117 protein-coding genes, 1 tRNA gene, 1 other RNA gene and 2 pseudogenes (2 of these 121 cut by a window edge) are annotated in these 115,343 nt (G+C 39.3%); 53 read left to right on the forward strand and 68 right to left on the reverse strand.

The genetic code is table 11. The features are described from left to right. The 15 genes from DQL14_RS04900 to DQL14_RS04970 all read left to right on the forward strand — a co-directional run. Positions 1-465, forward strand: the end of a protein-coding gene (locus tag DQL14_RS04900; RefSeq protein WP_108168946.1) for an RluA family pseudouridine synthase. 519 nt of this gene lie to the left of the window's left edge; only the last 465 of its 984 coding nucleotides appear in the window; its start codon lies off the left edge, out of view; its stop codon occupies positions 463-465. Further along, positions 428-1,675 carry a fibronectin type III domain-containing protein gene (locus tag DQL14_RS04905; RefSeq protein WP_162296916.1) on the forward strand — a complete coding sequence of 416 codons (1,248 nt, stop codon included), beginning with the start codon at positions 428-430 and terminating at the stop codon, positions 1,673-1,675. The genes DQL14_RS04900 and DQL14_RS04905 overlap by 38 nt, the downstream gene beginning before the upstream one ends. Positions 1,676-1,685: 10 nt before the next feature. After that, the gene (gene trmB / locus DQL14_RS04910; RefSeq protein WP_108168948.1) at positions 1,686-2,867 is read left to right on the forward strand and encodes a tRNA (guanosine(46)-N7)-methyltransferase TrmB; all 1,182 of its coding nucleotides are present in this window, start codon (positions 1,686-1,688) and stop codon (positions 2,865-2,867) included. Then, positions 2,864-3,535 (forward strand): ABC transporter ATP-binding protein, encoded by a 672-nt coding sequence (locus tag DQL14_RS04915; RefSeq protein WP_000111063.1) that lies wholly within the window; start codon positions 2,864-2,866, stop codon positions 3,533-3,535. The genes trmB and DQL14_RS04915 overlap by 4 nt, the downstream gene beginning before the upstream one ends. Beyond that, positions 3,522-4,328, forward strand: coding sequence for an FtsX-like permease family protein (locus tag DQL14_RS04920; RefSeq protein WP_108168949.1), 807 nt, complete (start codon positions 3,522-3,524; stop codon positions 4,326-4,328). The genes DQL14_RS04915 and DQL14_RS04920 overlap by 14 nt, the downstream gene beginning before the upstream one ends. After that, positions 4,321-5,523 carry a murein hydrolase activator EnvC family protein gene (locus tag DQL14_RS04925; RefSeq protein ID WP_108168950.1) on the forward strand — a complete coding sequence of 401 codons (1,203 nt, stop codon included), beginning with the start codon at positions 4,321-4,323 and terminating at the stop codon, positions 5,521-5,523. The genes DQL14_RS04920 and DQL14_RS04925 overlap by 8 nt, the downstream gene beginning before the upstream one ends. Positions 5,524-5,615: 92 nt before the next feature. Further along, entirely contained in the window at positions 5,616-5,975 is a 360-nt protein-coding gene (locus DQL14_RS04930; RefSeq protein WP_021581944.1) for a FlaG family protein, read from the forward strand. Positions 5,976-5,991: 16 nt separating this feature from the next. Then, positions 5,992-8,049 (forward strand): flagellar filament capping protein FliD, encoded by a 2,058-nt coding sequence (gene fliD / locus DQL14_RS04935; protein ID WP_162296869.1) that lies wholly within the window; start codon positions 5,992-5,994, stop codon positions 8,047-8,049. 40 nt (positions 8,050-8,089) lie between these two features. Beyond that, positions 8,090-8,470 carry a flagellar export chaperone FliS gene (gene fliS, locus DQL14_RS04940; protein WP_001199081.1) on the forward strand — a complete coding sequence of 127 codons (381 nt, stop codon included), beginning with the start codon at positions 8,090-8,092 and terminating at the stop codon, positions 8,468-8,470. Further along, entirely contained in the window at positions 8,457-8,696 is a 240-nt protein-coding gene (locus tag DQL14_RS04945; protein ID WP_108168951.1) for a hypothetical protein, read from the forward strand. Before fliS ends, DQL14_RS04945 begins: the two co-directional genes overlap by 14 nt. Before the next feature lie 53 nt (positions 8,697-8,749). Further along, a complete protein-coding gene (locus DQL14_RS04950) occupies positions 8,750-9,421 on the forward strand; it encodes a tRNA threonylcarbamoyladenosine dehydratase (protein WP_162296870.1) in 672 nt (223 codons plus the stop codon). A gap of 1 nt (position 9,422) precedes the next feature. Continuing rightward, complete coding sequence (locus tag DQL14_RS08775; RefSeq protein ID WP_000656194.1) at positions 9,423-9,545, forward strand: hypothetical protein; 123 nt, start codon at positions 9,423-9,425, stop codon at positions 9,543-9,545. A 3-nt stretch (positions 9,546-9,548) separates the two neighbouring features. Then, positions 9,549-10,427 carry a carbon-nitrogen hydrolase gene (locus DQL14_RS04960; protein WP_108168952.1) on the forward strand — a complete coding sequence of 293 codons (879 nt, stop codon included), beginning with the start codon at positions 9,549-9,551 and terminating at the stop codon, positions 10,425-10,427. 126 nt (positions 10,428-10,553) lie between these two features. After that, complete coding sequence (locus DQL14_RS04965) at positions 10,554-11,867, forward strand: Na+/H+ antiporter family protein (protein WP_108168953.1); 1,314 nt, start codon at positions 10,554-10,556, stop codon at positions 11,865-11,867. Beyond that, positions 11,867-13,183 (forward strand): MATE family efflux transporter, encoded by a 1,317-nt coding sequence (locus DQL14_RS04970; protein WP_241967525.1) that lies wholly within the window; start codon positions 11,867-11,869, stop codon positions 13,181-13,183. Before DQL14_RS04965 ends, DQL14_RS04970 begins: the two co-directional genes overlap by 1 nt. Here DQL14_RS04970 and rny read toward each other — a convergent pair whose 3' ends face one another. Both rny and DQL14_RS04980 read right to left on the reverse strand, forming a co-directional pair. Next, entirely contained in the window at positions 13,184-14,695 is a 1,512-nt protein-coding gene (gene rny, locus DQL14_RS04975) for a ribonuclease Y (protein ID WP_231952937.1), read from the reverse strand. Next, a complete protein-coding gene (locus tag DQL14_RS04980) occupies positions 14,673-15,344 on the reverse strand; it encodes a 5-formyltetrahydrofolate cyclo-ligase (RefSeq protein ID WP_108168956.1) in 672 nt (223 codons plus the stop codon). Before DQL14_RS04980 ends, rny begins: the two co-directional genes overlap by 23 nt. A 97-nt stretch (positions 15,345-15,441) precedes the next feature. Here DQL14_RS04980 and DQL14_RS04985 point away from each other — a divergent pair, with 97 nt between their 5' ends. Beyond that, entirely contained in the window at positions 15,442-15,999 is a 558-nt protein-coding gene (locus tag DQL14_RS04985; protein WP_108168957.1) for a hypothetical protein, read from the forward strand. Positions 16,000-16,004: 5 nt separating this feature from the next. Beyond that, positions 16,005-16,886 (forward strand): signal recognition particle-docking protein FtsY, encoded by an 882-nt coding sequence (gene ftsY / locus DQL14_RS04990; protein ID WP_108168958.1) that lies wholly within the window; start codon positions 16,005-16,007, stop codon positions 16,884-16,886. 202 nt (positions 16,887-17,088) lie between these two features. Here the strand turns inward: ftsY and DQL14_RS04995 are convergent, their stop codons facing one another. From DQL14_RS04995 to moaA, 5 genes and pseudogenes are all read right to left on the reverse strand, one after another. Further along, positions 17,089-17,703 (reverse strand): NYN domain-containing protein, encoded by a 615-nt coding sequence (locus DQL14_RS04995; RefSeq protein ID WP_108168959.1) that lies wholly within the window; start codon positions 17,701-17,703, stop codon positions 17,089-17,091. A gap of 445 nt (positions 17,704-18,148) precedes the next feature. Further along, positions 18,149-19,042, reverse strand: a pseudogene (locus tag DQL14_RS08675) (glycine zipper family protein). An 11-nt stretch (positions 19,043-19,053) separates the two neighbouring features. After that, entirely contained in the window at positions 19,054-19,356 is a 303-nt protein-coding gene (locus DQL14_RS05010) for a hypothetical protein (protein WP_108168960.1), read from the reverse strand. An 11-nt stretch (positions 19,357-19,367) separates the two neighbouring features. Then, positions 19,368-20,234 carry a hypothetical protein gene (locus DQL14_RS05015; RefSeq protein WP_165695279.1) on the reverse strand — a complete coding sequence of 289 codons (867 nt, stop codon included), beginning with the start codon at positions 20,232-20,234 and terminating at the stop codon, positions 19,368-19,370. Between the two features lie 275 nt (positions 20,235-20,509). Next, positions 20,510-21,475: a GTP 3',8-cyclase MoaA gene (gene moaA, locus DQL14_RS05030; protein ID WP_108168962.1), complete on the reverse strand. Its 966-nt coding sequence runs from the start codon at positions 21,473-21,475 to the stop codon at positions 20,510-20,512. Positions 21,476-21,561: 86 nt separating this feature from the next. Between moaA and mobA the strand changes: the two genes are divergently transcribed. Further along, positions 21,562-22,167, forward strand: a complete 606-nt coding sequence (mobA, locus tag DQL14_RS05035) for a molybdenum cofactor guanylyltransferase MobA (protein WP_108168963.1) — start codon at positions 21,562-21,564, stop codon at positions 22,165-22,167. Beyond that, positions 22,160-23,236, forward strand: a complete 1,077-nt coding sequence (gene flhB, locus DQL14_RS05040) for a flagellar biosynthesis protein FlhB (RefSeq protein WP_108168964.1) — start codon at positions 22,160-22,162, stop codon at positions 23,234-23,236. The genes mobA and flhB overlap by 8 nt, the downstream gene beginning before the upstream one ends. 98 nt (positions 23,237-23,334) lie before the next feature. On the opposite strand, the gene DQL14_RS05045 is transcribed toward flhB, so the two are convergent. The 8 genes from DQL14_RS05045 to DQL14_RS05080 form a co-directional block, all read right to left on the reverse strand. Next, positions 23,335-24,072 carry a hypothetical protein gene (locus DQL14_RS05045; protein ID WP_108168965.1) on the reverse strand — a complete coding sequence of 246 codons (738 nt, stop codon included), beginning with the start codon at positions 24,070-24,072 and terminating at the stop codon, positions 23,335-23,337. Positions 24,073-24,090: 18 nt separating this feature from the next. Then, the gene (locus DQL14_RS05050; protein ID WP_108168966.1) at positions 24,091-25,398 is read right to left on the reverse strand and encodes an N-acetylmuramoyl-L-alanine amidase family protein; all 1,308 of its coding nucleotides are present in this window, start codon (positions 25,396-25,398) and stop codon (positions 24,091-24,093) included. A gap of 6 nt (positions 25,399-25,404) precedes the next feature. Continuing rightward, a complete protein-coding gene (gene fabX / locus DQL14_RS05055) occupies positions 25,405-26,496 on the reverse strand; it encodes a decanoate oxidase/trans-2-decenoyl-[acyl-carrier protein] isomerase FabX (protein WP_000255215.1) in 1,092 nt (363 codons plus the stop codon). Between the two features lie 10 nt (positions 26,497-26,506). Then, positions 26,507-27,715, reverse strand: coding sequence for a tyrosine--tRNA ligase (tyrS, locus tag DQL14_RS05060; RefSeq protein WP_108168967.1), 1,209 nt, complete (start codon positions 27,713-27,715; stop codon positions 26,507-26,509). Between the two features lie 23 nt (positions 27,716-27,738). Beyond that, a complete protein-coding gene (locus DQL14_RS05065; protein WP_108168968.1) occupies positions 27,739-30,066 on the reverse strand; it encodes a RelA/SpoT family protein in 2,328 nt (775 codons plus the stop codon). Further along, on the reverse strand, positions 30,053-30,277 hold the full coding sequence (locus DQL14_RS05070) for a DNA-directed RNA polymerase subunit omega (RefSeq protein ID WP_000712202.1): 225 nt from the start codon (positions 30,275-30,277) through the stop codon (positions 30,053-30,055). Before DQL14_RS05070 ends, DQL14_RS05065 begins: the two co-directional genes overlap by 14 nt. Before the next feature lie 41 nt (positions 30,278-30,318). Continuing rightward, positions 30,319-31,041 carry a UMP kinase gene (gene pyrH / locus DQL14_RS05075; RefSeq protein WP_001148049.1) on the reverse strand — a complete coding sequence of 241 codons (723 nt, stop codon included), beginning with the start codon at positions 31,039-31,041 and terminating at the stop codon, positions 30,319-30,321. 108 nt (positions 31,042-31,149) lie between these two features. Continuing rightward, positions 31,150-31,833: a menaquinone biosynthetic enzyme MqnA/MqnD family protein gene (locus DQL14_RS05080; RefSeq protein WP_108168969.1), complete on the reverse strand. Its 684-nt coding sequence runs from the start codon at positions 31,831-31,833 to the stop codon at positions 31,150-31,152. Between the two features lie 130 nt (positions 31,834-31,963). On the opposite strand from DQL14_RS05080, the gene acnB reads away from it, so the two are divergent. From acnB to hofE, 5 genes are all read left to right on the forward strand, one after another. Continuing rightward, positions 31,964-34,522 carry a bifunctional aconitate hydratase 2/2-methylisocitrate dehydratase gene (gene acnB / locus DQL14_RS05085; protein WP_162296871.1) on the forward strand — a complete coding sequence of 853 codons (2,559 nt, stop codon included), beginning with the start codon at positions 31,964-31,966 and terminating at the stop codon, positions 34,520-34,522. Between the two features lie 82 nt (positions 34,523-34,604). Further along, positions 34,605-34,871: a hypothetical protein gene (locus DQL14_RS05090; RefSeq protein ID WP_162296872.1), complete on the forward strand. Its 267-nt coding sequence runs from the start codon at positions 34,605-34,607 to the stop codon at positions 34,869-34,871. Positions 34,872-34,925: 54 nt separating this feature from the next. Continuing rightward, positions 34,926-35,108 (forward strand): hypothetical protein, encoded by a 183-nt coding sequence (locus DQL14_RS08680; RefSeq protein WP_231952813.1) that lies wholly within the window; start codon positions 34,926-34,928, stop codon positions 35,106-35,108. 27 nt (positions 35,109-35,135) lie between these two features. After that, positions 35,136-36,425 carry a hypothetical protein gene (locus DQL14_RS05095; RefSeq protein ID WP_108168971.1) on the forward strand — a complete coding sequence of 430 codons (1,290 nt, stop codon included), beginning with the start codon at positions 35,136-35,138 and terminating at the stop codon, positions 36,423-36,425. Between the two features lie 91 nt (positions 36,426-36,516). Next, positions 36,517-37,893, forward strand: a complete 1,377-nt coding sequence (gene hofE / locus DQL14_RS05100; RefSeq protein ID WP_108168972.1) for an outer membrane beta-barrel protein HofE — start codon at positions 36,517-36,519, stop codon at positions 37,891-37,893. Here hofE and DQL14_RS05105 read toward each other — a convergent pair. From DQL14_RS05105 to lolA, 3 genes are all read right to left on the reverse strand, one after another. Further along, entirely contained in the window at positions 37,890-38,417 is a 528-nt protein-coding gene (locus DQL14_RS05105) for a hypothetical protein (RefSeq protein ID WP_078285069.1), read from the reverse strand. The two genes, hofE and DQL14_RS05105, sit on opposite strands and share 4 nt — an antisense overlap. 42 nt (positions 38,418-38,459) lie before the next feature. Beyond that, positions 38,460-38,844, reverse strand: a transfer-messenger RNA (tmRNA) gene (gene ssrA, locus DQL14_RS05110). Positions 38,845-38,905: 61 nt separating this feature from the next. Then, entirely contained in the window at positions 38,906-39,460 is a 555-nt protein-coding gene (gene lolA, locus DQL14_RS05115) for a LolA-like outer membrane lipoprotein chaperone (protein ID WP_108168973.1), read from the reverse strand. Positions 39,461-39,607: 147 nt separating this feature from the next. On the opposite strand from lolA, the gene secA reads away from it, so the two are divergent. The 3 genes from secA (at position 39,608) to hofF (ending at position 45,208) form a co-directional block, all read left to right on the forward strand. Continuing rightward, on the forward strand, positions 39,608-42,205 hold the full coding sequence (gene secA, locus DQL14_RS05120) for a preprotein translocase subunit SecA (protein ID WP_108168974.1): 2,598 nt from the start codon (positions 39,608-39,610) through the stop codon (positions 42,203-42,205). Next, entirely contained in the window at positions 42,195-43,427 is a 1,233-nt protein-coding gene (locus tag DQL14_RS05125; RefSeq protein ID WP_108168975.1) for an ABC transporter permease, read from the forward strand. Before secA ends, DQL14_RS05125 begins: the two co-directional genes overlap by 11 nt. A 281-nt stretch (positions 43,428-43,708) precedes the next feature. Beyond that, on the forward strand, positions 43,709-45,208 hold the full coding sequence (hofF, locus tag DQL14_RS05130) for an outer membrane beta-barrel protein HofF (protein ID WP_108168976.1): 1,500 nt from the start codon (positions 43,709-43,711) through the stop codon (positions 45,206-45,208). A gap of 218 nt (positions 45,209-45,426) precedes the next feature. Here hofF and DQL14_RS05135 read toward each other — a convergent pair whose 3' ends face one another. The 16 genes from DQL14_RS05135 to DQL14_RS05210 form a co-directional block, all read right to left on the reverse strand. Next, the gene (locus DQL14_RS05135) at positions 45,427-46,629 is read right to left on the reverse strand and encodes a restriction endonuclease subunit S (RefSeq protein ID WP_108168977.1); all 1,203 of its coding nucleotides are present in this window, start codon (positions 46,627-46,629) and stop codon (positions 45,427-45,429) included. A 35-nt stretch (positions 46,630-46,664) separates the two neighbouring features. Continuing rightward, positions 46,665-48,725: a heavy metal translocating P-type ATPase gene (locus DQL14_RS05140; protein WP_108168978.1), complete on the reverse strand. Its 2,061-nt coding sequence runs from the start codon at positions 48,723-48,725 to the stop codon at positions 46,665-46,667. 24 nt (positions 48,726-48,749) lie between these two features. Next, positions 48,750-50,270, reverse strand: a complete 1,521-nt coding sequence (locus DQL14_RS05145; protein WP_108168979.1) for a YifB family Mg chelatase-like AAA ATPase — start codon at positions 50,268-50,270, stop codon at positions 48,750-48,752. Positions 50,271-50,272: 2 nt separating this feature from the next. Further along, positions 50,273-50,800: a peptide deformylase gene (gene def, locus DQL14_RS05150; protein WP_108168980.1), complete on the reverse strand. Its 528-nt coding sequence runs from the start codon at positions 50,798-50,800 to the stop codon at positions 50,273-50,275. 4 nt (positions 50,801-50,804) lie between these two features. After that, the gene (gene clpP / locus DQL14_RS05155) at positions 50,805-51,392 is read right to left on the reverse strand and encodes an ATP-dependent Clp endopeptidase proteolytic subunit ClpP (protein ID WP_000540573.1); all 588 of its coding nucleotides are present in this window, start codon (positions 51,390-51,392) and stop codon (positions 50,805-50,807) included. 20 nt (positions 51,393-51,412) lie between these two features. Then, complete coding sequence (gene tig / locus DQL14_RS05160; protein WP_108168981.1) at positions 51,413-52,768, reverse strand: trigger factor; 1,356 nt, start codon at positions 52,766-52,768, stop codon at positions 51,413-51,415. A gap of 111 nt (positions 52,769-52,879) precedes the next feature. Continuing rightward, the gene (locus DQL14_RS05165; RefSeq protein WP_108168982.1) at positions 52,880-53,716 is read right to left on the reverse strand and encodes an outer membrane protein; all 837 of its coding nucleotides are present in this window, start codon (positions 53,714-53,716) and stop codon (positions 52,880-52,882) included. Positions 53,717-53,744: 28 nt separating this feature from the next. Beyond that, entirely contained in the window at positions 53,745-54,527 is a 783-nt protein-coding gene (hpaA, locus tag DQL14_RS05170; protein WP_108168983.1) for a flagellar sheath lipoprotein HpaA, read from the reverse strand. A gap of 118 nt (positions 54,528-54,645) precedes the next feature. After that, positions 54,646-55,122 carry a cyclic pyranopterin monophosphate synthase MoaC gene (moaC, locus tag DQL14_RS05175; protein ID WP_000927592.1) on the reverse strand — a complete coding sequence of 159 codons (477 nt, stop codon included), beginning with the start codon at positions 55,120-55,122 and terminating at the stop codon, positions 54,646-54,648. 8 nt (positions 55,123-55,130) lie between these two features. Then, the gene (mog, locus tag DQL14_RS05180) at positions 55,131-55,661 is read right to left on the reverse strand and encodes a molybdopterin adenylyltransferase (RefSeq protein ID WP_001193314.1); all 531 of its coding nucleotides are present in this window, start codon (positions 55,659-55,661) and stop codon (positions 55,131-55,133) included. 12 nt (positions 55,662-55,673) lie between these two features. Continuing rightward, positions 55,674-56,111: a molybdopterin synthase catalytic subunit gene (locus DQL14_RS05185; protein WP_108168984.1), complete on the reverse strand. Its 438-nt coding sequence runs from the start codon at positions 56,109-56,111 to the stop codon at positions 55,674-55,676. Further along, complete coding sequence (locus tag DQL14_RS05190; protein ID WP_000230565.1) at positions 56,112-56,333, reverse strand: MoaD/ThiS family protein; 222 nt, start codon at positions 56,331-56,333, stop codon at positions 56,112-56,114. It lies immediately after the preceding gene. Between the two features lie 75 nt (positions 56,334-56,408). Beyond that, complete coding sequence (gene ribA, locus DQL14_RS05195; protein ID WP_015644228.1) at positions 56,409-56,987, reverse strand: GTP cyclohydrolase II; 579 nt, start codon at positions 56,985-56,987, stop codon at positions 56,409-56,411. A gap of 89 nt (positions 56,988-57,076) precedes the next feature. Next, the gene (locus DQL14_RS05200; protein WP_231952815.1) at positions 57,077-57,814 is read right to left on the reverse strand and encodes a DUF3943 domain-containing protein; all 738 of its coding nucleotides are present in this window, start codon (positions 57,812-57,814) and stop codon (positions 57,077-57,079) included. Positions 57,815-58,004: 190 nt separating this feature from the next. Further along, positions 58,005-59,039: a bifunctional 3,4-dihydroxy-2-butanone 4-phosphate synthase/GTP cyclohydrolase II gene (locus DQL14_RS05205; RefSeq protein WP_108168986.1), complete on the reverse strand. Its 1,035-nt coding sequence runs from the start codon at positions 59,037-59,039 to the stop codon at positions 58,005-58,007. A 170-nt stretch (positions 59,040-59,209) separates the two neighbouring features. After that, positions 59,210-60,064 (reverse strand): glycosyltransferase family 25 protein, encoded by an 855-nt coding sequence (locus tag DQL14_RS05210; protein ID WP_108168987.1) that lies wholly within the window; start codon positions 60,062-60,064, stop codon positions 59,210-59,212. Positions 60,065-60,145: 81 nt separating this feature from the next. Between DQL14_RS05210 and DQL14_RS05215 the strand changes: the two genes are divergently transcribed. Further along, positions 60,146-60,766: a M48 family metallopeptidase gene (locus DQL14_RS05215; protein WP_108168988.1), complete on the forward strand. Its 621-nt coding sequence runs from the start codon at positions 60,146-60,148 to the stop codon at positions 60,764-60,766. Positions 60,767-60,768: 2 nt separating this feature from the next. Here the strand turns inward: DQL14_RS05215 and DQL14_RS05220 are convergent, their stop codons facing one another. The 6 genes from DQL14_RS05220 to DQL14_RS05245 all read right to left on the reverse strand — a co-directional run bounded on the left by DQL14_RS05220 (position 60,769) and on the right by DQL14_RS05245 (position 66,661). Next, positions 60,769-63,165 (reverse strand): TonB-dependent receptor family protein, encoded by a 2,397-nt coding sequence (locus DQL14_RS05220; protein WP_172953001.1) that lies wholly within the window; start codon positions 63,163-63,165, stop codon positions 60,769-60,771. A 176-nt stretch (positions 63,166-63,341) separates the two neighbouring features. Next, complete coding sequence (gene acpS, locus DQL14_RS05225) at positions 63,342-63,701, reverse strand: holo-ACP synthase (protein WP_108168990.1); 360 nt, start codon at positions 63,699-63,701, stop codon at positions 63,342-63,344. Positions 63,702-63,707: 6 nt separating this feature from the next. Then, entirely contained in the window at positions 63,708-64,259 is a 552-nt protein-coding gene (gene fliL, locus DQL14_RS05230) for a flagellar basal body-associated protein FliL (protein WP_000797032.1), read from the reverse strand. An 8-nt stretch (positions 64,260-64,267) separates the two neighbouring features. Further along, a complete protein-coding gene (gene rsmD / locus DQL14_RS05235) occupies positions 64,268-64,870 on the reverse strand; it encodes a 16S rRNA (guanine(966)-N(2))-methyltransferase RsmD (RefSeq protein ID WP_108168991.1) in 603 nt (200 codons plus the stop codon). Further along, positions 64,849-65,175 carry a dihydroneopterin aldolase gene (locus tag DQL14_RS05240; RefSeq protein ID WP_108168992.1) on the reverse strand — a complete coding sequence of 109 codons (327 nt, stop codon included), beginning with the start codon at positions 65,173-65,175 and terminating at the stop codon, positions 64,849-64,851. Before DQL14_RS05240 ends, rsmD begins: the two co-directional genes overlap by 22 nt. A gap of 475 nt (positions 65,176-65,650) precedes the next feature. Beyond that, positions 65,651-66,661, reverse strand: a complete 1,011-nt coding sequence (locus DQL14_RS05245; RefSeq protein WP_108168993.1) for a class I SAM-dependent methyltransferase — start codon at positions 66,659-66,661, stop codon at positions 65,651-65,653. 132 nt (positions 66,662-66,793) lie between these two features. On the opposite strand from DQL14_RS05245, the gene DQL14_RS05250 reads away from it, so the two are divergent. From DQL14_RS05250 to egtV, 7 genes are all read left to right on the forward strand, one after another. Then, positions 66,794-67,411 carry an MBL fold metallo-hydrolase gene (locus DQL14_RS05250; RefSeq protein WP_033588491.1) on the forward strand — a complete coding sequence of 206 codons (618 nt, stop codon included), beginning with the start codon at positions 66,794-66,796 and terminating at the stop codon, positions 67,409-67,411. After that, positions 67,412-68,179 carry a HesA/MoeB/ThiF family protein gene (locus DQL14_RS05255; RefSeq protein ID WP_108168994.1) on the forward strand — a complete coding sequence of 256 codons (768 nt, stop codon included), beginning with the start codon at positions 67,412-67,414 and terminating at the stop codon, positions 68,177-68,179. 15 nt (positions 68,180-68,194) lie between these two features. Beyond that, positions 68,195-68,968, forward strand: coding sequence for a flagellar motor stator protein MotA (motA, locus tag DQL14_RS05260; protein WP_000366185.1), 774 nt, complete (start codon positions 68,195-68,197; stop codon positions 68,966-68,968). Positions 68,969-68,970: 2 nt separating this feature from the next. After that, positions 68,971-69,738 carry a flagellar motor protein MotB gene (motB, locus tag DQL14_RS05265; RefSeq protein ID WP_108168995.1) on the forward strand — a complete coding sequence of 256 codons (768 nt, stop codon included), beginning with the start codon at positions 68,971-68,973 and terminating at the stop codon, positions 69,736-69,738. Between the two features lie 5 nt (positions 69,739-69,743). Continuing rightward, positions 69,744-70,181, forward strand: a complete 438-nt coding sequence (locus tag DQL14_RS05270) for a hypothetical protein (RefSeq protein WP_001883762.1) — start codon at positions 69,744-69,746, stop codon at positions 70,179-70,181. A 68-nt stretch (positions 70,182-70,249) separates the two neighbouring features. Further along, on the forward strand, positions 70,250-71,911 hold the full coding sequence (gene egtU, locus DQL14_RS05275) for an ergothioneine transport permease/ergothioneine binding protein EgtU (protein ID WP_108168996.1): 1,662 nt from the start codon (positions 70,250-70,252) through the stop codon (positions 71,909-71,911). Between the two features lies 1 nt (position 71,912). Continuing rightward, positions 71,913-72,554 (forward strand): ergothioneine transport ATP-binding protein EgtV, encoded by a 642-nt coding sequence (gene egtV / locus DQL14_RS05280; protein WP_108168997.1) that lies wholly within the window; start codon positions 71,913-71,915, stop codon positions 72,552-72,554. Between the two features lie 11 nt (positions 72,555-72,565). Here the strand turns inward: egtV and DQL14_RS05285 are convergent, their stop codons facing one another. Beyond that, complete coding sequence (locus tag DQL14_RS05285; RefSeq protein WP_001912514.1) at positions 72,566-72,745, reverse strand: hypothetical protein; 180 nt, start codon at positions 72,743-72,745, stop codon at positions 72,566-72,568. On the opposite strand from DQL14_RS05285, the gene DQL14_RS05290 reads away from it, so the two are divergent. The 7 genes from DQL14_RS05290 to DQL14_RS05320 all read left to right on the forward strand — a co-directional run bounded on the left by DQL14_RS05290 (position 72,737) and on the right by DQL14_RS05320 (position 78,983). Next, complete coding sequence (locus DQL14_RS05290; RefSeq protein ID WP_000437179.1) at positions 72,737-73,198, forward strand: hypothetical protein; 462 nt, start codon at positions 72,737-72,739, stop codon at positions 73,196-73,198. The two genes, DQL14_RS05285 and DQL14_RS05290, sit on opposite strands and share 9 nt — an antisense overlap. Then, the gene (gene uvrC / locus DQL14_RS05295; protein WP_108168998.1) at positions 73,199-74,983 is read left to right on the forward strand and encodes an excinuclease ABC subunit UvrC; all 1,785 of its coding nucleotides are present in this window, start codon (positions 73,199-73,201) and stop codon (positions 74,981-74,983) included. Positions 74,984-74,993: 10 nt separating this feature from the next. After that, entirely contained in the window at positions 74,994-76,259 is a 1,266-nt protein-coding gene (locus DQL14_RS05300) for a homoserine dehydrogenase (RefSeq protein WP_108168999.1), read from the forward strand. Next, positions 76,260-76,604, forward strand: a complete 345-nt coding sequence (locus DQL14_RS05305; RefSeq protein WP_001211718.1) for a YraN family protein — start codon at positions 76,260-76,262, stop codon at positions 76,602-76,604. Between the two features lie 88 nt (positions 76,605-76,692). Next, positions 76,693-77,013, forward strand: a complete 321-nt coding sequence (gene trxA, locus DQL14_RS05310; protein ID WP_000020199.1) for a thioredoxin — start codon at positions 76,693-76,695, stop codon at positions 77,011-77,013. A 5-nt stretch (positions 77,014-77,018) separates the two neighbouring features. Beyond that, complete coding sequence (gene trxB, locus DQL14_RS05315) at positions 77,019-77,954, forward strand: thioredoxin-disulfide reductase (protein WP_108169000.1); 936 nt, start codon at positions 77,019-77,021, stop codon at positions 77,952-77,954. 207 nt (positions 77,955-78,161) lie between these two features. Continuing rightward, positions 78,162-78,983, forward strand: coding sequence for a glycosyltransferase family 25 protein (locus DQL14_RS05320; RefSeq protein WP_108169001.1), 822 nt, complete (start codon positions 78,162-78,164; stop codon positions 78,981-78,983). 218 nt (positions 78,984-79,201) lie between these two features. Here DQL14_RS05320 and DQL14_RS05325 read toward each other — a convergent pair whose 3' ends face one another. The 7 genes from DQL14_RS05325 to DQL14_RS05355 form a co-directional block, all read right to left on the reverse strand. Beyond that, on the reverse strand, positions 79,202-79,450 hold the full coding sequence (locus DQL14_RS05325; RefSeq protein WP_000790555.1) for an RNA-binding protein: 249 nt from the start codon (positions 79,448-79,450) through the stop codon (positions 79,202-79,204). A 321-nt stretch (positions 79,451-79,771) separates the two neighbouring features. After that, positions 79,772-80,452 (reverse strand): F0F1 ATP synthase subunit A, encoded by a 681-nt coding sequence (locus DQL14_RS05330; RefSeq protein WP_000401225.1) that lies wholly within the window; start codon positions 80,450-80,452, stop codon positions 79,772-79,774. Between the two features lie 121 nt (positions 80,453-80,573). Further along, a complete protein-coding gene (gene guaB, locus DQL14_RS05335; RefSeq protein WP_001221734.1) occupies positions 80,574-82,019 on the reverse strand; it encodes an IMP dehydrogenase in 1,446 nt (481 codons plus the stop codon). A 9-nt stretch (positions 82,020-82,028) separates the two neighbouring features. Further along, the gene (gene gatA, locus DQL14_RS05340) at positions 82,029-83,390 is read right to left on the reverse strand and encodes an Asp-tRNA(Asn)/Glu-tRNA(Gln) amidotransferase subunit GatA (protein ID WP_108169002.1); all 1,362 of its coding nucleotides are present in this window, start codon (positions 83,388-83,390) and stop codon (positions 82,029-82,031) included. 58 nt (positions 83,391-83,448) lie between these two features. After that, on the reverse strand, positions 83,449-84,039 hold the full coding sequence (gene coaE / locus DQL14_RS05345) for a dephospho-CoA kinase (protein WP_108169003.1): 591 nt from the start codon (positions 84,037-84,039) through the stop codon (positions 83,449-83,451). A 1-nt stretch (position 84,040) separates the two neighbouring features. Further along, positions 84,041-84,829: a spermidine synthase gene (locus DQL14_RS05350; protein WP_108169004.1), complete on the reverse strand. Its 789-nt coding sequence runs from the start codon at positions 84,827-84,829 to the stop codon at positions 84,041-84,043. An 87-nt stretch (positions 84,830-84,916) separates the two neighbouring features. Further along, positions 84,917-85,795: a hypothetical protein gene (locus tag DQL14_RS05355; protein WP_108169005.1), complete on the reverse strand. Its 879-nt coding sequence runs from the start codon at positions 85,793-85,795 to the stop codon at positions 84,917-84,919. Between the two features lie 76 nt (positions 85,796-85,871). Here DQL14_RS05355 and der point away from each other — a divergent pair, with 76 nt between their 5' ends. The 9 genes from der (at position 85,872) to DQL14_RS05405 (ending at position 94,410) form a co-directional block, all read left to right on the forward strand. Next, on the forward strand, positions 85,872-87,257 hold the full coding sequence (gene der / locus DQL14_RS05360; RefSeq protein WP_108169006.1) for a ribosome biogenesis GTPase Der: 1,386 nt from the start codon (positions 85,872-85,874) through the stop codon (positions 87,255-87,257). 141 nt (positions 87,258-87,398) lie between these two features. Further along, on the forward strand, positions 87,399-87,683 hold the full coding sequence (locus tag DQL14_RS05365) for an HU family DNA-binding protein (protein WP_001029061.1): 285 nt from the start codon (positions 87,399-87,401) through the stop codon (positions 87,681-87,683). A 62-nt stretch (positions 87,684-87,745) separates the two neighbouring features. Next, a tRNA-Arg gene (locus DQL14_RS05370) sits at positions 87,746-87,822 on the forward strand. Between the two features lie 569 nt (positions 87,823-88,391). Continuing rightward, positions 88,392-88,997: an LPP20 family lipoprotein gene (locus DQL14_RS05380; RefSeq protein WP_001236602.1), complete on the forward strand. Its 606-nt coding sequence runs from the start codon at positions 88,392-88,394 to the stop codon at positions 88,995-88,997. A gap of 19 nt (positions 88,998-89,016) precedes the next feature. After that, the gene (locus DQL14_RS05385; protein ID WP_101002023.1) at positions 89,017-89,634 is read left to right on the forward strand and encodes an HP0838 family lipoprotein; all 618 of its coding nucleotides are present in this window, start codon (positions 89,017-89,019) and stop codon (positions 89,632-89,634) included. Then, the gene (locus DQL14_RS05390) at positions 89,631-91,394 is read left to right on the forward strand and encodes an OmpP1/FadL family transporter (RefSeq protein ID WP_108169007.1); all 1,764 of its coding nucleotides are present in this window, start codon (positions 89,631-89,633) and stop codon (positions 91,392-91,394) included. Before DQL14_RS05385 ends, DQL14_RS05390 begins: the two co-directional genes overlap by 4 nt. Before the next feature lie 21 nt (positions 91,395-91,415). Next, positions 91,416-92,399, forward strand: coding sequence for a UDP-N-acetylglucosamine 4,6-dehydratase (inverting) (pseB, locus tag DQL14_RS05395; protein ID WP_162296918.1), 984 nt, complete (start codon positions 91,416-91,418; stop codon positions 92,397-92,399). Further along, the gene (gene coaBC / locus DQL14_RS05400; protein WP_108169009.1) at positions 92,396-93,673 is read left to right on the forward strand and encodes a bifunctional phosphopantothenoylcysteine decarboxylase/phosphopantothenate--cysteine ligase CoaBC; all 1,278 of its coding nucleotides are present in this window, start codon (positions 92,396-92,398) and stop codon (positions 93,671-93,673) included. The genes pseB and coaBC overlap by 4 nt, the downstream gene beginning before the upstream one ends. Further along, complete coding sequence (locus DQL14_RS05405) at positions 93,673-94,410, forward strand: hypothetical protein (RefSeq protein ID WP_108169010.1); 738 nt, start codon at positions 93,673-93,675, stop codon at positions 94,408-94,410. Before coaBC ends, DQL14_RS05405 begins: the two co-directional genes overlap by 1 nt. 31 nt (positions 94,411-94,441) lie before the next feature. Here the strand turns inward: DQL14_RS05405 and thiE are convergent, their stop codons facing one another. The 7 genes from thiE to DQL14_RS08860 form a co-directional block, all read right to left on the reverse strand. Then, a complete protein-coding gene (gene thiE, locus DQL14_RS05410; RefSeq protein WP_108169011.1) occupies positions 94,442-95,104 on the reverse strand; it encodes a thiamine phosphate synthase in 663 nt (220 codons plus the stop codon). After that, the gene (gene thiD / locus DQL14_RS05415; RefSeq protein WP_162296873.1) at positions 95,097-95,906 is read right to left on the reverse strand and encodes a bifunctional hydroxymethylpyrimidine kinase/phosphomethylpyrimidine kinase; all 810 of its coding nucleotides are present in this window, start codon (positions 95,904-95,906) and stop codon (positions 95,097-95,099) included. Before thiD ends, thiE begins: the two co-directional genes overlap by 8 nt. Continuing rightward, positions 95,903-96,682, reverse strand: a complete 780-nt coding sequence (gene thiM / locus DQL14_RS05420; RefSeq protein ID WP_162296874.1) for a hydroxyethylthiazole kinase — start codon at positions 96,680-96,682, stop codon at positions 95,903-95,905. Before thiM ends, thiD begins: the two co-directional genes overlap by 4 nt. Before the next feature lie 88 nt (positions 96,683-96,770). Beyond that, on the reverse strand, positions 96,771-99,770 hold the full coding sequence (locus DQL14_RS05425; RefSeq protein ID WP_108169014.1) for an HsdR family type I site-specific deoxyribonuclease: 3,000 nt from the start codon (positions 99,768-99,770) through the stop codon (positions 96,771-96,773). A 1-nt stretch (position 99,771) separates the two neighbouring features. Beyond that, a complete protein-coding gene (locus DQL14_RS05430; protein ID WP_108169015.1) occupies positions 99,772-100,359 on the reverse strand; it encodes a restriction endonuclease subunit S in 588 nt (195 codons plus the stop codon). Positions 100,360-100,368: 9 nt separating this feature from the next. Next, complete coding sequence (locus DQL14_RS05435) at positions 100,369-101,940, reverse strand: type I restriction-modification system subunit M (RefSeq protein ID WP_108169016.1); 1,572 nt, start codon at positions 101,938-101,940, stop codon at positions 100,369-100,371. Then, on the reverse strand, positions 101,904-102,101 hold the full coding sequence (locus DQL14_RS08860) for a type I restriction endonuclease (protein ID WP_108169017.1): 198 nt from the start codon (positions 102,099-102,101) through the stop codon (positions 101,904-101,906). The genes DQL14_RS05435 and DQL14_RS08860 overlap by 37 nt, the downstream gene beginning before the upstream one ends. A 17-nt stretch (positions 102,102-102,118) precedes the next feature. Here DQL14_RS08860 and DQL14_RS05445 point away from each other — a divergent pair, with 17 nt between their 5' ends. Beyond that, on the forward strand, positions 102,119-102,805 hold the full coding sequence (locus tag DQL14_RS05445; RefSeq protein WP_108169018.1) for a phosphatase PAP2 family protein: 687 nt from the start codon (positions 102,119-102,121) through the stop codon (positions 102,803-102,805). Positions 102,806-102,813: 8 nt separating this feature from the next. Here DQL14_RS05445 and DQL14_RS05450 read toward each other — a convergent pair. Continuing rightward, positions 102,814-103,765: pseudogene (locus DQL14_RS05450) on the reverse strand (HrgA protein). Next, positions 103,762-105,363, reverse strand: coding sequence for an ABC-F family ATP-binding cassette domain-containing protein (locus DQL14_RS05455; RefSeq protein ID WP_108169019.1), 1,602 nt, complete (start codon positions 105,361-105,363; stop codon positions 103,762-103,764). Before DQL14_RS05455 ends, DQL14_RS05450 begins: the two are co-directional and overlap by 4 nt. A 253-nt stretch (positions 105,364-105,616) precedes the next feature. On the opposite strand from DQL14_RS05455, the gene DQL14_RS05460 reads away from it, so the two are divergent. Further along, complete coding sequence (locus DQL14_RS05460; RefSeq protein WP_162296875.1) at positions 105,617-106,594, forward strand: GMP reductase; 978 nt, start codon at positions 105,617-105,619, stop codon at positions 106,592-106,594. A 120-nt stretch (positions 106,595-106,714) separates the two neighbouring features. Here DQL14_RS05460 and gmhA read toward each other — a convergent pair whose 3' ends face one another. The 11 genes in view from gmhA to lpxB are tightly spaced (at most 40 nt apart) and all read right to left on the reverse strand, a layout consistent with a single transcriptional unit that may run on beyond the window. Further along, entirely contained in the window at positions 106,715-107,293 is a 579-nt protein-coding gene (gmhA, locus tag DQL14_RS05465) for a D-sedoheptulose 7-phosphate isomerase (RefSeq protein WP_108169020.1), read from the reverse strand. Further along, positions 107,286-108,671, reverse strand: a complete 1,386-nt coding sequence (rfaE1, locus tag DQL14_RS05470; RefSeq protein ID WP_108169021.1) for a D-glycero-beta-D-manno-heptose-7-phosphate kinase — start codon at positions 108,669-108,671, stop codon at positions 107,286-107,288. The genes gmhA and rfaE1 overlap by 8 nt, the downstream gene beginning before the upstream one ends. After that, a complete protein-coding gene (rfaD, locus tag DQL14_RS05475) occupies positions 108,668-109,660 on the reverse strand; it encodes an ADP-glyceromanno-heptose 6-epimerase (RefSeq protein ID WP_108169022.1) in 993 nt (330 codons plus the stop codon). Before rfaD ends, rfaE1 begins: the two co-directional genes overlap by 4 nt. Positions 109,661-109,668: 8 nt before the next feature. Next, positions 109,669-110,190 (reverse strand): D-glycero-beta-D-manno-heptose 1,7-bisphosphate 7-phosphatase, encoded by a 522-nt coding sequence (gene gmhB, locus DQL14_RS05480; protein ID WP_108169023.1) that lies wholly within the window; start codon positions 110,188-110,190, stop codon positions 109,669-109,671. Next, positions 110,180-110,920, reverse strand: a complete 741-nt coding sequence (locus tag DQL14_RS05485) for a sulfite exporter TauE/SafE family protein (protein ID WP_108169024.1) — start codon at positions 110,918-110,920, stop codon at positions 110,180-110,182. The genes gmhB and DQL14_RS05485 overlap by 11 nt, the downstream gene beginning before the upstream one ends. Next, positions 110,911-111,582 carry a type III pantothenate kinase gene (locus DQL14_RS05490; RefSeq protein ID WP_108169025.1) on the reverse strand — a complete coding sequence of 224 codons (672 nt, stop codon included), beginning with the start codon at positions 111,580-111,582 and terminating at the stop codon, positions 110,911-110,913. The genes DQL14_RS05485 and DQL14_RS05490 overlap by 10 nt, the downstream gene beginning before the upstream one ends. Before the next feature lie 4 nt (positions 111,583-111,586). Continuing rightward, the gene (gene pgbB, locus DQL14_RS05495) at positions 111,587-113,257 is read right to left on the reverse strand and encodes a plasminogen-binding protein PgbB (protein WP_108169026.1); all 1,671 of its coding nucleotides are present in this window, start codon (positions 113,255-113,257) and stop codon (positions 111,587-111,589) included. 4 nt (positions 113,258-113,261) lie between these two features. Then, positions 113,262-113,918: a hypothetical protein gene (locus DQL14_RS05500; RefSeq protein WP_108169027.1), complete on the reverse strand. Its 657-nt coding sequence runs from the start codon at positions 113,916-113,918 to the stop codon at positions 113,262-113,264. Beyond that, complete coding sequence (gene dut, locus DQL14_RS05505) at positions 113,915-114,352, reverse strand: dUTP diphosphatase (RefSeq protein ID WP_108169028.1); 438 nt, start codon at positions 114,350-114,352, stop codon at positions 113,915-113,917. The genes DQL14_RS05500 and dut overlap by 4 nt, the downstream gene beginning before the upstream one ends. Next, entirely contained in the window at positions 114,342-114,836 is a 495-nt protein-coding gene (greA, locus tag DQL14_RS05510) for a transcription elongation factor GreA (protein WP_001031343.1), read from the reverse strand. The genes dut and greA overlap by 11 nt, the downstream gene beginning before the upstream one ends. Positions 114,837-114,876: 40 nt before the next feature. Continuing rightward, on the reverse strand, positions 114,877-115,343 hold the final stretch of the coding sequence (gene lpxB / locus DQL14_RS05515; RefSeq protein ID WP_108169029.1) for a lipid-A-disaccharide synthase. 616 nt of this gene lie beyond the right edge of the window; the window shows 467 of its 1,083 coding nt (coding positions 617-1,083); its start codon lies off the right edge, out of view; the stop codon is at positions 114,877-114,879.

A 115,343-nucleotide genomic window follows, 5' to 3' on the forward strand; every position in this document is an offset into this window, starting at 1 on the left:
ACGCCCTTAAAAGAAGAAAAAATGAGCGTGGAATGCTATTTGGCAAGAAACCCCAATAACCGCTTAAAAATGATAGCGCTCAAAGCGGCCAAAAAAGAAAAAAGCCGTTATTCTAAAAGCGAATTTACTAGCTTGCTGACTTCTCAAAATGGCATGGATTTGATAGGGGCTAAACTATTCACCGGGCGCACGCACCAGATCAGAGCGCATTTAGAATATTTGAACAGACACATCATAGGCGATAATCTTTACGGGCTTAATGGGGCGCTTTCTAAAGAAGAAATAAGAATCATGCTGCATGCCTATTTGATAGAGTTCAAACACCCTAGAAGCGAGCAAAAACTGCGCTTTAAAGTTCCCCTATTAAAGGATATGTTAGAATACTTTAAAAAAGTTTTTGACAAGGAGAATTTAGATGAGGTCTTGGATGAAGAAAAAATACTTCACGCTTTTATTGCAAAGTAGTGTGGTATTAGCGGTTTTTATAGGGTGTTCTTCTACCAGGAATCATACTTTTTCAGCCCTTAACAATAAAGAAAATATAGATACTAAGCTTCCGGTAGTCCATTCTATTAAAACCATTAACGATGTGAGTTCGGTGGGTTTTGAATGGCCTAAAATCGCTGATACTTATGATATTGATGGGTTTATTTTGTATCGTTTGAAAAAAGACTCCAAGCTTAAAAGAATCGCCACGATTAAAAACCCTTATGCGACCCATTATTATGATGAGGGGCTAGAAACAGAGAGTTCTTACACTTACCAGCTCGCCACTTACAAGGGCGATAAAATCTCTAAACTTTCAGAGCCTGTTTTAGTGAAAACCTCTTTTATCAATCCTGTAGAAAGCGTTTTTGCAAGCCTTGAATACCCTAAAAGTGTGAAAGTCTTTTGGAGCCCGCACCCTAACCCTAGCGTTTCTAAATACATCGTTCAAAGGCAGAATAAAGACGGCAAATTTGTTAGCGTGGGGGCTGTGAAAAACCGCTTGTTTGTGGAGTTTTTTGATAAAGATTTAGAAGATGGGAAAAAATACCGCTACCAAGTCATCGCCGAAAATTTCATGGGGGATAAATCTAGGCCTAGTATCATAGTGGAGGGGAAAACCAAAGATTTACCCAAAGAAATCGCTAATGTTAGAGTGAGCCAAAACCTCACACGACACATTGAATTGAGTTGGGATAAATCTTCTCAAGCGGATGTGATAGCTTATCGCATTTACGCTTCCAATAACCGCAACGATAAATACAAATTCATCGCTCAAACCACCAACACTTCCTATGTGGATAAAATAGAAAAAGACAACCTCACTCGTTATTACAAAGTCGTTGCCCTTGATAAAACGCATCTTGAAGGGGCATTACCCAAAGAGCCTGCAATGGGTGAGACCGCTGACAGGCCCGAAGCCCCTATCATCACTAAAGGGACTATTCAAGACTCTTCAGCCCTCATTCAATGGGAAAATAACCCAAGCGCTAAAATAGCCACTTATGCGGTGTATCGTTTTGAAGCCAACTCCAAAACCCCTTTGCGCTTTGGGAATATCGCCAAAAACCAATTCGTGGATAAGGACATGAAAGTGGGCGTGGCTTACCGCTATCAAGTGGTGAGCGTGGATAAAGATGGTTTAGAGTCGCACCCAAGCAAAGAAGTGCGCTTATTTTTAGAGCGCTAAAAGGGTTTTAATGCCCCATTTTTTAGCCAAGCTAGACTCCAAGCCTTTAGAATACCCCTTAATTGCAGGGGATTTTTGTTTTCATAAGGAATTTTTAAGCTTAAAACACCCCACTAAAAGCTGTGTGTATGCGAGTTTCAAGGATCGCATTTTTTTATTGCAAAAAATCCGGCGAGCGGGTGATTTTTTGATCAAAAGCGAAAAAGCAACGCCCTTAAAACGAGAAATTTTAAAACAAGCTTTAAGGATTTATTCGCAATCTTTTGAAGTCATTTCGCATAATTTGCAAGAAAATTCTAAACATGCGAGCCAAAAAAAAGCCCTTGATTTAGAAACTTTTGAAGACTTTATTCAAAAAAATCAAGCCCCTATTTTAGCCGAAATTGGTTTTGGGAGCGGTAGGCATTTGATAGAATTAGCCAAAAACAACCCCACTAAAACATGCTTAGGGATAGAGATTCACACCCCTTCTATCGCGCAAGCGTTAAAGCAAATTGAATTGTTGGATTTAAAAAATCTGCACATCTTGCAAGGCGATGGCCGTTTGGTTTTAGAGAGCATGCCAAATTATAAGTGCGAGAAAATTTTTGTGCATTTCCCTGTGCCATGGAATGAGAAAAAACACCGCCGGGTGCTAAGCGAAAAGTTTTTAAACGAAGCTTTAAGGGTTTTAAAGCCTAGAGGGTTTTTGGAATTACGCACCGATGATAGCCTTTATTTTGAAGACAGCCTAAAATTAGCCCTAAAAAACCTTCAATGCGAGATAGAAATCAAAAAAAACGCTCAAATCCCGGTTATCAGCAAGTATGAAGCGCGTTGGAATAAACTCAAAAAAGATATTTATGATTTAAGGATTTATTCTTTAGAATCGAATGAAACCCCTTTTGATAACCATGCATTTGATTTTTCTTTTGATACAATAACAATGAGTAAAAAGAGCGTTGGAACGATTTTAAAAACCAAAAAAATCATCCAAGAGGGGTATTTTGTGCATGTTTGTAATATTTATGAGGATAAGGGGGATTTTTTAGTGGAAGTGAGTATGGGGGATTTTGATTGGCCTGTGCGTTTGTTTGTTTTATTAACAGAAAATCAGATTTTTTACCTCAATAAAAGCCCCTTAAAAACCTTAAACAACCACAAAGCGCATCTTTTGCTTCAAAATATCCTAAGCCAAAAGGGAATTGGATGAGTGTGATCATCGCAGCGAACAATCTATGCTTACAATACCAGCAAAACGAACCGGTCATCAAGCATGCTAATTTGCGCATCAAACGCAAGGACTTTGTGTTCATTTCAGGGCCTAGCGGGAGCGGTAAAAGCACGCTTTTGCGTTCGTTTTATGGGGATTTAAAACTTTTTAGCGGTAAATTAGAAGTTTGCAATATCAACATGAATAACGCTTCAAAAGCAACGATTTTAGATTTGCGTAAAAATATTGGCGTGGTTTTCCAAGATTATAAATTGATCCAAGATTACACGATTGAGCAAAACATCAAACTGCCGATGGTGATTTGTGGCGTTAAAAAAGAAGAATGCCATTTGCAGCTAGAAAAACTTTTAGGGCATATTGATTTACGCCATAAGGCTAACCGCTACCCCAAAGAGCTCAGCGGAGGCGAACAACAGCGAGTGGCTATGGCTAGAGCTATGGCGAACTGCCCTGAACTCATTTTAGCCGATGAGCCTACCGGGAATTTAGACGATTATTCTAGCGATAAAATCTGGAGCCTGTTAAGGGGCATGAACACGCAATTAAACGCTACGATCGTGGTGGTTACGCACAAATTCCCTAAAAATTTTAGCGCTTATCACCGAAAATTTTATATAGAAGATGGGGAAGTTTATGAATACTCTTAAAAAGCATTTAGCCTTTATCATTCCCCTAGTAGCGTTATTGTTTAGCTTGGAGTGTGTGTTGTTTATCAATCAAGCGATTGAACAAAAAGAAAAAAAATTGATTGAAGATTATTCAGTCGTGTTGGCCAGCACGCAAAAATTAAGCTTGGAATTGTTGCGTCAAAATTTTAGCGAAATCATAGCGTTGAAAGAAATTGATCCTAATTATTCTTTAGAACCTCTTCAAAAAACTTTAGGCATAGACGGGCTTAAGGAATTAAGAAAAAATTTGCCCTTTTTTTATTCTTTACAACTTTCCACATTCCCCACTCAAGAGCGTTTAGAAAACATTAAAGAAAAATTGCTCAAAATCCCTGGCGTTCAAAAAGTTGAAGTCTTTGCCAAAACTTACATGCAAGTGTATGATCTCTTGAGTTTTATTAAAGCAGCGGTCTATATCTTTGCGTTAGTGGTCTTTGTCTTATCGGTTTTATTGATGTTTAAGCAAGTCCGCATCTGGATCTATCAATACCATGAGAGGTTAGAGATCATGGATTTATTAGGGGCTTCAGTGTCTTTTAAAAACGGGTTTTTGTATAAAATAGCTTTAATGGATTCTCTAATCGCTAGTTTTTTAGCCCCCATGCTCATGCTCTATACCACTTCGCAAAAAGGTTTTGAAAAAACGATGGATACTTTGGGTATTATAGGAGGCGCGTTTGTTTTAAACCATTTTTTATGGGGACTGCTTTTTAGCCTTGTGATCTCATTTGTTTCTGTTTTACTTGTAGCTTGGAGGACTAGACATGTATAAATTAGGAATATTTTTATTAGCCACCTTACTATCAGCTAACACGCAAAAAGTGAGCGATATTGCTAAAGATATTCAACATAAAGAAACCCTTTTGAAAAAAACCCATGAAGAAAAAAACCAACTAAACAGCCGTTTGAGTTCTTTGGGCGAAGCGATCCGCTCTAAAGAGCTTCAAAAAGCTGAGATGGAGCGCCAAATGATCGCTTTAAAAAAGAGTCTTGAAAAAAATCGTAACGAAAGTTTGGCGCAAGAAAAAGTCCTAACTAACTACCGCAAATCTTTAGATCATTTGCAAAAACAACGATCGTTTTTACAAAAGAGGGTGTTTGATACGCTTTTAGAGGATTTTCTTTTCTCACAAGCCTTAAAGGGGCAGAATTTAGCCTCTTCTAATGATGTGATTTTACAAGTAGCGTTTGAAAACTTGCACCAAAGCACCCTGTCTAAAATGTCGCAACTAAGCCAAGAAGAAAAGGAACTCAATACGCAAGCTTTAAAAGTCAAAAGCAGCATTCAAAAAATCTCATCCATCATAGATGAGCAAAAAACTCGTGAAGTAACCTTAAAATCCTTGCAAACCGAACAAAATAAGCTCATTTTGAGCATGCAAAAAGATTATGCGATCTATAACCAACGCCTAACCCTTTTAGAAAAAGAGCGCCAGAATTTAAACGCTCTTTTAAAACGCTTGAATATCATCAAGCAAAACAGAGAAAATGAAGAAAAAGTCAGTTTGAAAAAATCTTCTCAAGCCTTAGAAGTCAAACAAGTAGCGAGCTCTTATCAAAATATCAACACCACGAGCTATAACGGGCCAAAAACGATCGCTCCTTTGAACGATTATGAAGTGGTGCAAAAATTTGGCCCCTATATTGATCCGGTTTATAATTTAAAAATTTTTAGCGAGTCTATCACGCTAGTGTCAAAAACCCCAAACGCTTTGGTGCGTAATGTTTTGGACGGGAAAATCGTGTTCGCTAAAGAAATCAACATGCTTAAAAAAGTCGTTATCATTGAGCATAAAAACGGCATCCGCACGATTTATTCCCAACTAGATAAAATCGCCCCCACCATTAAAAGCGGCATGCGGATCCAAAAAGGCTATGTTTTAGGGCGCATTGATCAACGCTTGGGCTTTGAAGTTACCATGAGAGAAAAACACATCAACCCCTTAGAACTCATCGCGCGCAATTAAACAAATCATTTTTATTGCCGATATTGGCTAAAGAGTTTATGCAAACAAAGAAATCATTATACTTGTAGGCATGGAAAAATTTGGAGGTTTTTATGGTCAATGAAGTTCAAGGGATTGGGATTCCCACATCTCACACAAGCGTTCAAACAACCCCCACAAAAGAGATCAGTCGCACAAATACTACAAACACTATTGATGAATCTAAGACAACAATAGACCCTGATCAATACAAACCCAAACTAGAATTATTGAGCGAGCGTCTGAATGAAGAAATGAAACGCATTGGCACGGATATTAATTTTAGTTATAACGATACGATCAAAGGGTTAGTGGTTTCAGTCAAAGACGCTAATGGGGATAAGGTGATAAGAGAAATACCCTCTAAAGAAGCCGTGGAGCTTATGCAAAGAATGCGCGATGTGATAGGTATTATCTTTGATAAAAGAGGCTAAAAATTAGAGGTAAAACATGGCAATAGGTTCATTAAGCTCATTAGGGCTTGGCAGTAAGGTTTTGAATTACGATGTGATTGACAAGCTTAAGGACGCTGATGAAAAAGCTTTAATCGCCCCACTAGACAAGAAAATGGAGCAAAATGTTGAAAAACAAAAAGCCCTTGTAGAAATTAAAACGCTCCTTTCAGCTCTCAAAGGCCCGGTTAAAACGCTTTCAGATTATTCCACTTATATCAGCCGAAAAAGCAATGTTACAGGCGATGCGTTGAGCGCGAGCGTGGGGGCTGGCGTGCCTATTCAAGACATTAAAGTGGATGTGCAAAATTTAGCGCAAGGCGATATTAATGAATTAGGGGCGAAATTTTCTTCAAGAGACGATATTTTTAGCCAAGTGGATACCACGCTCAAATTTTACACGCAAAACAAGGACTACGCCGTTGATATTAAAGCAGGAATGACTTTAGGCGATGTGGCTCAAAGCATCACGGACGCTACCAATGGCGAAGTGATGGGCATTGTGATGAAAACAGGAGGGAATGACCCCTACCAATTAATGGTGAATACCAAAAACACCGGCGAAGACAACCGCATCTATTTTGGCTCACACCTCCAATCCACGCTCACTAACAAAAACGCCCTTTCTTTGGGGGTTGATGGAAGCGGAAAAAGTGAAGTGAGTTTGAATTTAAAGGGGGCTGATGGGAATATGCATGAGGTCCCTATCATGCTAGAGCTCCCTGAAAGCGCTTCTATCAAACAAAAAAACACAGCGATCCAAAAAGCGATAGAGCAGGCTTTAGAAAACGACCCTAATTTTAAAGACTTGGTCGCTAATGGGGATATTTCCATAGACACTCTTCATGGGGGGGAATCTTTAATCATTAATGACAGGCGTGGGGGAAACATTGAAGTTAAAGGGAGTAAGGCTAAAGAGCTTGGGTTTTTACAAACCACCACCCAAGAAAGCGATTTATTAAAAAGCTCTCGCACGATAAAAGAGGGTAAATTGGAAGGGGTAATTAGCTTGAATGGTCAAAAACTGGATTTAAAAACCTTAACCAAAGAGGGCAACACCAGCGAAGAAAACACAGACGCTATCATTCAAGCGATCAATTCCAAAGAAGGCTTGAACGCGTTTAAAAACGCCGAAGGCAAGCTTGTGATCAATTCTAAAACCGGAATGCTCACCATTAAGGGCGAGGACGCTTTAGGCAAGGCCAGTTTGAAGGATTTGGGTTTAAATGCTGGCATGGTGCAATCTTATGAAGCTTCACAAAACACGCTTTTTATGTCTAAAAATTTACAAAAAGCGAGCGATTCAGAATTCACTTATAATGGGGTGAGCATCACACGCCCCACTAATGAAGTCAATGATGTGATTAGTGGGGTTAATATCACTTTAGAGCAAACCACAGAGCCTAATAAACCTGCCATTATCAGCGTGAGCAGAGACAATCAAGCCATTATAGACAGCCTTAAAGAATTTGTCAAAGCCTATAATGAGCTTATCCCTAAACTGGATGAAGACACGCGTTATGACGCTGACACTAAAATCGCTGGGATTTTTAACGGCGTGGGCGATATTCGCGCGATTCGTTCTTCTCTTAACAATGTGTTTTCTTATAGCGTGCATACGGATAATGGGGTAGAAAGCTTGATGAAATACGGGCTTAGTTTAGACGATAAGGGCGTGATGAGTTTAGATGAAGCCAAATTGAGTAGTGCGCTAAATTCTAACCCTAAAGCGACTCAAGATTTTTTCTATGGGAGCGATAGCAAGGATATGGGGGGCAGAGAAATCCACCAAGAGGGCATTTTTTCTAAATTCAATCAAGTCATCGCCAATCTCATAGACGGAGGGAACGCTAAATTAAAGATTTATGAAGATTCCCTAGACAGAGACGCTAAAAGCCTGACCAAAGACAAAGAAAACGCTCAAGAGCTTTTAAAAACCCGCTACAACATCATGGCGGAGCGTTTTGCGGCTTATGATAGCCAAATTTCTAAAGCCAATCAAAAATTCAATTCCGTGCAAATGATGATCGATCAAGCGGCGGCTAAAAAGAATTAAAAAACAGAGAGTTATCAATTTTAAAGGATAAAGGAACATTATGCAATACGCTAACGCTTACCAAGCCTACCAGCATAACCGAGTGAGTGTGGAATCCCCGGCAAAACTCATTGAAATGCTTTATGAAGGGATTTTAAGATTTTCTTCGCAAGCCAAACGCTGTATTGAAAATGAAGACATTGAAAAAAAGATTTATTATATTAACAGGGTTACGGATATTTTCACGGAATTATTGAATATTTTAGATTATGAAAAAGGGGGGGAAGTGGCGGTGTATCTTACAGGCTTATACACCCATCAAATCAAAGTTTTAACGCAGGCCAATGTGGAAAATGATGCGAGTAAGATTGATTTGGTGTTGAATGTGGCTAGGGGGTTGTTAGAAGCTTGGAGGGAAATCCATTCAGATGAACTCGCCTAATGCGTTATTAGATTCCTTTAAAATCGCTCTTGTTAAAAAAGATTCTAAGCAAGCCTTTTCATTGATAGAACGCCTTTCTTTAGAGCAAATAAAAAGCTTGGATTTAGACACGCTTTTAAGCCTTAAGGAAATGATAGCCCAAAGCATTGAACTATTAGAAAAAGAAAAAGAAGAACTGCAATCGCAAATGCATAAGGCTAAGCAAATCCAAAAATTTTTGTCTTAAGATTTTTTAAACTACGATACAATAAAAGCACTATTTTTATTGAAGGCTAAAGCTTGTCTGAACCCATAGATAGATTCACGCGCATAAGGTGGTTGTTTAAAAACGATTTTGAAAAAATCCGCCGACAAAGGGTTTTAATCTGTGGCGTTGGGGGTGTTGGGGGCTTTGCGCTAGACGCTTTGTATCGTGTGGGGATAGGGCAAATCACTATCATTGACAAAGATGTGTTTGATGTTACCAATCAAAACCGCCAGATTGGATCAGAAAGGATAGGAGAATCTAAAGTGTTGGTGTTGCAAGATCTCTACAAGGGCGTTCAAGCTTTGAATTTGCATATAGATGAAGCGTTTTTAAATTCATTTAATTTTAGAGATTATGATTATATTTTAGATTGCATGGACGATTTGCCTATTAAAACAAGCCTAGCGGTAAAATGTCAAAATTTCGCTTATGGGAAGTTTATCAGCTCTATGGGGAGTGCAAAGCGTTTGAATCCTAAACACATCAAAGTGGGGAGCGTGTGGGAAAGCTATGGCGATAAATTCGGGCGTAAATTTAGGGATTTTTTAAAAAAACGCCGTTTTAAAGGGGATTTTAAAGTGGTTTTTAGCCCTGAAGTCCCGCATTGCATAGAGCTTGGGAGTTTTAATGCGGTTACGGCGAGTTTTGGTTTGCAAATAGCGAGTGAAGTCGTGCAAGATATTATCAAAAATGAAAGGCAATGAAATGAAAGATTACGAAGACGAATTGGAAGATTTTGAAGAAGAAGATGAAGAGTATGGGGATTATAAAAATGTCTATGATGATGACGATTATGAAGACTATAACTCTGATTATGAAGAAGAGTGAAAAATGATTTGTGCAGGCGTCCTCCAGCATGCTTATTGCGGCTCTAGAAAAAAAACCATAGAGCATACAGCCAACTTGCTTGAACAAGCGCTAAAAAAACACCCTAAGACCAATTTAGTGGTGCTGCAAGAATTAAACCCTTATAGTTATTTTTGCCAGAGCGAAAACCCTAAATTTTTTGATTTGGGCGAATATTTTGAAGAAGATAAGGCTTTTTTTAGCGCTTTAGCTCAAAAATTTCAAGTGGTGCTTGTCGCTTCTTTGTTTGAAAAACGCGCTAAAGGGTTGTATCACAACAGCGCGGTTGTGTTTGAAAAAGATGGCTCAATCGCTGGAGTGTATCGCAAAATGCACATTCCTGATGATCCGGGGTTTTATGAAAAATTTTATTTCACGCCGGGGGATTTGGGCTTTGAGCCTATTGTTACAAGCGTGGGTAAATTAGGGCTTATGGTGTGCTGGGATCAGTGGTATCCTGAAGCAGCAAGGATTATGGCTTTAAAAGGGGCAGAAATTTTAATCTATCCTAGCGCGATAGGGTTTTTAGAAGAAGACTCTAATGAAGAAAAAAAGCGTCAGCAAAACGCATGGGAGACGATCCAAAGAGGGCATGCGATCGCTAATGGCTTGCCTTTGATTGCGACTAACAGAGTGGGCGTAGAGTTAGATCCGAGCGGTGCGATTAAGGGGGGTATCACTTTTTTTGGCTCTAGTTTTGTGGTGGGGGCTTTGGGCGAATTTTTAGCTAAAGCGAGCGATAAAGAAGAGATTTTGTATGCGGAAATTGATTTAGAACGCACCGAAGAAGTGCGCCGAATGTGGCCGTTTCTGAGAGACAGACGCATTGATTTTTATAACGATTTGTTAAAACGCTATATTTAATCAGTCAATCAGTTTAAAATTTAAGGTTAGAAAGGATTAAACATGGTAGATGCGGTTTTTTGCGCCAAACAAGCGCAAAAATTCTATCATTTTTGCGCGGTATTTTTATTTTAACAAGGAGCAAAAATGCTAGAAAATAGCTCTATATGGAGCAATCCTGCCTTTGTGGCTATCATTTGCATGAGCGTTCTTAGCCTTTTAAGGCTCAATGTCATGCTTTCTATGATTAGCGCGACTCTCATAGCAGGACTTATGGGAGGGCTTGGGATCACGGAGAGTTTTAATGCAATGATAGACGGCATGAAAGGCAATTTAAATATCGCTTTAAGCTACATCCTTTTAGGGGCTTTAGCGGTAGCGATCGCTAAAAGCAACCTCATTAAAGTCGCTTTGAGTAAATTAATAGGCTTGATGGATTACAAGCGATCCACTTTTTGCTTTTTGATCGCTTTCATCGCATGTTTTTCGCAAAATTTAGTGCCGGTGCATATCGCTTTTATCCCTATTTTAATCCCCCCTCTTTTGCATTTAATGAACCGGCTAGAATTGGATAGAAGAGCGGTCGCTTGCGCTTTAACCTTTGGCTTGCAAGCCCCCTACTTGGTGCTTCCTGTAGGGTTTGGCTTGATTTTTCAAACCACCATTTTAGAGCAATTGAAAGCCAATGGCGTTAGCACCACCATAGCGCAAATCACGGGAGTGATGTGGATAGCGGGATTAGCGATGGTCGTTGGGCTGCTTTTAGCGGTATTAACGCTATACAAAAAACCCAGACGCTACAAAGAAAAATCTTTTAACATAGAAAATTACGCCTCGCTTCAATTAAACTACCATGACTACTTGACTTTTATAGGGATTATCGTGGCGTTTGTGATCCAATTAGCCACCGATTCGATGCCCTTAGCCGCCTTTTTAGCGTTAGCGATCATCTTACTAGGCCGTGGCATTAAGTTTAAAGAAACAGACTCGCTTATGGATGATAGCGTGAAAATGATGGCGTTTATCGCTTTTGTGATGTTAGTGGCTAGCGGGTTTGGAGAAGTGTTGCAAAAAGTGCATGCGATAGAGGGCTTAGTGAATGCAATCACAAGCGTAGTCCAAGGGAAGCTTTTAGGGGCTTTTTTAATGCTTGTTGTAGGGCTTTTTATCACTATGGGGATAGGGACTTCTTTTGGCACTATTCCTATCATCGCTGTGTTTTATGTCCCTTTATGCGCGAAATTAGGTTTTAGCATAGAATCTACGATTTTACTCATCGGCATAGCCGCAGCTTTAGGCGATGCAGGCTCACCGGCTAGCGATAGCACCATGGGGCCCACTTGCGGGCTTAACGCAGACAACCAACACAATCACATCTATGACACATGCGTGCCGACTTTTTTAGTCTATAACCTCCCTTTGATTGTTTTTGGAGTGGTTGGAGCGTTACTATTAGGCTAATCTATCAAGTTAAGAAAATCTTTTCTTTAGCCTTACCCTCTGGGATTAACGCTTTTTTAGATGTGCTGGTGGTCGCGCTCTCGGTTTTTTTTGTGGGCAAGATTTCGCACCATCACATTGTGGCTTTAGGGGTGGGCTTGCAATTTTTGATGCTTTTTTATGGCATCAACACGATTTTATACACCGGCACTAACGCCATTCTTTCTAGGCTTGTGGGGGCTAGGGATTTTACTCAAATCAACCACGCTTTTTCCAGTATTTTTATAGGGGCGTTTGTGATCTGTTTGGGCGTGCTGTTTGTTTCTTATTTTTTGATTGAGCCTTTTTTAAATTGGATGCAATTACAAGATCCTTCGCGCCAATTGACGCAAGATTATTTAGAAGTCTTAGTTATCGCGCTACCGAGTATTTTTTTAAAAAATGTTTTAGTTTCAGCGCTCGCTAGCTTTTCAGACACCCTAACCCCCTTTATTGTCAAAATCATCATGGTCATTGCATGCATTTTTTTGAATCAAGCCTTGATTTTTGGGGATTTTGGTTTTAAAGAAATGGGGATTGTAGGCTCTGCTTTAGCGAATGTGGTTGTCTCTTATTTGGAATTACTCGCGCTTGGCGTTTGGATACAAATCAAAAAAATCCCTTTAAAATTCAAAATAACCTTTCATTTTTCTTTTTTAAAAACCATGTTTAGAGTGGGTTGGCCGGCCGGGTTTGAGCGCTTATTGAGCTTATTTTCTTTAATCCTCTTATCCAAATTTGTAGCGAGCTATGGGGATAAGGTGTTAGCGGGCATGCAAATAGGCATTAGGGTTGAAACCTTTTCGTTCATGCCCGGATTTGGGTTTATGATCGCAGCGATGGTTTTAACAGGGCAAAATTTAGGGGCGAACAAGCCAAAGATCGCCACAGAATACGCGCATTTGATTTTAAAAATTTCTATGGGTTTAATGGGGGTTTTAGGGGTTATTTTAGTCTTATTCGCTAAAGAATTCGCGAGCCTTTTTTCTCAAGATGAAGAAGTTTTGGAAGTGGCGCGATCTTATTTGATCGCTGTGGGTCTCTCTCAAGCCCCCTTAATTGGGTATTTTGTGCTAGATGGAGTTTTTAGAGGGGCTAGCATTTCTAAAGTCTCACTATACATTAACACCCTAAGCTTATGGGGGTTAAGGATCATGCCCATTTACTTGCTTTTAATTCATCATTTTAAGGTGGAATTTATTTTTGTAGTGATCGCATCAGAAACTTTTTTGCGCTCATTCATCTACTATAAAGTTTTTTCTAAAGGCATATGGAAAAGGTGCGGGAAAAAGGCTTGATTATTGCTTGAGCGTAGCGGTCGTTTTGAAACGGCTTTCTCGCACCACTTGCACGCCCACTTCGCCCACATACTGAGCGCTCTCTTCTATCTTTTTAGCGATCTTTCTGGCAATAATAGGCACTTGATTGTCCCTGACTTGGTTGGATTTGACAATCACTCTTAATTCTCGCCCGCTCTCCATCGCATACGCTTTTTCCACCCCATCAAATTCTAGCGCGATCTCTTCTAAAGCTTGCATGCGTTTAGCGTATTCTTCATCGCTCTTTCTTCTAGCCCCAGGACGCCCTGCAGAAAGCGCATCAGCCGCGCACACGCTCGCGCACTCCACGCTCAAAATCTCTTCATGCCCATGGTGGGCATAAATCGCATTGATCACGACCGGATCTTCTTTATGGCGCTTGCACACCTCAACCCCTAAATTCACATGGTCCCTCCCAAGCTCTTGGGTGAGCGCTTTACCAATATCATGCAAAATACCGGCTCTTCTGGCGAGTTTTTTATCCCCCCCAAGCTGCTCTGCAATCAAGCCGGCTAAAAGAGCGACTTCTTTAGAATGCTGTAAAGCGTTTTGCCCAAAACTGGAGCGGTAACGCATTTTGCCTATTAAAATTTTAAGCTCATCTTCCATAGCCCCAAGCTCTAATTCTAACACCACGCTCTCCCCTTCAGAAAGCAATTCTTTTTCCATGTTGCGCGCGACTCTGTGATAAACCTCTTCAATCCTGTTAGGCTGGATACGGCCGTCTTCTATTAAAATTTTAAGCGTCTCGCTCGCCACTTCACGCCGATAAAGATTGAAACTGGACAAACACAATTCGCTGCTATCTTCGCTAAATTCTATATCCACCCCACTGACCTTTTTAAACGCTTCAATATTTTTCCCGTCTTTGCCTATCACACGACCGATATAATCTGAGCAAGGCAAAGCGATACGACTTGTTAAATTCTCTGTCGCATAATTACCCGCAAAACGGGCTGTCGCTTCCGCTAAAATGGCATACGATTTTTTCTTGCCCTCTTCTTTGGCTTCTTTTTCATAACGCCTGATTAACGCGCTTTTTTGCACTTCTAATTCTTCTTCCAACTGCTCTAAAATCATGTTTTTAATTTCATCTTTAGTGTAAGCCATGTAATTGAGCATCGCATCTAGCGCTTTGGCTTGAGCTTCTTTACAAACAACGCGCTGTTTTTTAAAATTTTCTTTTTCTTGTTCTAAAATTTGGCGTTCTTTTTCAAGCTCTTGTTTTTCTTTTTCCAAATAGCGTTTTTCATCTCTTACAAATTCTTTGTGTTGCGCTTCTAAATGCTTCAAATGTGCTTCTTTTTTGTCAAAATGGGTTTTGAGTTGCAAGTTCTTGTTTTCATATTGCTGTTGCAACTTGCATTCTTGGCTTTTCATGCGCATCTCTTCAGCTTCTACAAAAGATTTCGCTTGAAACTCCATTAATTTGGCTTTAGCTGAAGCGCTTTTTAAAGTGGCTTGCCCTCTAGCGTAATAGATCTTTTTCATCACATAATACATGACTAGAGCGGTAATCAAACACGCTACCAAGACTTCTAATGAAATGTAAATTAACCCGCTGCTCATAATGTTTCCTTTTATCATTCTTCATAACGATACGAGCATTTATATAAAGATCCGCTTCAATGTCATAGGCGTTTGTAAGAACACCATTAGCTAGGGCTAATTCCCTACTCACAAACACGATTAAGGGGCGTTTCAGTCGCCTTTTGAATAATTGGGGCAAACTCCTATCATACATGCCTAGCCCAAAACCCACGCGCCTAAAGCTTGTATCCATTCCTAAAATCGGCACGACAATACAATCCAATTCTTGCTTATAATAGTGCGACAAACTCGGCTCATCAAACCACCCCAAACGCCTTAAGGGCAACCTAAAGGGTGCGATAGTAAAACCCCCTTTAGAAAAATGAGCACCTTTTTTGATGCTTTTAGGCAACCACACGCGCTTATTTTTTTGTCTTAACTTCAAAATCAAAGGCCTAATATCAAGCTCATGCCCTAACGGGCTATACAATAAAATATTTTGATAATCTTTGAGTTTCCAAAATAAAAGCCTACAAGCCAATTTATCCCTGACTGCTTTATCTTTTGCTTTAGCCCTTTTCAAGCGTTCTTTACAAAAATCTCTAAAAATCGTTTTAATGGTTATAATCCTTAAATTTTAGACTTACATTATAGTATAATTTTAGGTTATTAGTTACCATTTTATTATTCTTAAGGATGTGTTTATAATGAGAATTAAGGCTTATTTTTTGCGTTTTATCGCGCTGGTTTTGATCGTTTTGTTAGGTTTTAGTGCTTGTAAAAATTCTCAAAAATCTCAAGATTCTCAAAACAATACCACCCAACAAGATAGCCCTAAAACCTACACCGCTATGGATTTGAATAACCAAGAATACACGATCACAGGCGATTTAGATTCTCTCAATATCAGCCCGGATTCCAACACCCCTACCCTATTAGTTTTAAGCGCTTTAGACGATTTTTTAAAAAATTACGCCCCCACCTTTAACATCTTAAAAAAAACTTTTAAAGATCGTTTGAGGGTGCTTATTTTACTCAATCAACCCTATTCAAGCGATGAAATCAAAGACTTTATTGCACCCTTTCAAGCTGATTTGATGGTTTTAAACCCTAAAGATACCGCTCTTTTTGATCATTTAAAGTATGATATTTTAAACCATTCTTTTAACATGCTCTTATACCACAAACACCAATTGATCAAAATGTATCAAGGGATCGTGCCAATAGAAATGCTCCAATTTGATATTTCCCATTTAAAGGATTAAAAACCATGTTTAATTTTTTCAAAAAAATTGTCAATAAAATTAAAGGCGAAGAGGTTAAAGAAAAAAAGCGTGAAAATGTTCCTAAAGAGGAATTAGAAGAAATTTTGATTGGCTTTGACATCCAATACGATTTGATAGAAAGCTTGTTAAAGCATTTAGGCGATTTAGTTACGCCCAAGCAATTAGAAGTCGCTTTGTTGCGTTTTGTGCGTGGGGAAAGCTATTATGATAAAACCCGCCTAAAGACTATCACCACAAAACCCTTAGTGCATTTGATCGTGGGGGTTAATGGGGCGGGTAAAACCACAACGATCGCTAAATTAGCCAAGCTCTCTTTAAAACAGCATAAAAAAGCGCTTTTAGGAGCCGGCGATACCTTTAGAGCGGCCGCAGTCAAACAGCTGCAATTATGGGGCGAAAAACTTAACATTCAAGTCATTAGCGCTAAAGAAGGGAGCGATCCAAGCTCTTTAGCTTATAACACCATAGAAAGCGCGATCGCTAAAAATATAGATGAAGTTTTTATAGACACCGCCGGGAGGTTACACAACCAGACCAACCTTAAAAACGAGCTTTCTAAAATCGCGCGCACCTGCTCTAAAGTTTTAAAAGACGCCCCCTTTTACAAATTCCTTATTTTAGACGGCACGCAAGGGAGTTCTGGGCTCACTCAAGCCAAGATTTTCCATGAGACTTTGGCGCTAGATGGCGTGATTATGACTAAGCTTGATGGCACTTCTAAAGGCGGAGCGATTTTAAGCGTGCTGTATGAGTTGAAATTACCCATTCTTTATTTAGGAATGGGCGAAAAAGAAGACGATTTGATCGCTTTTGATGAAGAACGCTTTATAGAAGACTTGGTTGATGCGGTGTTTGTGGAACAATAAAAAATACAACTATACCAAATGCATAAGTATAACATGAACAGTATGATTAAGCAACCTTATGATGAGTTCAATGTTTTCTATAAGGGCGATGATAAAGCACCTTTTGAAAGATTTATTCGAAGAATTAAGATTAAAACATTGCAAAAATAATATAGAAGTTATTACCAATATAGTAAAATAGGAGTTTTAAACTCCTATAACCTTATTCTGAGCACCTATTAATTATATTGTCGTTTTTAATGCCTAATTTATTATATATATCTTCTATTCTTACTTTTTTGATAAAATCACAATGTTTAGTAAGGCTACTCTCTATTTTTTGTTCGAGATCTTCAAAAAGGATAATTTCTGTTTGAATTCCATTTGTTCTAGCCAATTTTAAAGCCGGAGACATATCAGAGTCATATCCTATTAAAACTACTTTTTCTACAAAATGTTTTAAGGAAATTTCTAGCATGTCTATTCCAAGGAGCATATCTACTTGTTTTTGAACTTCCACATCACCACGCTTAACAAGTTTCCCAAGTCTCAAAGCAGTATGATTTAAACATTCTAGTGTTGACAAAAAATTCAGTATATCTTTCTTTTTAGAATGGCTATCTAGCGGTTTTGCTGTGTAAAAGAATATTCTGTATAGATTTAATAAATCTCTCTCATAATAACTGTCAAAAACACATAAATTACAAAAATCTACAACCTTCTGTGGATTATTGTTGTAATCAAAAAAGAGTCCTTTCTTTTTCCATGTTTTGTTAAAAACACCTATTCTCAAATTTTCAAAATCAACGAAAATTGCTGTTTTTTGTGTATGGTTCATAATTTTTATCCTTTTTATGTGGACAACTAGGGTTACAGGATTAAAGAATGCCCTAGTTGAGTAATATGCTATCTATTATAATAAATTTTTTGTAAGAAGTCAAACTTATAGATTTTTTATACTTCAATCAATTATTGTTTATAATCGTAGAACTATTGGTGAAATAGAGTCTGTTTTTATAGGATATCAATAACCAAATTTAAAAAGTTATTAGCATTTTTTACAATCAATAGTAAAGAGCTTGACGCTAGTCAAGTGATAGCTTTAAAAAGCGGTCTTCTTGAATTAGGGGTTTTTAGTTGGGGGTTGTAGGGGGAATTATTTCAAAATACCCCTATCCCATTAAGAGAATGAGTTTTATCATAAAATAGAATAACTAAAACCCCTTTTTTTAATAATAAGACTTTGAGTGTTCATATTTAATGAAAATAGAGCTATTTTTAGTCTATTCCGTAATAATAACCCTAAAACTCACATCCATATTGAGGGCGTTTTGTGCTTTTTTATTAAGTTTTTGGTGTTTGTTCATGATAGGCACTTTCAAAAAGCGCTCAAACTAAAGAGCGTTGAAACGGTAACGCAGAGTTGATCTTTTAGTTATGCTTTTTCATCGTGGCGATGGCGTCTTGAGAAAGCGAGAAAAACAGCGCGTCAAACTTTGTGATTTGCCTAGTGAAAAGATCTGCCATTTTCCTAACGGCTTGGAGATTATCAATCACCACATCCGCTTTTTTGACGGCTGCTTCAACTTGAGAGCAATAAGCCTTAGCATCATCTCGCTTTTTTTCCATTTTAGCGGCACTCAAAGCCCCCAAGATAGCGATCACGGGTGCAGCACCAACCCCTCCAATCAACGCCATACTCCCAGCAGCCAACCCACCTCCCAAAGAAATCGCCCCACCAATATGAGACAGCACTGTGCCACCAGCCGCCGCATTTATACCAGTGTATGTACCATAAGTGGCAAGAGCTCCAACTGCAATGCTCATGCTACTCAAATTAGCAAGTTCCAACAAGCCCATCTCTTTATACTTATTGACAATATTTAGCATTTCTAAGACTTGCTCTTGAATATTTTGCATATCAATATTGCTGATGACAAACTCATGACCCTTCAATTGGTGGAAATGATTCAAAAAGTTTGAAACGCCATGGCTTAAAACATGGAGTTTTTTCTCGCCAAACCTTGCAAAAGCCAATTTGCAACCAGACTCCGCAAGCTCAACTTTTTTGAATAGGTCTTGGCTTTGTCGTTAGTATTCTTTGCATCAATCCCTTTTTTGACTCCGTATCCTGCTACCGTTAGGGCTATACCTCCTAAAATGAATGGTAATGGCATGTTTTTCTCCTTTAAATGTTTATGATTTTTTTTAAAACTTCTAGATTTTCATCAATGCTTTTTTGAAGCTCAGCGTGCATGGTTTTCTTTTGTTCTCTTGGCAAATCGCTTGCATCAAGCCGATCTTCATGGAGATGGATAAGACTAATGGTCTGAGTGATGTCAATAACCTCTTCAATAACGCTATCTTCAATCCCATGCGTTCTAGCGGCTTGCGCGAATTTTGCTCGATCGCTTGAGCTAAAAGAGTAACCCCTTTCCAACGACTTTATCACATTAGCCATAATCGCATGATCATCTCTATTTTTATCCATTGACTTCTCCTTTAAATTTCTGTTCTTCCACGACTAGTGATGAAATTCCAACCCTCTTTACAGCTAGTGATAAATTCCCAGCACTCTTGCTTATTGTCAAACAGCAACTCTTGACCCATCCTCTCTTGGATCTTGTTGTTGACTGCTATAGCCAAATCCGCATCGCCCGCACAAAGCACCCTCTCCAGCTCATCAAAACTTTCATTAAAGAATTTTATAGTCCCATGAAAATACCGCTCAAACACTTCATTAAATTGATTTTGATACATCTCTAACTGTCTGATACTCTCACGGCATTCTTTTTCAATCTCTATACGCCTTTGGCACGCCAATTTAGCCTCTTTGAAAATCGTTAGCGAGACATCATAAAAAGTTTTACTCATCACTCCACCCACAAAGCTCCCAATGAGTACTCCAACTACAGGAATGGGGATCGCTAATTGACCAATGCTCCCCATAACTATACCGCTTAAAAAAGTAGTATTTTCTTTCCCAAGTTTCTCCAAACACTCCACCCTATCAATCGTTCCACGAAAATAATCAACTAAAACTTTGCAATTTACCACACCAACCCCTACAATCATCGTAGGCACTGAACCCTTGCCAAGGCTTTGGATGACTTTATTAGCGTTGCTTTGCATCAAATCTCCCAAAGATGAGCTTGCAAACGCACTACCATAACTAAGCGTTCCACCCTTTAGGGTAGCAATGGCGGTGTGCTTGAGTGCTTCTTTGTAGTCTTTTCCTTTTTTTTGATATTCACAGAAGATACTCTTTATGATGAATGGAACAAAACCATTCAAGAATTCAAGCCCTAAAGCACCCAACCCTGCTTCATGAGAGCTTTGTAACGAAATATCTTGCATGTTTTCTAACATGAATTACCCTCTCTTTAGCGGTGTTAATAGGTGAGATTTAAAAAAAGCGAGAGATTTTGGGGATTTTAAAAGATTTAGGGTAGGCTTATAAGTAACCCCCCCCCAAAAAAAAAGCCGGAAATAAAAAAGCTAGGGATAAAAAACGCTAGGATTTTTTCCATGAAGACCTCCTTATTGTTCAATCCTAGCCACTATAACCAAAAATCCTAAACAAACCGCCTTATTTTTAATAAAAAGGTTTAAAATAATAAATATTTTCCTTACCCCCCTGTGTCCTACCCCCCTGTGTAGTAAAACGCCCTTGTGGGAGTTTCGCTGTTTTTATCATTCCACATGTTTTTTTCTGGTTTATTGATGACAGATTGTTTTAAAAGCTTTTTCATCATTTTTGTATCTTTATTTATGATCGCTTCTTTAGCGTCTATGGCGTCTTGATAGTATAAACATGGGCAAATCTTACCATCAGAAGCCAAACGGATACGATTGCAAGATTGGCAAAAACCATCGCTATGCGGAGCGATAATGCCAAATTGATAGCCATTTTCTAGCGTGTAGATTTTAGAAGACCCTTGTTTGGGTTTTTCTGTCGCAATGATTTTGTATTTTTGAGCGATCAAATCTAAAATTTCTCGCTCTTTCAAGCCTTTAACCAAACTTTTAGCATGCGTGTTTTCCATAAATTCAATGTAGCGGATTTGTATATGCCTATTTTTTGCGTATTCCAAAAGCTCTAAGATTTCATCATCATTAACGCTTTTTATCACAACCGTGTTTAATTTGAGTTTTAAACCCACTTTCAAGGACTCTTCAATCCCTTCTAGCGTGTTTTTAAGAGCGTCTTTTTGAGAGATTTTTAAAACCCTATCGCTTTTTAAAGAATCCAATGAAACATTCACTTGCACTAACCCGGCATTTTTTAAATCCTTAGCCATTTTTTTGAGTAAAAAACCATTAGTGCTTAAAACTAACGCCACTTCTTTATTGTAAGCGTGTAGTTTAGCGATAAACTCGTCTAAACCCTTGCGTAATAGCGACTCCCCACCAGTGATTCTAATTTTTTTAACGCCCTCATCAATGGCGATTTTAAGAAATTCTAAAACATTATCCAAAGGCAATAATTCTTCATCATCAAAAAAATTTAATGGCGTAGCAGGCATGCAATACTGACACCTGAAATTGCATTGTTTGGTTACAGACACCCTAATATAATCAATAACTCTATTAAAACTATCTACTAACACTCCCTTTATCCCTTATGCCTTTTATTTAAGCTTTTAGTGTAACATAATAAACAACGACTTAACAACATCAAACAAGGATAAATCTTTTGAAAAACCCTATCATTGATAGCATTCCTTGCGTTTTACTGGCTGGGGGCAAAAGCTCTCGTTTCATCACCAATAACATTCAAACCAATAAGGCTCTCATGCCTTTAAAATCGTATTCTAGCCTTTTAGAATACCAATACATGCGCCTTTTAAAACTTTTCAAAAAAGTCATTATCAGCGCTAAAAAATCGTATGACCTGAACGCTCCCTACCTTTTAGAAAAAGAGAGCGATCTTTTTTCACCCCTTTTTGGCATTTATAACGCTTTTTTAACATTGCAAACCCCTTATATTTTTTTTATCCCTATAGATACGCCTTTAGTGTCCTTTGAAAGCATTAAGGCTCTTTGTGGGATTAAAAACTTTAGCGTAATCTATGCTAAAAGCCCTACAAAAGAGCATTATTTAATTTCTTTGTGGCATCAAAATAGCCTTAACGCTCTTTGTTACGCTCTTAAAACACAAAATTATCGCCTTAGCGATCTTGTGAAAAATACCTCTTCTGTCGCTATCCATTTTAATCAAGAAGAAGAATTTTTAAACCTAAACACCCTAAAAGACTATGAATTAGCCGTTCAAATTTTAAAAAAGAGGGCCAATGGCTGAAGAAGAAAAAACCGAACTCCCTAGCGCGAAAAAAATCCAAAAAGCCAGAGAAGAAGGCAATGTGCCTAAGAGCATGGAAGTGGTGGGGTTTTTAGGGTTATTAGCTGGATTACTCAGTATTTTTGTTTTTTTCATATGGTGGGTGGATGGCTTTAGCGAAATGTATCGCCATGTGTTGAAAGATTTTTCCCTAGATTTTAGTAAAGAAAGCGTTCAAGAGCTGTTTAACCAACTGGCTAAAGACACTTTTTTATTGCTTTTACCGATTTTAATCATTTTAGTGGTGGTGGCGTTTTTATCTAATGTCTTGCAATTTGGCTGGCTCTTTGCCCCTAAAGTCATTGAGCCTAAATTTTCTAAAATCAACCCTATCAATGGCGTCAAAAACCTTTTTTCTTTAAAAAAGCTCCTTGATGGGAGTTTGATCACCTTAAAAGTTTTTTTAGCTTTTTTTCTGGGGTTTTTTATCTTTTCCTTATTTTTAGGGGAATTAAACCATGCAGCTCTTTTGAATTTGCAAGGCCAGTTATTGTGGTTTAAGAGCAAGGCGTTATTACTCATTTCTTCGCTTTTATTTTTATTTTTTGTCTTGGCTTTTATAGATTTAGCAATCAAGCGCCGCCAATACACCAACTCTTTAAAAATGACTAAACAAGAAGTTAAAGACGAATACAAACAGCAAGAAGGGAACCCAGAAATCAAAGCCAAAATCCGCCAAATGATGCTAAAAAACGCCACGAATAAAATGATGCAAGAAATCCCTAAAGCTAATGTCGTGGTTACTAACCCTACCCATTACGCTGTCGCTCTCAAATTTGATGAAGAACACCCTGTGCCGGTGGTGGTGGCTAAAGGCACGGATTATTTAGCCATTAGGATTAAGGGTATCGCTAGAGAGCATGGCATAGAAATTATAGAAAATAAAACGCTCGCTAGAGAGCTTTATAGGGATGTGAAATTAAACGCCGCCATACCAGAAGAATTGTTTGAAGCCGTGGCGATAGTCTTTGCTCAAGTGGCCAAATTAGAACAAGAACGCCAAAAACAAAAGATCATCAAACCGCTTTAAGATTTTTGTAAAACCGCTTTTAAGCCCCAAAAAGACACTCAATCAAGGATACTCAACCAAAAAACTTTAACAATCCCTATTTAATGAGAACTAAGCCTTTAAATCTTATGCTCCAAACGCCTTAAAGTGTTATGGATGTATTCTAAAAGCCACCCCAACAAGCCTAAAAAATAAAAACCCAATCGCATGCCATAGTATTCTTTAGTTTGAATGAACATGCTAGAGCATAGCACCACCACACAAAGCCCCACGATCAAAATAAGCGTGTTAGCGTATTCATACAGCCCAAAAAGGCGTCTGTGATAGATTAAAACCAGTATCAATAAAATAAGAGCGAGTATAAAAAGGGAAAAATCCACGCAATCAGACACGCTTAAAAACCTAAAACTCTGTAAAGAAGAAGCAAAAACCCACACGATGCAAATATTCATAGAGGGCAAGAAAGATTGCTTCATGCTAGCCCCTAAAAAACGCCACAATAAAGTCGCTAACAGTGCAAAATAGAAAAGATAAAGCATGATTAAAGAATGTTTAACAGGAAAATTCCAAGCGTAAAAAGAAAGGCATAAGATCCCTACGCAAGCGCATTTTTGGCGCGTGAGGGTGAAAGGCTTTAGAATAAGCACAAGCAGATAAATTAAAGAAACGCCTATTAGCCCCAAGTAATCTAATTTGACAATGAAATCATAAACATGGTTTTCAAACAAAAAAAACAATTGCGAAAAATCATCGCTGAAATGCGAAAGCAACAAGGTTTCCGCATTGAACAAAAACAACAAAAAAAACAATGAAGAAAAAACGACTTTATGCGTGTATATCTTTTGGTAAAAATTCATCTACAACCTAATCATTGCCTAATCATTCTTGCTGAAGAAACTATCAATGCCATCAGCAATGCCCTTAGCCAAGATCTTTTGATACGGTTTGCTTTGGATGCGTTTAGATTCTATCGCATGGGAATTATAACCAATTTCTATTAAAATTGAAGGCATTAAAGCCCCGGCCAACACCCAAAAAGGCCCCTCTCTCACGCCCCCATCCACCACATCAGGGTAATTTTTGCGGACACTTTGGAGCATGCCGTATTGCACATCAATCGCTAGTTTGTTAGAGACAATCAGTCGCTGCGTGTTCAATGAATTTAAAAGCAAACTTTTAGAAAAATAATCCATCAAATTCACATCGTCTTTATTTTCTTGCTCAGCCACTTTCCTAGCCCTTTCGCTCCTTGCGGTGGATAAAAAATAAGTTTCTATGCCATGAGCGTTAGAGGTGGAATGCTTGGGGATGGAATTGGCATGCACTGAGATGAATAAATCCGCGCTTTTTTTATTGGCTAATTCCGTGCGCCCCACTAAATCAATATAAATGTCCTTATCCCTTGTCAATAAAACGCTATAGCCTCTTTTTTTAAGCTCTTTGTGTAAAAACTTCACCACTTCTAAAACAATGTCTTTTTCACACACTAAATTCGCGCTCATCGCCCCGCAATCTTTCCCCCCATGCCCGGCGTCTAAAACGATCTTTTTGTGTTTTTTGCGCTTGGTTTTGATGAAAGCGTCATTTTTTTCTGCTATAAAGACTTGGTTCTTGCTCTCATTTTCTGCTTCTTTTTTAAGAATTTCTTTTTTAGCGCTCCTTTCGTTCAATGGAGAGTGTGCGTGTTTTGAATGCGCATGTTTAATGGGCGTTTTCTCCTTAGCCTCTTTAGCCTCTTTTTTAATGGGTTTAGGGGTGGGTTTTGGCGTTGTGTGTTTGAGTGCATGGTGTTTGGGTGGTTTGGGTGTTATTTGATGCCTTATTAAGGGCTTTTTCTCCACGATAGAAATATAGAGCTTGTCTTTAAGGATTTTGACTTCATAAGTCATCTTAGGAGCATAGCCGATAACCACTCGCGCTAATTTAGGGCTAAATTGTGCGATCGTGATGGACGATTGTTTAGAAAATTGGTAATGCTTTTTAGGAATGGTTAAAATGGCTTCTAATTCCAAATAACTCTTGAAATTTTTGAGCGAAACTTCTTTGAATTTTTTAACCTCTTGATTGAATAGAATTTTAACACTGCTAGAGCCAAAAGGCACAATGTTGATAATTTTAAGGGTTGTTGCATAAGCAAAATGCAACCAAAAAAGACATGCAACAACCCCTAACCTCACAAGCACTACAAATTAACCCTCTGTAAGCTCTTTGATCAATTCATGCACGCTGATAATCTTATCCACTCTATAGCCATTAGCCCCAGTAAAATAAAGCCCCTCTTCTCTGTTTCCTAAATAACTGCGCCCCAAGCCATCAGCGATACAATAGCCCACTTTTTTAGCCTCTTCACCCCTGTTACAAGGCGCTACACAATTGCTCACGCATGCGATTTTGGGTGCGTTACCCTCTTCAATGCGTTTGATCACCCCAGTGTTAATAGCCCTAGCCGGATAGCCTACAGGCGATTTAATGAGTAAAATATCTTCTTTTTTGAGCGTGGGCAAAAGATCGGCATACGCTTTAGCGTCGCATTCTTTCGTGCCTAAAAAACGAGTCGCCATTTGCACCCCACTCGCTCCAAGGCTTAACATGGTGTCTATATCTTTCCTGTCCCAAATCCCCCCAGCTGCAATGATAGGGATATTCCCCCATTCCTTAGAAGCTTCCACGACTTTAGGCACTAAGTTTTCTAATCGGAATTCTTCTTTGAAACAATCTTCGTATTTAAAGCCCTGATGCCCCCCACTCAAAGGCCCTTCCACAATGAATGCGTCCGGGATTCTTTTATAGCGATCGCTCCATCTTTTACAAAGGATTTTTAAAGCCTTCGCTGAAGAAATAATAGGAATAAGCGCCACATCGCTAAAATCCTTAGCGAATTCAGGCATGTTGGTGGGCAAACCAGCCCCTGTAATAATGATATTCGCTCCCGCTTCACAAGCGTCCCTTAAAACACGGCCATAGTCATTGATAGCGTATAAAATATTCGCTCCTAAAGGCTTGTTCCCACAAATCTTCCTGGCGTTTGCAAAAATCTCATTCAACGCTTTTTTGGAGTAAAAATTCAAGGCTTCAAAGGGTTTTTTAGCCACAATCCTTTCTACAAAACGCATGTTTTTATAATAACCAGTCCCTACGGCTGAAATCACTCCTAAAGCCCCTTCTTTGGCAACATTTCCAGCTAGTTCATCCCAACTAATCCCCACACCCATTCCCCCTTGAAAGATAGGGAATTTTATGGTGTGCTTACCGATTTTTAGCGGTTTGAGTGTTGATACCATAGCTCTTTCCTTAGTTAATATTTAATTTCATAAATCTTTTCTTACCAAGCTGTATAACATAATTTCCTTTAACAAAACGATAACTCTCATTTTTTATCACTTCTTGATTAATCTTTACCCCTCCCCCTTGAATATCACGCCTGGCTTGTGAAGTGGATGGGCAAAAGCCAATCTGTTTTAAAACATCTAAAATCCCAACCCCTTCATCAAAATCGCTCTCTGATAAAATTTCGGGCAAAAGGTTTGCGCTAAACACTTTAGAAAATTGCTCTTTAGCCTTAATCGCTTGTTCATTATCATAATAACGAGCCACGATTTCACCAGCGAGATCTTCTTTAGCGGCTTTAGGGTGCAAGGTCTGATTTAAAATACCATGTTTTAAGTCTTCAATTTCTTCTAAAGTCTTAGCGCTCAAAAGGGTGTAGTAGCGCCACATGAGATCATCGCTCACGCTCATGATCTTCCCAAACATCGCATTAGGCTCTTCAGTGATCCCCACATAATTCCCCAAGCTTTTACTCATTTTTTGCACCCCATCAAGCCCCTCTAATAAAGGCATGGTGATGACAGATTGCTCTTTATTCAAGCCGTAAGCCCGTTGCAAAAAACGCCCCACCAGCAAATTAAACTTTTGATCATTGCCCCCAAGCTCAATATCCGCATCCATCGCCACTGAATCATAGCCCTGCAACAAAGGGTATAAAAATTCCACGATGCTAATGGGGCGGTTTTCTTTATAGCGTTTAGCAAAATCGTCCCTTTCTAGCATTCTAGCAACTGAAAACTTCGCGCACAATTCTATCATGCCCTTTGCACCTAAAGTATCCAACCAAGTGGAATTAAAACACACTTCGGTGTGTTTTTCATCTAAAATTTTATAGATTTGCTCTTCATAAGTTTTAGCGTTTTCTAAGACTTGCTCCCGGTTTAAGGGTTTTCTCGTTTCATTTTTACCCGTAGGATCGCCTATCATAGCGGTAAAATCCCCAATCAAAAACTTAACCCTAGCCCCATATTGCTGCAATAAAGCCAGTTTTTGGATCAATACCGTATGCCCTAAATGCAAATCGGGAGCGGTAGGATCAAACCCGGCTTTAACGATAAAGCGTTCATTGGTTTCATAATATTTCCTCACCAGCTTTTCAATATATTCTAATCCAATGATTTCATTAGCGCCTCTAGCGATCTCTTTTAAGGCGATAGCGATTTTTTGTTCCATGTTCATTCCTTAATTAGGGCTTATTATGATTCATAAGCGTCATCCAGACTGGATAATTCTACAATCCTATCCTGATATTTGCGATTGATTAAGGCTCTGATCCAATCCGCCTTATCCGTGGCTATTTCAAAACTCACTTCGCAATGGCTAGAATACTTGTCTTTATAGCCTAAGTAAGACACGCCCACAATGTTGCATTCATTCCTGTTTAAAAAAGTTAACAAACCCGCTAAAACCGACTTTTTTTCGCCTAAATAAAACATCATTTTATAAATCGTTCGATCCCGCTTGTGCCATTCTATATAAACCATAGGCACTTTAGCATCCACTTCCGCCATCGCTTTTTTGCAAAATTTATGGTGCGCAATCGCTTTTGGATCTTTCAAATCCGTTACAATCGCAATGATTTCATCGCCATATTTAGGGTAACAACAATCATTCAACAACACCTGTTTGATTTCTAAAGCGTTGCTTGAACAAACGCTAAAATGTTCTAATTCCTTACACTGCCATTGCCGATTGGGGGCTAAAAAATTCAAGACATTGGTTTTAAAGCCCAAATACCTTAAACCTCGAGTCCATAAACTCATCTCTTGGTATTCTAAAATCGCATCTTCTTTTAAAGAAAACACCTTATTTTCAATTTCTTCAGTGAGTTTGGCTAAATTTTCAAAGCTTTTCATCGCTTCTGTTAAGGTGGTCTCCACCCCACAATCTATCAATTTTTCTTCAAAGTTTTTATAATCTTTTAAACCCACATCTTCAAAAACAGAGCGCCCAAAAAAAGTCGCTAAAATATTAATCATGCTTTTAGTGTCAATTTCTTTCAAGCGGTTTCTTCTTTGGATGCGTAAGTGGTTTTTAGCCTTAGAAGTTTTAAGCTGATCCATCCAAATGAAACGAGGTATTATTTTATCGCCTTTAACGATTTTAACCACATCCCCGCTTCTTAATTCTTGATTGAGTAAGGCTTTTTTACTATTGATATAAGCGTCCGTGGCTTTATCGCCCAAATCGCTATGCACCATGTAAGCAAAATCTAAAGCGATCGCTCCTACCGGTAAGGTGTAAGTGTCCCCATGAGGCGAAAAAACGACAATATCTTCACGATACAAATCGTTCTTAGCGAGTTCGTAAAATTCCTTAGGGTCGTTTTTCAAATCGCTGTCATGGTATTTAAAATTTTGCAACCACCTCATGCCCTCATGGTGATCTTCATTATCCACGCCCCCAGCTTTATACTTCCAGTGGGCTGAATTACCATACTCCGCCCCCATATGCATATCAAAGGTGCGGATCTGCACTTCATAAACAGAAGATTCATCAAAAATGGTCGTGTGTATCGTCTTATAGCCATTTTCTTTCGGTAAAGCGATGTAGTCTTTAAAACGAGAGACAATGGGTTTGAAATTCAAATGGATAATCCCTAAAACTTTATAGCAATCAATCGGGTTTTTCAATAAAATCCTAATGGCTAACAAGTCCAAAATTTCATCAATATTAACCGCGCCCTTTCGTTGCATCTTAAGATAGATAGAATAAGGGCGTTTCACCCTTGTAACGAGTTTAAAATCCGAATGGCTAAACCCGCTATCAAAAAGTTTTTTTTCTAACTTGCTCGCAAAAGCGTTGAGTTTTAAGAGTAAAGACTGCTTGTTTTTGTGCAAATATTCCTTGATATTTTTATATTCTTCCGGATAAATATAATAAAAGCTCTTGTCTTCTAATTCATTTTTGATTGAAGACATGCCCAATCGGCTCGCTATGGGGGCATACACCGCTAGAGTCTCTTTAGAAATACGCACCTGCTTGTCATGAGGCAAGGCGTCTAAGGTGAGCATGTTGTGCAACCTGTCGCTAATCTTTACCACTAAGGCTCTTGGATCTTGTATCGCGCTAATTAAAATCTTTCTAAAAGTGAGCGCTGAAACCACCATTCTGGGATCTTGAGAGCTCACCCCTAACTCTTCTTTCCTGATTTCAGTGATTTTAGTGAGCGCATCCACTAAATTAGCCACATCTTTCCCAAATTCTCGCTCAATCGTTTCAATCTCACAAGGCGTGTCTTCTACCACATCATGCAAAAGCGCAGTGCACACCATCGCCTCATCGCCCCCACAAAACGCTACCAAGCTCGCCACACAAATAGGATGGACAATATAAGGCTCGCCGCTTTTTCTGTATTGCCCCTTATGGCTTTTGGCCGCTAAATTTAGGGCGTTTTCAATCTTGGGCGTGAAATCAATTAAGGTCCTTAAGATTTCAATGCCACCCTTTGGGGTCGTAACTTTTTTAATAACATCCAAAATCCGTAAGAATCCGATATCAACGGATTTATCAATTTCGTTCATCTATCCTGTCTATATCAATTTTCCCTTCAGCGATTTCTCTAATGGCAATATCCACTAATTTATGGCGTTTAGGGTCCATATTCACTAAAGTTTTGGCTCCGGCGTTTAATTGCTTCACACGAGCGAAAACTAAATTATCTAGCATGTAGCGGTCGTTCCCAATATTTTTTAAGGCTTGAGCGACTAAACTCTCTGTTCTCTCTTTTTTCAAACTGATCCTTTTATTTTGAGTTCTATCCAATGTTAAAGGGCTTATTTTACCATAGAAAACACGCCTTGTTGGTGCTTGATCACTTGCAATAAATTCCCTTTTTTAAACATGTTACACACCACAATGGGGAGTTTATTGTCTTTAGCTAAAGAAATAGCGGTATCGTCCATCACTTCAATATCCCCTATCAAAGCGTCGTTATAGCTTAAAGTGTCTAATTTCTTAGCGTCTTTAAACTTGTTAGGGTCTTTGTCATAAATGCCATCCACTTTAGTCGCTTTAATGATTAAATCCGATCCAATTTCAATCGCTCTTAAAGTGGCAGCCGTATCCGTAGTGAAAAACGGGTTTCCCGTGCCTGCGCCAAAAATCACCACCCTACCCTTTTCTAAATGCCTGATCGCTTTTCTGTAAATGTAACTTTCACAAATTTCTTTGATTTCAATCGCGCTCTGCACCCTTGTGTCTAAGCCGATATGCTCTAAAGCTTCTTGCATGGCTACCGCATTAATCACGGTGGCTAACATGCCCATATAATCCCCACTGGTGCGCCTGATAATCCCCCCTTGAGCCGCGCTAACCCCCCTAATGATATTGCCTCCACCAATCACAATACCCACTTCAATAGCGTTTTCCACCAAACTTTTGATCTCTTTAGCGATGTGATCTAACACATGAATGTCAATCCCAAACTGGTTGTCCCCAGCCAACGCTTCCCCAGAAAATTTCACCAAAACCCGTTTGTTTTTTATCTTTGCTTGCATGATCCCTTCTTAATTAATTAATAAAATTTTAATAAAACTTGTGATTGTAACCTAATCTTGCTTAAAAACACCCTTTCTGAATTTTAAGCCTACATTCTCAGCGAATCACTAAAAGCGCTTGGGTTTTTGAATGCGTTTGAATAACAATTCACGATAGAACGCTTTAAGGCCTGATTGTTCCTTTTTGCCTAAAGTGTAGTAAATTTTTTGCAAGTAGTTTAGAATGTCTTGGCGTTTTAAGTTGGTTTTTAAAGCGGCTTCTTTAAGGATATAGTAAGGGATTTTTGTTTTTTGGTGTTTGAAAGCTAAAGACAAGCGCTTGTAAAAATCCTTGTTTTTATGGTAACACAAACGCCCAAAAACAAACGGCAAGCGTTTTTTTTCATACCAAAGAGCGGCTAAATCTATAAAATCTTTTTTGGGGTTGGAATAATAAAACTGCAACGCTTTATTGCCGATTAACACTTCGCCCTTTAACCCTAGCGCTTGAGAGAGAGCGTTTGAAGAAGCGCTTTCTTTGTCAAAAGCGTTTTTTGTACCCACAACCAGCACGCTTAAAACTTCCTTATAAGCGACAATGCCTAGAGAATGGGAATGGAGAGCGAATGAATGGCCGGCGATAGAAGAAATAAACCCCGCATCAATACGCCTGAATAAAAAACTCTTATTGAGTTTGGAAGGGTAGGTTTTTTTAAGCCGTAAAAATTGTTTGAAATAACAAGGGGTGGGGTAGGATTTGATAAACACATCAAAAGGGAGCATGTTTAAATAATCAATTTTACCAAAACGCACTTAAAATCCTTTTTTGTATCGCATGGTAGCTAAAGTTTCTTACAACTTAACTGAAAGTAAAAAGAGTTTTGTTATCATGGGGCAAATGATTAGGGCATTAGCAAATAATGCTATTTAAAAAGGAGAAATGATGAAAGATTTTTTAGAAGATTACAAAAAAAGCGTTTCAGAAAGAAAAAGTGAGGGTATCCCGCCACTCCCTTTAAACGCTAAACAAGTGGAGGCTGTCGTTGAGATTTTAACAAAAGATCCCACAAACGCCGCTTTCGCTAAAGAATTACTCATTCACAGAGTGAGCCCTGGGGTTGATGAGGGAGCGAAAGTGAAAGCGGAATTTTTAGCTAAATTGTCTCAAAAAAAACTAGAATGCGCGCACATTAGCGCTTTAGAAGCGACCACCCTTTTAGGCACGATGCTTGGGGGGTATAATGTAGAGCCTTTGATTATGGGCTTAGAGAGTCAAGACAAAAACATCGCTAAAGAGAGCGCGAAAGCTTTAAAAACCACTCTTTTAGTCTATGGATCGTTTGATAAAATCGCTGCAATGAGTAAAACTAACGCTCTGGCTAAAGAGGTGCTAGAGTCTTGGGCGAACGCCGAATGGTTTTTGAATAAAGAGCCTTTGAATGAATGCATTGAAGCGTGTGTGTTTAAGATTGATGGCGAAACCAATACCGATGATTTAAGCCCAGCGAGCGATGCTTTCACACGAAGCGATATTCCTTTACACGCTAAAGCCATGCTAAAAAACAGGATTGAAAATTACGAACAACGCATCAAAGCCATTAAAACTAAAGGCGTTCCTGTAGCGTATGTGGGCGATGTGGTTGGCACAGGAAGCTCCAGAAAAAGCGCGACAAACTCTATCATGTGGCATTTTGGTAAGGACATTCCTTTTGTGCCTAATAAAAGGAGTGGGGGCATTGTGATTGGGGGGGTGATCGCTCCGATTTTCTTTGCGACTTGTGAAGATAGCGGGGCGTTACCCATTGTGGCTGACGTTAAGGATTTAAAAGAGGGCGATATGATTAAAATCTATCCTTATAAAGGCGAAATCACGCTGAACGATAAAGTGGTCAGCTCCTTTAAGCTAGAGCCTGAAACTTTATTAGATGAAGTCAGGGCTTCTGGGCGTATCCCTTTAATCATTGGCAGGGGTTTGACCAATAAAGCGCGTAAATTTTTAGGGCTGGGCGAATCGGAAGCGTTTAAAAAGCCATCCGCTCCTAAAAGCGACGCCAAAGGTTACACTTTAGCCCAAAAAATTGTAGGCCATGCTTGTGGGGTAAAAGGGATCTTACCTGGCACTTATTGTGAGCCAAAGGTTACCACCGTGGGCAGTCAAGACACCACAGGGGCGATGACCAGAGATGAGGTTAAAGAATTAGCGAGTTTGAAGTTTGATGCGCCTTTTGTGTTGCAAAGTTTTTGTCATACCGCCGCTTACCCAAAGCCTAGCGATGTGAGTTTGCATGCAACCTTGCCTGGCTTTATTACTCAAAGAGGCGGCGTGGCGTTGCATCCGGGCGATGGCGTGATCCATACATGGCTAAATCGCATGGGATTGCCTGACACTTTAGGCACAGGGGGGGATAGCCACACTCGTTTCCCTTTAGGCATTAGTTTCCCAGCAGGGAGCGGGTTAGTCGCTTTTGCAGCGGTTACAGGCACGATGCCCTTGAACATGCCAGAATCCGTGTTGGTGCGTTTTAAAGGGGAAATGAATCCTGGGATCACCTTAAGGGATTTAGTGAATGCGATCCCTTATTATGCCATCAAAAAAGGGTTACTCACGGTGGAGAAAAAGGGTAAAATCAATGTCTTTAACGGGCGTATTTTAGAGATTGAAGGCTTGCCTGATATTAAAATGGAGCAGGCTTTTGAACTAAGCGATGCGAGCGCGGAAAGGAGTGCGGCTGCTTGCGTGGTGCGTTTGAATAAAGAGCCGATGATTGAATACTTGAAATCCAATATCAAGCTGATTGATGAGATGATTGCAAGCGGTTATGAAGATAAAGAGACTTTGAAAAAACGCAAAGATGCGATGCAAGCTTGGGTGGATAATCCGGTATTGTTAGAGCCAGATAGTAACGCTCAATACGCCGCTGTCATTGAAATTGATGTGGCAGAAATCACGGAGCCTATTTTGGCATGCCCTAATGATCCTGATGATGTCGCTACTTTGAGCGAAGTTTTAGCGGATACGACCGGCAAAAGACCGCACTCTATTGATGAAGTGTTTATTGGCTCTTGCATGACGAATATCGGGCATTTTAGAGCCTTTGGCGAAATCGTTAAAAACGCTCCTCCCAGTCAAGCACGTCTTTGGGTAGTGCCGCCCAGTAAAATGGATGAACAGGAGCTTATTAATGAGGGCTATTATGCGATTTTTGGGGCTGCTGGGGCGAGGACTGAAGTCCCAGGCTGTAGCTTGTGCATGGGCAATCAAGCGAGGGTTAGGGATAATGCGGTCGTCTTTTCCACTTCCACACGGAATTTTGATAATCGTATGGGTAGAGGGGCTAAAGTATATTTAGGCAGTGCAGAGCTTGGGGCGGCGTGCGCTTTACTAGGGAGAATCCCCACTAAAGAAGAATACTTAAATTTAGTGAGTGAAAAGCTAGAGAGCCAAAAAGACAAGATCTATCGCTACATGAACTTTAATTTAATGGAGAATTTCAGGCTCTAGTTTTGTTTCCATTAAAAGGGGCGATCCCTTTTTATTTAATTATGGCTGAGTGTTGAGAGAGGACAAAAAAAGGAGAGTGGCGGTGAAAAAAATCGTTGTGAGTTGGTGTGTGGCGTTGGCTTTTTTAAGCGCGGATCCAGTGCAAGCCAATAAAGCGATCAGTAATGCGGATTTGATTAAAGAGATAAGGGACTTGAAAAAAATCATCAGCACGCAAAACACTGAGATTAACAATTTAAGAAAAGTGCAAGAAGTCTTATCTGGGCAATTAGGGGATATGCGTAAGGATATATTAAGCACTAGAGATTATTGCATTAGCTTAAGGCCTTATATCTATAATTGGCGCTAGGGGATCATCAAAGCATGAAAGCATGCACCATTCAATGATGCAATCCTTTAATGGTTGAAAATTAAAGTTGGTGGGGGTTTGGTTCTCGCTCTGTATCCTTGTAATGGGGATTTTATAGGGTTTGAGTGTTTAAAAGCGCGTTTGATCCCACACGCCTTGAAAAAAGTCCTCTTGTGGGGTTGTAGGGGTGGAATTAGTTTCCTTGTTAGGGTTAAATATTCTATAATAAAATTTTAGGAAATTCAGTTTAAAAGATATTAAAAAATGCCATACGCCTTAAGAAAAAGATTTTTCAAACGCTTTGTGCTGATTGTTTCAATTTTTTGCGCGATAAGCTTGAACGCTAAAAGCTATCTGTTTTCCCCCTTGCCCCCAGCGCACCAGCAAATCATTAAGACAGAGCCTTGCTCTTTGGAATGCTTGAAAGACTTGATGCTACAAAATCAAATCTTTTCTTTTGTTTCTCAATACGATAACAACAACCAGGATGAGAGCCTTAAAACTTATTATCATGACATACTCAATAAACTCAACCCTGCATTCATCGCTTCTCAAACTCCAGCTAAAGAAAGCTATGAGCCTAAGATTGAATTAGCGATTTTACTGCCTAAAAAGGTGGTGGGGCGTTATGCCATTTCGGTGATGAACACCCTTTTAGCGTATTTGAACACCAGAAACAACGATTTCAATATCCAAGTCTTTGACAGCGATGAAGAGAGTCCTGAAAAATTAGAGCAAACCTATAAAGAAATTGAAAAAGAAAAATTCCCTTTTGTGATAGCCTTATTGACTAAAGAGGGCGTGGAAAATTTGCTCCAAAACACCACCATTAGCACCCCTACTTATGTGCCTACGGTGAATAGAGCGCAATTAGAAAATCAAACTGAGCATTCTTTAAGCGAGCGCTTGTATTTTGGGGGGATTGACTATAAAGAGCAATTAGGCATGCTCACGGCTTTCATTAGCCCTAATTCGCCTGTGATTGAATACGATGATGATGGCTTAATAGGCGAACGCTTGAGGCAAATCACGGAGTCTTTAAGCATTGAAGTCAAACACCAAGAAAATATTTCTTACAAGCAAGCCACCAGTTTTTCTAAAAATTTTAGAAAAAACGATGCGTTTTTTAAAAATTCTACCTTGATTTTAAACACCCCTACCACTAAAAGCGGCCTGATCCTTTCTCAAATAGGGCTTTTAGAATATAAGCCCTTTAAAATCCTTTCCACACAAATCAATTTCAACCCCTCTTTACTCTTACTCACCCAGCCTAAAGACAGAAAGGATTTATTCATCGTCAATGCCTTACAAAATAGCGATGAAACGCTTATAGAATACGCCTCCTTATTGGAGAGCGATTTAAGGCATGATTGGGTGAATTATTCCAGCGCGATAGGGCTAGAGGTGTTTTTAAACACACTGGATCCGCATTTTAAAAAATCTTTTCAAGAAAGTTTAGAAGACAATCAAGTCCGTTACCACAATCAAATTTATCAGGCTTTAGGGTATTCTTTTGAGCCAATAAAAAATGAAAGCGGAACAAAAAAAGAATAATATTTAGATAATTATTTGAATACTTCATTTTTAATCGGTTTTTAATAAAATGGGAGTATGATACGAGCGAAAATTAAACAAAGGTTATTCTGTGTTAAAATTTCAAAAATTACCTCTATTGTTTGTTTCCATTCTTTACAATCAAAGCCCTTTATTGGCTTTTGATTATAAGTTTAGCGGGGTAGCGGAATCCTTTTCTAAAGTGGGGTTTAACCATTCCAAACTCAATTCCAAAGAAGGCATTTTCCCTACAGCCACTTTTATAACCGCCACGATCAAGCTTCAAGTGGATTCCAATCTGCTCCCTAAAAACATTGAAAAACACAGCTTAAAAATAGGCGTTGGCGGGATTTTAGGAGCGCTCGCTTACGATTCCACAAAAACGCTCATAGACCAAGCCACGCATCAAGTCTATGGCTCAGAACTTTTTTTCTTCATAGGGCGTTGGTGGGGGTATTTAGGTAACGCTCCTTGGAAAGACTCCCGCATAGAATCTGACGCTCACACTCGTAATTATGTGCTGTATAATTCTTATTTGTTTTATTCTTATGGCGATAAATTCCACATCAAACTAGGGCGTTACCTTTCTAACATGGATTTTATGAGCGGTTATACACAGGGTTTTGAACTGGATTATAAAATCAACTCTAAAATAGCGTTAAAATGGTTCAGCTCTTTTGGGAGGGCTTTAGCTGCGGGGCAATGGATACGAGATTGGTATGCCCCTATTGTAACTGAAGACGGCAGAAAAGATGTTGATTATGGCATTCATGCGGTGCAACTCTATTTTTCTAGAAAGCATGTTCAAGCCACGCCCTTTTTTTATTTTTCACCTAAGACTTACGAAGCGCCCGGGATTAAAATCCATATTGATAGCAACCCGAAATTTAGGGGTTTAGGGTTACGATCTCAAACCCTTATCAATGCGATTTTCCCCGTTTATGCTAAAGATTTATACGATGTGGTTTGGCGTAACTCTAAGATTGGCGAATGGGGTGCATCGCTTTTAATCCACCAACGCTTTGACTACAACGAGTTTAACTTTGGCTTTGGTTATTACCAAAATTTTGGCAACGCTAACGCAAGGATTGGCTGGTATGGTAACCCGATCCCTTTTGACATAAGAAGCAACAGCATTTATGGTTTGGTTTTTAGTAACGCTGTTACCGCAGACTCTGTTAGCGGATATGTCTTTGGTGGGGGGGTGTATAGAGGGTTTTTATGGGGGATCTTAGGCAGATACACTTACGCCACCAGAGCGAGCGAAAGATCCATTAACTTGCACTTGGGTTACAAATGGGGTTCTTTTGCTAGCGTTGATGTGAATTTACAATACTATGCGGTCAGCATGCACACTGGCTATAAGGTTAATGATCTCACTAGCCCTTTTGATAAAGCCTTTAAAGCGAACACACAAGACAGGAGCAATCTCATGGTGAGTTTGAAATTCTTTTTTAAACCCTATTAGTTAGGCTTGGTAGAATTGAGCCATTGTTTTTGGAAATTAATGGCTTTTCTCAATTCGGCTTCTAGTTGGGCTAAAACATCTTTTAAGGGCTTAACATCAATCAAATTGTCTTGCTTGAAGGAATCTAGCTGTTTGTCAATTTGCAAAGCGGCGTCTAGTGCGTCTTGGGGGAATACCGGCTCGCCTAAAGACTTTTTAATCGCTTCGCCGATTTCAATCGTTTCAGAGCCTTGATGATCTTTTAAATTAGGATTATTTTCTTTGTCCTTAGGCTTAGGCTCTAAGATCAAGCGCAAATGTTTGATTTTTTCATGCAAATCGCTAAGATCTTTTAAGTGATCGGTGTTTCGCCCCCTATCCACCGCTTTTTCTAAAAGCTTATCGCTCAGGCTCACTAACTGATCGCTTAATTTCACGCTGTTAGCTTGAGCTTCTGTTACCTCATCAATATCAATCGCTGCTAAAGCGCTCACAAAATAAAAGGGCAACGCCCACCTTCTAAAACGAGAGAAAAACTTCTGCATTTACCTTCCTTCAATACGCTATAAAAATGATACTTTTTAATATGGTGGAGCTGTGGGGAATCGAACCCCAGTCCAAAAATCTTGCCCTAAACACAAACTTCTACAATGCTTAGAAAATTGGTTAGTTTTTAGCCTTAAAACTAGCTCTGGTCCAACTTTCTAAAACCTTAAGATAGTTTCAAGAGTTCTTGTTTCTTAGTTTAAAAGGCGAACCACCTTTTAAAAGCGTCTAGCTTAAGGTTATGGAGCGATTAAAACGCTAGAAATTCTAATCAGTCCAGCTCCAAAAGGAGATTAACTCACGCAGCTTTAGCGTAAGCTGGAGCGTAATCTGTGTTGTTTACAGTTATTTTTGTTGCTGTTTTACAAGCAGCGCTTGGCATGCTATCTGCGCGACAAGAAATCTGTCGAAATCCAAGTCAGCCCCATAATTTTAAAAGTCCATTTTAGCTAACTTTTGCTAACAAAACGCAATGAATCATTAAAAATCATTGGCGCACAATATCAATATTTTCATCTTTAGGCTTAAAAACAAAGATTTCATTAGCAATGGTGGGGTTGATTTCTGCTTGAGAAAAAGTGATCGTTACAAGATTGTTCATTTCATCTTTAAATTCTAGCGAAAAAGGCTTGCCGTCTTTAAAGATCAAACGATAAGTGGTTTTGTTGATAGTCGTTTTAAAAGAGCCGTCATCTTGCTTTTTTAAGCGCTTGAGAATGGTGAAAAAATCCGTCTTGTCTTTTAAGGGCGTGATGGTCGCTTGAAACAAATTAGGCTCATAAATTACCACTTCTTTATCGTTCATGTAAATTTCTTTTTTTAAAGGCTTTTCATAAACCCATAAAGCCCAATTAGGGGCTTTAGCCTTTAAAACCCCGTAATAAACTAAAGGTTTTTCGTTTTTTAAAACCTGCTTGAAATGCGCGCTAAAACTTTGCAAATGCTGTAAAACCTCTTCTTCTTTAGAAAGCGTTGGAGGATTTTTAGCATAAGCAACGCTCATAAAAATCAAAACCATTAAAATCTTTAAAAAAGCTTTCATTATTCAAACCTTAAAACAATCTCTCATCTTTAATAAAACCCTTTATTTTACAAGACTTTTATTTTATCCATGCTAAAATGGGATTAAAAACTGACGCTTTAATAAAATAAATGAGATTAAAGCACTCTTAATAAGGTTATTACTACTATGATAAAAGCAATCATTGGAAAAATCATTGGCACCAGAAACGATCGCTGGATCAAACAATACAAAAAACAAGTCCTAACTATCAATGCTTTAGAGCCTACTTATGAAAAAATGAGCGATGATGAGCTGCAAAACGCTTTTGAAGAATTAAAAAAACGCGTGCGATCCACAGAAAAAGATTTGCAAGAAAAAACCCTTTTAGAAGTCCTGCCTGAAAGTTTTGCTATCACTAGAGAAGCGAGTAAAAGGATCTTAAAGATGCGCCATTTTGACGTGCAACTCATTGGGGGCATGGTCTTAAACGATGGCAAAATCGCTGAAATGAAAACCGGCGAGGGCAAGACTTTAGTCGCTACTTTAGCGGTGGCTTTGAACGCTTTAAAGGGCGAGAGCGTGTATGTGGTAACCGTTAATGATTACCTGGCCCATAGGGATTCTAAAGAAATGGAGCCGTTGTATCATTTCTTAGGTTATAGCGTAGGCACAATCACTGCGAGCGTGCGCGATGATGATGAGCGATTAGAAATTTATTCTAAAGACATTGTTTATGGCACTAATAATGAATTTGGCTTTGATTATCTAAGGGATAACATGAAATATTCTTTAGAGCATAAGGTGCAAAAATCGCATGCGTTCGCTATTGTTGATGAGGTGGATTCCATTTTAATTGATGAAGCGAGAACCCCTTTAATCATTTCAGGGCCTGTGGACAGGCGCATGGAAAATTACAACAAGGCTGATGAAGTCGCTAAAAGCATGCAAGTGGAAACAGATTTCACCATAGATGAAAAAAACCGCGCGATTTTAATCACTGAAGAGGGGATTAAAAAAGCCGAAAACCTCTTTGGCGTGGATAATTTATACAAGATTGAAAACGCCGCCTTATCGCACCATTTAGACCAGGCTTTGAAAGCGAATTACCTCTTTTTTATTGATAAAGATTATATTGTAGCCAATAATGAAGTGGTGATTGTAGATGAATTTACCGGCCGTTTGTCTGAGGGGAGGCGCTTTAGTGAGGGCCTGCATCAGGCTTTAGAGGCTAAAGAGGGCGTGAGCATTAAAGAAGAGAGCCAAACCTTAGCCGATATTACTTTCCAAAATTATTTCAGGATGTTTTCTAAACTTTCAGGCATGACAGGCACGGCTCAAACCGAAGCCACAGAATTTTTAGAAATCTACAATTTAGAAGTGGTGTCTATCCCTACTAATCTAGCGATCAAGCGAAAAGATTTGAACGATCTCATCTATAAGAGTGAAAAAGAAAAATTTGACGCTGTGATCCTTAAAATTAAAGAATTGCACGATAAGGGTCAGCCCGTTTTAGTTGGCACGGCCAGTATTGAAAAGAGTGAAACCTTGCACGCTTTACTCAAAAAAGAACGCATCCCTCACACCGTCTTAAACGCCAAGCAGCACACCAAAGAAGCTGAAATCATCAAAGACGCCGGGCTTAAGGGGGCGGTTACGATTGCGACTAACATGGCAGGCAGAGGCGTTGATATTAAGCTCACTGATGAAATTAAAGAGCTTGGGGGGCTGTATATCATTGGCACTGAAAGGCATGAGAGCCGCAGGATTGACAACCAATTAAGGGGGCGAAGCGGGCGCCAGGGTGATCCGGGAACAAGCCAATTTTATTTGAGTTTAGAAGACAATCTGTTACGCATTTTTGGGAGCGATAGGATTAAGGGGGTGATGGAAAAATTAGGGCTTAAAGATGGCGAACACATTGAATCCAAGCTTGTAACAAGAGCAGTGGAAAACGCGCAAAAAAAAGTGGAAAACTTGCATTTTGAAAGCCGTAAGCATTTGTTAGAATACGATGATGTGGCTAATGAGCAACGAAAAAGCGTGTATAAATTTAGAGATGAATTATTAGATGTTAATTACGATATTAGCGCTAAAATCGCTGAAAACAGAGAATACGCGCTCCATCAAATCTTTTCTAAACTCAAAGCCTTTGACCATCAAAACCTGTCTGAAGAGGAACTTTTAGGGCTTAAAAACGTCTTAAAAGAAGATTTTAACGCTCATGTTTCATTAGAAGATTTAAAAAAAGCCGCTCCTATTGAAAGCTTTGTAGCTGAAAAACTCAAAAACGATTATGAAAACAAAATGAAAGTTTTGGATAGCGAACAAAGAAGCCGGATCGAACGCATCGTGTATTTGCAGATTTTAGACAACGCATGGCGAGAGCACCTTTATACGATGGATAATCTCAAAACTGGTATCAATTTAAGAGGCTACAACCAAAAAGACCCCCTTGTAGAATACAAAAAAGAGAGTTACAACCTTTTCTTAGAATTCATTGAAGACATCAAAATGGAAGCGATCAAAACCTTTTCTAAGATCCAGTTTGAAAATGAGCAAGATTCTAGCGATGCGGAGCGTTATTTGGATAACTTTAGCGAAGAAAGAGAGTATGAGAGCGTAACTTACCGCCATGAAGAAGCCTTAGACGAAGATTTGAATGTGGCCATGAAAGCTTTTTCTAAAACCCCTAAAAGAAACGAGCCTTGCCCTTGCGGGAGCGGCAAAAAATACAAAGATTGTTGCGCTAAAAGCGGGCCTAAAAAGGGCTTATTTGCCAAATAGATCGTTGATTTTTTTCCTTATCAAGCGTTATTTGCGTTTTGATAAAAGCCAGCCGTTTATTAGCATCACCGCTTTGTTGGCTTTTTTTGGCGTGGCGGTTGGCGTGATGGTTTTGATTGTGGCTATGGCGATCATGAACGGCATGAGTAAGGAATTTGAAAAAAAGCTTTTTGTGATGAATTACCCCTTAACGCTCTATACCACAAGCCCTTATGGGATCAGCGAAGAAGTGGTTCAAGCTTTAGAAAAAAAGTTCCCTAATTTGCTTTTTAGCCCCTATTTGCAAACTCAAAGCCTGATTAAAAGCGCGCATTCTATGAATGGCGGCGTGGTGTTTGGGGTTGATTTTTCTAAAGAAAGGCGCATCAATGAAGTTTTAAACGACGCTTTAAAAAACACCAATACAAACGATCTTTTTAAAAACCCTTTTAATTTAATCGTGGGGAAAAGCTTGAGATACAGCTTGAATTTAGATCTCAATCAAAAAGCCGATTTGTTTTTCACCGAATTAGAGCCAACCGGTCTCACGCTCTCCCCTATCATGAAGCGTTTTACCATCAAAGGCGATTTTGATTCAGGGCTAAAATCTTATGACATGAGCTACATGTATGCTAGCCTTCAAGCCATAAGCGCGATCAGGAGGTTGCCTTTAGGGCTTTATGATGGGGTGCATGTCTATTCTAAAGCGCCCATGAAGGATATTGAAATTTTACGCAACGCTTTAAAAACCATCAACCACCATGGCATAGGCATTGAAGGATGGTGGCAGCAAAACGGGAATTTTTTCTCGGCTATGGAATTAGAAAAAAGAGCGTTATTCATTGTGCTAATGCTCATTATTTTAATGGCGTCTTTGAATATCATCAGCTCGCTTTTAATGGTGGTGATGAACAGGCGTAAAGAAATCGCCCTACTCTTTAGCATGGGGAGCAGCCAAAAAGAAATCCAAAAAACCTTTTTTTATTTGGGCAATATCATTGGTTTAGGCGGTGTGGCGCTTGGGGTGGTTTTAGCGTTTTTAAGCATGTATCTTTTAAGCGTGTTCCCTATCATCTCGCTCCCAGCGGATGTCTATGGCATTAACACCTTGCCTTTGGATTTGTCTTTAATGGATTTTCTTCTCACTCTAATAGGCTCTGTGATTATCGTAGGGCTTTCTTCTTATTATCCGTCTAAAAAAGCTTCTGCTATTGACGCTTTAAGCGTGTTGAGGAATGAATAAATTAAAAAAATAAATAATATTGAGATGAAATAAGGCTTTGAGTGTCTGTATTTGACTAACAAAGAAAAATTTTATTCTCAAAATTAAAAAAAAACCATAATATTATGCTAGTATTAACGCACGACTTAGTTAAGAATTAACTTTGCAAGTCGGACTTCGTAGAAAAAGGACGGAAGATGAACAGACTGATTAGATGTTTAAGATCTGCAAGAAAAAATTTTCTTTGAATGGTGTTGGCTTACTCTATTTAGAATTTTTGGTTTATACTAAGGGTTAAACACATGAACTATAAAGTTGCATCTGCTAAAAATATCGCAACGCTTCTTTTTTTATTCTCTTCTCAAAGTGAAGCTTTTGATTTGGGTAAAATCGCTAAAATTAAAGCGGGTGCTGAAAGTTTCTCTAAAGTCGGTTTCAATAACAAACCTATCAACACTAATAAAGGGCTTTACCCTACCGAAACCTTTATGACGATCATGGCTTACATGCAAGTAGATTTTACGGAACTCTTGCCCAAAAGCGCTACGGCTAACGGGCACCATTTAGACGGGAGTCTTGGAGGTTGGGGGGGTGCTGTAATTTATGATACCACTAAGGATTTTATTAACGAAGTTACAGGGAAACCCTATGGGGCTATGGCTTGGAACTATGTGGGCTATTGGGGCGGTCTTGTGGGGCAAAAACCATGGGCTAGTTGCGGGTTAGCCACAGGGAATTTGACTCAAGGCCAATACGATAAGATGACTCAAGCTGAAATGACGCAGTTGTCTAATCAAGAAGCTTTAGAGGCTTCCACTTGTGCAAAAACCTATGCCGATCACACCAGAAACTATGTGATTTATAACGCTTACTTGCGCTACAACTACAAAGATATTTTTGAAATTAGGGGCGGGAGATACGAGTCCCCAGCGGATTATATGAGTGGTTATAACCAAGGCTTGGATATGACCTTAAACTTAGGGAATTTCAAATTCTGGTGGTTTAGCTCTTTTGGCCGTGGCTTTGCCTATAACGAGTGGCTTTATAATTTCTATTCGCCTAAAACCTACACTCTTAAAAACGGGCAAACCATAAACCCTGGGGTGCATGCCTTTTATGCCATTTGGAATTACAAGGGTTGGAGCATTCAGCCTTTTGTCTATTTTTCACCCTTTAACGAATACGACCCTAACTTTACGATCACTTATGATAGTAACCCCACTTTTACCGGATTAGGGTTTCGCTCTCAAACCGATGTTACCGTGCTTAATCCTTTTTACGCTAAAAGATTTTGGGACACCTATCAATTTGGCATGCCAGCCGGTAAGAATGCGCACAGCTTGATGATTAAGCAAAAATTTGAATGGAATGAATACAATTTCGGTGCTGGGATTTATAAATCCTTTGGGAACGCTAACTGGATGATAGGCTACCATGGTAACCGCTTGGGCTTTGACTTTTGGACGAACACCGTTTATGCAAACACCCTTAACTCTTTGTCTTACATGATGGATGCGAACGCTTTTACCGTGTTTGCCTTTGGCGGTGGGGTGCATAGGAAACTCCTTTGGGGCTTATTGGGGCGTTTGACTTATGGGCCTAGAGCTAATGAGCAAGTCCTATCGCTCAACTTGGGCTATAAATTCACTAAAAATTTCTCAGCCGACATTAAATTTGAATATTATAATGTGTTGATGCATCAAGGCTATAAAATGGGGTGGAACGGGCCAAAATTAGACAGCCAACCCGCCACCGATCAAGACAGAAGCCACATTTTCACCGAGATCGTGTGGAAGCTTTAAACCCTCTTTAAATAACAACCCTTTAAGGGTTTGTTAAAACGCCTAGCGAGAAATCAGCCATTAAAAAATGCTTTATCGCCTATTTTAGGGCTTGCTTTTAAAATTAGAATTTTAAACTTTTTTATCACGCTATTTTTGGCTCTGTGATACTAAAACTTTTATTTTTAAAAACGGGCTTTTTTGTTTTTGTCATTTTAAAACTCGTTTTAAAGTTTTATTTAAAACTCATTTTTTAACTTCTTTATGGGGGTTAGGGGTTTGAAGGTCAGTAGTTTTTCTCGGTAATATTCGTATTGCTTTTTTCGGGCTTTTATTTCAGCGGGGATACCGGCTAATAAATCGGTGGTTAAAATTGAAAATTGATCCAAAATCTTAACGATCTCTTGTTGGATTTCTAGCGGTGGGATGGGGATTAAAAAATTTTGTAAGTCTTTGCTATAAACATGAGGAATTCCCCCTGTGCTTTTTGTTGCATGGATTGCATCTTGTTGCGTTGTGAGATAGTGAAAAAGATATTTAGGCATTAGGGTTTTTTGTTTTGGTGAAACAGAAAAAGAGTCAGCAAGAAAAACAGGAATATCCCAATAACTAACATAGCCAGCATACACTCCAGATGAAGAAATCGCTATTGTTTCTCCGCTACGATTTGCCTCATTGTGATAATAAGCGGGTTGTCTTCCCCCCGAAATAACGGGGACTTTTCCAAAAGTTACGGCTTTTTTTGTTATTGATTTTCCTTTTTGAAAATCACACACCTCCCCCAACTTCCTAAACTCCACCCCCTTAGGCGCTAGAGTTTGGAGTAAGGTTTTCAAGCGTTTAGGGTAGGGTTTGGCGCTCATTTTGGCGTCTTTGTGGTTTTGGTTAATATCGTTAAAGTCTAAAAGCATGTTTTGGTAATACTGGTATTGCTTTTTGCGCGTGTTTAATTCTGTGTTTAATTCTGTGAAAGCGTCCAAAATCTTAACGATCTCTTGCTGGATTTCTAGGGGTGGGATGGGGATGGTTAAAGTTTCAATATCTGCTTTATTGAGTGCGGGGATACCAGCACCAAATTGAGATTTCATAAGAATGGTTTGAGAATTTTTTAAAAAATAATATAAAAATTTATAATTGAGTTTTTCTGAATTTAATTCAATCGCATAACAATGAGCGCCCGCCCAAAATTTTGAAGTCATGTAATTTACATAACCGGCAGAAGCACCGCCCTGACTTATGATAATCTTTGGATAATCTGTATTATATTCATTCCAATAACCAGAAGCATGAATTCCTCCATTCATAACAGGATATTCTCCATAATCCAAAAGAAGCTCTTTATTAAGTTGTTTTCCTTTAAAAATATTTATTACCTCCCCCAACTTCCTAAACTCCACCCCCTTAGGCGCTAAGGTTTGGAGTAAGCGCTCTATTTTATGCATTTTGCTTCCCTTCTAAATGGCTGATGATACGATCATTAAGCCCTCATCGCGCGCATGGAGTTGGCTAAGGCTAAAAGCGTAACCCCCACATCGCCAAAAACCGCCTCCCACAAGCTCGCTACCCCCATAAGCCCTAGCACGATAAAAACGGCTTTAATCCCCAAAGCGAACAAGATATTTTGCCAAATAATGCTTTTAGTTTTTTTAGCGATCGCTAAAACTTTCACTAACGAATTTAAGGAATCATTAGTGATCACAATGTCCGCGCTTTGCTTGCTCAATTCTGAGCCTTTCCCCATGCCTATCCCCACATCAGCGCTCGCTAGAGTCGGAGCGTCATTGATGCCATCGCCTACAAAAATCGCCGGGGCTTTATAGCGTTCTTTGAAAGTTTTAAACACGCTCGTTTTTTCTTCAGGCAACAAGCTTGCATGATATTCACAGCCTAGAGTTTGAGCGATGCTCTCAGTCGCGCTTTTTCTGTCCCCACTCAAAATGCAAAAATTTTCTATCCCTTGCACTTTTAAATCCCTTAAGCACTCTATGGCGTCATCTTTAATCTCATCGCTAATGACGATATAGCCTATATAAGTTTGGTTGAAAGCCACATGCACGATCGTGCCGTTTTCTTTGGAAGGGCTGTGCGCGATATTGAATTGATCGAGCATTTTTTCATTCCCTGCGATGATTAAATCCGTATGGCATTGCGCTTTAACCCCCATTCCGCTCACTTCTTCGTAATTCTTAATGTCATGCTGATGCTTATCGTCCTTTAACATTTCTTCGCATGCTTTTTGAATGGATAAAGCGATAGGGTGCGTGGATAAAAGCTGCGAACAAGAAGCGTAATGCAAAACTTCTTCTTTAGAATGCCCGTTTTGCGGCACAATATCCGTTACTTTAAAAACGCCTTTAGTCAAAGTGCCGGTTTTATCAAAGGCGATGCTTTTAGCTTGGGTAAGCACCTCTAAAACATGCACGCCTTTCATTAAAATGCCCTTTCTGCTCGCCGCTCCCACGCCCCCAAAATACCCTAAAGGCACAGAAATCACTAACGCGCAAGGACAGCTCACCATTAAAGCCACAAGCCCCCTATAAATCCACTCATCAAAGCTCCCCATAGAAAACAAGGGCGGTAATACAGCGATCATTAAGGCAATGAATAAAACGCTTGGGGTGTAGTAGCGTGAAAATTTAGTGATAAATTTCTCCGTTTCGCTCTTTTCATTCGTGGCTTGCTGGACCAAATCCACCACTTTAGCGATAGAAGAATCTTTATAAAGTTTCTCTACTTGGATTTCAAGGACCGCTTTTAAATTCAAGCTCCCCCCTAAAACTTTAGAGCGTTCGCTGACATTAACAGGCATAGACTCCCCACTCAACGCCCTTTCATCTAGCAAACTTTCGCCCTTAATCACCACGCCATCAACAGGCACTTTTTCGCCGACTTTCACCACCACAATGTCATTGACTCTTAAATCTTCAGGCGCAACGCTCACTAATGCATCGCCCTTTTTCAAATAAGCCAAATTAGGAGCGACATCCACCAAAGCCTTAAGGGATTTTTTAGAGCGAGCGATAGCGAGTTTTTGCAAAAATTCGCCCGCTGAATAAAACACCATAATAGACACGCTCTCTTCATAAGCCCCCACGCAAAAAGCCGCAATAGTCGCAATGAGCATCAAAGCGTTTTCATCAAAAAATTGCCCTTTCCTAAGCCCACGAAACGCCCCTAAAATCACATCTTTACCGCTCACTAGATACACTAAAGCCAACACGAAAAACACCGCTTTTTCAATCAAAGGGCTAGGATCTAGGTGTAAGATTAAAATCGCGCCTAAAAAGACAGCGATCGTAACAATGAGTGGGGTAAAACTCAAGGGCTTTTCTGCGGCCTCTTTAAAAGACAGGCTCAAATGCGGTTCATTCTGCTTGATGAAAGCCTTAACTTTTTCAAAATCGCTCGTATCCAAAAACAGCTTACTGGTGCTGAAATTGATTTGAGCTTTTTTCACATAGTCTAATTTGTTTAAATCCCTTTCCAATTTAGACGCGCAATCAGGGCAATCCAAATTATGAATGTGGTATTCTTGCATTTTCTCTCCCTTATAAAAATCCTTTTAAGAAATCTTTCTAAAACTCAGCGCTTTAAGCATGTGAGATTTTTCTATATTCTCGCAAGCGTTTAAATCCGCAATCGTCCTAGCGACTTTTTTGACCTTATTAACAGAGCGCATGGACAGATTAAACCTTTCAACCGCCTGCTCTAACAACTTTTTTGCTTCAGCGTTTAAAGGGCAAAATCTCTCTATCTGCTCTTCATTAAGCTTACCATTAAAAGCGCTCTGTTTCCTTAACTTTTGCTGTTTGAAAGCTAATAATACTAACTCATGCATCTCTTTTGAAGTCCAAGAATGCGACGGCGTGTCCTTATAATTCCCCTCTTCCATTTGCACAAACAAATCAATCCTGTCCAAAAAAGGCTCGCTCAAGCGGTTTTTATACTGCGTGATTTCTCTATCTTGGCAACGGCATGCTTTGGTCGCGCTGAGTAAATTCCCGCACAAGCAAGGGTTTTGAGCCCCTACAAATAAAAAAGAGGTTTCGTATTCAATCTTGCTGTGCACTCTTGAGATCACCAATTTATTGTTTTCTAAAGGCTCTCTTAAGGCTTCCAAAATATCCTTTTTAAAATGAGGCAATTCATCAAAAAAAAGCATGCCGTTATGCGCTAGCGCGATTTCGCCAGGTTTTGGCTCTTTTAAAGAGCTTGAGCCTAAAATGCTGGATTTTGAAGCGCTTTGGTGAGGGTTTCTAAAACTCCTTAAAGGGTAATAGGCGCTGTCTTGCTCGCTTAAAATGCGTAATTTTGTCGCTTCTAGGATTTCATTCAGGCTCAATGGAGGCAAGATATAACGCATGCGATTAATGATCATGCTTTTCCCACACCCTGGACTTCCCTCTAAAATCAAGTTATGAAACCCAGCGCTAGCGATCAAAGCGGCCTCTTTAGCGACAGCTTGCCCCTTAACTTCTTTAAAATCTAAGGCATAGGCGTCTGAAAAATAATACTCTTTATCGTTCAATTCTATCGTTTTAAAGGGTAGTTTTTTCGTGTGGGTGTCTGCTTTGATTTCAGGGTTTTGCAAGATTTCTAAAGCTTCTTTAAAATGCTCCACAAAAAAGCATTGCAAATTAGGGATAAGCGAAAAAAGCTCTTCATTAGCCTTAGGCGCAATGACTTTAGCATGGGGGTGCTTAATGGCAATGTCTAAAAGCATGGGGAAAATGTTAGGATTGGGTTTGATCTTGCCATCAAGCCCTAACTCCCCAAAAGCAAACCACTCTTTAAAAGCCAACTCTTGTTTTTGCAAAGCGATTAAAAGAGCGATAGGCAAATCAAAATGGCTCCCGGATTTAGGCAAATCTGAGGGGGAAAGGTTGATGGTGATTTTTAAAGGCGGGAAAGTGAAATCGTTATTTTGTAAAGCCGATTGGACCCGCTGCTTGGCTTCTTGGATAGAGCTATTAGCCAATCCTGAAATCACAAACGCCGGCAAAGCCCTTGTGAAAGTCGCTTCCACAGCCACGATTTCCGCCACTCCCCTTTGCATGGTCGCGCAAAATATCGTGTTAATCATGATTAAGACTTGTTTTTGGGATTTTTACTTAATTCTTTTAATTCTTTTTCAAATTTCTTACGCTTCAAAATGGATAATTTATCCACGAATAACACGCCATTAAGGTGATCGATCTCATGCTGAATGGCTACCGCTAAAAGCTCGCTCGCTTCTAAAACTTTCACTTCAGCGAAGCGGTTTTGATACTCTATTTTAACCTTTTCAAAACGCTCCACCTCTTCATAAAATCCCGGCACAGACAAGCACCCTTCTCTATACATCATTGATCCCCCAGTTTCTATAAACTTAGGGTTAATGATTTCCAAGCAGTATTCTTTGTGCTGCACGCCGTCTTCTCGTGGGAGATTGATAATGAGCATTCTTAAAGGCAAGCCCACTTGAATAGCGGCTAACCCTATCCCCTCACTAGCGATCATAGTCTCATGCATGTCATCTAGCTGTTGGTGGAGTTTTGCATCAAAAGAAACGACCTCTTTAGAAATCGTTCTTAAGATTTTAGAAGGGTAATGGATAATCTCTAATAACGCCATGCAATCACTTCACATTTTTCTGTAACACTTTATCAATCAAGCCATACTCTTTAGCTTCTTTAGCGCTCATATAAAAATCCCTATCCGTGTCTTTAGCGATTTGCTCCAAACTCTGCCCTGAGTTTTGAGCCAAAATAGAATTCATCAAACCCTTAAGCCTAAGGATCTCGTTAGAAATGATTTCAATATCGCTCGCTTGCCCTTGAGCCCCCCCTAAAGGCTGGTGGATCATAATCCTTGAATGGGGTAGTGAAAAGCGCTTGCCCTTAGCCCCACAGCTCAGTAAAAACGCCCCCATAGAAGCCGCTTGACCGATGCAAATCGTGGAAACATCAGGGCGGATAAAATTCATGGTATCATAGATGCTAAGACCGCTTGTTATCACCCCACCGGGAGAATTGATATACAAGCCAATGTCTTTTTCAGGGTCTTCAGCTTCCAAAAACAAGAGTTGGGCCACGATAGAAGACGCCACGCTATCGTTAATCTCACCGCTCAATAAAACAATGCGATCCTTTAAAAGGCGCGAGTAAATATCATAGCTGCGCTCCCCACGATCGGTATTCTCTATTACATAAGGAATGTATCCCATCATCTCTCCTTTTTAGCCGTTTAACCCGCTTGAATTTTTTGAGCGTTGGGCCTCATTTTTTCCAAAATTTCTTGTTGCTCTTTAGGCAGGTTTTTATCCAACAAATAAGCTAACACCCTATCTTCAATCATCGCCATTTTCACCGCCGCTAACATGTTATTTTTGCGGTATTGTTCAATGAGACTTTCTGGGTTTTGCCCTGTCATCATCGCTTCATAATACAAGGTTTGAAAGACTTCATTGTCATGCACGCCAATTTTTTCTTCTTTCGCTAAAGCGTCAATGATAAAAGTGATTTTCACGCTTTTTGTGGCATCGTTCCTAAAGCTCTCACGCTTTTCTTTGGCTTTTTCTTGACTTTCTTGTAAGGATTTGACTTCCTCAGCTTGCATGGAATAAAGAGCGTTCCTGAACAACAAATCCATTTCTTGCTCTATGATCGTTTTAGGCAAATCAAAAACAATCTTTTCATCTAAATTTTCAATCAATTTTTCTTTCAACTCTTCATTATAGAGCCTGGCTTTATTTTCTAAAAACAACTGCCCCTCAACCCTTTCTTTTAAAAGCTTTAAGGTCGCATCCTCTTCATTAGCTAGCACGATTTTAGCGAGTTCGTCATTGATTTCTAACACTTCACGCGCTTGAATCTGGCGCAATTTCACTTTAAAAAGGGCTTCTTTGCCGGCTAAATGCTCTGCGTGGTATCCGCTAGGGAAAGTCAAAGGGAATTCTTTTTCTTCGCCCGCTTGCATGCCTAAAAGAGCTTTTTCAAAATCTTCTAGCATTTGCTTACTGCCTAAAATCAAATTGAAATTCTCAGCCTTGCCCCCTTCAAAAGGCGCATTATCTATAAAGCCTTCAAAATCAATCGTTAATTTATCGTCGTTTTGAGCTTTTCTTTGAGCGTCAGTATCCACGAATTTCGCATAATCTTTAGCGAGCTGTTTCAAACGCTCATTAATTTTTTCTTCATTGGGAATTTCCACTCCCACGCTAGGCACACACTCTTTGATCTTGTCTAAAACAATCGTGGGTTTTAAGCCGATGTCCGCTTCTATTTCAAAATGCGTGTCTTTTTTTTCAAATTTAGTGAGGTTGGGGCTGCCGATTAGATCCTTATTTTCAATCCCTAATTCCTTAAAAGCGTTTTTTAAAACCTCTTGAATCATCTCTTCTTGAGCGTCTTGTTCAATTTGGGCTTGATAACGGGTTTTCACTAAACTAAGGGGGACTTTACCTCTTCTAAAGCCATCAATTTTAACTTTTTGGGCGATTTTTTGAGCGATTTTATCATAACGCTTTTCTAAATTTTCAATGGAAGGTTTAGCGCTCAAACGGGCGTTAGCGGTGTCAATCTTTTTCACTTCAAGATTCATTTTTTTCCTTAATGGTTAAAAAATTAAATTTTTGTATCATTATAGCTTAATTTGTTTTAATTCTAGTTTATAAAAAGCGGTTTTAATTCTAGTTTTCAAAAATTTAAAAAACTAAAAATCATAAGTTGAAGTGAGATAGACAGAAATATTGCGTTTGAAATGAAGGGTGTATAAAGGGGTTTTAAAATAATCATTGGTTAAAAAAGGGATGCGCGCGCCCAATTCTATCGCCCAATTCTTATACCTTGAAAAGCGGTAACGATACCCCACATTCAACATCACTTGAAACATGTAAGGGTGATAAACGCTCAAAGGATCTTTAGCCCACTTTTTAAAAATCTTTGTTTCATAAAACCAGGTTTCTCCCACGAAATTCATCCCTAAAATCAGCGTCCCAAAAGCGCGTTTGTATAAAAAGTCAGCTCCCGCACCATAAAAAATAGCGTTGATAAAAGTCTCTTTTCTTTGCAATTTTTCTCTATAGCTTTTAGGGATCTGCGAACTCTCCCTCAAACTATCGCCCAATACGCCCTTATTTTTAAGAAAAAACCCATAAGCATAATCCAAAGAAATATAAAAACGGAAACCATAGTGCTCTTTTTTAGGAAAAAATTGTTTATAGCCATAAATCAAACTGACTTCAGCAAAAGGAATGTTTCGGTATTTTGAATGGTTTTCAAATTTTTCCCTACTCTGCAGCCATGACATTTGCACCACGCTTGTGCCATAATAATGGGAGCTTTTGTCTATGTTAAAAAGTTTTTTTTTGGGCTTTTTAGGCTTAGTAAAACACGGAGGGTGGGCCTTGCCCCTTAAACACTTCTTGGCTAAAAACCGCTGGTATCCTAGATCTTCTTTTTTGATGATGGTGTAAGTAACCAAATCATCAGCCCTTAAATACACGCTCAAAAAGAACGCTAAAACACCCCCTTTAAGCAGTTTGTTCAAGCGTTCTTTTCTTATGCGTTATTTGTCTTTATCGGTTTCTCTTGTTTTTCAATTCCTTGGCGTCTTTTTGATAAGATTCTAAATTCTTTTGAGTGAGCTTTTTGTCTATTTCTTGCATGATATTTGCAAAAATCTTATTCAAAGCGCTCTTGATCGCGTCATTAGAATTATCCGTTCCCTTAACCATAGTGCTAACTAACCCCCCGCTATGGCTTGAATGGGTGGTTTTTAAGAATTTTTCTTGAATGTCCAACTCGCTCAAATCCATCGTAAAAGAATCTAAAGATTCCCCACTCATAGGCTCTAGTATGGTAACCTTGACAAACCCAGCCGGGATTAAAACCCCTTCCATTTTGTCCAAACCAGTGGAGAATAATAACCCGGGTTCTGATTTTTTCTGTATGGTCCTTTTAGGATCGGGGCGTAAAACAATTTCGCCATTCATAGCGACGGCCAAATACCCTTCTTTTTTTTGCGAAAAAGAAAGATCGTCTTTATCGCTGCTATCTACGCTAATAACCTTATAGCCTTGATTTTGCAAGATCTCTTCAACCTTAAGCGTGGTTTGATTCTTGAATTTGTTTTCATACTCTTTAGCAATATTATCGCTGTATTGAAAAGCTGGCCTTAAAAGCAAGATCTTTTCATCTAACGCTTGAACTTTCTCGCTAGCTGGATGGTAATTCAATTTCAAAGCGACTTCATTGGTTTCAATAATATGCGGGCTGCATCCCACCAACAAAGCCACCACGCTCGCGCCTAAAAGGCATTTTTTCCATGCAAAATCTTTAAAATGATTATTTGCTTTCATCGTTCTATCCTTGATTGTAATATTTTAGACTTCTATAACAACAAACCCGAAGCAACCAACACGCTTTTGTTGTCAAAATGTTATTTTACCCTAACATCTTTAGATTATCAGTCTTTTTCTATTTTTTAGCGTTATAATCCCCGCTTTTGCCTCCACTTTTATGCTCCAACATCACACCGCTAATTGTCATGCTCTTATCAATGGCTTTCACCATGTCATAAATGGTTAAAAGCCCTATGCTCACACTCATTAGCGCTTCCATTTCTACGCCCGTTTTAGCTTGAGTTTTGACTCTCGCATAGAGTTTAAAACTACAAGTCTCTTTTTCTTCTAAAATATCAATATCCACCCCATTGAGCATGATTGAATGGCACATGGGAATGAGCTCGCTTGTCTTTTTAGCCCCCATAATCCCAGCAATAATAGCAGTCTGTAACACCGGACCCTTTTTGACGCAATGATTGATAATAGCGTCATAAGCCTCTTTATTCATGCTGATACGACCGCTCGCTAGAGCGATTCTTTCAGTGGTTTCCTTATCCCCTATATCCACCATTTTAGGCTGATTTTCTTCATTCAAATGAGTGAGTAGCATTTTTTACCTCATTGTTTGGGGCGAAACGCTTGAATGTTTTTTTCATTCACTTGCATATAATTCCCTAAAATCAAATCCACGCAATAAGGAATCGCTGGAAAAACCGCCTCTAAGCATTCTCTAATACTTTTTGGCTTACCAGGGAGATTGATAATCAAACTCTTATTCCTGATGCCAGCGCTCTGGCGCGATAGAATCGCTGTAGGCACATATTTTAAACTAGTCATTCGCATAAGCTCTCCAAAACCAGGAAGCATTTTTTGGCACACTTTTTCTGTGGCTTCTGGGGTTATATCTCTTAAAGCAGGGCCTGTGCCTCCTGTAGTAACGACTAGATCGCATTGGTATTCATCGCACATTTTAATCAGCGATTTTTCAATCAAATCCCTTTCATCAGCGACAATTTCGTAATGAAATTCTAAAGGATTGAGCAGATATTCGCTCAACACTTCTTGTATCGCCTTACCGCTTAAATCTTCATAAATCCCTTTTGACGCTCTATCGCTCGCGCTCAAAACGCCTATATGAATCGTTTGCATTTGAACTCCTTTTTAAGCTAAAAGCCCACTCCCTTTTAAAAGGTGGCTTCTCTCTTTAGCGTAAATGCGTTTATTATGGATTAAATCGTATTTCCAAATAGGGGCGTTATGCTTAAAATCTTCAATAAAATCTTGGTATAGTTCTAAAGCATTTTTTCTATTCTTTCCCATTAAAACGCATAAAAATGAGCTTTGTCCTATCAAAACATCGCCCAAGCTGTGCGCCATTTTTAACACCACGCCCAAATCTTTGGCTTTATGGTGCCATTTTTCAAACCAAGTCTTTAATAACGCTTCATAAATATCAAAACTCAAGCCTTGAATGTTATTCTCTCCTCTCACAATCCCAACAAACACACAAAACGCTCCAAAGTTTTTCGCACAAGCTTCCTCTTGATAGGCTTTTAAAAGCTTGTCAGTATCTAATGCCCCTTGAATGATTTTTAACACCTAGCCTCCACAAACCGGTGGCAACAAACTTATCACATCGCCATCTTTTAAAGGCGTGTTTAAATTGTCTATTAAACGATCATTAAGGGCTATCGCGCAAACGCCCAACCACTCTTTTAAGCCCTCTTTTTCTTGCAAAATCGCTCTTAATTCCTTTAAATCACCCGCTTTGATGAAAAAATTTTCTTCTTTTATGGGTCCAAAAAATCGCACTTCCACCATCATTTACCCTTATATTGAATCTTTTAAAAGCATGATTTTAATATTTTTAAAACCTCTTTAAAGCGCTCATGGTTTTCACAATAAATGCCCCATTTTGAGCTTTTTGACTTCCAAATACCCTTGATTGTGTTCATTAGCGCACACGATCAAGCTCTCTCTTGTTACCTCAGCGTATTTTTCTAAAGCAGCGATTTTTTTAGGGTTATTCGTGAGCAAGCGCATTTTTTTAATGCCGTAATATTCTAAAATTTCACCCGCAACACTATAATCCCTTTCATCGTCTTTAAACCCTATCATTTCATTGGCTTGAATGGTATCATAGCCCTTATCTTGCAAAGCGTAGGCATTGACTTTGTTAAATAGCCCTATCCCACGCCCTTCTTGGCGCAAATAAATCACTAGTCCCCCTTCTTTAGAAATCCTTTCTAACGCCATTTGCAACGCCCCCCCACAATCGCATTTTTGAGAGCCTAGAGCGTCGCCGGTCAAGCATTCTGAATGCAAACGCACTAAGGGGTTTTGAGAAAAATTAGGGGTGAAAATGACTAAATGATCTTTAGAGCCATTAGAACCCTTTTCTCTAAAGCACTGGATATAAAACTCCCCAAATTGAGTGGGTAATTTGGCTTGGTTAGAGACTTCTAATCGTTTCAAGGATACTCCTAAAATTAGTTTTAAAAACGCGTCTTTTAAAAAAAGGTATTCTATCAAAACTCTTTATAATTTTCTTAAATTTTAAGCTCTTAAAATTTGTAAGTCAAATTCAAACCATTGGGGCTTAAACCAGAACGGATTTCATGTTTATTATAAATCCCTAAAGCTTCCCCAAGCCCTAAATCCCTAATGATAAAACCGATAGGATCCATAAGAGCGATAATTAAACGCCCTAAAAATAAAGAGCCAAAAAGCTTGCCTTCGTTGCGTTGGATATAGCGCGTGAGCTGGTAAAACCCTTCCCCTAAAATGGAGCCTAATAAAGGCGTGATCACTAAATCCTGCCAGCTAGGCACTTCCACAAACGCTTCCAAACCATATTCCCAAAAAAGCGTGGAAGTGATAAAAGAAAAAAACGCTGATGCCATCCAGCTAAACCCAGCCATGCGCGGTTGCATATAATACATAGCCCCAAAATAAGGGTGCAAAATTTCATTAAAAATAAAACTATCGTTGTCTAGTTTTGGCCCCATGCGGACATTTTCAAACCAACTTTTGATCCCAAACTTTTCTTTATCCCAATTCGTTACGCTCTCTGGCATGAGATACAGCCCCACAATCCCTATCACCAACGACACGCCTAAAATCCCAACACTCGTGCCTAAATATTTCCAACGGCTATTTGGGGCATAAGGGATCGTGTTGCTCCTTTTAAACTTCTTTTTAAAGTGTTGCCAAATAAGATTTTTAGGATTTCGTCTGAGCGTTTCTTCCAATTGAATGCTGTTGGCGTTTAAAAAACTACAGCCCAACCCCCAAATAACCACGCAAACTACCCAAATCTTTTGGAAGGTTTTTAGGAATATTTTCAATGATATTTTTAGGAATGTTTTTAATGAAATCAGCATAAACTCTATTATTACTTTCATCAGGTTGCAAACTTTATTGCTTGACTTAAAAAGAGTTTATTATACCTTAAAAACATTACAACACATTCAATAAAACTTAACAAGCCTCTTAAAGGCTAATCGTTTCTACAAGCTTAAGCCCAAACCCGCTCAAAGCCTTATACTGCCTGTCTTCAGAAGAGCTTAAAAGCCTGAAATCCTTTATCCCCAAATTTTTTAACACTAACGCCCCGATCCCAAAATCTTTAACGATATTGTTTTCTTTAGAATGCGTGTTCATAAAGATCAAATAACCCCCTTCGCGCTTCAAATATTCTAACGCCTTAAAAAACGCTTCAAACGCTCCAGTCGTTAAAAAATCAAAATCCTCTTTGATAGGGTGGAAACGCACTAAAGGGGCTAGATCATTGGTTTTTGTGCCCTTAAATTTAAAAGCGTAATGGTTTTTTTGCTGGTGGTCCAAAAAAGTGTAGCATTGCGTTTGGTGTTTTAAAAATTCTCTTTCTTCTTGGCAAAACATTTTCAGCAAACTTTCATTTTCCAAACGATAGCTAATCAAATCAGAAACATAGAGGGTTTTGAGGTTATGTTTAATGGCAAAATCGCTCAAAAATTTATCCCCTCTCCTCGCCATAGAGCCATCTTCTTTCATGATTTCACAAATCACGCTCACGGGCTTTAATCCGGCTAATTTGCATAAATCCACGCTCGCTTCAGTATGGCCCGTGCGCGCTAACACGCCCCCGTCTTTGGCGATTAAAGGGAAAATATGCCCCGGGCGCACAAAATCGCTCGGTTTGGTGGTGTCTTTACACAATAATTCAATCGTTAAATGCCTTTCAAAAGCAGAAATCCCGGTTTTGGCTTCTTTAGCGTCAATGGACACCGTGAAAGCGGTCTCATGGTTAGAATCATTCACGCTAACCATAGGGGGTAATTCAAATTTTTTCGCTAAATCTTTGGTCAAAGACACGCAAATCAACCCCCTAGCATGCGTGGCCATGAAATTGATTTTCTCAGGGGTAGAAAAAATCCCAGCCAAAACCAAATCCCCCTCATTTTCTCTGTCTTCATCGTCCATAACAATAAGCATTTCGCCATTTTTATACGCCTCTAAAGCTTCAGTAACTCGTTTTAAGATCATTCTAACTCCCTAGTTTTATTCAATGATATTGAGTTTTATAGAAAAAAGAAATATAGCATGTTTAATAACGATTATTACTTTATTGCTTTATTTAGATACAAACCGCTAAAGCCTTTAAATCAATTGAATGAAACTCCCCCTATCATGCAAGAAATGCTCAAAGACTTATTCTAATGTTTGCCAATTCTGATTAATTTTGGGCTATACCTAAAAACTTTATCCAAGATTTTAACCGCGCTTTTATGCAAAGAACGGCCAATCCTGATACTTAAAGGTAATTTTTTAGGCCTTTGTTTTTCTGTGTTGGAGTTTTGGGAATTCATTCCATCGCAAGCGATCGCAAATTCTTCTAACACATAGTTTTTGACCCCATGCCAATAATGCCTATCCATCACGCAATCTATGGGCATCACCCATTCTTTCGCGCTGTATTTCAATAATTTTTGCGCGGCTTTTGGGGCCAAAACATACCCTTGAGTGCCAATGCCATCTTTAAAATTTAAGATTTGAGAAACCCCTTTAATAAGAGTTTTTTGTTTAGCCACATTTTCTTCTAAATGCATCAAGCGGATATAGCCTAATTCGTTGATGTGTTGGTAACAAAACTCCAGGCTCTCTTTAAAACGCTCTTTTACAATAATATCATCTTCTAAAATACAGATCGCTTCATTGAGTTCTATGCATTTTTGCCACAACGAATAATGGCTCGCATAGCACCCAAGCTCCCCAAACCCCATCCTCTTCCCGCAATGCTTGAGCGCGTAAAAGAAATTTTTGAACGCGCAAGGGGGGTGTTTTTTATTCTTACAAAAAGCCAATAAATCTTCAACCATAAAAGAAGGGTGCAAATGCTCTAAAATCAAGGGGTGTAATTGAGTGGGAGAGATTTTAGAATAGATCGCATCAAAAATTTCATAAGAGATCCCTTGAAGTTTAAGGCTCTCTAAAAGGGGGGTTATATGAGTTTCTTTTAAAGAAAAATTGTGACAGGTTTTTGGGCTTAAATGAATAATAAAAACACGCATGTTAGCCTTAATTCTTAATACAAATAAAATCAATATTAAACAGACTTACATTCTAGCGCAAATTTTAGTAAAATACGCATCATGTTAGATGATATTCCTATTACCATTCAAAAAAGTGAAAAAATCAAAACCCTGAGCTTGAATATCACGCCCTCTTTAGAAGTGATTCTAAAAATGCCCTATTCTTGCTCTCAAACTAGAGCGAGCGCTTTTTTAAAAGAACAAGAATCTTGGCTAAAAAAAACCCTTTCAGCCATGCAAGAAAAATACTCCCTTTTACACTCGCGCCTAGAAACCTATCAAAACAAAATCCTTGTGTTTGATGAGGTGAAAAACGCCAACGATTACACCCTAACAGAGCTTAAAAAAATCTTAAAAACTTATTTGGAGCAAAAACTCCCTTTGATCGCTCAAAAAATGCAAACTTCCTATACCGGTTTTAATATTAGAAACAACGCTAAAGTTTTGGGGAGCTGCTCCTATCATAACCGCTTGAGTTTTGCTCTTTTACTGGTTTGCGCTCAAAAAGAAGCGATTGATTATGTCATCATCCATGAACTCGCCCACACGATCCACAAAAACCATTCCAAAAATTTCTGGCATTGCGTTCAAATCTTTTGCCCTAATTACCGCACTCTAAGAGAGCGTTTAAAACAAAATATCATTTTTTACGCCCAACTTCTCAAAACATTACAACCCTAAAATTAAAAATTATAGCTCACATACGCTGTGATGCTTCTGGGAGGCGCGGCTTCTTTCCCGTTAGGGCTAGTGCCTATCCCGCTAAACCAATATTTCATGTTAAAAATGTTATTGATTTGCAAGCTCGCATTAACGCTTTGATTTTTGCGTTCCCACAAAGTGCTAGAAATTTGCAAATTCCACACCCAATACCACGGCGTCATGCCCGCTGTTTTGGTAGTGATAGCCCCCATTTTAATCGTGGGCGCGTATTGAGTGAAAGGCACGGTGTTTAACACATCGCTATAAGTTCGGCTATAAAAGAACGAACTCAACCCGATCGTGGTTTTAGCGTAAGTGTAACTCGCGTCTAAAATGAATTGGTGCGGGCTGACAAAAGGGAGTTTTTTGCCAAAAATATCTTTTTTAGGCCCTTTAGGATTGGCAGGGTTAGTAACCATCGTGTGGCTGGTGATATTAGCGTCTATGAAAGTGTAAGCCGCATGGAGATTAAGCCCCCTAATAGGCGTGTAATACAATTCCAGCTCCACGCCTTGCGATCTCGCATTCACCGGCTCTCTATTATCCCCATAGCGTCCGGTAAAATAATGATTCGCAAAAATCACAAAATAATTCGCGTTAAAACTCACTTGATTGTTAAAATAATATCTTGAGCCGCCTTCCATGACATTAAAGATTTGAAAATAATCCGTGCTTGTGCCTACAAAACTACCGATATTGCTGAATTGGGGCGGAATGTAGCTTCTTTGATAATTGAAATAAAACAACCAATCCTTAATGGGTTTATAGCCGACATTAACCGCCGGATTCCATTGGTTATAACGCTCTTTCGTGGTTTTTGGGGTTTGACCCACTTTAAAGGGAGGAATGTCTTTTTTTTCGTAATTTAAAAAAGTGTATCTCAAGCCCGGCGTGATCGTTAGCATGCCGTTATTGAAATTGATTTCATCGCTGGCATACACAGCGGTATAATTGTTGAAATTATTGAGTGAAGTTCCTGCATCAAACCCACTGCCATTATTAGGCATGCTAGGGTTTTTCCTGGTGGTGGATCGGCGGTATAAATCTTCAGTTAAAAACCGCATTCCCATGTTAAAAGTTTGTTTGACTTTACCGGTATTGACAACGAGATTGAGTTTTGGTTCAAAAGCATTCACCACGAAGCGGCGGATATTGTCAAAAAATTGCCAGCAAGGGCTATTCGTATCGCTATAAGAATACAGACCGCAATTAGGGTTTTTCGCGCTAATCTCCCCCTTGCCTTTAAAAGGTAAAATCTTATTTTGACTGCTCATATACACGCTTTGGTATTGGTTAGAAAAGCCAAAATCCCTACTCATGTCATGCGTGAAATAAGTGAATTTAAAATCGCCCCCCACTTTCCTATCCGGATCGCCAAAATAATTTTGATACACGATCCCAAAGCGTTTGGCTCGCCCTCCATCTTGATTGTCAGGTCGCTCATTAATGAAGCGGTTATACGCATAATCTTGCGCGCTCAAAGTGCCAGGATGGTAAGAATTGTATTGATAATATTGGTAATAAGCTTTAAAAGTGTTGGTCGCATTAACCTTTATAACCGCATCCAACAAGTAGTTTTGCACCTTTGTAGGGCTGTTTTGCCTGAAACCTTGCCCATTAATCCAATTGCCTTGGGCGCTAATTCCTATATACTTACCCAACATTCCAGCCGTTCGCCCGTAAGTGTTAAACAGCATTTGGTTTCCTAAAGTTTGGGCTAAAGGCTTGCCCTTTTCTTTAGGATCTACAAAACCCCCTGTGGATGAGCGCCCCCAAAAGGTGATCCTTTCAGCCGCTTGATTTTCCCACTCTTTTGGGATTTCTTTAGTGATAACATTCACCACGCCTCCAAAAGTGTTAGGGCCGTATTGGACGCTCGTGCCCCCTTTAATCACATCAATCCTATCCACTGACTGGAAAGTAACAGGGAAAATCGCCAGTTCAATATTGGAATACGGTGCGCCATAAATAGGGATACCATTGACTAAAATCATGCCTGTATTGCTATGCCCGTTACCGCCCCCACCAAAACCGCGCACCGAAATTTTAGGCAACACGCCCGTGCCTGTAGCGTCTCTGATTTGAATCCCTGGCACATTTTGCAAAGCGTTTTCAATATTCAAATTACCCGTTTTTTTGAGCTGTTTGTTGGAAATCACCGTGCGAGAGCTTGTGGAATTACGCACCTCTTCGCTTTGATATGAAAGCGGCGCGCTGGAATTGAATTTTTGCTCGGTGGTTGTCACTTTTTGCAAAGTGTGATGCTGTTCTTTTGCACCCACCAAAGAATTAAGGAGCAAAAAAGTCAAAGCGTTCAACGCTAAAAAATAAGGGGTTTTTACCCTCAAATAACCATTCATTATGATAACCTTTCTCATTTAATTCAAACCGATGTATACTATCAAAATAATTATTATAATTAACTTAAATTTTGAAATTTGACTTTATTGATTTACAATTTGTTATCAAAACGATTTGAAAAAGGTTTTTAGTGTTTTTTAAACAAGCCGCTAAGCGTTTTTTAAAACAGAATGTTAGTTTTAGAATGCGTTATTTATCCATTTGACGAAGAAACCATCACAACCGCTATTGCAAAACCAGCGTCATGGCTGATGCTCGCGCTCAAGCTTTGGATGTTGAAATAATCCATTTTTTCTTTAGAAAGGGTGATTAAGGGGGCGTTTTTAGGGCTTTTAGAGATTTTTATATCCAAAAAACTTAATTCCTTACCAATACCCACTTGAAGAGCTTTAGAGCAAGCCTCTTTAAGCGCGAAAAACCCGGCGATACTGCTGGATTTATCCTTGCATAAAACGATCTCACTTGGCGATAAAAAACGCTCTAAAAACTTCATTTTAAAGCGTTTTATACACTTTTCTACCCTAGCAATAGAGACAATATCTATGCCAATCATTTAAAATTATTGGATGATAAAATCAGTGAAAAAGACATTTTTAATAAAGCCATCAATCAAAAACGAATTCAAATGGCTCTTAATCTCGTCTTTAAGCTTGTTTTTGCCCTTGTTGGTAACCACTTCTTCCACGCTTTTAGACGACAGAATCTCTATAATCGTGTCTTTAATCGCTGTGTCTTTAACCTTGACTTCATTCAAAAGCTTTTCATTACTCAATTCTAACGAAATAGAAGCCTTAAGGTAGCGTCTGCCATTTTGAGAGACTAAATTCACCGCAAAAGGCGCATCAATCGCATACAAAGGCCCAAGCACCAAATATTGCTGGATATTAGAGCCTTCTTTAGCCTCTTGATTCTTGTTCGCCATAGGATTAGCTTGAACTTCTTGGGTGTTTTTAGAAGCGTTTTCTTTAGATTCTTCCTTATTCCCCATAAGCAGCATGATAATCACCCCCACCAATAAAAGCATCACTAACACGCTTCCAATAATGACAAATAAAAGGGCCTTGCTTTTTTTTTGGGGTTGTTGCGCGGTATTTTCTTGTTCTTCTGCCATGCCTATTCCTATTGAAAATAAGTTAAAGTGGTTTTTCCAAATTTTTTCTGTTTGATTATAGCTAAAGTTACAAGACTTTTAGGCATTTCATGCACGCTTTCATGCTCAAAAACCACTAAAAGATTTTTTGAATGAGAGCGTTTTAATAACCTTTCTAAAGCGTGAAAACATTTTTCATAAATCCCTAAAAACCCGCTTGTTTCAAAAGGAGGATCTAAATAAATAATATTCAAAACGCCATTTTTTAAACGCAGCGTAGGCAAAAGATTGAAAGCGTCATCTAAAAAAGTTTGGATTTCCATTTCCTTTTTCAAGCGGTTTTTAAAAAGGGAAATATTTTCTAAAAGTGTCTTATAAGCGTTTTTATTTTGCTCAAAAAACACCGCGCTTTTAGCCCCCCTACTCAAAGCCTCTAAACCCATAGAAGCGCTGCCTGAAAACACTTCTATAAAGTGCACTCCTATAATTTCTGCTTGCAAGGTGTTAAAAAACGACTCTCTTACGATCGCTTTGGTGGGGCGCGTGCTAGAAACGTTAGGCAAATTCAAGCCTAATCCCTTACAAACCCCCCCAATGATCTTAAATTTTTTTACTGGCTGATGATTTGGCATAATTTGTGGGTGTATTCTTCTAGCAATTGCTTAATCTTTTGCTCTTTAGAAAATTGGATTTCTTCGCAAGGTTTTTCGCTCGTCTTTAAAGCGCGATAAAAATTTTTTACATCTTCTTTCACGCTCTGTTTAGTGAAAGGCTTTCTTAAGCATTCTTCTATAAAGCATAGGGGCTTATTAATCTCTAGCGTTTCATCATCGCTTAAAACAAGATCGCAAACTTCCATAGGAGAGAGACAATCGCTCAAATAAAATTCCAAACTCCTTTGGATCAACAAAGACTTGCAAGAAAGAAAAATTTTCAAAAAACCCCCTTTATCCCATCAATAGGCTTAAATTGTTTCAAATTATAGCGATTCTTTCTTTTTAATACCAATCTTAAATAAATACGATCAAAAATTGTTTCATTTTGTAAAAAAGAAAAACAGAATGTTAAAAATAAAGCTCAAATAACATCGTTTTTTTTTTTTTTTTTTGGTATAATGCTCGGCGAAGGTAAGAGCGAAAGGCGTATTATATTCCTTCCTTCTTTACTATAACTTAGCATTTTAATCAACTTTTTCATTAAAATGTCCTGACGCTCTTACCTTAATTGAAAAAGCAAGTCAGCCTCTCTCAACTTTTCACGCAAACTAACCTTGAAAGCGTAGTGTTTCATAGTAAATGCTTAGTGTTTAATATTCTAAAATCCAAGATACCAATCCCCCCCTTTTTCCCCTTTAAAAATACGCAAACTCTTTATTTTATTAATTATTATTAGATTGCCAAAATGCTTTTAATTTACATTTTATTTTTTTTCACAAACTCTAACGCTTTGAAACGCTCCCCCAAGCCCCCAGGGCTAATTAGTGGCTTGATTTTAGCCGCTTCTTTTAAATACCTTTCATAACCCACGCTCTTTGAAAATGTTTCTAACAATTCCATAAGCCCCATATCCAATAAAGCGTTAGCCTGCGTTTTAAAAAATGAAAATTTTGCATGGTGTTTTTCAAACAAAAAACGCACTAAAGAAAAATTGACATCATAGGTCAAATCGCTCTTTTGATACAAAGAAGCTAAATTGTTTAAAATATCCTTAAAATCTAATACTTGGTGGTTTTTAAAGGCCCTTAAATGCATGTCTTTTCGCTCTAATTCATCGCCATAATCAAAGCTCAAAAACACCCAAGAAGAAGCCTCATTCAATTTTTCTAACAAATCCTTAATGAAAGCCTCTAAAAATAACGGCGCGCACCCTTGTTTTAAATTCAAATTTTTAAGAAGTTCTTTAGTGGGTTCATCAATATTGCCCCAAACGCCCTTATGATCATGGGTAATAAAAAGCATTTGGTTATCTTTAATGATCTCGCAAGCGAACGCGTCAAACAATTCATTAGAGACAACAAACGCGCTTTTATTCCCCTTGAAATCTAGAGCTTTTAGATCGCAGATCATCAGATCCAATTGCGTGGCTTGTTTGAAAATGGTTCGTTGGAGTTTTTGCAATTCCTTTAAAGGTTCGCAGCTGACAAACGTGCATTTTTCCATTACGCCCACGCTCAAAGCGTTTAAAAAACTGGCTATATCGCTCAAAAAATGCCCATGATGAGAGCCAATTTCTACAATTTTTAAAGGCAAAAATAATTTTTCTTCTTCTAAAAGCTTGATGATATAAAACGCAACAGCGCCTCCAAAAAACTTGCTCAAAGACACCGAAGTGTAAAAATCCCCTTTTTGACCGATTAGTGCTTTTTTGTAATACCCCTTTTCTCCATAAAGCCACTCTTGCATGTAATTCCCAAACGATCGCACGATTTTCCTTTCATTAAACTCATCTCAACCAACAATAACAGAAGCGCTATTCTAGTCAAAATCGCCTTATTTTTGCGCTATGATTTTCAATCATGATGACTTTTTAAAACTAGTTTGAAGGGAGTTTGGAGTTTGGAAATTTTAAGGCGAGAATGCGGGGCGGTGGAAGAAAACGCTTATATTGTGAAGCTTTCTAGTGGGATAGATTTTATTATCGATCCCGGATTTTCTAGCAGCGAATGGGTGTTAGAAAACGCCAAAAACCCTAAGGCGATTTTAATCACGCATGGGCATTATGATCATGTATGGGATAGCGCTCAATTGTCAAAACTCCTTAAAAACACCCCCATTTACGCCCCCAAAGACGATGTTTTTATGCTAGAAAATGATATTTTCCATTTAGGCATGCCGGTTTTTAGCCCCAATTTTAGCGTGCCTTGCAATAAGGGTTGCACCACTTTAGAGATAGCAAACACTACCATTAAATACTGGCATTTTCCCGGACACACGCCCGGTTGCTCTATCATAGAAATAGAAGGGGTGATTTTTAGCGGGGATTTTATTTTTTATCGCAGCATTGGCCGCTATGATTTCCCTTATTCTAATGAAAAAGACATGAAAGAGTCCCTGTTAAGGTTTCAAAATTTAGATTTCCCTAAAGACATAGAGATTTATCCAGGGCATGGGGATAAGACGAGTTTTTTTGCTGAAAGAGAGCATTCTAAAATTTGGGTTTCAAGGATGGCTTAATTGTTAAGCCGGCTAGAAAAAGAGCGTTATTTGCGCCATATCATGCTAGAAGATGTGGGCGAAGAAGGCCAATTGAAGCTTTTAAAATCTAGCGTTTTAGTCGTTGGGGCTGGGGGTCTTGGATCGGCGGTTTTGATGTATTTGTGTGCCGCTGGGGTAGGAAAAATAGGCATTGTAGATTTTGATGTGGTGGATATGAGTAATTTGCAACGCCAAATCATCCATTCACAGGATTTTTTAAACCAACCTAAAGCCTCTAGCGCGAAAGCGCGCTTAAAACAACTCAATGCTGGTATTGAAATAGAGGCTTTTGAAGAACGCTTTAAGGCTCATAACGCTCTTTCTCTTATAGAGCCTTATGATTTCATCATAGACGCTACAGACAATTTCAACGCTAAATTTTTGATCAATGACGCTTGCGTGTTAGCCCAAAAACCCTATTCGCATGCCGGGGTTTTAAAATACAGGGGGCAAAGCATGAGCGTTTTACCCCATAGCGCATGCTTAGCGTGTGTTTTTGATAAGCCCCCTAAAAAGGGATTAAATCCTATTTCAGGGCTTTTTGGGGTCTTACCTGGAGTTTTAGGGTGCATCCAAGCGAGCGAATGCCTTAAATATTTTTTAGGATTTGAAACTTTACTTATAAATACTTTACTTATAGCCGATATTAAAACGATGGATTTTAAAAAAATTCAAGCACCCAAAAACCCTGAATGTAGGGTTTGTGGCACGCATAAAATCACGCATTTACAGGATTATGAAATTTAGATTAAGGGGTAAGTTTTGGATTTATCAACCATACTAGGCTTGGTATTGGCGGTCGCTTCTATTTCGCTAGGCGATATTTTAGAAGATGGCAACCCGTTGCACATTATCCATTTGAGTTCAGTCATCATCATCGTGCCTACTTCGCTTTTTGCCGCCATGACAGGCACGCATGCGCGTTACGTAAAAGCCGCTTACAAAGAGATAAAAATTGTTTTTTTAAACCCTAAAATCAATTTAAACGAAACCATTAAAAATTTAGTGGAATTAGCCACTCTGGCTAGAAAAGATGGGGTGTTGAGTTTGGAGGGGCGAGTGGCGCAAATTGAAGACGATTTCACCCGTAATGGTTTGTCTATGATTATAGATGGCAAGGATTTAAAATCCGTTAAGGAAAGCTTAGAAATCAGTATTGAAGAAATGGAAGAGTATTACCACGGCGCCGCTCATTATTGGGAGACGGCCGGTGAGACCGCTCCTACTATGGGGTTAGTGGGGGCGGTTATGGGGCTTATGCTAGCCTTACAAAAACTAGACAACCCGGCTGAAATGGCAGCAGGGATCGCTGGGGCTTTTACGGCTACTGTTACAGGGATTATGTGTTCTTATGCGATTTTTGGCCCTTTTGGGCATAAGCTCAAGGCTAAGTCTAAAGACATTATCAAAGAAAAAACCGTTCTTTTAGAGGGGATTTTAGGCATCGCTAATGGGGAAAACCCAAGGGATTTAGAAAACAAACTCTTAAACTACATCGCTCCCGGTGAGCCTAAAAAATCCCAATTTGAGGGTTAAAGATGGCTAAGAAAAACAAACCCACCGAATGCCCCGCCGGCGAAAAATGGGCGGTTCCTTATGCGGACTTTTTGTCGTTGTTGCTCGCGCTTTTTATCGCTCTTTATGCCATTTCAGCGGTCAATAAATCCAAAGTGGAAGCCTTAAAAACCGAATTTATTAAGATTTTTAATTACGCTCCCAAGCCAGAGGCGATGCAGCCGGTTGTAGTGATCCCGCCTGATTCAGGGAAAGAAGAAGAGCAAATGGCGAGCGAAAGCTCCAAGCCGGCTTCGCAAAATACCGAAACAAAAGCCATTATCGCTCGCAAAGGCGAAGGCAGTGTTTTAGAGCAAATTGATCAAGGCTCTATTTTAAAGCTCCCCTCTAGTTTATTATTTGAAAACGCCACTTCAGATGCTATCAATCAAGACATGATGCTTTATCTTGAACGGATCGCTAAAATCATTCAAAAACTCCCTAAAAGGGTGCATATCAATGTGAGAGGCTTTACGGATAATACGCCTTTAACTAAAACCCGTTTTAAAAGCCATTATGAATTAGCCGCCAATCGCGCTTATAGGGTGATGAAAGTCCTTATACAATACGGCGTGGATCCTAACCAATTGTCTTTTTCTTCTTACGGCTCTACCAACCCTATCGCGCCTAATGACTCCCTAGAAAACAGAATGAAAAACAATCGTGTGGAAATCTTTTTTTCAACCGATGCGAACGATTTGAGTAAGATCCATTCTATTTTAGATGAAGAATTCAATCCCCACCAAGAATGAATCGCATGAAACGAATTTTTTTGTCAATCTTTTTGTTGTTAGCGAGCCTTACTGCTAGAGAGAAGGACGCTTCTTCAAACCTTTTTGATTTGATTGATAAGGGGATCAACAGAGAACAAGAGTTAAAAGAGCAGGAGCAAAAAACGCGCTTAAAACTGGCTCAAAGCCCTTTAGTAGCGTTAGAGATTGTCCCCCAAGAAACGCCCTATTTAGAATGGCAAGGGGCTAGAGAGTCGTATTATTTGAAGGTGAGCGCTGTAGTGGAGAGCGTGGTTATTTTAAAGATTGACATCAATCAAGGGCGTTCTTGCTCGCTCTACCCCACGCCTAAAAGCGTTTCTTTAGTGAGGAATCAAAGCGTAGCCTATGAAATTTTATGCGAAAACCAGCCACTATGGATAGAAGTGAGCACGAATTTAGGCAAACGCACCTTTCAGTTTTAACCTGCAACCAACATTAAAGAATGCCTTTAGCGTTTTAAAACCCCTTTATTCAAATAAGTTTGGTTATAATGCCAAGCATGGGCATTTTTAAACAATTGATCAAAGAATTGTATGAATGGTTGCTCCATTCTATAGATGTGGCTACGCAGCATTTAGTTGCTATGGTGTTAAAAATAAGCATGGTAAAATATTTGATAAAAGAATTTCATGATCGCTTTATTTACTTTATAGACTTGCTCGCACAGCATTTTATCATCGTTGCGCTTTCTGGTTTTCTCGTGCTGGTGTTTGGGGTTTTGATTGGGGCTTTTGTGTTTTATAACTCAAAGGCCAGGGCGTTTTTGCTCCCTGTGGTGAATTTCCTCTACACCATCCCATCGCTAGCGTTATTCGCGTTATTCATTCCTGTGATTGGGGTGGGGTTAAAAAACGCGCTTTTAGTGTTGGTCTTATACGGCTTATTGCCCATTGTCCATAGCACTTATAACGCTTTAAAAGAGGTGAGAGAAGAGGTCATTAAGGCCGCTGTTGGGCTAGGGTGTAACCCCAAAGAGTTGTTTTTTAAAGTGCGATTCTTGCTCGCTATCCCCCAAATTTTAGCGGGTTTAAGGATTGCGGTGGTGATGCTAGTGGCGATGGCTGGGATTGGGGCGCTCATTGGGGCTGGGGGCTTAGGGCAGGCGATCTTTAGAGGGCTAAACACGCAAAACACCACGCTTTTAGTGGCGGGTAGTTTGATCATAGCTTTTTTTAGTGTTTTAGCGGATAAATTCGTGAGCGTCTTTCAGCATGAAAACGCTTTGCAACGCCTATTTTCTCAAAACGCTACCCAAAAACAAAAAAGAAGAGTTTATACTAATTTAGCGGTGTTTCTTTTTTTATTGCTAGCGAGCGCTTTATGGCTCATTCCTAGAAACGCCATAGAAGAAAAGCCCTTAGTCGTGGCGACAAAACCTAGCAGCGAGCAGTATATTTTGGGCGAGATTTTAAGCCTTTTGTTAGAAAAACACCATATCCCTATCAAGCGAGCGTTTGGCATTGGTGGGGGGACGATGAATATCCATCCGGCATTGATTAGGGGCGATTTTGATTTGTATGTGGAATATACCGGCACCGCTTGGGTGAACACGCTCAAAAACCCTTTGACTCAAAAAGTGGATTTTGAAACGATTAAAAAGCGTTATGAGAAGGAATTTAATCTTTTATGGGTGGGGCTTTTGGGCTTTAACAACACCTATTCTTTAGCGATTTCCAAAGAAGACGCTCAAAAATACGCGATTGAAACTTTCAGCGATTTAGCCTTTCATAGCCCGAATTTTGATTTTGGAGCGGAGTTTGACTTTTTTGAAAGAGAGGACGCTTTTAAGGGCTTAGTGAAAGTTTATCGCTTTCATTTTAGAAGTTTGCATGAAATGGATATTAATTTGCGTTATAAAAGTTTTGAATCCCATAAAATCAACGCTTTAGATGTCTTCACCACAGACGCTCAAATCAAAGAGTTGGATTTAAAGGTGCTTAAGGATGATAAAGGGTTTTTCCCTAATTATCAGGCCGGTATTGTTATAAGAAAAGAAATAGTAAAAAAATATCCTGAAGCACTAGAAATCTTAGAAAAATTGGATTCAAAAATTAACGATGAGATGATGCAGGATTTAAACTATCAGGTGGAAGTGTTGAAAAAAAGCCCTAAAATCGTAGCTAAAGATTTTTTAGAAAGCTTGGGGTTATAGCATGAAAGAAATCGTTACAATAGAGAATGTGTCTTTTAACTACCACAATCGCGCGATTTTTAAAGATTTTAATTTAAGCATTCAAGAAGGGGATTTTTTATGCGTTTTAGGGGAGAGCGGGAGCGGTAAAAGCACGCTTTTAGGCTTGATTTTAGGGCTTTTAAAACCCAGTTTGGGGAGCGTTAAAATCTTTAATGAGACCCTTTCAAACAACGCTTTTTTACGCCAAAAAATAGGCTATATCGCTCAAGGCAATTCCTTATTCCCCCATTTAAACGCCATGCAAAACATGACCTTTTGCCTTAATTTACAAGGCATAAACAAACAAGCCGCTCAAAAAGAAGCCAAAGCCTTAGCGTTAAAAATGGGGTTAGATGAGAGCCTTATGGATAAATTCCCTAATGAATTGAGTGGGGGGCAAGCCCAAAGAGTGGGCATTATTAGGGGGATTATCCACAAGCCAGAACTCATTTTATTAGACGAGCCTTTTAGCGCTTTAGATAGTTTTAATCGTAAGAATTTGCAAGATCTCATCAAAGAGATCCACCAAAATTCTTGCGCTACTTTCATTATGGTAACGCATGATGAGAGCGAGGCGCAAAAGTTAGCCACAAAAACCCTAGAAATCAAAGCCTTTAAATAAGAGCCATGATTTTAAGGCTGATTTAAAAATTCTGGCGTGGTGCTGTTGGTGGGCGTTTGCATAGAAGAATTAGAGCTGTTTGAAGTTTTTTTAGCGGGTTTTTCATTGAATGGGGGGGCTTTATAGCCGCAAGCTTGAATCGTTATTGCTACAAGCGTTAAAAAGCATGTTAAGATCAGTTTATGGAACAAAATATTTTCTCCTTACTCATTCAAAAAAAGTCTTATAAAAAGCTTGAAACCCTTTTGAAACTCAAAAAGCTTAAGGTTTTTATGCCTTTAAGTTTACAAGAAAATTTGCTTTTTATCTTCATAAAAGACTCCAAATTGCTTTTTGCGTTTAAAGATCTTTGGGCTTCTAAGGAATTTAACCAGCGATTCGCTAAAGAAATCAGCCATTTTTTAAACACGCAAGGGCATGCTTATGGGTTTGACGGGTTGAATGGGTTAGAAATTTTAGGTTATGTGCCTAAAGACGCACTAAAAAAAGCCAATTTTTATGCCCCCATTAAAAAACAAGCCCGTTTTTTTCGCCCTAGCGCTTTAGGGTTGTTCCATAACCCCATTAAAGACGCTCGTTTGCATGAATGTTTTGAAAAAGCGCGCGCTTTGATCCACTACCAACGAAGTTTTTTTGAGGAATGAATGGCTGATTTATTGTCCAGTTTGAAAAACCTTCCTAACAGCAGCGGCGTGTATCAATATTTTGATAAAAACCGCCAATTACTCTATATCGGTAAGGCGAAAAATTTAAAAAAACGCATCAAAAGCTATTTTTCCATCCGTAATAATGAAATCACGCCCAACCATCGCGCCAGCTTACGCATCCAAATGATGGTCAAACAAATCGCTTTTTTAGAAACCATTTTAGTGGAAAATGAGCAAGACGCTTTGATTTTAGAAAACTCTTTAATCAAGCAGCTCAAGCCCAAATACAACATTCTTTTAAGAGACGATAAAACTTACCCTTATATTTATATGGATTTTTCCACTGATTTCCCTATCCCTTTAATCACACGAAAAATTTTAAAACAGCCTGGCGTTAAATATTTTGGCCCTTTTACGAGCGGGGCTAAGGATATTTTAGACAGCTTGTATGAATTGCTCCCGTTGGTTCAAAAGAAAAATTGCATCAAGGATAAAAAGGCATGCATGTTTTATCAAATAGAGCGTTGTAAAGCCCCATGCGAGGATAAAATCACCAAAGAAGAGTATTCAAAAATCGCTAAAGAATGTTTAGAAATGATTGAAAATAAAGACAAACTCATCAAAGAGCTTGAATTGAAAATGGAGTGCCTTTCTAGCAATTTGCGTTTTGAAGAAGCCCTCATTTACAGGGACAGGATTGCAAAAATCCAAAAAATCGCCCCTTTCACTTGCATGGATTTAGCCAAACTCTATGATTTGGATATTTTTGCTTTTTATGGTGCAAGCAATAAAGCGGTGTTAGTGAAAATGTTTATGCGTGGGGGTAAAATCATTTCTTCAACGTTTGAAAAAATCCACTCTCTCAATGGGTTTGACACTGATGAAGCGATGAAACAAGCCATTATCAATCATTACCAATCGCATTTGCCTTTGATACCAGAACAGATTTTATTGAACGCTTGCTCTAATGAAGCGCTTAAAGAATTGCAAGAATTTATCTCCCACCAATACTCTAAAAAAATCGCTCTTAGCATTCCTAAAAAAGGCGATAAGCTCGCTTTAATAGAAATCGCTATGAAAAACGCTCAAGAGATTTTTAGCCAAGAAAAAACCTCTAATGAGGATCTGATTTTAGAAGAAGCGCGATCGCTCTTCAAATTAGAGTGCATGCCTTATAGGGTGGAAATTTTTGACACAAGCCACCATGCCAACAGCCAATGCGTGGGGGGAATGGTCGTGTATGAAAATAACGCCTTCCAAAAAAACTCTTACCGGCGCTACCATTTAAAAGGCTCTAATGAATACGATCAAATGAGCGAATTGCTCACCAGAAGGGCTTTAGACTTTGCCAAAGAGCCACCGCCTAATTTATGGGTGATCGATGGAGGGAGGGGGCAATTAAACATCGCTTTAGAAATTTTAAAAAGCAGCGGGAGTTTTGTAGAAGTGATCGCTATTTCTAAAGAAAAAAGGGATTCTAAAGCTTATCGCTCTAAAGGGGGCGCTAAAGACATTATCCACACCGCTAACGATACTTTTAAATTGCTCCCTAGCGACAAACACTTGCAGTGGGTGCAAAAATTGCGCGATGAAAGCCACCGGTATGCGATAAACTTCCATAGATCCACTAAACTTAAAAACATGAAACAAATCGCTCTTTTAAAAGAAAAGGGTATAGGAGAAGCTAGTGTGAAAAAATTATTGGATTATTTTGGGAATTTTGAAGCGATAGAAAAAGCGAGCGATCAGGAAAAAAACGCCGTTTTAAAAAAACGAATCTAAAGGAAAAGGCATGAAAAAAAGATTGAATATAGGGCTTGTGGGTTTAGGGTGTGTGGGGAGCGCGGTCGCTAAAATCTTACAAGAAAATCAAGAAATCATCAAAGACAGAGCCGGCGTGGAAATTAAAATTAAAAAAGCGGTGGTGCGAGATGTGAAAAAGCACAAAGGCTATGCTTTTGAAATCAGTAATGATTTAGAAAGCCTAATAGAAGATAAAGAAATTGATATTATCGTGGAGCTTATGGGTGGGGTGGAAGCGCCTTATCTTTTAGCTAAAAAAACTTTAGCCAAACAAAAAGCCTTCGTTACAGCCAATAAAGCCATGTTAGCGTACCACCGCTATGAATTAGAGCAAACCGCTAAAAACACCCCCATAGGCTTTGAAGCGAGCGTGTGTGGGGGTATCCCCATTATCAAGGCTTTAAAAGACGGCTTGAGCGCTAATCATATCCTTTCTTTTAAAGGGATTTTAAACGGCACGAGCAATTACATTTTAAGCCAGATGTTTAAAAATCAAGCGAGCTTTAAGGACGCTTTGAAAGACGCGCAACATTTAGGCTATGCGGAATTGAACCCTGAATTTGACATTAAAGGCATTGATGCGGCGCACAAATTATTGATTTTAGCGTCTTTAGCCTATGGCATTGATGCGAAATTAGAAGAAATCTTGATTGAAGGCATTGAAAAAATAGAGCCAGATGACATGGAGTTTGCTAAAGAGTTTGGTTATAGCATTAAACTTTTAGGCATCGCTAAAAAACACCCAGATTGCATTGAATTAAGGGTGCATCCAAGCATGATTAAAAACGAATGCATGCTCTCTAAAGTGGATGGGGTGATGAACGCTATCAGCGTCATAGGGGATAAGGTGGGCGAAACTTTGTATTATGGGGCTGGGGCTGGAGGAGAGCCTACCGCAAGCGCAGTCATTAGCGATATTATAGAAATCGCAAGGAAAAAAAGCTCTTTAATGCTAGGCTTTGAAACCCCTCAAAAACTCCCCCTAAAACCCAAAGAAGAAATCCAATGCGCTTATTATGCGCGTTTGTTAGTGAGCGATGAAAAAGGGGTTTTTTCTCAAATTAGCGCGATTTTAGCCCAAAATGATATTTCGCTCAACAATGTCTTACAAAAAGAAATCCCGCATTCCAACAAGGCTAAAATCTTATTTTCCACGCACACCACCAACGAAAAGTCTATGCTGAACGCCCTTAAAGAGCTTGAAAATTTACAAAGCGTGTTGGATACCCCCAAGATGATTCGTTTGGAAAATTGAATGCGCTTTTTGAACAACAAACATAGAGAAAAGGGCTTAAAGGCTGAAGAAGAAGCTTGCGGATTTTTAAAGACGCTGGGTTTTGAAATGGTGGAAAGGAACTTTTTTTCACAATTTGGCGAAATTGATATTATCGCTTTGAAAAAAGGGGTTTTGCATTTCATTGAAGTCAAAAGCGGGGAAAATTTTGATCCCATTTATGCGATCACGCCGAGCAAATTAAAAAAGATGATTAAAACGATCCGCTGTTATTTGTCCCAAAAAGATCCCAATAGCGATTTTTGCATAGACGCTCTTATTGTGAAAAATGGTAAATTTGAGCTTTTAGAAAATATCACTTTTTAGATTTTTACAGAAAGTAAATGCGATTTCATTAACATTCTTAAGCTAATATAATTCTCGTTAATCAAAATCATATATTTAGGAGTAACTAATGAGTCACTATATTGAATTAACTGAAGAAAATTTTGAAAGCACCATTAAAAAAGGGGTTGCGTTAGTGGATTTTTGGGCGCCATGGTGTGGTCCTTGTAAGATGCTATCCCCTGTGATTGATGAATTAGCTAGCGAATATGAAGGTAAGGCTAAGATTTGTAAAGTCAATACCGATGAGCAAGAAGAATTGAGTGCGAAATTTGGTATCAGGAGCATTCCTACGCTTTTATTCACAAAAGATGGCGAAGTCGTTCATCAGCTGGTGGGTGTGCAAACTAAAGTTGCTTTAAAAGAGCAATTGAACAAACTTTTAGGCTAATAGCCATGATAGATTGCGCGATTATTGGAGGTGGTCCTGCAGGTTTGAGCGCGGGGCTTTATGCCACTAGAGGCGGTGTTAAAAACGCCGTTTTGTTTGAGAAAGGAATGCCTGGGGGGCAAATCACTGGCAGTAGTGAGATTGAAAACTATCCGGGTGTTAAGGAAGTGGTGAGCGGGTTGGATTTCATGCAGCCATGGCAAGAGCAGTGTTTCCGCTTTGGCTTAAAGCATGAAATGACCGCTGTTCAAAGGGTTTCTAAAAAAGACTCTCATTTTGTTATTTTGGCAGAAGATGGCAAGACTTTTGAAGCTAAGAGCGTGATTGTCGCTACCGGTGGTAGCCCTAAACGCACAGGCATCAAGGGCGAGTCGGAATATTGGGGTAAAGGCGTTAGCACTTGTGCGACATGCGATGGCTTCTTTTACAAAAATAAAGAAGTAGCGGTGCTTGGTGGAGGCGATACCGCCGTAGAAGAGGCGATTTATCTAGCCAACATCTGCAAAAAAGTCTATCTCATCCACAGAAGAGATGGTTTTAGGTGTGCGCCTATCACTTTAGAACATGCTAAAAACAATGATAAGATTGAGTTTTTAACCCCTTATGTGGTGGAAGAAATCAAGGGCGATGCTTCTGGCGTGTCTTCTTTAAGCATTAAAAACACAGCCACTAACGAAACAAGAGAATTAGTTGTGCCGGGTTTTTTTATTTTTGTGGGTTATGATGTGAATAACGCTGTGTTAAAACAAGAAGACGGCTCTATGCTGTGCAAATGCGATGAATACGGCTCTATAGTCGTGGATTTTTCCATGAAAACGAATGTTCAAGGCTTGTTTGCAGCAGGAGATATTCGCATTTTTGCCCCTAAACAAGTGGTTTGTGCTGCAAGCGATGGCGCTACGGCAGCCTTAAGCGTGATTTCTTATTTAGAACACCATTAAATCAAGCTTATAACCCTAGATTTAGGGTTATGAGTTCTCGCTCAAACATTCATTGGATTTTTTAAAACTTTTTTGTAGCCGTGATGCGATTTTATTCGCATGGTGTTGGTTTTTAGTTGGATATGGAATATCAAATTTAAAAAAGTTTTATTGTAAAACAGAGCCTAAAAACGATATACTCTATTAAAAATTATGGGAGTCTAAGCTTTGCGTGTTTTTATCATTTCTTTAAATCAAAAAGTGTGCGATAAATTTGGTTTGGTTTTTAGAGACACCACGACTTTACTCAATAGCATCAATGCCACCCACCACCAAGTGCAAATTTTTGATGCGATTTATTCTAAAACTTTTGAAGGCGGGTTGCACCCCTTAGTGAAAAAGCATTTACACCCTTATTTCATCACGCAAAACATCAAAGACATGGGGATTACAACCAATCTCATCAGTGAGGTTTCTAAGTTTTATTACGCTTTAAAATACCATGCGAAGTTTATGAGCTTGGGGGAGCTTGGGTGCTATGCGAGTCATTATTCCTTGTGGGAAAAATGCATAGAACTCAATGAAGCGATCTGTATTTTAGAAGACGATATAACCTTGAAAGAGGATTTTAAAGAGGGCTTGGATTTTTTAGAAAAACACATCCAAGAGTTAGGCTATATCCGCTTGATGCATTTATTGTATGATGCCAGTGTGAAAAGTGAGCCATTGAGCCATAAAAACCACGAGATACAAGAGCGTGTGAGGATCATTAAAGCTTATAGCGAAGGGGTGGGGACTCAAGGCTATGTGATCACGCCTAAGATTGCCAAAGTTTTTTTGAAATGCAGCCGAAAATGGGTTGTTCCTGTGGATACGATAATGGACGCTACTTTTATCCATGGCGTGAAAAATCTGGTGTTACAACCTTTTGTGATCGCTGATGATGAGCAAATCTCTACGATAGCGCGAAAAGAAGAACCCTATAGCCCTAAAATCGCCCTAATGAGAGAACTCCATTTCAAATATTTGAAATATTGGCAGTTTGTATAATCAATAATAAAAAATACTAAAGAGCGTTTTAAAATTTTAGTTGTCCTTGTTTGATTAGAACAAAACTTAACCGCCTTTTTAAAAATGGATTACAATTTTTAAATGGATTTTAAAAGGGTTTTTAACCCCTTATTAGCTTCTATAAGCAATCTAAATAAGACGCATTAAGAAAATGAAGCGCATTAGAAAATTATTTCTAATTTTCTAATGCTTTAAGATTAAGACTTTTTAGGATTGGCTTCGGTTACCCTAATCGTTCTGCCCATAAAATCCGTATTGTCCAATTTAGCAATCGCTTCCCTAACGCCCTCTTCTTGCATTTCTACAAAGCCAAAACCTTTAGGTTTCTTCGTTTCTCTGTCATAAATCAGCTTGACATTAAAAACTTTGCCAAATTGACTGAAAAGCTCCTTGACTTGCTCACTGGTAGCGCTATAAACCAAATTCCCTACATAAATGTTTTTCAAGATAAAATTCTCCGGTAAAAAAATGACAACATACCCATAAGAATATGAAAAAGTTATAAAAAAGTAACACTTCTAAAACCCAAACACATCCAAAACAGAAGTATGGTGGATTTTATCTAATGATTGCTTAAAAAATTATAAAAGCTATTAAAATTGGGTATTGATAATAAAATAGAACTTACACAAGCAAGCGGTAATTTTAAAAAGCGTTATCAAAGGATAAGGGGAATATGGTTTCAAAACCACCCCCCTATCCTTTTAAGCTTTACCATAAAACAAAGTTTTAAAAAACATTATTAAAGCCAAACAAGAACATTTTGCTTAATGCCCTTCATCGGTTAAAACAGCCCCTGCCAAATACACATAAGTGAGGATCATAAAAACAAAAGCTTGTAAAATCCCCATAAAAAACAAGACCATAAAGGGCGCTACAGGAACAGCCCAAGGCACTAACAAGAGCATGATGAGCAAGAACATGTCATCGCCCTTGATATTCCCAAACAAACGAAACGATAAAGACACGATCCTAGAAAAATGCGAGATGATCTCAATAGGGAACATGAAAGGAGCGAGCCATTTCACAGGGCCTGCAAAATGAGCGAAATACTTAAAAAAGCCCTGCACTCTAATGCCTTCAAAATGGTAATAAAAAAACACAATCAGCGCTAAAACCAGCGTGAAGCTCCAACTGGCCGTAGGGGATTCAAAACCAGGAATGATGCCTATCATGTTAGAAAAAAAGACATATAAAGCGATCGTGCCTGCTAGTGGGAAGTATTTGCGGGCTAATTCTTCGCCTATAATATCCTTAGCCACGCTCAAAATCGCGCTAATGATGCTCTCATACACATTCTGCAAACCCATAGGCACCATTTGCATTTTGCGCGACGCGCCAAGCGAAATTAAAAACATCAAAACCGCTGTCAAAACGACAAAAAACCCGGTGATAAAATCATGATTGGAGCTAAAAAAATTAGCAATAGTAAATACTCTGTGTTCCATGAAAAAGTTTCTCTAAGCCTTATTGAAAATTTCCTTAATTGTAGCAATTAAGTTTTAAAAACTCATTAAATCAAGCTTTTTAACGAGTTTTTTAACGATTTGTCTTGTTTTCTTTTACAATTCACCCATAATAATTAGGGGCTTCTTTGGTAATATCCACGCCATGCACATGGCTTTCTTTTAACCCCGCGCTAGTGATTTCTACAAATTCAGCGTTTTGATACAATTCCAAAATATTTTTCGCTCCCTGATACCCCATAGAAGAGCGCACGCCCCCTACTAATTGGAAAATCATATCCGAAACCTTACCACGATAAGGCACACGCCCTTCAATGCCTTCAGGGACTAATTTTTCACTCGCCACGCCCTCTTGAAAATACCTATCAGAACTCCCTTTTGTCATAGCCCCAATGCTGCCCATGCCCCTATAGCTTTTATATTGCCTCCCTTGATAGATCATAAAATCCCCAGGAGATTCTTCTGTGCCAGCGAGTAAAGAGCCTATCATCACGCTTGATGCCCCCAAAGCTAAAGCCTTAGCCACATCGCCTGAATAGCGGATCCCTCCATCTGCAATCACAGGAATATCAAATTTAGACGCCACTTCTACGCAATTATCAATCGCGCTCACTTGGGGCATTCCCACTCCAGCCACAATCCTAGTGGTGCAAATGCTTCCTGGCCCAATACCCACTTTAACAGCGTCCGCTCCCGCGCTAATCAAATCGCTTGTGGCCTCTTTAGTAACCACATTCCCCACAATCACATCCACCACCAAGCTTTTTTTAATCTCTTCTAAAGTGTGTAAAATATTAGCTGAATGCCCATGTGCACTATCCAACACCAACGCATCCACCCCGGCTTTAACTAACATTTCAGCCCTATCCAACTGCCCCACTCCAATAGCCGCCCCCACTCTCAAGCGCCCAAAATCATCTTTATTAGCCTCAGGGTATTCAATGCGTTTTTGAATGTCTTTAATCGTAATCAAGCCTTTTAAAACATTATCTTTATCCACAATGGGCAATTTTTCAATCTTATGCTTGTGCATCAAATCGCTCGCTTCATCTAAACTGATACCCACATGAGCGGTAACTAAAGGCATTTTAGTCATCACATCGCCCACTTTTTTACTCAAATCGGTTTCAAAGCGCACATCTCTGTTGGTTAAAATCCCAATCAACAACCCCTTATCATCTACCACAGGCACGCCTGAAATCTTGTAATTATCCGTTATGACTTTAGCGTCCGCTAGAGTCCTGTGCGCATGGATAAAAATAGGATCATTAATCACCCCGCTCTCGCTTTTTTTAACCTTAGTGATTTCTTTGACTTGCGTTTGAATATCCATGTTTTTATGCACGATGCCAATACCCCCAAGGCGCGCCATAGCGATAGCGGTTTTATGCTCTGTAACCGTATCCATAGCTGCGCTAATAAAGGGGATATTCAAACTAATGTTTTTGGTTAGGCGGGACTTTAAGCTCACATCTTTAGGTAAAACGCTGGATTTTCTAGGCACCATCAACACGTCTTCAAAAGTCAAAGCCCTTTGTAAAATTCTCATTTTCTATCCTTAATCTAATTTTAAATCTAATTCTTGCTCTAAAGCGTAAGAAACATCTAAAAGGCTTTGCTCATCAAAAGCCTTAGCAATGAATTGCATCCCTATGGGCAAGCCTAAAGGATCTTTAGCGACCGGTAAAGAAAGAGCCGGCAAACCGCTCAAATTCGCCCCAATCGTGTAAATATCGCTCAAATACATTTCTAAAGGGCTTGCATGGTAATTGAATAAGTGAGCGGTCGTAGGAGCTACAGGGGTGAAAATCAAATCCACTTCTTCAAAAATCTTGTTGTATTGCTCTTTAATCATCAAACGCATTTGCTGGGCTTTCAAATAATAAGCATCATAATACCCGCTGCTTAAGACAAAATTCCCTAGCATGATGCGCCGTTTCACCTCATCGCCAAAACCTTCACTGCGGCTTTTGAGATACAATTCTTTCAAATCTTTAACATTTTGAGCCCTCCTCCCGTAACGAACCCCATCAAATCTGGCCAGATTCGAACTCGCTTCAGCCATGCTGATAATATAATAGATAGAGATTTGATAATGCGAATCCAACATCTTTTTTTCCACAATATCATGCCCCATTTCTTTCAAGGCTTTAAGGGTGTTTTCATAAGCGAGTTGCACTTCATTGCTCGCATCTTTAATGTGATCTCTTAAGACAGCGATTTTAAAGCGTTTGTCTCTGTTAAGGTTTTTAAAGGTTTGCGTGGGTTTGAGATTGGCGCTCGTGGAGTCCTTATTATCATGCCCGCTAATAGCGTCAAATAAAATAGAAGCGTCTTCTACATTTTGCGTGATAGGTCCGATTTGATCAAAACTAGAACAATACGCGATCAAACCATAACGGCTCACCCTCCCATAAGTGGGTTTTAACCCCACGCACCCACAATAGCTCGCCGGCTGCCTGATAGACCCGCCCGTATCGCTCCCTAAAGCCGCCACCGCTAAGCCACCCGCCACGGCTGCCGCGCTTCCTCCGCTACTCCCTCCAGGCACTCTGTTTTTATCTCGTGGGTTTTTAGTGATCCCATAGCAACTAGACTCTGTGGTGCTTCCCATCGCAAACTCGTCCATGTTAGAAAGCCCAAACCCTGCCATGCTGTTTTGGTGCAAGTTTTCCATCACGCTCGCATGATAAGGAGCGATATAGCCTTTTAAAATCTTACTGGAGCAAGTGATTTCCCACCCCTTAACGCTGATATTGTCTTTAATAAGGATCGGCACGCCTTTAGCGCTAGCGCCATTAAGGCTAGGGGCTTTAATATAAGCGTTCAAATCTGAAGCTCTAACCTTAGCGTCAATTTCGTTTTTAAGGGTTTCTAATTCATCTTGGGATAAAGAAAGGGCTTGTTTTAAAGTGATCATGTGTTTAGCCTTACAAAAAATTTAATGGTAGTTTAACATGCTTAGAGACAAAACGAGCTTATAAGAGCGTTTTTAAAAAGCGTTCAACCTGCTTATTTAAATCTTTTAAACTGGAGCTGTTGTCTATAATGTAATCGCTCATGGTGCGTTTTTGCTCTATATCCATTTGACAAGCTAAGCGCTGCAAGATTTCGGCTTCTTTGAGTTTGTCTCGCTCTAAAAGGCGCTCAATCTGTAAGGACCTAGGCGCATAGATTAAAACCACTTTACTCACAGGATAGCATTTTTTACCCCCCACTTCAAAAAATAAAGGGATGTCTAAAAAATACGCTTGATGATTTTTTTCTAATTCATAGGCTTTTTTAAGCATGCATTCACGGATTAAGGGGTGTAAAAAATCCTCTAGCCATTTTAACTCATTAGCCTTTTGAAACACGATCGCGCCAAGTTTTTTTCTGTTTAAAATATCTTTTTCTAAAATCTCTGATCCAAAATGTTGGGCGATTTTAAACCGGTGCTCTTGCAATAATTGGTGAGCGATCTTATCCGCATCTAAAATCTCATAGCCTTGCGATTCTAATATTTTAATGGTGGTGCTTTTACCGGTGCCTATCCCCCCTGTCAGAGCGATAGCGTTTTTTAAAACCATTTTAAGATTTGATATTGTCTTTAAAGACTTCTTGTAAATTTTTAGGCAAAGCGAACGCGGCCCTATGAATGTCTTCGTTATAGTATCTCACGCTTTTTAGCGCTTCTATTTTTGGCACCATTAAATCTTTTAAGGGGTGGGTTTTAAAAGAAGCGTAAATATAACCCTTATTGCTCAAAATCCTTAAAGGTGCTACAAAAGGCATGGCAACAGAAAAAAAGTCGCCCATGTTTTTAAGGGCGTTTTGCATGCTCACATGCTCTAATAATGGGTGTTTGGCTACCGAAATAAACACCCCATCTTCTTTAAGCATTCTTTTTAAACCATCCATTTTATGAATATCCGGCTCTTGCAAGCAAAGGATCAAATCGTATTTTTTAATGTCTAAATCTAAGAGTTGTTTAGCGTGCGTGAAATTCTTATTGTTTTTCACTTCATGGAAATGGGGGAAAAAACTAATGAAGCTATCCAAAATCTTTTCATCCGCTTGCACAAAATCGATATGCGTGTCGTATTTAAAAAGCTGGTGGGCTAATTCCAAATCAAACCCATCCACAATCAAAACCTCTTTAAGCTCTTTTTTAGTGCAACCCCCCATATGAGCGAGCAACTCGCTTTCAATGTGGAGAAAGTTTTTAAACAGCAATTGGCAATTAAGCATCGCAATTTCACCAAAATCCTTAGATTTAAAAATCTCTAAGATATTATGCTCGCTTCTAACATCTAATAATTTCGCTTCTATGGTGTATTCTTTACGCAAATACGGCGTGATTTCTTGGGTGATCCACATAAACACTCCTTAGCTTACTTTTTTAAATCCATGCCTTATGAATTGCTAACATGCTAGCTAAAAAATCTAAATTATTGTAACAAAAGCCTAGCTTTGGCATTCTAAAAAAAGTTCCGTATCGCTCTTAAAGCGCTCTTTTTTAAAATCCAAATCAATACTGATGGCTTTATGCTGGCTGTCTAATTTGTCGGTTGAATGCTTTTTTAACACCATTTGACACTTTGAAACCTCAATGGCGTCTAAAGCCTTATCCCCTATCGTATAAAGATCATCGCTCTTTTTTTCTAAGAGAAAGGATTCATAAAAGGGCCTTAAACTCAAATCGCTGTTATTGGTGGTATAAACATACGAAGAAATTTTGCCCTTAAATTGCGCGATTTGCGTTTTAGTGTCATTAAAAGTGAAAGTTTGGATCTGGCGATCTTTGTCATTTTGATCTTTTAAAAACCGCTTCAAGGCTTTGGATTTGATTTCTATCAACCATTGATCCCCTTCTTTACTCATCATAATATCCCCGTTTTTTAGGGGGTAGAAATTTTGTTGGGAATATTCAATGAGCTTTGGATCTTTTGTTTTTCTTTTCGGTTTGTAAAGGAATGGGTTTTTTGCATCGTTATTGGCAGTGTTAGTATTAGACTCATTTTGGTATAAGGGCGGGTTTTTTGTATCGTTATCGCTTGGCTCATTCAATAAAATCACAGAAGTTTCGGGGTTAAAAGAATCGTTTTCATCTTTAGTCAGTTGGGCGAAAGAATCTCTTTCTTCTGTAGGCTGATACACCATGTTTTTTAAAAAAATCGTTTCGCTAAAGACTTCATAATCCGAATCCACATAGCTGGGGCGTTTAGAGCCGTCATTTTCTTGCTCTTGGGCTTTTTTTTGCAACTTAATAAAGCTCTCTTGCGAGCAAGCTAAAAAGCAGACTAAAATCATTATTACCACGCCTATTTTTTTGACTAAAAACAACGCTAGACCCTTATTTAAGCTTTAAATAACTATAATATTGTAATCTAATTTTGATTAAATTGAAGCGATAAAAAAGATGAATACAAGCCCTAAAACTTTAAAAACCATTGCGATTTTAGGCCAGCCTAATGTGGGGAAAAGCTCGTTATTTAACCGCTTAGCTAGAGAAAGGATCGCTATCACTTCAGATTTTGCAGGCACTACACGAGACATTAACAAACGAAAAATCGCATTGAATGGCCATGAAGTGGAATTGCTAGATACAGGGGGCATGGCTAAAGGCGCTCTTTTGTCTAAAGAAATCAAAGCCATTAATTTAAAAGCCGCTCAAATGAGCGATTTGATTTTATACGTTGTGGATGGCAAGTCTATCCCTAGCGATGAAGACATCAAGCTTTTTAGAGAGGTTTTTAAGATCAACCCTAACTGCTTTTTAGTGATCAATAAGATTGATAACGACAAAGAAAAAGAGCGAGCTTATGCGTTTTCTTCTTTTGGCATTCCCAAGAGTTTTAACATCTCCGTTTCGCACAATAGAGGCATTAACGCATTAATTGATGCAATATTGAGGGCGCTGGATTTAAACCAAATCATAGAGCAGGATTTGGATGCGGATATTTTAGAAAGCTTAGAAAATAACGCACCAGAAGAAGAAACTAAAGAAGAAGAGATCATTCAAGTAGGCATCATTGGGAGGGTGAATGTGGGCAAAAGCTCGCTTTTAAACGCGCTCACGAAAAAAGAAAGGAGCCTTGTCTCTAGCGTGGCTGGCACGACCATTGACCCCATAGATGAAACCATTCTAATAGGCGATCAAAAAATCTGCTTCGTGGATACCGCTGGAATCAGGCATAGGGGTAAAATCTTAGGCATTGAAAAATACGCGCTAGAACGCACGCAAAAAGCCTTAGAAAAATCCCACATCGCGCTTTTAGTTTTAGACGTGAGCGCTCCTTTTGTGGAATTGGACGAAAAGATCAGCTCCTTAGCGGATAAACACTCTTTAGGCATCATTCTCATTTTAAACAAATGGGACATCCGCTACGCCCCTTATGAAGAGATCATGGCAACCTTAAAAAGGAAATTCCGCTTTTTAGAATACGCCCCTGTGATCACAACCAGCTGCTTAAAAGCGCACCATATAGATGAAATCAAGCATAAAATTATAGAAGTCTATGAGTGTTTTTCTAAACGCATTCCCACAAGCTTGCTCAATAGCGTGATTTTTCAAGCCACTCAAAGACACCCCTTGCCAAGCGATGGAGGGAAATTAGTGAAAGTGTATTACGCCACGCAATTTGCCACCAAACCCCCTCAAATCTCTCTTATAATGAATCGCCCTAAAGCCTTGCATTTCAGTTACAAACGCTATTTGATCAACACCTTAAGGAAAGAATTTAATTTTTTAGGCACGCCTTTAATCCTTAACGCTAAAGATAAAAAAAGCGCCCAACAAAATTAAATTTTTTATGCGTTAAACCCCCTTAAAAAAGCGTTTTTGCTTGATTTATCTTTAGGATTTGATTATAATTACCGCTCAATCAGCTAGGCTAAGCGTTTAGATCGCTTGGTTTTGGCATCTATTAGAAAAGGGGTTATCCACATGAACAAAGCGGAATTTATTGATTTGGTTAAAGAAGCGGGTAAATACAACAGCAAAAGAGAAGCCGAAGAAGCGATCAACGCCTTTACTCTGGCGGTAGAAACAGCTTTAAGCAAGGGTGAGAGCGTGGAATTGATTGGTTTTGGCAAATTTGAAACCGCAGAGCAAAAAGGCAAAGAGGGTAAAGTGCCAGGAAGCGATAAAACTTATAAAACCGAAGACAAACGAGTGCCTAAATTCAAACCCGGTAAAATCCTTAAACAAAAAGTTGAAGAAGGCAAGTAAATTTGATCCACTCAGCAAGGGGCTTATCAATAGATGGTAAGCTTCTTGCTTTCTTATAAAATGTCCTTGTAGCTCAGCTGGATAGAGCGTATGATTCCTAATCGTAAGGTCGTGGGTTCGAATCCCGCCAAGGACACCACTCGCATTATTTTCACTACCATAGGAATTTAAAATAATCGTTTTTTTAAAAAAGGTTAGTGATTAAAAGAAATTAAAAACCCTTTTTGAATCATTTTAAAAAATTTTTACTTTATTCTTTAAAGAAGCGCTCAAAACAATTATTTTATTTCTCATCTTATTTAAAAAATATTCAAAGCATTTTTTGCAATTAAAAAGATCTTACAAAAAGCAAGCCGTAATCTCTTAAAAAAACGCTCTTTAGGGGTTTTTAGTTGTGGGTTGTAGGGGAGGATTTTTCAAAATGCCCCTACCCCTTAAAAAAATGAATTTAAAAATCAAACTTAAAAAATGAGTTTTTATTATTAACATAAAATCTCAAAACGATACAATCAAGCCATTAAATCCCCTTTTTTTTAAAAAATTGAGTGATCCCTATTAAAAATTTAGGAAAGCCAAAAACAGATCATAATCCCCTAGATCTTAAATTAAAACCCACTAGCCTTATAAGCTTAATAAGAATATCCGCATGACAAATCCCTTCAAAAATGATATAATAGACTTGATGAACTCATTTTAAGGAAAATGCCCATGCGTTTGCACACTGCCTTTTTTGGTATTAATTCATTGCTTGTTGCCTCTCTTTTGATAAGTGGTTGCAGTCTTTTTAAAAAGCGTAACACTAACGCACAGCTAATCCCCCCTTCGGCTAATGGCTTGCAAGCCCCCATTTATCCCCCAACCAATTTCACCCCCAGAAAGAGCGTTCAGCCTCTCCCAAGCCCTCGCCTTGAGAATAACGATCAGCCCATCATTAGCTCTAATCCCACTAACGCTATCCCTAACACCCCCATTCTCACGCCTAATAATGTCATTGAATTGAACGCAGTGGGCATGGGTGTGGCTCCAGAATCCACCATTTCGCCCTCTCAAGCCCTAGCTTTGGCCAAGCGAGCCGCTATCGTTGATGGCTACCGCCAGTTGGGTGAAAAAATGTATGGTATTAGAGTGAACGCTCAAGACACCGTCAAAGACATGGTTTTGCAAAATTCCGTGATTAAAACCAGAGTCAATGCCCTCATTCGTAACGCTGAAATCACTGAGACCATCTATAAAGACGGCTTGTGTCAAGTGAGTATGGAGCTTAAATTAGACGGCAGGATTTGGTATCGTATTTTGAGCGGAGCGAGAGGATAAAACCTCTTACTCTATAATCATGCGGTATTTTAGAAGCGCTTTTTTATTATTTTTCATGACGCTTTTTTTTGTCTCTTGCTCCAAGCACCCTTTTTCTAAGCAAACCCCCAAAACTAGGGAGCAGATCAGACAAGAAGAAGCCTATAAAAAAAGAGAAGAGACTTTGAATGCCTTGCGCCAATTCAGGCTCATTTATATTAACACGCCGGTTTTTCGCTTTTACGATTACGGCACGATTAAAACCGATAAAGACCATAATATTGAAGTAACCCTTTATAAGCTCAGCCAAAGAGTGGGCGATATTTATATGACTAAACGGAACATTTGTTTTAGCCAAAAATGTTCGGCTAAATGGATTGCTGCAAGGGATTTGTTTGGTAAGGTGAGCTATGGGGATTTGTTTGATGACATTGTTTTAGGGAGGGATATTTTTAAAGGTTTAGGCAAGCGCCATCTAACCCCTGAATACGTGATCCAAAGGTTTCAAAAAAGCGGGGAAATTATCCTTTATGAAAGAAAAAATGGCCTGATTTCTTTTCAGAATTTGACGCAAAAAATTGCTATTAGGATTGAACCCTATGAGCCTTCCTTGCAGGATTTAGAAGATAATGAAAACGCTGATAGCGAGCTCCAATGAAAAACTTTTCCCCACTTTGTTGTTTTAAAAAGCTCAAAAAACACCATTTAATCGCTTTGAGCCTGCCCTTGCTTTCTTATGCCAATGGCTTTAAAATCCAAGAGCAAAGCCTGAATGGCACGGCTTTAGGCTCGGCGTATGTCGCTGGGGCTAGGGGGGCTGATGCTTCCTTTTATAACCCGGCGAATATGGGCTTTACTAACGATTGGGGTGAAAACAGAAGCGAATTTGAAATGACCACCACCGTGATTAACATTCCGGCCTTTAGCTTTAAAGTCCCCACGACTAATCAAGGCTTGTATTCGGTTACGAGTTTAGAAATTGATAAAAGCCAACAAAATATTTTAGGCATCATCAACACTATAGGGCTTGGCAATATCCTTAAAGCGCTTGGCAATACGGCCGCTACCAATGGCTTATCACAAGCAATCAATCGGGTTCAAGGGCTTATGAATCTAACCAATCAAAAAGTCGTAACCCTCGCTTCAAAACCTGACACTCAAATCGTGAATGGCTGGACGGGAACGACTAATTTTGTTTTACCCAAATTCTTTTATAAAACGCGCACGCATAACGGCTTCACTTTTGGGGGGAGTTTTACCGCTCCTAGCGGGTTGGGTATGAAATGGAATGGTAAAGGGGGGGAATTTTTGCATGATGTGTTTATCATGATGGTAGAGCTTGCCCCTAGTATAAGCTATACTGTTAATAAGCGCTTTTCCGTGGGCGTGGGCTTAAGAGGGCTTTATGCGACCGGGAGCTTTAATAACACCGTTTATGTGCCTTTAGAGGGCGCTTCGGTTTTGAGCGCGGAGCAAATTTTAAATTTACCCAACAACGTTTTTGCCGATCAAGTGCCAAGCAACATGATGACTTTATTAGGCAATATTGGCTATCAGCCGGCGCTTAATTGCCAAAAAGCCGGTGGGGATATGAGCGATCAGAGCTGTCAAGAGTTTTACAACGGCTTGAAAAAAATCATGGGTTATAGCGGCTTAATCAAAGCGAGCGCGAATCTTTATGGCACCACTCAAGTCGTGCAAAAATCCAACGGGCAAGGCGTATCAGGGGGGTATAGAGTAGGTTCGAGTTTGCGTGTGTTTGATCATGGCATGTTTTCTGTGGTGTATAATTCTTCAGTTACATTCAATATGAAAGGCGCTCTAGTGGCTATCACCGAGCTTGGCCCTTCTTTAGGGAGCGTTTTGACTAAAGGCAGCTTGAATATCAATGTTTCACTCCCTCAAACCCTAAGCCTAGCCTACGCCCACCAATTTTTTAAAGACCATTTAAGAATAGAGGGGGTGTTTGAGCGCACCTTTTGGAGTCAAGGGAATAAATTTTTAGTAACCCCTGATTTTGCGAACGCTACTTACAAGGGCTTGAGCGGAACGGTGGCTTCACTAGACTCTGAAACGCTTAAAAAAATGGTAGGCTTAGCGAATTTTAAAAGCGTGATGAACATGGGGGCTGGCTGGAGGGACACCAACACCTTTAGATTAGGGGTAACTTACATGGGCAAAAGCTTGCGTTTGATGGGCGCTATTGATTATGACCAAGCCCCAAGCCCTCAAGACGCGATAGGCATTCCGGATTCTAATGGCTATACCGTGGCTTTTGGGACTAAATACAATTTTAGGGGATTTGATTTGGGCGTAGCGGGGAGTTTCACTTTTAAAAGCAACCGCTCCAGTTTGTATCAATCCCCAAGTATTGGGCAATTGAGAATCTTTAGCGCCTCTTTAGGCTATCGCTGGTAAAACATGCCAAATCATCAAAACATGTTGGATAACAAAACGATTTTAATCACCGGTGGCACTGGGAGTTTTGGCAAGCGCTTTGCGCGTAAAGTTTTAGACACCACCAACGCTAAAAAAATCATTGTTTATAGCCGAGATGAATTAAAACAAAGCGAAATGGCCATGGAATTTAATGATCCCAGAATGCGTTTTTTTATCGGCGATGTGAGGGATTTAGAGCGCTTGAATTACGCTTTAGAGGGCGTGGATATTTGTATCCATGCGGCCGCGCTCAAGCATGTGCCTATCGCTGAATACAACCCCCTAGAATGCATTAAAACTAACATTATGGGAGCGAGCAATGTGATTAACGCATGCCTAAAAAATGAAATCAGCCAGGTCATCGCCCTAAGCACCGATAAAGCCGCTAACCCCATTAACCTCTACGGCGCAACCAAATTGTGCAGCGATAAGCTCTTTGTGAGTGCGAATAACTTTAAAGGCTCTTCTCAAACGCAATTTAGCGTGGTGCGTTATGGTAATGTGGTGGGGAGTCGTGGGAGCGTGGTGCCGTTTTTTAAAAAATTAGTCCAAAACAAAGCGAGTGAAATCCCTATCACCGATATTCGCATGACACGATTTTGGATCACCTTAGATGAGGGGGTTTCTTTTGTGCTTAAAAGCTTGAAAAGAATGCATGGGGGTGAAATTTTTGTGCCTAAAATCCCTAGCATGAAAATGACTGATCTCGCTAAAGCCCTAGCCCCCAATACCCCTACTAAAATCATAGGGATTCGCCCAGGCGAAAAACTCCATGAAGTGATGATCCCTAAAGATGAAAGCCATTTGGCCCTAGAATTTGAAGACTTTTTTATTATTCAGCCCACCATAAGCTTCCAAACGCCTAAAGATTACACGTTCACCAGACTCCACGAAAAAGGCCAAAAAGTCGCTCCTGATTTTGAATACAGCAGCCACACTAATAACCAATGGCTAGAGCCTGATGATTTGTTAAAATTACTATGAATTTTTTAGAAGATTTGTTTTACCCCTTAAGATTATTAGAAAACAAGCGCGTTTTATTGCTCGTGAGCGGCTCTATTGCGGCGTATAAATCCCTAGAATTAGTGCGTTTGTTGTTTAAAAGCGGGGCTAGTATCCAAGTGGTGATGAGTAAGGCTGCGAAAAAATTTGTTACGCCCTTAAGTTTTGAAGCTTTGAGCCATCATAAAGTCTTGCATGATCGTAATGAAAAATGGTATTACAACCACCAAAACAAATTGCACCACAACCACATCGCATGCGCTGCTAATTCTGATTTACTCATCTTTGCCCCTTTAAGCGCTAACAGCTTGTCTAAAATCGCTCATGCTTTAGCGGATAATACCGTAAGCGCGACTTTTTTAGCTTGCGCTTCCCCTAAAATCCTAGCCCCCAGCATGAACACCAACATGCTTAATTCCCCTATCATTCAAAGTAATTTAAAACGCTTGAAAGATTCCAACCACATTATTTTAGACACGCAAAACGGCCTTTTAGCATGCGATACTAAAGGCGATGGGGCGATGGCTGAGCCTTTAGAAATCCTTTTTAAAGCCGCTCAAACGCTCTTAAAAGACGCTTATTTTGAAAACAGAGAAGTCATAATCATGGGCGGTGCGAGTATAGAAAAGATTGACAGCGTTAGAGTTATTAGCAATCTTTCTAGCGGGATTCAAGCGAGCGCTTTGGCTTTAGCGTTATATTTTAAGGGAGCCAAAGTTACTTTGATTGCATCAAGCTTCCCCACTCCTTTGCCTAAAGAAATCGCAAGCGTTCCCGTTAGCGACACCACTTCTTATGAAAACGCCTTAAATAACGCCTCTAAAAACTTGCAAAAACATGCCTTAAAACCCCTGTTCTTCAATTTAGCCGCCATTAGCGATTATGTGCCTAAAACTTCTTTTAATTATAAGCTTAAAAAAAGCGAGATAGGCGAAACCCTAAACATTGAATGCGTTCAAAATAAGGATTTACTGGCTTCTATCAATCCTAATCAATTCGTTAAAATCGGTTTTAAAGCTGAAGATAATCAACAAAACGCCATCAAAAACGCTCAAAATCTTTTAAAACCTTTTAAAGATAACGGCAAGGATTGCTCCATGGCCGCTTTGAATCTCATTAAAGATTCACGCCCTTTTGGCTCATTAGAGAATGAATTGTGGCTTTTTAGCCATCATAAAACCCAAAAAATCCCTTCTATGAACAAATTAGAAGCGAGCTTTAAAATCCTTGATTTTATCAAAGACAACGCCCTTTAATGCTAGAAGCCCTAAACGCCCTAAACCAGCTTAACGCTCTTCATTCCAAAAACGCCGCGCACCATTTTAACGCTGCCTTACCCATTCTTTTAAAGGTTTTAGAAAAACAAGATAAAGATCTTTTTCTTTTGCAAGTGGGTAATAGGATTATCCCCACCAAAAGCGAACAGGAATTGAAAATCAATCAGCCCTATTTTGCGACCATGCAAAGAAACCAACTGGGCGATATTGTGCTTAAAAATTTAGTGCCTGCCCCAAAAATCTTAGACGCATTAGATGATTTGCCAGCCCTTGAAATGAAGAAAATAAAAGAAATCTTAAGCACCAAAGACAGCACCCCCTTAAAAGAATACAAAGAACTTTTGAGCGAAAAATTAATCCATGCTAAAAGCTCTCAAGAGTTTTTGAATACGGCCAACATGCTTTTAAGCTTGCAATCGCAGGTTTTAAGCTTTGTGGTTGAAAACGAACGCAAAAAAGCTTTTTTACAGATGAAAGCCAAAAAACAAAGCGTTGATTTTTACGCTCTGTATCCTAACTTGGGCGAAATTGGCGGCGTTATTTACTTGAAAGAAAAAGAAAAACAGCTTTTTTTAAAAACCACCCTCCAAAGGACCAAAGAGGTTTTAAAAGAGGCTCAAAACACCCTTTTAGGCTTTTCTTTTGTGGAAATTGCGTGCGAAAAAACCCCCATGCTTTTTGCTTTTGAAGAGCGCTTATTAGACACACTAGGGTAGAAAAATTTTCATTGCAAAATTTTAGAATCCCTCACGCATTGTTTAAAAGTTTTTCAATTGCTAAGGCTTTATCTTTGGCTTGCGTGATCGCGCTAATGACTGCGATACCTCCATATTCGCGCAATTTTGAAGCGTTATGCATCGTGATGCCCCCAATCGCTATGAGGGGTTTTTTTACCCCGCTGTCTCGTATTTTTTTTAAAAGCTCTACGCCTACAACTTGTTTAGCGTCTTTTTTAGATGGTGTGGGGAAAATAGGGCCTACCCCTAAATAGGCTACGGCGTCTAAATGGCGCGCTTTTAGGGCTTGCTCTAAAGTGTTAACACTCAAACCGATAAAAAGGCGCTTTTTGCATAAAGTTATTACCTCTTCTATGGCCATGTCTTCTTGCCCCACATGCACGCCGTCAGCCTTTAATTCTAGCGCGAGTCGCACCTCATCATTAATAATAAAAGGCGCGCCGTATTTTTTGCATAATTTTTGACACTCTAGGGCTAATCGTTTGATTTCAACAGGATCTTGTAAGGCTAAATCGCCTTTTTGGCGGAATTGAAACGCTGTGATTTGAGATTGTAAGGCTAATTCTAAAGTGTCTAAAAGCGCGTTTATCCTATCGTTTTTGCCGCCCTTTATGTGGTAGAAGTCTTGCGAACCAGCCACAAACATGAGTTTCAAACAATTCGCATCAAACAAGATTTTTAACGCTCCATAAATTCAAAGGCCCATGCCCATGCCCAATGTTTAAGGGGTTTTGAATGATAATAGTTAAAAGCTCTTTAGCCTTTGAAATAGCGTTTTTTAAATCCAACCCTTGAGCGAGTAAGCCCACAATCAAGCTAGACAGAGTGCAACCCGTGCCATGCGTGTTTTTGGTGTTAAAGCGCTTAGCGTTTAGGATAAATTCAATATCTTCTAAAAACACCCAATCGTTGCTAAATTCCCCTTGAAAATGCTCTGTATGCCCCCCTTTAATCACAGCGTTTTTAACGCCTAAATCCCTTAAAACGCCCATCGCTTTTGAAGCGCTTTTATCATCTCGCACTTGAACGCCTGTGAGTGCATAAACTTCAGGGAGGTTAGGGGTTAGTAAATTGGTTTTGGGTAAAAGGCGTTTCTTTAAGCTTAAAATCGCCTCTTCTTCTAAAAGCAAAGCCCCATTTTTTGCCACCATCACCGGATCTAAAACGCACAACCCAAAATCGCAAGTTTCTAAAGTGTCCGCCACGCATTCAATGATTTTAGCGTTGCATAACGCTCCCATTTTGAACGCTTTGATAGAAAAATCATCTCTAATGGCTAAGATTTGCATTTTCACGCTCTCAACGCTCAACGGATAAACCCCATGCACGCCCTGTGTGTTTTGCGCAGTGATGCAAGTGATCACGCTTGTCCCAAACACGCCCAAAGTTTGAAACGCTTTCAAATCGGCCTGTATCCCAGCGCCCCCACCGCTATCGCTGCCAGCAATGCTTAAAACTTGCGGGTAAATTTTCACCACTCTTCCTTAATAAGGCTATTTTCTAACTCTATGGGCAAGCTTAGAGCGTCTAAAAAATAAAACAAGAACGAACCATTAGAGCCGTTATTTTCCAACACCTTTTTTTGCGCACTAAAAGCGGCTTGTTTATAGAGCGCGCAAAGTTGCGCTATAGAATCTAGGGGGTCTTTTTTCAAACCTAAAAAGCTCGCGCACGCTGCTGTGTGCAAACACCCAGCCCCAGTAATGAGCGCTAAATACTCGCTCCCCCCAGTAATACTCAAAACCTTTTTCCCATCGCTCACGTAATCTGTTTTACCCGTCATTACCGCTATCACAAAATATTTTTGAGCCACTCGTTTGATTATTTCTACAGGCGTGTTGGCATTATAAGAGTCTAGCCCCTTACTTTCGCAAGAAATACCCACTAAAGAGCCTAATTCTGCAGCATTGCCCCTAAGCGCGCTAATCCCACCACTTTTCAAAAGCTCTAAACTGGTGTCATGACGCAAAGCGCTCGCTGAGCACCCCACAGGATCTAACACAATGGGTTTGTTCAAAGCCTTGTAATGTTTGATAGCCTCTTTAGCGCATAAAATGGTGCAATCATTTAGGGTGCCAATGTTGATAGCGAGCGCGTCAGAAATTTTCGCTAAATCTTGCATCTCATCAATCGCATCACTCATTAAAGGCGATGCCCCTAAGGCTAACAAACCATTAGCCACAAATTGTGCCGCCACATAATTGGTGATGTTATGCACTAAAGGGCGTTTTTGGCGTAATTCTTTCAACACCACAAGCCTCCTTAAAATTTCTTTTATTTTACAAAAAATCCATTAAACGGCGGCTGTCTTTGAGTTTTAATACAAAAGCGTTCATGAACTATTTTTCATTAACCTCATCTTTTTTAACCTCATTTTTCTTAAATATAGCGCTAGTGAGATCACAAAAGCGGTGGAAAAAACGAGAAAGGCTTGCGGCGACTTTTTCTTTCACCTCTTGATAGCGCGAATTTTGGCCAAACATGGAGGGTTTTTCTTCAATGATTTCAGGGAATTTTGTCCCGCTGAAACTAATTTCGCCCCCTTTAAAGGCATGCTGCATGAACGAATAGGCTTTTTCTTCATTCAAGCGGTTTTCTTCTATGATATTTTGGAATTCCTCTTCTCTTTTTTGGTGGATATAATCTTGAAAATGCGCATGGACTTCTTGGTCTTTGTTGTATTTGTCAATGAAATCCATGATCAAATCTTTTTTATTCCTTAACTCTATGCTGGAGTTGATGATCGGCTCTATTTTGGTTTTAACGCCTTGAATTTCCACCCCATGCTCTTTAGCGAACTCTTCAATCAAATTCAAAATGTAGTCAATATTGACTTCCACTTGCTTAATGAGTTCAATTTCAAAAATCAAATCGTCATTAATCTCTTCTTTATCCCTCCCTTTTTCTGACCTCATTTCATCGTAAAAATCAAGGTATTTGCTTTGATAGTCTTGAAAATCCCTGGGATTGATGTGATCGTCTTTGTTAAAATTTTCAAAGCTGTTTAAAATATTTTCCAATTTCAAAATCTTGCCAAAAAGCTTAATGAAATCCTTTTTTTGGCTTTCTGAAACGATCGGCTCTTTTAACGGGAATTCGCTTAAAAGCCTTTTAATCAAACCCTCATAGCCCTCGTATTCCTTATGATTATCCGTGTAGCCTTTCAGATAATCTTCATATTTTCTTAATAACACAACAGATTGAGCGTCCTTGTTGCCAAAAAGCATGAGCGCGTCATTCAAATCCTGCTCTAAATCCCTAAAACACACGATATTCCCATGCGTTTTAACGCTATCTAAAATGCGGTTTGCGCGTGAAAAAGCCTGAATTAGCCCATGGTATTTAAGGTTTTTATCCACCCAAAGGGTATTAAGCCTTGTAGCGTCAAACCCGGTCAAAAACATATTAACCACCATTAAAAGATCGATTTTACGCTCTTTCACTTTTTGAGAAAGATCCTTGTAATAGCTTTGGAATTTTTGATCCGAAGTGTCAAAAGAAACGCCAAACATCCCGTTATAATCCGCAATCGCGCCCTCTAAAAAATCCCTTGAGCTTTTGTCTAGCCGGCAAGCGCTTTCATTGTTTTCATCTTCTAGCGCATCAATTTCTTCATTAGCGCTATAGCTAAAAATGGTAGCGATTTTAAGGTCGTGTTTTTCTTCTTTAAAGGCTTGGTAGTATTTTTTCAGCGCTTCTATGCTAGAGCATGCCAGAATGGAATTGAATTTTTTATTTTTAGTGGCTTGATTGAAACGCTCTAAAATGCATTTAGCGATTTCTTTGATCCTCCTACTATCTAAAAGGGCGTTTTTTTCATCAACCGCTCTAACCTCTTTATCCTTAATACCCTCTTTAGCTTTAATGGTGTTGTGGTATTCCACTCTAAAGGGCAAAACGTTTTTATCCCTGATCGCATCAATAATGGTGTATTGGTGGAGGCATTTCCCAAACTTTTGCTCTGTCGTGCCTAAAGGGTTGTTTTTATCGCAATTAGCTGCAAAAATGGGCGTGCCAGTAAAGCCAAAAAGGTGGTATTTTTTAAACGCTTTAATGATGGCTTGATGCATGGAGCCTAACTGACTCCTGTGGCATTCATCAAAAATCATCACAACTTCTTCATTAAAAATCGCATGCCCTTTATGGGATTTAACGAATTTGTCTAATTTTTGGATCGTGGTGATAATGATTTTAGCGTTAGAATCTTCAAGCTGTTCTTTTAAAATCTTAGTGCTTGTGTTGGAATTAGCGCAATCTTTTTGGAATTTATCGTATTCTTTCATGGTTTGATAGTCTAAATCCTTCCTGTCCACCACAAACAAAACTTTTGAAATACTCTCTAATTCTTTAGCCAACGTTGCGCTTTTAAAGCTCGTTAAGGTTTTACCGCTCCCTGTCGTGTGCCAGATATAGCCTCCGCTTTGATTTTTCCCATAAGTTTTACTATTTTGCGCGGCTTTGATTTTTTCTAAAATCCTTTCGGCCGCCACGATTTGATAAGGCCGCATCACCAATAAAACCTCTTCGCTTGTGAAAACGCAATAGCGCGTTAAAACGTTCAAAAGGCTGCGCTTTGCAAAAAACGCCTTAGCAAAATCCATTAAATCCTCAATATTGTTATTCTTGCTGTCCGCCCAATAATTCGTGAATTCAAAAGTATCGGCTTTATGGTTTTTTTCCAGCTGGGCTATTCTTGTGGTGTTTGAATAGTATTTAGAGCTCGTGCCGTTACTGATGACAAAAATCTGCACGAACTCAAAAAGCCCGTCTTCAGCACTAAAACTATCCCTTTTATAGCGCTTGATCTGGTTGAACGCCTCTCTGATCGCCACGCCTCTTTTTTTCAATTCCACATGCACTAAAGGCAAGCCATTCACAAGGACACTCACATCATAGCGGTTCTCATACTTCCCCCCTTTATTGCTGTATTGGTGGATCACTTGCAAGGCGTTTCTATGGATGTTTTTCTTGTCAATGATTTTAACGTTTTTGGTTTTTCCATTCTCTAGCGTGAGATTAAAAATCGGATCTTCTTGGATTTTTCTCGTTTTAGCCTTATAGTCATCGTTTTTATTAGCGATGAATTGAGAATAAAGAGTGTCCCATTCCTTAGGCGTGAAACAATGATCATTAAGCTTTTCTAACTGCTCTTTTAAATTGTCTTTTAATTCTTCTTCTTTGTGGATTTTTTTAAATTCATAGCCTTGTTTTTGTAAAAGCGCGATAAACGCCCTTTCTAGCTCTGCTTCGCTCTCATAAGCGCTTTTTTTTTCATTACTGCTATGAAATTCCGCTACTACCGTGCTTTCATTGCTTTCTGCGATCGTTTCGTAATTCATGTTATTCCTTGTTTTGGAGGGGTTTGAAGGTCAGTAGTTTTTCTCGGTAATATTCGTATTGCTTTTTTCGGGCTTTTATTTCAGCGGGGATACCGGCTAATAAATCGGTGGTTAAAATTGAAAATTGATCCAAAATCTTAACGATCTCTTGTTGGATTTCTAGCGGTGGGATGGGGATTAAAAAATTTTGTAAGTCTTTGCTATAAACATGAGGAATTCCCCCTGTGCTTTTTGTTGCATGGATTGCATCTTGTTGCGTTGTGAGATAGTGAAAAAGATATTTAGGCATTAGGGTTTTTTGTTTTGGTGAAACAGAAAAAGAGTCAGCAAGAAAAACAGGAATATCCCAATAACTAACATAGCCAGCATACACTCCAGATGAAGAAATCGCTATTGTTTCTCCGCTACGATTTGCCTCATTGTGATAATAAGCGGGTTGTCTTCCCCCCGAAATAACGGGGACTTTTCCAAAAGTTACGGCTTTTTTTGTTATTGATTTTCCTTTTTGAAAATCACACACCTCCCCCAACTTCCTAAACTCCACCCCCTTAGGCGCTAGAGTTTGGAGCAGTCGCTCTATTTTATGCATTTTGCCCCCTTAAGCTTCTAGCTCTTTGATGATGGATTCAAGGCGGTTTCGTAAAGCACTTTGCTTTTCTACGATTTGAGAAATCTCACTATTAAGCGCTTTAATGTCAATAACCTCTTTAGTGTCTTCTTGCTCCACGTAGCGATTCACGGAGAGGTTGTAATCGTTTTCTTGAATTTTCTCAATATTAGCTAGGGCGCAAAAGTGCTTAACCTCTTTTCTTTCAATATAGGTTTGCAAAATCTTTTCTCGGTTGCGCTCTTTGAGCTTGTTTTTCTTGCCTTCTTTGACAAATTCCTTACTCGCATCAATAAAAAGCGTGGTGTCGTCTTGTTTGTTTTTCTTAAGCACTAAAATGCAAGTAGCGATACTCGTTCCAAAAAAGAGGTTGTCTGGTAAAGCGATCACGCAGTCAATGACATTCTCTTTGACTAAATGTTCTCTGATTTTTGCTTCAGCGTTCCCCCTATAAAGCACCCCGGGAAATTCCACGATCGCAGCCGTGCCGCTATTGGACAGATAAGAAAGCATGTGCATGGTGAAAGCGAGATCGGCGGCGTTTTTGGGCGCTAACACAACGGCTTTGCTAAAACGCTCATCATTCTTTAAAACAGAGTTGCTATCGCCCACCCATTTAGTGGAATAAGGAGGGTTGGAAACGATCGCATCAAAAGGCTTATCGTCTTCATGCTTTGGATCTAAAAGCGTGTCCCCGTGCGCGATGTGGAATTTAGAGTAATTGATGTCATGCAAAAACATGTTGATACGGCAAAGGTTGTAAGTGGTCAAATTGATTTCTTGCCCAAAATACCCTTTTGAGACGTTTTTATCGCCTAGCACTTTAGAAAATTGTAAGAGTAAGCTTCCGCTCCCACAGCATGGGTCATAAACTTTATTGACGCTCTCTTGGCCGTGCAGGGTGATTTTAGCGAGCAGTTCGCTCACTTCTTGGGGGGTGAAAAATTCCCCTCCGCTTTTGCCGGCGTTGCTCGCATACATGGCCATTAAATATTCATAAGCGTCGCCAAAAACATCAATCCCGCTTTTTAAATAATCGCCTAATTGCATGCCCCCTATGGCTTGAAGGATTTTAGTCAATTTTTCCACCCTATTTTTATGAGAGCTCCCTAATTTATTGCTATTGACATCTAAATCCGCAAACAAGCCTTTGACATTTTCTTCTGATGGAGTGCCAAGGCTGGATTTTTCTATTTCGTTAAAAATATTTTGTAGGGTTACATTGAGATCTTCGTTATGGCGCGCGTTTTTTAGCGCGTTACAAAATAAAGCGCTTGGCGGAATGAAAAAGCCTTTTTCTTCAATAAGGTGTTCTCTTGCGCTTTTGGCCTCTTCATCGCTTAATAAAGCGTAATCAAAACTCGGATCGCGCTTTCGCTCTTCTTTATTGATGTAATCAGTCATGTTTTCTGAAATGTAGCGGTAAAAAAGAATGCCTAAAACGTATTGCTTAAAATCCCAGCCATCCACTGAGCCTCTCAACTCGTTAGCCACTTTCCAAATGGTGTTGTGCAATTCGTTGCGTTCTAAAGACGCTTGGTTATTGTTTGGGTTGTTTTCCATGATATAAGCCCCTTTTTTGTGTTTTGATTGGCGTTTTTGTTTGGCGTTGGGCGTGCACCCTTTAAAGGTTTCATTATAGCAAAGAATATTATTTTTTTATTCCTTGCGTTTTTTATGCGTTTGTGGGGCAAATAAGATATAATCGCCCTTTTAAAATTCATTTTTTAAAGGGGTTTGAATGGTATTTGACAGAACAATCAGCATAAGAGAAAAAAAAGCGGCTAAAACGCTTGGGATTATTGGGGTTGTCTTTTTTATTTTGTTTGGCATCGTGATAAGCGGGGTGGCTTTTCAAAAAGAGTGGGTGCAACAATTGGATTTATTTTTTATAGACTTGATCCGCAACCCTGCCCCCATTCAAAAAAGTGCGTGGCTTTCTTTCGTGTTTTTTAGCACTTGGTTTGCACAAAGCAAGCTCACCACTCCTATAGCCCTACTCATTGGCTTGTGGTTTGGGTTTCAAAAACGCATCGCTTTGGGGGTGTGGTTTTTCTTTAGCATCTTATTAGGTGAATTCACCTTAAAATCCCTTAAGCTTTTAGTGGCGCGCCCACGGCCTGTAACCAATGGCGAATTGGTTTTCGCGCATGGCTTTAGTTTCCCCAGCGGGCATGCTTTAGCTTCAGCGCTTTTTTATGGCTCTTTGGCGTTGCTGTTATGCTATTCTAACGCAAATGCTCGCATTAAAACGATTATTGCTGTGGTTTTGCTTTTTTGGATTTTTTTAATGGCGTATGACAGGGTTTATTTAGGGGTGCATTACCCTAGCGATGTTTTAGGAGGGTTTTTATTAGGGATTGCTTGGTCGTGCTGCTCTTTAGCGCTTTATTTGGGGTTTTTGAAACGCCCTTATAAAGCCGCTTGAAGCGTTTTTTAAAAAGAAAGTGATGGGTTAGGGTATAGCTCCTCTTTCTTTTTAACCTCATCAAATTCATCTTTATAGCGGTGTTGGTGGTTTGGGTCATAATCCACGACGCTCTTTAAAAAACCGCTGAATTTTTCATTTTTCGCGCTAAGCTCCAAAGCCACGGTGTAATCAATCTTTTCTTTGTATTTAGCGTTCAATAAAATAGCGCTTTTATCCTCATCAGTCCTCAAATCAATCACGCCAATCCCAAAACTCGCATGCAAACGCTTCAACAAATCCATGAGTTGGGGGTTATGCGTATCAATATGACGACCCACTAAATACCCCTCATTAGAGCTGTTAGAAATCGCTTGAAAATAACACTCCCTGCAATTATGCACGCTGATTTCTTTTTTCAATTCAAAACTCACCAGTTTAACGGGTAAAGTGTCAAATTTCTTAGAAAAAGCGATTAAATTTTCATTAGACCATTCAGCGTGCAAAAACCTAACCCCCACCATGTCCGGATAAAGCCACCTGTCCATGCCTTTTGGCGATTTTGAACTCTCTTCATGAAAGATGGTTTTCGTGTAGCATTTCAAATTTTCGTTATTAATAGCCATGTAAGTTAAAAAGGGGTGCAAATCCCTTTCATGCACGATTTTATTATGCGCGATTTTAGCGATTGGAGCGCTTATTTTTTGAGCGTTTAAACCCAGCTCTTTAGCCGTGCTTTTTAAAGCGATTAAAACTGGTTTTTCTTGCACTTTTTTAAAAGGCAATTCTTCGCCCTTGTTTAAGGCTGTATAAATATAAGAATTAACGCTCTTGTGTGGGGTTTCGCCCCCACAATCAAACATGTTTTCAATCTTGCCTTTTTCAAAAAGCTCTTGGGCTTTATCATAAATCTCAGTAACCTTAATAGGTCCTGTGATCTCTAAAACGCTTTGAATGATTCCAAATATCTCGTGGTTTCATTTTTTGCTCGCTAAATACTCTTCATAACTGCCTTTAAAATCAATGATTGAAGCGCCTTTAGGGCTTGGGACTAATTCAATGATCCGATTGGCGTAAGCATCAATAAGCTCTCTGTCATGGCTTACGCAAATCAGCGCCCCATCAAATTTAAAGAGCGCTTCGCCTAGCGCGATAATCGCTTCTAAATCCAGGTGGTTGGTTGGCTCATCTAAGACTAAGAAATTCCCCCCCTCTAGCATGAGCTTGGATAAAACCATTCGGTGTTTTTCGCCCCCACTTAAAGCGTTCACGCATTTTTCTTGCTCTTCGCCATTAAAAAGCATCCTCCCTAAAGCGTTTCTCACCTCCGCGCTTTCAATCTTTTTATTGAAATTAAAGAGCCATTGATACAAGGTCTCTTCCCCGCTAATTTCTTCGCTCACGTTTTGAGGGAAATAGCCTTTTGAAACGGTCGCTCCCCATTTCACCACGCCCGTATCCGGTTTTAACTCTTCTACTAAAATTTTACAAAGCGTGGATTTACCCACGCCGTTTGGCCCTATGAGAGCGATCTTGTCTTTAGGCATCACTTTCAAGCTCACTTGATTTAAAACCATTTGCCCGTCATAACTTTTAGAGATGTTTTCGCATTCTAAAGCTTCATTCCCAATGGTGCGTTTGGGTTTAAAAATAATGCTAGGATCCCTCCTACTAGATACCGCTAAACTTTGAATGTCTAATTTATCCAGTTGTTTTTGGCGGCTGGTGGCTTGCTTGGCTTTAGAAGCGTTAGCGCTAAAACGCGCGATGAATTTTTCCAGCTCTTCTTTTTCTTTGAGTTTTTTATTGCGTTCGGTCTCTTGCTGTTTAATCATCAAAGTGGAAGCGATATACCAATCGTCATAATTCCCGCTAAATTCGCGCACGCTGTGAAAATCCAAATCCAAAATATGCGTGCATACCGCATTTAAAAAATGCCTGTCATGGCTGATGACTACCATCGTGCCTTCATGGCGTTTGAGGTTGTTTTCTAGCCATTCAATGGCGTTTAAATCCAGGTTGTTAGTCGGCTCATCTAAAAGCAAAATATCCGGTTTAGGGAATAAAACTTGAGCGAGAAGGATTTTAAACTTATCGCTGCTTGGCAAGGTTTTCATCAAATCATTGTGCCTAGAGCTAGGAATGCCTAAATCTTCTAGGATTTTTTCAATCACCACTTCGCATTCATACATGGGATCTTCTTCCACGCAAATGGTTTCTAACTCCCCTAGCCTAGCATTCACTTTATCATCGCTCAAATCGCCTTCAGTGTATAAGCGTTCTTTTTCTTTGATAGCGTCATACAAACGCTTATTGCCTATCAAAACCGCATCTTTAAGGCTCAAATCTTCAAAAGCGTATTGATCCTGCCCTAAAACCCCCATTCTCATCCCGCTTGTGATAATGACTTCCCCACTGCTACAATCAATGCTCTTGCTTAAAATCTTTAAAAAAGTGGACTTTCCTGCCCCATTAGCCCCAATCAGCCCGTAGCGTTTGTTTTTATCCAGCTTGATATTCACGTTCTCAAACAATTTTTTAGTCGCATAGCGTTGCGTTAAGTTGATGGTTTGTAGCATCTTATGATTTCCTTATTTTTTGTGATTAGAGAAAGTTTATTGTAGCGTTTTCTTTACAATATTGTATCCCTTGCTTATTATGGTTATCTGTAAGGTCTTTGACGCCCAAATCTTGTCTGGGTTTATTTAATTTTTTCTCTTGATTTTTTACTCAAATTAAGATAGATTATACAAATGTGCTTAAAAAAATAATGCTCTAAAAACGAATTATGTTCGTGTTTTACTCTATATGAACATCAAAAGGATCGTGTCAATGAAAGTATTTGATTACGAAGATGTCCAACTCATTCCTAATAAATGCATCGTGAATAGCCGTTCAGAGTGCGATACGACCGTTACCTTAGGCAAACACGCATTTAAAATGCCTATAGTCCCAGCCAACATGCAGACAATCATTAACGACTCAATCGCAGAATTCCTAGCAGAAAATGGCTATTTCTACATCATGCACCGTTTTGATGGAGCGGCAAGAATCCCGTTTGTCAAAAAAATGAAAAAACGCCAATGGATCAGCTCCATCAGTGTTGGGGTGAAAAAGGAAGAATATCTTTTGATAGAAGAGTTGGCCAAACAAGGATTAATGTCAGATTATATCACGATCGATATTGCGCATGGCCATTCAAATTCTGTCATTGAAATGATCCAACACATCAAAACGCATTTGCCAGAAACTTTTGTGATTGCCGGGAATGTTGGCACGCCAGAAGCAGTCCGTGAATTAGAGAACGCCGGTGCTGACGCTACAAAAGTTGGCATCGGGCCTGGGAAAGTGTGTATCACCAAAATCAAAACAGGCTTTGGTACAGGTGGTTGGCAACTAGCGGCTCTTAGATGGTGCGCTAAAGCAGCAAGAAAACCGATTATTGCAGATGGTGGCATTCGCACGCATGGCGATATTGCGAAATCAATACGCTTTGGCGCGACAATGGTAATGATTGGCTCGCTCTTTGCAGGGCACGAAGAATCATCTGGAGAGACAAAAATAGAAAATGGTATCGCATATAAAGAATATTTCGGTTCAGCTTCAGAGTTCCAAAAAGGTGAAAAGAAAAATATTGAAGGCAAGAAAATTTGGATCCAACATAAAGGATTATTAAAAGATACGCTGGTTGAAATGCATCAAGATTTGCAATCTTCAATCTCCTATGCAGGCGGGAGAGACCTTGAAGCGATTCGAAAAGTGGATTATGTGATTGTGAAAAATTCAATTTTCAATGGGGACACAATCTAAAAAAATCAATGAAAAGCAATTTGCTTTGACTTGGATTTTTGTTGTTTTTTGATCCTTTCTTTATTTTCATCGCATCTTGTTGGATCATTTTTTTTTAATTCAAACGCATAGTCTTTGAATTTAATTTTTACGAGCGAAATGCCTTTCAATGCAATCGCATAAGATGTGGATCATAAGAATGTGCATTTCTTGGATTCGTGGGGTATCATCGCTAGGGACAATCAAAGCCATATCGCTTAAAGGCTTCATTTTCCCCCCATCACGCCCCGCTAAACTAAGCGTTTTCATCCCTAAATCTTTGGCTTTTTCATAAGCTTTTAGGACATTTTTGGAATTACCGCTTGTAGAAATCCCTATCAAAACATCTTCTTTATTCCCTAGCGCTTCCACTTGTCTGGCGAACACTTCTTCATAACCATAATCGTTCGCAATGGCAGTAAGGGCTGAGGTATCGGTGCTTAAACTTATCGCGCTCAAGCCTTTCCTTTCTAGTTTATAGCGCCCGGTCAATTCAGCGGCAAAATGCTGCGCATCGCTCGCACTCCCCCCGTTACCGCAAATAAGGATTTTCCCTTGATTTTCTAAAGTTTCTATCAAAAGATAAACGCTTTGTTTTAACGCTTCTTGCAAACTCTCTAAACTTTTTTCTAACGCTTCCTTATGGGCTAAAAATTCTTTTTTAATTAAACCATCAATCATTGCATGTCCTTTTAATTTTTTCTATGATAGCGCTTGTGGAATAACCTTCTTCAAACTCCATCAAACGGGTTTCTTTAGCAAACTCGCTCCCTATGACTTCTTTATTGAGATAGTCCGATCCCTTGACTAAAATATCAGGCTTTAGGGCTTGAATTAATTTGATTGGCGTGTCTTCTTCAAACACCACGACATAATCCACACAAGACAAACTCGCTAAAAGAAACGCTCTGTCTTTTTCGCTCACTATGGGGCGTTTATCCCCCTTAAGCCTTTTAACGGAAGCGTCGCTATTTAACCCCACAATGAGAATATCCCCTAAAGCTTTAGCCTTTTGCAAATAGCTCGCATGCCCTTTATGGAGAAGATCAAAACAGCCATTGGTGAAAACGATTTTTTGCTGATCTAAAGTTTCTAACAGCTTTTCTAAAGAAAGGATTTTAGGGTGCGTTTGGTTCAAAATCAAAGCGATTTCTTCTAAACTCGCTAACGCGCTCCCCATTTTACCCACCACCACCGCTGCAGCCGCATTGGCAAACTCGCAAGCGTCTTTCAAGCTCTTTGATTCTAATAAAGAAAGTGTTAAAGACGCGATCACCGTATCGCCTGCTCCCGTGACATCATAAACTTCTTTAGCGATAGTGGGGCAATTGACTAACTCGCCTTTTTCTAAAAAAGCGATGCCTTGTTCGCTCAAAGTGACTAAAGGCATAGCGATTTGATAAGTTTCTTTTAAAATTTGGAGCGCTTTTAATAAATTCGCATGGCTGTCTAACTTCAAATGGAGCGCATGCTCTAATTCAGCGCGATTAGGCGTGATCAAACTCGCATGGGAATATTTGCTATAATCTTTCCCTTTAGGGTCGCATAAAATGAGCTTGTGGTGTTGGTTGGCTAGAGCGATCATTTTTTGAGTGAGTTCAAAATCCAACACGCCCTTATTGTAATCTGAAAGGATCACGCCATCTATTTCTTGGATCTTTTCTGTGAAAAAATCTAAAAGTCTTTTTCTTAAATCAGCGTTTAAGGGGTCTTTGATTTCCTTATCCACGCGCACGATTTGCTGGTTTTGCGCAATGATGCGCGTTTTGAGCGTGGTGCAACGGGTTTTATCTGTTAAAATGCCTGAAGTGTCAATATTCCTAGCTTTGAGAGCGTTCAAAAAATGCTCGCCCTCTAAATCATCGCCCACCACCCCACATAAAAAGACTTTAGCTTTTAAAGAGATGAGATTATTAGCCACATTAGCCGCTCCGCCTAAATTCTTACTCTCTTTTTTGACTTCTAAAACAGGCACAGGGGCTTCAGGAGAAAGGCGTTCGCTCTTCCCCCACAGGTAATAATCAGCGATTAGATCGCCTACGACTAGGATTTTTTTCATGCGCGCTGTTCTTTAAAAATCGCATGGATATGGGGCAAATAATCTTTAATACCGCTTTCTAAATCGTATAAAGGGGTGTAATCCAAATCCAAAATAGCAGGCTCAATGTGCGCTTGGGTGTGCTTTTGGAAAAAAGCATAAGGGTTTTTGATATAGCTCACTTTAAAATCCCCTAAATGCTCTTTTAAAATGCTAACGATTTCATTATAACTTCTGGCTTGCGAATAGCCCACATTATAAACCCCGCTTTTTTGAGCCTTCATCGCTTTCACATTCGCTTGGATCACGTCTTCAATATAGACAAAATCCCTTAATTGCTCGCCAAATTCAAAAAGCTTGACTTCCTTAAACGCCATCGCACTTAAAGCGAGCTGCAAAACCATGGAAGCGGTTTTTTCTTTATAAAATTCCCTAGGCCCATAGACATTAAAATACCTTAAGCCCACTTGAATGTTATCGCTTGAATGAGAGAGAACAAATTCGTCCATGCAAAGCTTGGAAAAGCCATAGACATTTTCAGGGCTTTCGTTTTTGCCTACCACATTGGGGGCTTTGGTGTTGCCATAAACGCCCGCTGAAGAAGCGTAAATCACTTTAGCCTTTTTTGAGCGAGCGATTTCTAAAAGGTTTAAAAAAGCCTGATAATTGGTTTTCATCACTAATTCTTGATCCAGCATGGTCGTATCAGAAACAGCCGCTTGGTGGAACAAATAATCAAAATGCAATTTTTCTAAACGCCTTAAATCTAAGGGGTTGTTAATATCAGCTGCAATCACTTCGCCCTTAAAACCGATTAAATTCTTAAAATGCCCTAAGGAACTGGGGCGGTTATTACTCAAAAGCGTGTTACTGCGAAACTTATCTAAAATGACTACTTTAGCTTTAGGGTGGTTCTCTTGAAAATAAAAGGCCAAATTACTGCCTACAAAGCCAGCCCCACCGGTGATTAAAATCGTTTGATTTTCTAATCCATCATCAATATAACGCATTCTTATCCTTATTTGATTAGTTCCATCATCTCTTTAAGATCTTTACATTGTATCCAAGAATGAGAAGTTTTTAAAAAATTTGTGGTCAATAAAAGGTTGTTTTTAACTTTAGCGTTCAAGCCGGCTAACATGTCGCTCTCTTTATCGCCTATCATAAAAGATCGCTCCAAGCAAATTTGATGCTCTTTAGCGGCTTGCAAAATCAAAGAGGGCTTTGGCTTTCTGCAAGCGCAATTTTCTTCTGGGGCGTGCCTGCAAAAATAGATGCCATCCAGATTAAAACCTAATTCTTTAAGCAAGCTTTCTTGGAGGTATTCAGTGAGTTGTTCAAAATCTTTAAGGGTGTAATAGCCCCGGTTGATCCCGGATTGGTTGGTGATTAAAAGCAGTTTGTAGCCTAAAGTTTTCGCATGCTTTAGCAATTCAAAAATCCCTTTTTGAAACTCAAAATCTTCTTTTTGACTCACATAGCCTTTATCAATATTGATAATGCCGTCTCTGTCTAAAAAAAGGGCTTTGTTAGTGTTCATGCGAATGCGCTCCTTTATGATCATGCTGAGTGGTGCTATTTTGATGATGCATCGCATGGGGCATTTTATGATTAATGAGCATGATCCCCATATAAAGGACATAAAGCCCAAAAACCCCCATTAAACCTTTAGACAAAAGATTGAAAAATTTCCTGTAAGAAACGGAAATTTTGCTCAAAAAAATCCCCATTAAAAACAACGGCACGCTAGTGCCAAGCCCAAAAGAAAGGCCTAGCATCGCTCCCATAAACGTGCTATGACTGAGAATCACGCTCGCTAAAAACGAATACACCATCATGCAAGGTAAAAACCCGTTCAACACGCCCAAGAAATACAGCCCTAGAATGTTTTGAGATTGCAAGGTTTTTTTCATCAAAAAAGAGATGAAAGGGATTTGAAAGCTTAATTTTTCCGCTTTAGCTCCCAAGAGCGCTAAAAGGATTAAAACAACTCCCATGCTCATCAATAAAACGCCCCTAAAACCCATGCTCACGCTAAGACTACGCCCTAAACCCGCCGTTATAGCCCCTAAAAGCATGTAGGTGCTGATCCTTCCTACATTATAGAGGGCATGGCAAGTGAGCTGGTAAGAAAAGCTTGTAACTTTAGAAAATCTTATTTGACTGAATGCGCTCACAATCCCCCCACACATGCCCACACAATGCCCTAAGGACATGCTCAAAGCGGCTAAAAACATGCCCAAAAAACTCAAATGGTGCATCATTTGCATTCTAGTATCCCTGCTTTTTTAAGAGCGATTTCCATCCCATCAAAAACCAAACGCTCCTTGCAAACAGAATGGGGTAAAAACGCGCTCAAATACTTCGCATCGCCCCCACAAAGATAGATTTTTTGGTTTTTGGCTAAATGCTGGATACAAGAGATGACGCTCAAAACCATGCCGTAATTCACAGCGTCTCTAGTGTTTTTAGGTAAAACTTCTAAAGAATCTAAGGCCTTGAAAGGTTGCTCTAAGATTTTAGCGCTTTTTTTATACGCATGAATATATTGGGCTAAACCGGGCAAAATACACCCTCCTAAATGCTTGCCCTCTTTGATTAAATCAATCGTAATCGCGCTCCCCGCATCCACGATCGCGCCATTATTTACCGCTAAACATGCCATTTGCCGGTCTATCCCAAGCCCTATATAGTCGGTTTCTAAATGAAAAAATCCTGCAATATTTTTAGCGTTAGGGTAACAATTTAAAAGGGCTTTTTCATTTTCTTCATTCACGCTAATGTAAAAAATTTCCTTTTGAATACCCAAACGCTTTAAATCTTCTTTAGCGCTTGAAAAGAGCTGGTAATTTTGCGCGAAATGGATGTGCGTATTACCTATATCGCATAAAACCAGGTTTTTCAAATCTGTAAAAGATCGCCTAGCTGGCATAGGCCTACTTCTTATTCATTTCTAAAGCTTTTCTTCTTTCTTCAAGCTCTTTTTCATCTCTTTCTTGATGCTCTCTCGCTCTTTGTTCAAATTCTCTCGCTCTTTGTTCGGCTTTGGCTTTTTTCTTTTCTTCTTTCAAGCGGCGTTTTTCTTCTTTAGGGCTTGGTTTTGACGCTTCTTTAATAGCGTTATCCTCTTTTAAAGCAGGAGCGTTTTCTGCGCCTTTTTGGTTACCCTCTTTTGAAACAGGAGCGTTTTTGTTTTCTTGATTTTCTTTTGCGCTTTTTTGGATAGCGTTATTTTGATTATTAGCAGGTTCCATATCGCGCCTTCTGGTCTTAACTTCTTCTTCAAACCCGCTATTTCTTGGCTTAACTTTGTTTTCTTCTAAAGGCTTTTCTTTAGCTTTATGCCTTTCTTGCAAATAAATAGGAGCGTTCCCTTTTTCGCCTTTTTGAGATTTTTTAGATGCCGATTTTTCCACAACGGGATAAAGTTTTGGCTTAAAATCGTTATAATCTAAATAATAGCGATCGTAATACACCCGATTTTTATCATAAAACACCCCTTTATCCAAACGATTAGATGAAAAAAACTTAAAACTGCCTATAGTTGGCGTTTTATAGACATTATACGAATCAAAATCATTCAAATCCACCTCTATCACATACCCGCGCTTTTCTAAAGAATACAATTTATTATGGTTTAATACAATGGTATTAAGCGACGCAAAGGGCAGTTTCACGCTGTTTAATTCCCTCAAACTCTTATCCATTTGCAAAATCTGCCCGTCTAGCGTGAGCACATATAAAGTCCCCTTATCATAAAGCAAATCTATAATATCCCCATCATAGTTGAACTCTTGACCGCTCACGACTGAGAGTATCCTTTTCCCTGTAGAAGCGATCATGTTATTGCCATCTACGATAAGGTAGGTGATATTGTTAAAAAACTTATCGCTGCTGATAACAATGTTTCTAATAGGCGTAGGGTTTCCATGCACATAATCCACGACTAACAAGCGCCCATCTAGCATGGGGAACACCACGACCGTATCCATAAAAATAGGCATCGCCATTAAAGAATTGATCGTGGTGCTTGGGGAACCTTTCTCACTAAAAAGCAATTTTTGAGAAGTGATGTCGTATAAATTCGCTGAATTGTCCGCTAACACCACCGCTAAAAGATTCCCTTTAACGCTCGCACTCAAGGCAAAAGTCTCCAAAGGAATAACGATAGATTGTTGGCTGGCGTTAGGGTTATTGCTAATCAATTCCACTTGATGACAGACTTTATCTTGGACTTCCGCTTCAACGCCCTTTAATTTCAATTCCGTTTCTTCAGTCTTAGCCGCCTTGCTTTTGCTTGTTTTTTTATCAATCTTGTTCAAACAATCTTGCGCAAGGATGAAAAACCCTTGACTCTCATTTAAAAAACTGCTTTCATAATTGAAATTCTTACCGATTCTTAATTGCGTTAAACCTTTATCGCCTATAACCGCTCCATTTTTCAAAATGGCTCCATAACGATTAGACGAAACGATACTTTCTTGCAAATGGTTAGGGAAATACGCTTCGCCTTTAACTTGGTGTTTAGCGGGTTTGAAGTATTTTCTCATGTTACAGCCGCTAAAGGCAATTAGGGCTATGAGTAAGATTAAAAATGGTTTATTCATCAAATCAATGCGTTCCTTGAATGGTTTCTTTCTTTAGATTGGTTGGTTTGGAAGGGTTTTGCTGAATATATTCTAACATTCCATAATGTTTTAAAACAGAGATTATAGCATAGAGTGAAGAACTTAGAGGGATAGTTGATAAACTTTGATGCGCTTTTTTGATTGCGTCTTTAGAATTTTCTTCATACAACAAGTTCACTTCTTGTAAAGCGCTCATTTCTTTAAGAATGGGGCTTTTTTCAAGCAGGTTTTTATCTCTAGAGAGCGATGCGTAAGAATATTTGGCGAACGCTTTAACGACTTCATTAGAAGATTGCGAAAGCCTTTTAAACTCGTTTACATCGTTTCTCTCACTCGCTCTGGCGAACTGATACAAGTCATACAACTCTGGGGCGACTTCTTTCAATCTTTTTTGCAAGGCTATGTTATTAGGACTCTCTAGCACTTCATTATAAATTTGAGTGATCCGCTCTCTCGTTTGCTCATGCTTATAATCTTGTAATTTTGTATCCCCTAAATAAGCGATAAAAGCCACCACGATAAACAACAACACCCACTTGTAGCGTTTGAAAAACTTTTCTAATCTAAACGCTCCTTCTAAAAGCTTTTCATCGCTTTTAAATTCGTTTCTGACTTGCTCTAAATTTTCCTTAATGCTCATGCCTTACTCACTCCTGTGCTGCCAAACCCCCCGCTACCCCTTGAAGTTTCATCTAATCGTTCGCATTCTATAAATTCGGCTTTATAAGTTTTTTGAACCACCCCTTGGGCGATCCTATCCCCTACTTGAACTTTAAAATCTTTATCGCTCAAATTCGCTAAAATAACCTTAATTTCGCCCCTATAATCATTATCCACCGTGCCAGGAGAATTTAACACCATCACCTGATGATTCAAAGCCAAACCGCTACGGGTGCGCACTTGTAATTCATACCCCACTTCTAAAGACAAACAAATCCCTATTTTCACCAACCCCACGCTATGAGATTTGATCATTACTTCTTCTACAGCATGCAAATCAAAGCCTGAAGAACCATCGGTTTGGTATTTAGGGATAAGGGCGTTTGGGTGGATTTTTTGGATTTTAATTTTCATCAAAACAAATCTCTTTATAATAAATGTCTAAAATTTCAAAATCGCTTTCGCCATTAGGCAATTGAATGCTCACCGCATCGCCCTTGCTCTTACCTATCAAGCTCTTAGCGATCGGCGAACCAAAAGAGATCAATCCTTTAGCCGGATCGCTCTCCACGCTCCCTACTATCGTATAAGAAAACTCTTTATCGTTGTCTAAATTAAGGATTTTAATCGTGCTGCCAAAACTCACTTTATTATGAGCCAAAACGCTCGGATCAATCACTTGAGCGTTAGCGACAATTTCGCTTAAATCCACGATTCTCGCTTCAATGAAGCGTTGTTTTTCTTTAGCGGCATGGTATTCAGCGTTTTCTTTCAAGTCCCCATGCCCTCTAGCAATATCAATTTCTTTCACAATATTGGGCCGTTCCACCTCTTTTAATTGCTTTAATTCCGCGCAAATCTTATTGTATCCATGCATACTCATAGGTTCTTTATTCATTTAATCTCCTAAGCTTATTCAGTAGAGATTATAGTAAAAATTAAGTTAAATTCAGCAAAAAAGCCATTTCATTAGCGATTTTTCTCGCACTCCCACTGGCTAAATATTCCCTTAATCTCAAACTTTCTTTAAAATAGCGCTCTCTATCCATTTCTTCATACGCTTTTAACAAACCCTCTACGCTCAAAAAATGCTGGATCAATTCCGGGTGCAATTGGCTCTCCCCAAGCCCTGGAGTCTCATTATTTAAGGCGTTATAAAAGATGTTCGCTAAACCTATATAATGCAAATTGACAAGCATTCTAGCGATCAAAAAATCCATCGTTTTAGCCCTATACGCTAACACAAAAGGCGTGCCAATCAAAGCAGCCTCTAAAGTCGCTGTGCCGCTGCAAATGAACGCAAATTCCGCTTCAAACAAACTCTTATGCGCATCATAAGAAATTTCAAATAATTCAATGTCTTCTCCATAAAGGGCTTTCAAATCCAACCCCTTAAAGAAACTCG

The sequence above is a fragment of the Helicobacter pylori NCTC 11637 = CCUG 17874 = ATCC 43504 = JCM 12093 genome (genome assembly GCF_900478295.1).
Classification (GTDB): domain Bacteria; phylum Campylobacterota; class Campylobacteria; order Campylobacterales; family Helicobacteraceae; genus Helicobacter; species Helicobacter pylori.

Coding starts and splice junctions, on each gene's coding strand:
- DQL14_RS05430 (WP_108169015.1), bottom strand. CDS start 100,359: ATGCATAAAATAGAGCGACTGCTCCAAACTCTAGCGCCTAAGGGGGTG.
- guaB (WP_001221734.1), bottom strand. CDS start 82,019: ATGAGAATTTTACAAAGGGCTTTGACTTTTGAAGACGTGTTGATGGTG.
- egtV (WP_108168997.1), top strand. CDS start 71,913: ATGAAAGAAATCGTTACAATAGAGAATGTGTCTTTTAACTACCACAAT.
- DQL14_RS04905 (WP_162296916.1), top strand. CDS start 428: ATGAAGAAAAAATACTTCACGCTTTTATTGCAAAGTAGTGTGGTATTA.
- DQL14_RS04915 (WP_000111063.1), top strand. CDS start 2,864: ATGAGTGTGATCATCGCAGCGAACAATCTATGCTTACAATACCAGCAA.
- DQL14_RS05300 (WP_108168999.1), top strand. CDS start 74,994: ATGAAAAAAAGATTGAATATAGGGCTTGTGGGTTTAGGGTGTGTGGGG.
- flhB (WP_108168964.1), top strand. CDS start 22,160: ATGGCTGAAGAAGAAAAAACCGAACTCCCTAGCGCGAAAAAAATCCAA.
- DQL14_RS05435 (WP_108169016.1), bottom strand. CDS start 101,940: ATGGAAAACAACCCAAACAATAACCAAGCGTCTTTAGAACGCAACGAA.
- DQL14_RS04925 (WP_108168950.1), top strand. CDS start 4,321: ATGTATAAATTAGGAATATTTTTATTAGCCACCTTACTATCAGCTAAC.
- tyrS (WP_108168967.1), bottom strand. CDS start 27,715: ATGGAACAAAAAATCGCTATCGCCTTAAAAGAGATCGCTAGAGGCGCT.
- DQL14_RS05145 (WP_108168979.1), bottom strand. CDS start 50,270: ATGATTAACACGATATTTTGCGCGACCATGCAAAGGGGAGTGGCGGAA.
- hofF (WP_108168976.1), top strand. CDS start 43,709: ATGAACTATAAAGTTGCATCTGCTAAAAATATCGCAACGCTTCTTTTT.
- DQL14_RS05405 (WP_108169010.1), top strand. CDS start 93,673: ATGCTAGAAGCCCTAAACGCCCTAAACCAGCTTAACGCTCTTCATTCC.
- der (WP_108169006.1), top strand. CDS start 85,872: ATGAATACAAGCCCTAAAACTTTAAAAACCATTGCGATTTTAGGCCAG.
- DQL14_RS05215 (WP_108168988.1), top strand. CDS start 60,146: ATGTTAGATGATATTCCTATTACCATTCAAAAAAGTGAAAAAATCAAA.
- DQL14_RS05010 (WP_108168960.1), bottom strand. CDS start 19,356: ATGGATAAAAATAGAGATGATCATGCGATTATGGCTAATGTGATAAAG.
- DQL14_RS05290 (WP_000437179.1), top strand. CDS start 72,737: ATGGAACAAAATATTTTCTCCTTACTCATTCAAAAAAAGTCTTATAAA.
- fliD (WP_162296869.1), top strand. CDS start 5,992: ATGGCAATAGGTTCATTAAGCTCATTAGGGCTTGGCAGTAAGGTTTTG.
- DQL14_RS05500 (WP_108169027.1), bottom strand. CDS start 113,918: ATGAGCATTAAGGAAAATTTAGAGCAAGTCAGAAACGAATTTAAAAGC.
- dut (WP_108169028.1), bottom strand. CDS start 114,352: ATGAAAATTAAAATCCAAAAAATCCACCCAAACGCCCTTATCCCTAAA.
- greA (WP_001031343.1), bottom strand. CDS start 114,836: ATGAATAAAGAACCTATGAGTATGCATGGATACAATAAGATTTGCGCG.
- DQL14_RS08775 (WP_000656194.1), top strand. CDS start 9,423: ATGAAAGATTACGAAGACGAATTGGAAGATTTTGAAGAAGAAGATGAA.
- clpP (WP_000540573.1), bottom strand. CDS start 51,392: ATGGGATACATTCCTTATGTAATAGAGAATACCGATCGTGGGGAGCGC.
- rsmD (WP_108168991.1), bottom strand. CDS start 64,870: ATGCCAAATCATCAGCCAGTAAAAAAATTTAAGATCATTGGGGGGGTT.
- DQL14_RS04985 (WP_108168957.1), top strand. CDS start 15,442: ATGAGAATTAAGGCTTATTTTTTGCGTTTTATCGCGCTGGTTTTGATC.
- DQL14_RS04965 (WP_108168953.1), top strand. CDS start 10,554: ATGCTAGAAAATAGCTCTATATGGAGCAATCCTGCCTTTGTGGCTATC.
- DQL14_RS05065 (WP_108168968.1), bottom strand. CDS start 30,066: ATGAACGAAATTGATAAATCCGTTGATATCGGATTCTTACGGATTTTG.
- coaE (WP_108169003.1), bottom strand. CDS start 84,039: ATGGTTTTAAAAAACGCTATCGCTCTGACAGGGGGGATAGGCACCGGT.
- DQL14_RS05210 (WP_108168987.1), bottom strand. CDS start 60,064: ATGCGTGTTTTTATTATTCATTTAAGCCCAAAAACCTGTCACAATTTT.
- DQL14_RS08860 (WP_108169017.1), bottom strand. CDS start 102,101: ATGAATTTTAAAAGGGCGATTATATCTTATTTGCCCCACAAACGCATA.
- DQL14_RS05385 (WP_101002023.1), top strand. CDS start 89,017: ATGCGGTATTTTAGAAGCGCTTTTTTATTATTTTTCATGACGCTTTTT.
- lolA (WP_108168973.1), bottom strand. CDS start 39,460: ATGAAAGCTTTTTTAAAGATTTTAATGGTTTTGATTTTTATGAGCGTT.
- DQL14_RS05445 (WP_108169018.1), top strand. CDS start 102,119: ATGGTATTTGACAGAACAATCAGCATAAGAGAAAAAAAAGCGGCTAAA.
- DQL14_RS05390 (WP_108169007.1), top strand. CDS start 89,631: ATGAAAAACTTTTCCCCACTTTGTTGTTTTAAAAAGCTCAAAAAACAC.
- DQL14_RS05205 (WP_108168986.1), bottom strand. CDS start 59,039: ATGATCTTAAAACGAGTTACTGAAGCTTTAGAGGCGTATAAAAATGGC.
- mog (WP_001193314.1), bottom strand. CDS start 55,661: ATGCAAACGATTCATATAGGCGTTTTGAGCGCGAGCGATAGAGCGTCA.
- DQL14_RS05135 (WP_108168977.1), bottom strand. CDS start 46,629: ATGCATAAAATAGAGCGCTTACTCCAAACCTTAGCGCCTAAGGGGGTG.
- DQL14_RS05140 (WP_108168978.1), bottom strand. CDS start 48,725: ATGCAAGAATACCACATTCATAATTTGGATTGCCCTGATTGCGCGTCT.
- fliL (WP_000797032.1), bottom strand. CDS start 64,259: ATGGCAGAAGAACAAGAAAATACCGCGCAACAACCCCAAAAAAAAAGC.
- DQL14_RS05305 (WP_001211718.1), top strand. CDS start 76,260: ATGCGCTTTTTGAACAACAAACATAGAGAAAAGGGCTTAAAGGCTGAA.
- gmhB (WP_108169023.1), bottom strand. CDS start 110,190: ATGAACACTAACAAAGCCCTTTTTTTAGACAGAGACGGCATTATCAAT.
- secA (WP_108168974.1), top strand. CDS start 39,608: ATGATAAAAGCAATCATTGGAAAAATCATTGGCACCAGAAACGATCGC.
- DQL14_RS05460 (WP_162296875.1), top strand. CDS start 105,617: ATGAAAGTATTTGATTACGAAGATGTCCAACTCATTCCTAATAAATGC.
- tig (WP_108168981.1), bottom strand. CDS start 52,768: ATGAATCTTGAAGTGAAAAAGATTGACACCGCTAACGCCCGTTTGAGC.
- DQL14_RS05425 (WP_108169014.1), bottom strand. CDS start 99,770: ATGAATTACGAAACGATCGCAGAAAGCAATGAAAGCACGGTAGTAGCG.
- DQL14_RS04945 (WP_108168951.1), top strand. CDS start 8,457: ATGAACTCGCCTAATGCGTTATTAGATTCCTTTAAAATCGCTCTTGTT.
- DQL14_RS05270 (WP_001883762.1), top strand. CDS start 69,744: ATGAAACGAATTTTTTTGTCAATCTTTTTGTTGTTAGCGAGCCTTACT.
- fabX (WP_000255215.1), bottom strand. CDS start 26,496: ATGGTATCAACACTCAAACCGCTAAAAATCGGTAAGCACACCATAAAA.
- trxB (WP_108169000.1), top strand. CDS start 77,019: ATGATAGATTGCGCGATTATTGGAGGTGGTCCTGCAGGTTTGAGCGCG.
- DQL14_RS05015 (WP_165695279.1), bottom strand. CDS start 20,234: ATGTTAGAAAACATGCAAGATATTTCGTTACAAAGCTCTCATGAAGCA.
- coaBC (WP_108169009.1), top strand. CDS start 92,396: ATGAATTTTTTAGAAGATTTGTTTTACCCCTTAAGATTATTAGAAAAC.
- DQL14_RS05350 (WP_108169004.1), bottom strand. CDS start 84,829: ATGTGGATCACCCAAGAAATCACGCCGTATTTGCGTAAAGAATACACC.
- rfaE1 (WP_108169021.1), bottom strand. CDS start 108,671: ATGAAAAAAATCCTAGTCGTAGGCGATCTAATCGCTGATTATTACCTG.
- DQL14_RS04920 (WP_108168949.1), top strand. CDS start 3,522: ATGAATACTCTTAAAAAGCATTTAGCCTTTATCATTCCCCTAGTAGCG.
- DQL14_RS05105 (WP_078285069.1), bottom strand. CDS start 38,417: ATGCAGAAGTTTTTCTCTCGTTTTAGAAGGTGGGCGTTGCCCTTTTAT.
- DQL14_RS05455 (WP_108169019.1), bottom strand. CDS start 105,363: ATGCTACAAACCATCAACTTAACGCAACGCTATGCGACTAAAAAATTG.
- DQL14_RS05095 (WP_108168971.1), top strand. CDS start 35,136: ATGCCATACGCCTTAAGAAAAAGATTTTTCAAACGCTTTGTGCTGATT.
- trxA (WP_000020199.1), top strand. CDS start 76,693: ATGAGTCACTATATTGAATTAACTGAAGAAAATTTTGAAAGCACCATT.
- trmB (WP_108168948.1), top strand. CDS start 1,686: ATGCCCCATTTTTTAGCCAAGCTAGACTCCAAGCCTTTAGAATACCCC.
- moaC (WP_000927592.1), bottom strand. CDS start 55,122: ATGCTACTCACTCATTTGAATGAAGAAAATCAGCCTAAAATGGTGGAT.
- acpS (WP_108168990.1), bottom strand. CDS start 63,701: ATGATTGGCATAGATATTGTCTCTATTGCTAGGGTAGAAAAGTGTATA.
- def (WP_108168980.1), bottom strand. CDS start 50,800: ATGGCGTTATTAGAGATTATCCATTACCCTTCTAAAATCTTAAGAACG.
- motB (WP_108168995.1), top strand. CDS start 68,971: ATGGCTAAGAAAAACAAACCCACCGAATGCCCCGCCGGCGAAAAATGG.
- DQL14_RS05220 (WP_172953001.1), bottom strand. CDS start 63,165: ATGAGAAAGGTTATCATAATGAATGGTTATTTGAGGGTAAAAACCCCT.
- hpaA (WP_108168983.1), bottom strand. CDS start 54,527: ATGAAAGCAAATAATCATTTTAAAGATTTTGCATGGAAAAAATGCCTT.
- rfaD (WP_108169022.1), bottom strand. CDS start 109,660: ATGCGTTATATTGATGATGGATTAGAAAATCAAACGATTTTAATCACC.
- uvrC (WP_108168998.1), top strand. CDS start 73,199: ATGGCTGATTTATTGTCCAGTTTGAAAAACCTTCCTAACAGCAGCGGC.
- DQL14_RS05380 (WP_001236602.1), top strand. CDS start 88,392: ATGCGTTTGCACACTGCCTTTTTTGGTATTAATTCATTGCTTGTTGCC.
- DQL14_RS05045 (WP_108168965.1), bottom strand. CDS start 24,072: ATGAATTTTTACCAAAAGATATACACGCATAAAGTCGTTTTTTCTTCA.
- pyrH (WP_001148049.1), bottom strand. CDS start 31,041: ATGCAAGCAAAGATAAAAAACAAACGGGTTTTGGTGAAATTTTCTGGG.
- DQL14_RS04930 (WP_021581944.1), top strand. CDS start 5,616: ATGGTCAATGAAGTTCAAGGGATTGGGATTCCCACATCTCACACAAGC.
- pgbB (WP_108169026.1), bottom strand. CDS start 113,257: ATGAATAAACCATTTTTAATCTTACTCATAGCCCTAATTGCCTTTAGC.
- DQL14_RS05365 (WP_001029061.1), top strand. CDS start 87,399: ATGAACAAAGCGGAATTTATTGATTTGGTTAAAGAAGCGGGTAAATAC.
- pseB (WP_162296918.1), top strand. CDS start 91,416: ATGTTGGATAACAAAACGATTTTAATCACCGGTGGCACTGGGAGTTTT.
- DQL14_RS05190 (WP_000230565.1), bottom strand. CDS start 56,333: ATGGTGGAAGTGCGATTTTTTGGACCCATAAAAGAAGAAAATTTTTTC.
- ftsY (WP_108168958.1), top strand. CDS start 16,005: ATGTTTAATTTTTTCAAAAAAATTGTCAATAAAATTAAAGGCGAAGAG.
- egtU (WP_108168996.1), top strand. CDS start 70,250: ATGCCAAGCATGGGCATTTTTAAACAATTGATCAAAGAATTGTATGAA.
- rny (WP_231952937.1), bottom strand. CDS start 14,695: ATGAAAAAGATCTATTACGCTAGAGGGCAAGCCACTTTAAAAAGCGCT.
- fliS (WP_001199081.1), top strand. CDS start 8,090: ATGCAATACGCTAACGCTTACCAAGCCTACCAGCATAACCGAGTGAGT.
- gatA (WP_108169002.1), bottom strand. CDS start 83,390: ATGATCACTTTAAAACAAGCCCTTTCTTTATCCCAAGATGAATTAGAA.
- DQL14_RS04995 (WP_108168959.1), bottom strand. CDS start 17,703: ATGAACCATACACAAAAAACAGCAATTTTCGTTGATTTTGAAAATTTG.
- DQL14_RS05490 (WP_108169025.1), bottom strand. CDS start 111,582: ATGCCAGCTAGGCGATCTTTTACAGATTTGAAAAACCTGGTTTTATGC.
- DQL14_RS05330 (WP_000401225.1), bottom strand. CDS start 80,452: ATGGAACACAGAGTATTTACTATTGCTAATTTTTTTAGCTCCAATCAT.
- acnB (WP_162296871.1), top strand. CDS start 31,964: ATGAAAGATTTTTTAGAAGATTACAAAAAAAGCGTTTCAGAAAGAAAA.
- gmhA (WP_108169020.1), bottom strand. CDS start 107,293: ATGATTGATGGTTTAATTAAAAAAGAATTTTTAGCCCATAAGGAAGCG.
- DQL14_RS04960 (WP_108168952.1), top strand. CDS start 9,549: ATGATTTGTGCAGGCGTCCTCCAGCATGCTTATTGCGGCTCTAGAAAA.
- DQL14_RS05485 (WP_108169024.1), bottom strand. CDS start 110,920: ATGCAAATGATGCACCATTTGAGTTTTTTGGGCATGTTTTTAGCCGCT.